At 67.6% G+C, this 94,539-nt stretch carries 92 protein-coding genes, 1 tRNA gene, 1 other RNA gene and 1 pseudogene; 50 read left to right on the top strand and 45 right to left on the bottom strand.

Features of this window, described 5'->3' with window-relative positions; all coding sequences use genetic code 11:
• A partial coding sequence (locus tag ON20_RS37865) for a hypothetical protein (RefSeq protein ID WP_218002475.1) occupies nucleotides 1–302 on the top strand: 302 nt, incomplete at its 5' end.
• A gap of 87 nt (nucleotides 303–389) precedes the next feature.
• On the opposite strand, the gene ON20_RS08420 is transcribed toward ON20_RS37865, so the two are convergent.
• Both ON20_RS08420 and ON20_RS36205 read right to left on the bottom strand, forming a co-directional pair.
• Nucleotides 390–728, bottom strand: coding sequence for a hypothetical protein (locus tag ON20_RS08420; protein WP_040834390.1), 339 nt, complete (start codon nucleotides 726–728; stop codon nucleotides 390–392).
• A 23-nt stretch (nucleotides 729–751) separates the two neighbouring features.
• The gene (locus ON20_RS36205) at nucleotides 752–922 is read right to left on the bottom strand and encodes a hypothetical protein (RefSeq protein ID WP_157228757.1); all 171 of its coding nucleotides are present in this window, start codon (nucleotides 920–922) and stop codon (nucleotides 752–754) included.
• 140 nt (nucleotides 923–1,062) lie between these two features.
• On the opposite strand from ON20_RS36205, the gene ON20_RS08415 reads away from it, so the two are divergent.
• Both ON20_RS08415 and ON20_RS08410 read left to right on the top strand, forming a co-directional pair.
• Nucleotides 1,063–2,244, top strand: coding sequence for a helix-turn-helix domain-containing protein (locus tag ON20_RS08415; protein ID WP_306306832.1), 1,182 nt, complete (start codon nucleotides 1,063–1,065; stop codon nucleotides 2,242–2,244).
• A gap of 3 nt (nucleotides 2,245–2,247) precedes the next feature.
• Nucleotides 2,248–2,649: a hypothetical protein gene (locus ON20_RS08410; RefSeq protein ID WP_157228756.1), complete on the top strand. Its 402-nt coding sequence runs from the start codon at nucleotides 2,248–2,250 to the stop codon at nucleotides 2,647–2,649.
• A gap of 21 nt (nucleotides 2,650–2,670) precedes the next feature.
• Here ON20_RS08410 and glnA (ON20_RS08405) read toward each other — a convergent pair whose 3' ends face one another.
• Nucleotides 2,671–4,107, bottom strand: coding sequence for a type I glutamate--ammonia ligase (glnA, locus tag ON20_RS08405; protein ID WP_040834388.1), 1,437 nt, complete (start codon nucleotides 4,105–4,107; stop codon nucleotides 2,671–2,673).
• A gap of 534 nt (nucleotides 4,108–4,641) precedes the next feature.
• On the opposite strand from glnA (ON20_RS08405), the gene ON20_RS08400 reads away from it, so the two are divergent.
• Genes ON20_RS08400 through ON20_RS38645 form a run of 3 tightly spaced genes read left to right on the top strand, consistent with a single transcriptional unit; the run spans nucleotide 4,642 to nucleotide 5,462 of the window.
• Nucleotides 4,642–5,097: an RDD family protein gene (locus ON20_RS08400; protein WP_040834387.1), complete on the top strand. Its 456-nt coding sequence runs from the start codon at nucleotides 4,642–4,644 to the stop codon at nucleotides 5,095–5,097.
• 38 nt (nucleotides 5,098–5,135) lie between these two features.
• A complete protein-coding gene (locus tag ON20_RS38650; protein WP_051161946.1) occupies nucleotides 5,136–5,315 on the top strand; it encodes a DUF2568 domain-containing protein in 180 nt (59 codons plus the stop codon).
• Nucleotides 5,316–5,318: 3 nt separating this feature from the next.
• On the top strand, nucleotides 5,319–5,462 hold the full coding sequence (locus tag ON20_RS38645) for a hypothetical protein (protein WP_245547112.1): 144 nt from the start codon (nucleotides 5,319–5,321) through the stop codon (nucleotides 5,460–5,462).
• 14 nt (nucleotides 5,463–5,476) lie between these two features.
• Here ON20_RS38645 and ON20_RS08390 read toward each other — a convergent pair whose 3' ends face one another.
• On the bottom strand, nucleotides 5,477–6,214 hold the full coding sequence (locus ON20_RS08390; RefSeq protein ID WP_040834386.1) for a DUF4191 domain-containing protein: 738 nt from the start codon (nucleotides 6,212–6,214) through the stop codon (nucleotides 5,477–5,479).
• A 157-nt stretch (nucleotides 6,215–6,371) separates the two neighbouring features.
• Here ON20_RS08390 and ON20_RS08385 point away from each other — a divergent pair, with 157 nt between their 5' ends.
• The 4 genes from ON20_RS08385 (at nucleotide 6,372) to ON20_RS08370 (ending at nucleotide 11,553) form a co-directional block, all read left to right on the top strand.
• Complete coding sequence (locus tag ON20_RS08385; RefSeq protein ID WP_040834385.1) at nucleotides 6,372–8,051, top strand: CocE/NonD family hydrolase; 1,680 nt, start codon at nucleotides 6,372–6,374, stop codon at nucleotides 8,049–8,051.
• On the top strand, nucleotides 8,048–9,442 hold the full coding sequence (locus tag ON20_RS08380; RefSeq protein WP_051161944.1) for a M20 family peptidase: 1,395 nt from the start codon (nucleotides 8,048–8,050) through the stop codon (nucleotides 9,440–9,442). The genes ON20_RS08385 and ON20_RS08380 overlap by 4 nt, the downstream gene beginning before the upstream one ends.
• Nucleotides 9,439–10,395, top strand: a complete 957-nt coding sequence (locus tag ON20_RS08375; RefSeq protein ID WP_083864749.1) for an alpha/beta hydrolase — start codon at nucleotides 9,439–9,441, stop codon at nucleotides 10,393–10,395. The genes ON20_RS08380 and ON20_RS08375 overlap by 4 nt, the downstream gene beginning before the upstream one ends.
• 462 nt (nucleotides 10,396–10,857) lie before the next feature.
• Nucleotides 10,858–11,553: a type 1 glutamine amidotransferase domain-containing protein gene (locus tag ON20_RS08370; protein ID WP_040834415.1), complete on the top strand. Its 696-nt coding sequence runs from the start codon at nucleotides 10,858–10,860 to the stop codon at nucleotides 11,551–11,553.
• 144 nt (nucleotides 11,554–11,697) lie between these two features.
• Here ON20_RS08370 and ON20_RS08365 read toward each other — a convergent pair whose 3' ends face one another.
• The 4 genes from ON20_RS08365 to ON20_RS08350 form a co-directional block, all read right to left on the bottom strand.
• A complete protein-coding gene (locus tag ON20_RS08365; RefSeq protein ID WP_040834384.1) occupies nucleotides 11,698–14,709 on the bottom strand; it encodes a bifunctional [glutamine synthetase] adenylyltransferase/[glutamine synthetase]-adenylyl-L-tyrosine phosphorylase in 3,012 nt (1,003 codons plus the stop codon).
• Nucleotides 14,710–14,756: 47 nt separating this feature from the next.
• On the bottom strand, nucleotides 14,757–16,094 hold the full coding sequence (glnA, locus tag ON20_RS08360; RefSeq protein WP_040834383.1) for a type I glutamate--ammonia ligase: 1,338 nt from the start codon (nucleotides 16,092–16,094) through the stop codon (nucleotides 14,757–14,759).
• A 72-nt stretch (nucleotides 16,095–16,166) separates the two neighbouring features.
• A complete protein-coding gene (locus tag ON20_RS08355; RefSeq protein WP_040834382.1) occupies nucleotides 16,167–17,711 on the bottom strand; it encodes an alpha/beta hydrolase in 1,545 nt (514 codons plus the stop codon).
• A 1-nt stretch (nucleotide 17,712) separates the two neighbouring features.
• A complete protein-coding gene (locus tag ON20_RS08350) occupies nucleotides 17,713–18,018 on the bottom strand; it encodes a hypothetical protein (RefSeq protein ID WP_040834381.1) in 306 nt (101 codons plus the stop codon).
• 207 nt (nucleotides 18,019–18,225) lie between these two features.
• Between ON20_RS08350 and panB the strand changes: the two genes are divergently transcribed.
• The 4 genes from panB to ON20_RS08330 all read left to right on the top strand — a co-directional run bounded on the left by panB (nucleotide 18,226) and on the right by ON20_RS08330 (nucleotide 21,569).
• Nucleotides 18,226–19,083, top strand: a complete 858-nt coding sequence (panB, locus tag ON20_RS08345) for a 3-methyl-2-oxobutanoate hydroxymethyltransferase (RefSeq protein ID WP_040834380.1) — start codon at nucleotides 18,226–18,228, stop codon at nucleotides 19,081–19,083.
• Between the two features lie 235 nt (nucleotides 19,084–19,318).
• The gene (locus ON20_RS08340; RefSeq protein WP_245547111.1) at nucleotides 19,319–19,726 is read left to right on the top strand and encodes a hypothetical protein; all 408 of its coding nucleotides are present in this window, start codon (nucleotides 19,319–19,321) and stop codon (nucleotides 19,724–19,726) included.
• Nucleotides 19,727–19,728: 2 nt separating this feature from the next.
• On the top strand, nucleotides 19,729–20,697 hold the full coding sequence (pip, locus tag ON20_RS08335; protein WP_040834378.1) for a prolyl aminopeptidase: 969 nt from the start codon (nucleotides 19,729–19,731) through the stop codon (nucleotides 20,695–20,697).
• Complete coding sequence (locus tag ON20_RS08330) at nucleotides 20,694–21,569, top strand: CHAD domain-containing protein (protein ID WP_040834377.1); 876 nt, start codon at nucleotides 20,694–20,696, stop codon at nucleotides 21,567–21,569. Before pip (ON20_RS08335) ends, ON20_RS08330 begins: the two co-directional genes overlap by 4 nt.
• Nucleotides 21,570–21,652: 83 nt before the next feature.
• Here the strand turns inward: ON20_RS08330 and ON20_RS08325 are convergent, their stop codons facing one another.
• Complete coding sequence (locus ON20_RS08325; RefSeq protein ID WP_040834376.1) at nucleotides 21,653–21,985, bottom strand: hypothetical protein; 333 nt, start codon at nucleotides 21,983–21,985, stop codon at nucleotides 21,653–21,655.
• 1,183 nt (nucleotides 21,986–23,168) lie between these two features.
• On the bottom strand, nucleotides 23,169–24,056 hold the full coding sequence (locus ON20_RS08315) for an alpha/beta hydrolase (RefSeq protein ID WP_040834414.1): 888 nt from the start codon (nucleotides 24,054–24,056) through the stop codon (nucleotides 23,169–23,171).
• 36 nt (nucleotides 24,057–24,092) lie between these two features.
• Between ON20_RS08315 and rnpB the strand changes: the two genes are divergently transcribed.
• Nucleotides 24,093–24,509: RNase P RNA component class A (gene rnpB, locus ON20_RS32960), an RNA gene on the top strand.
• 16 nt (nucleotides 24,510–24,525) lie between these two features.
• On the opposite strand, the gene ON20_RS08310 is transcribed toward rnpB, so the two are convergent.
• Both ON20_RS08310 and ON20_RS08305 read right to left on the bottom strand, forming a co-directional pair.
• Nucleotides 24,526–25,695, bottom strand: a complete 1,170-nt coding sequence (locus ON20_RS08310; protein ID WP_306306831.1) for a cytochrome P450 family protein — start codon at nucleotides 25,693–25,695, stop codon at nucleotides 24,526–24,528.
• A gap of 283 nt (nucleotides 25,696–25,978) precedes the next feature.
• Nucleotides 25,979–28,450: an ATP-dependent Clp protease ATP-binding subunit gene (locus ON20_RS08305; RefSeq protein WP_040834413.1), complete on the bottom strand. Its 2,472-nt coding sequence runs from the start codon at nucleotides 28,448–28,450 to the stop codon at nucleotides 25,979–25,981.
• 17 nt (nucleotides 28,451–28,467) lie between these two features.
• Between ON20_RS08305 and ON20_RS37860 the strand changes: the two genes are divergently transcribed.
• The 6 genes from ON20_RS37860 (at nucleotide 28,468) to modA (ending at nucleotide 32,438) form a co-directional block, all read left to right on the top strand.
• Nucleotides 28,468–28,605: a hypothetical protein gene (locus ON20_RS37860; protein WP_218002474.1), complete on the top strand. Its 138-nt coding sequence runs from the start codon at nucleotides 28,468–28,470 to the stop codon at nucleotides 28,603–28,605.
• A 219-nt stretch (nucleotides 28,606–28,824) separates the two neighbouring features.
• A complete protein-coding gene (locus tag ON20_RS08300) occupies nucleotides 28,825–29,187 on the top strand; it encodes an ArsR/SmtB family transcription factor (RefSeq protein ID WP_040834373.1) in 363 nt (120 codons plus the stop codon).
• Nucleotides 29,188–29,217: 30 nt separating this feature from the next.
• Entirely contained in the window at nucleotides 29,218–30,039 is an 822-nt protein-coding gene (locus tag ON20_RS08295; RefSeq protein ID WP_040834372.1) for an NAD(P)H-binding protein, read from the top strand.
• The gene (locus ON20_RS08290) at nucleotides 30,039–30,509 is read left to right on the top strand and encodes a GNAT family N-acetyltransferase (protein ID WP_051161943.1); all 471 of its coding nucleotides are present in this window, start codon (nucleotides 30,039–30,041) and stop codon (nucleotides 30,507–30,509) included. The genes ON20_RS08295 and ON20_RS08290 overlap by 1 nt, the downstream gene beginning before the upstream one ends.
• 111 nt (nucleotides 30,510–30,620) lie before the next feature.
• On the top strand, nucleotides 30,621–31,373 hold the full coding sequence (gene fabG, locus ON20_RS08285) for a 3-oxoacyl-ACP reductase FabG (protein ID WP_040834371.1): 753 nt from the start codon (nucleotides 30,621–30,623) through the stop codon (nucleotides 31,371–31,373).
• 276 nt (nucleotides 31,374–31,649) lie between these two features.
• Nucleotides 31,650–32,438 carry a molybdate ABC transporter substrate-binding protein gene (gene modA, locus ON20_RS08280; RefSeq protein ID WP_083864748.1) on the top strand — a complete coding sequence of 263 codons (789 nt, stop codon included), beginning with the start codon at nucleotides 31,650–31,652 and terminating at the stop codon, nucleotides 32,436–32,438.
• 73 nt (nucleotides 32,439–32,511) lie between these two features.
• On the opposite strand, the gene ON20_RS08275 is transcribed toward modA, so the two are convergent.
• The 4 genes from ON20_RS08275 to cobC form a co-directional block, all read right to left on the bottom strand.
• On the bottom strand, nucleotides 32,512–33,804 hold the full coding sequence (locus ON20_RS08275) for a bifunctional RNase H/acid phosphatase (RefSeq protein WP_040834370.1): 1,293 nt from the start codon (nucleotides 33,802–33,804) through the stop codon (nucleotides 32,512–32,514).
• A gap of 1 nt (nucleotide 33,805) precedes the next feature.
• Nucleotides 33,806–34,543 carry a zinc ribbon domain-containing protein gene (locus tag ON20_RS08270; RefSeq protein WP_040834369.1) on the bottom strand — a complete coding sequence of 246 codons (738 nt, stop codon included), beginning with the start codon at nucleotides 34,541–34,543 and terminating at the stop codon, nucleotides 33,806–33,808.
• A 181-nt stretch (nucleotides 34,544–34,724) separates the two neighbouring features.
• The gene (locus tag ON20_RS08265) at nucleotides 34,725–35,846 is read right to left on the bottom strand and encodes a Nif3-like dinuclear metal center hexameric protein (RefSeq protein ID WP_040834368.1); all 1,122 of its coding nucleotides are present in this window, start codon (nucleotides 35,844–35,846) and stop codon (nucleotides 34,725–34,727) included.
• Nucleotides 35,847–36,197: 351 nt separating this feature from the next.
• Nucleotides 36,198–37,238 carry an Rv2231c family histidinol phosphate aminotransferase CobC gene (gene cobC / locus ON20_RS08255; protein WP_245547110.1) on the bottom strand — a complete coding sequence of 347 codons (1,041 nt, stop codon included), beginning with the start codon at nucleotides 37,236–37,238 and terminating at the stop codon, nucleotides 36,198–36,200.
• A 182-nt stretch (nucleotides 37,239–37,420) separates the two neighbouring features.
• Here cobC and ON20_RS08250 point away from each other — a divergent pair, with 182 nt between their 5' ends.
• Together ON20_RS08250 and ON20_RS08245 are read left to right on the top strand one after the other, a co-directional pair.
• Nucleotides 37,421–37,951 carry a low molecular weight protein-tyrosine-phosphatase gene (locus tag ON20_RS08250; protein ID WP_281032856.1) on the top strand — a complete coding sequence of 177 codons (531 nt, stop codon included), beginning with the start codon at nucleotides 37,421–37,423 and terminating at the stop codon, nucleotides 37,949–37,951.
• Nucleotides 37,951–38,799, top strand: a complete 849-nt coding sequence (locus ON20_RS08245) for an SURF1 family cytochrome oxidase biogenesis protein (protein WP_040834366.1) — start codon at nucleotides 37,951–37,953, stop codon at nucleotides 38,797–38,799. Before ON20_RS08250 ends, ON20_RS08245 begins: the two co-directional genes overlap by 1 nt.
• Before the next feature lie 33 nt (nucleotides 38,800–38,832).
• Here the strand turns inward: ON20_RS08245 and ON20_RS08240 are convergent, their stop codons facing one another.
• Nucleotides 38,833–39,705 carry a cobalamin biosynthesis protein gene (locus ON20_RS08240; protein WP_086008935.1) on the bottom strand — a complete coding sequence of 291 codons (873 nt, stop codon included), beginning with the start codon at nucleotides 39,703–39,705 and terminating at the stop codon, nucleotides 38,833–38,835.
• Between the two features lie 222 nt (nucleotides 39,706–39,927).
• On the opposite strand from ON20_RS08240, the gene sigJ reads away from it, so the two are divergent.
• The gene (gene sigJ, locus ON20_RS08235; RefSeq protein WP_174361869.1) at nucleotides 39,928–40,893 is read left to right on the top strand and encodes an RNA polymerase sigma factor SigJ; all 966 of its coding nucleotides are present in this window, start codon (nucleotides 39,928–39,930) and stop codon (nucleotides 40,891–40,893) included.
• A 50-nt stretch (nucleotides 40,894–40,943) separates the two neighbouring features.
• On the opposite strand, the gene ald is transcribed toward sigJ, so the two are convergent.
• On the bottom strand, nucleotides 40,944–42,053 hold the full coding sequence (gene ald / locus ON20_RS08230) for an alanine dehydrogenase (protein WP_040834407.1): 1,110 nt from the start codon (nucleotides 42,051–42,053) through the stop codon (nucleotides 40,944–40,946).
• Between the two features lie 130 nt (nucleotides 42,054–42,183).
• Here ald and ON20_RS08225 point away from each other — a divergent pair, with 130 nt between their 5' ends.
• The 3 genes from ON20_RS08225 (at nucleotide 42,184) to ON20_RS08215 (ending at nucleotide 44,013) form a co-directional block, all read left to right on the top strand.
• Nucleotides 42,184–42,699, top strand: a complete 516-nt coding sequence (locus ON20_RS08225) for a gamma carbonic anhydrase family protein (RefSeq protein WP_086008934.1) — start codon at nucleotides 42,184–42,186, stop codon at nucleotides 42,697–42,699.
• A gap of 164 nt (nucleotides 42,700–42,863) precedes the next feature.
• A complete protein-coding gene (locus ON20_RS08220; protein ID WP_040834363.1) occupies nucleotides 42,864–43,049 on the top strand; it encodes a hypothetical protein in 186 nt (61 codons plus the stop codon).
• A gap of 349 nt (nucleotides 43,050–43,398) precedes the next feature.
• Complete coding sequence (locus ON20_RS08215) at nucleotides 43,399–44,013, top strand: TetR/AcrR family transcriptional regulator (RefSeq protein ID WP_040834362.1); 615 nt, start codon at nucleotides 43,399–43,401, stop codon at nucleotides 44,011–44,013.
• 14 nt (nucleotides 44,014–44,027) lie between these two features.
• Here ON20_RS08215 and ON20_RS08210 read toward each other — a convergent pair whose 3' ends face one another.
• From ON20_RS08210 to aceE, 7 genes are all read right to left on the bottom strand, one after another.
• The gene (locus tag ON20_RS08210) at nucleotides 44,028–45,830 is read right to left on the bottom strand and encodes an Eco57I restriction-modification methylase domain-containing protein (RefSeq protein WP_051161941.1); all 1,803 of its coding nucleotides are present in this window, start codon (nucleotides 45,828–45,830) and stop codon (nucleotides 44,028–44,030) included.
• Between the two features lie 453 nt (nucleotides 45,831–46,283).
• Nucleotides 46,284–47,717 (bottom strand): acyl-CoA carboxylase subunit beta, encoded by a 1,434-nt coding sequence (locus ON20_RS08205; protein WP_040834361.1) that lies wholly within the window; start codon nucleotides 47,715–47,717, stop codon nucleotides 46,284–46,286.
• 120 nt (nucleotides 47,718–47,837) lie between these two features.
• Complete coding sequence (locus ON20_RS08200; protein WP_040834360.1) at nucleotides 47,838–49,088, bottom strand: KasA/KasB family beta-ketoacyl-ACP synthase; 1,251 nt, start codon at nucleotides 49,086–49,088, stop codon at nucleotides 47,838–47,840.
• Between the two features lie 9 nt (nucleotides 49,089–49,097).
• Complete coding sequence (gene acpM / locus ON20_RS08195; RefSeq protein ID WP_040834359.1) at nucleotides 49,098–49,400, bottom strand: meromycolate extension acyl carrier protein AcpM; 303 nt, start codon at nucleotides 49,398–49,400, stop codon at nucleotides 49,098–49,100.
• Nucleotides 49,401–49,520: 120 nt separating this feature from the next.
• Nucleotides 49,521–50,435: an ACP S-malonyltransferase gene (locus tag ON20_RS08190; RefSeq protein WP_040834358.1), complete on the bottom strand. Its 915-nt coding sequence runs from the start codon at nucleotides 50,433–50,435 to the stop codon at nucleotides 49,521–49,523.
• Between the two features lie 128 nt (nucleotides 50,436–50,563).
• Nucleotides 50,564–51,898, bottom strand: coding sequence for a PucR family transcriptional regulator (locus tag ON20_RS08185; protein WP_438803391.1), 1,335 nt, complete (start codon nucleotides 51,896–51,898; stop codon nucleotides 50,564–50,566).
• Between the two features lie 11 nt (nucleotides 51,899–51,909).
• Entirely contained in the window at nucleotides 51,910–54,711 is a 2,802-nt protein-coding gene (gene aceE / locus ON20_RS08180; protein ID WP_086008933.1) for a pyruvate dehydrogenase (acetyl-transferring), homodimeric type, read from the bottom strand.
• A 265-nt stretch (nucleotides 54,712–54,976) separates the two neighbouring features.
• Here aceE and ON20_RS08175 point away from each other — a divergent pair, with 265 nt between their 5' ends.
• The 5 genes from ON20_RS08175 (at nucleotide 54,977) to ON20_RS36200 (ending at nucleotide 57,163) form a co-directional block, all read left to right on the top strand.
• The gene (locus tag ON20_RS08175; RefSeq protein ID WP_040834355.1) at nucleotides 54,977–55,531 is read left to right on the top strand and encodes an Rv2240c family protein; all 555 of its coding nucleotides are present in this window, start codon (nucleotides 54,977–54,979) and stop codon (nucleotides 55,529–55,531) included.
• A gap of 136 nt (nucleotides 55,532–55,667) precedes the next feature.
• On the top strand, nucleotides 55,668–56,090 hold the full coding sequence (locus ON20_RS08170) for a DUF3052 domain-containing protein (protein WP_040834354.1): 423 nt from the start codon (nucleotides 55,668–55,670) through the stop codon (nucleotides 56,088–56,090).
• 84 nt (nucleotides 56,091–56,174) lie between these two features.
• Nucleotides 56,175–56,639, top strand: coding sequence for a peroxiredoxin (locus ON20_RS08165; RefSeq protein WP_040834404.1), 465 nt, complete (start codon nucleotides 56,175–56,177; stop codon nucleotides 56,637–56,639).
• A gap of 30 nt (nucleotides 56,640–56,669) precedes the next feature.
• Nucleotides 56,670–56,744: transfer RNA gene (locus tag ON20_RS08160), tRNA-Val, on the top strand.
• A gap of 242 nt (nucleotides 56,745–56,986) precedes the next feature.
• Complete coding sequence (locus ON20_RS36200; RefSeq protein ID WP_157228755.1) at nucleotides 56,987–57,163, top strand: hypothetical protein; 177 nt, start codon at nucleotides 56,987–56,989, stop codon at nucleotides 57,161–57,163.
• Between the two features lie 622 nt (nucleotides 57,164–57,785).
• On the opposite strand, the gene ON20_RS08150 is transcribed toward ON20_RS36200, so the two are convergent.
• Nucleotides 57,786–58,127, bottom strand: a complete 342-nt coding sequence (locus tag ON20_RS08150) for a hypothetical protein (RefSeq protein ID WP_245547109.1) — start codon at nucleotides 58,125–58,127, stop codon at nucleotides 57,786–57,788.
• 215 nt (nucleotides 58,128–58,342) lie between these two features.
• Here ON20_RS08150 and ON20_RS08145 point away from each other — a divergent pair, with 215 nt between their 5' ends.
• From ON20_RS08145 to ON20_RS08120, 7 genes are all read left to right on the top strand, one after another.
• Entirely contained in the window at nucleotides 58,343–58,597 is a 255-nt protein-coding gene (locus ON20_RS08145; protein ID WP_157228754.1) for a hypothetical protein, read from the top strand.
• A 41-nt stretch (nucleotides 58,598–58,638) separates the two neighbouring features.
• Nucleotides 58,639–59,190: a DUF6879 family protein gene (locus ON20_RS08140; RefSeq protein ID WP_040834350.1), complete on the top strand. Its 552-nt coding sequence runs from the start codon at nucleotides 58,639–58,641 to the stop codon at nucleotides 59,188–59,190.
• Nucleotides 59,187–60,065, top strand: coding sequence for a helix-turn-helix domain-containing protein (locus ON20_RS08135; RefSeq protein ID WP_051161939.1), 879 nt, complete (start codon nucleotides 59,187–59,189; stop codon nucleotides 60,063–60,065). The genes ON20_RS08140 and ON20_RS08135 overlap by 4 nt, the downstream gene beginning before the upstream one ends.
• A gap of 154 nt (nucleotides 60,066–60,219) precedes the next feature.
• Entirely contained in the window at nucleotides 60,220–61,452 is a 1,233-nt protein-coding gene (locus ON20_RS08130) for a helix-turn-helix domain-containing protein (protein WP_040834349.1), read from the top strand.
• A gap of 134 nt (nucleotides 61,453–61,586) precedes the next feature.
• Nucleotides 61,587–61,757 (top strand): hypothetical protein, encoded by a 171-nt coding sequence (locus tag ON20_RS36195; RefSeq protein WP_157228753.1) that lies wholly within the window; start codon nucleotides 61,587–61,589, stop codon nucleotides 61,755–61,757.
• Nucleotides 61,758–62,016: 259 nt separating this feature from the next.
• Nucleotides 62,017–62,160: a hypothetical protein gene (locus tag ON20_RS38640; protein ID WP_245547108.1), complete on the top strand. Its 144-nt coding sequence runs from the start codon at nucleotides 62,017–62,019 to the stop codon at nucleotides 62,158–62,160.
• A gap of 167 nt (nucleotides 62,161–62,327) precedes the next feature.
• Nucleotides 62,328–62,648, top strand: coding sequence for an NUDIX domain-containing protein (locus ON20_RS08120; protein WP_218002473.1), 321 nt, complete (start codon nucleotides 62,328–62,330; stop codon nucleotides 62,646–62,648).
• A gap of 191 nt (nucleotides 62,649–62,839) precedes the next feature.
• Here ON20_RS08120 and ON20_RS37855 read toward each other — a convergent pair whose 3' ends face one another.
• Nucleotides 62,840–63,184, bottom strand: a complete 345-nt coding sequence (locus ON20_RS37855; RefSeq protein WP_157228752.1) for a hypothetical protein — start codon at nucleotides 63,182–63,184, stop codon at nucleotides 62,840–62,842.
• Nucleotides 63,185–64,237: 1,053 nt separating this feature from the next.
• Here ON20_RS37855 and ON20_RS36185 point away from each other — a divergent pair.
• Both ON20_RS36185 and pip (ON20_RS08100) read left to right on the top strand, forming a co-directional pair.
• Nucleotides 64,238–64,561, top strand: coding sequence for a hypothetical protein (locus ON20_RS36185; RefSeq protein ID WP_040834347.1), 324 nt, complete (start codon nucleotides 64,238–64,240; stop codon nucleotides 64,559–64,561).
• A 595-nt stretch (nucleotides 64,562–65,156) separates the two neighbouring features.
• Complete coding sequence (pip, locus tag ON20_RS08100; RefSeq protein WP_040834400.1) at nucleotides 65,157–66,161, top strand: prolyl aminopeptidase; 1,005 nt, start codon at nucleotides 65,157–65,159, stop codon at nucleotides 66,159–66,161.
• Nucleotides 66,162–66,284: 123 nt separating this feature from the next.
• On the opposite strand, the gene ON20_RS08095 is transcribed toward pip (ON20_RS08100), so the two are convergent.
• The 5 genes from ON20_RS08095 to ON20_RS08075 form a co-directional block, all read right to left on the bottom strand.
• Nucleotides 66,285–66,818: a DUF3145 domain-containing protein gene (locus ON20_RS08095; RefSeq protein WP_040834399.1), complete on the bottom strand. Its 534-nt coding sequence runs from the start codon at nucleotides 66,816–66,818 to the stop codon at nucleotides 66,285–66,287.
• A gap of 117 nt (nucleotides 66,819–66,935) precedes the next feature.
• A complete protein-coding gene (locus ON20_RS08090) occupies nucleotides 66,936–67,745 on the bottom strand; it encodes a serine hydrolase domain-containing protein (protein ID WP_040834346.1) in 810 nt (269 codons plus the stop codon).
• Nucleotides 67,746–68,290: 545 nt separating this feature from the next.
• Nucleotides 68,291–68,659, bottom strand: coding sequence for a cupin domain-containing protein (locus tag ON20_RS08085; RefSeq protein ID WP_438803390.1), 369 nt, complete (start codon nucleotides 68,657–68,659; stop codon nucleotides 68,291–68,293).
• 232 nt (nucleotides 68,660–68,891) lie between these two features.
• The gene (locus ON20_RS08080) at nucleotides 68,892–70,025 is read right to left on the bottom strand and encodes an NDMA-dependent alcohol dehydrogenase (protein WP_040834344.1); all 1,134 of its coding nucleotides are present in this window, start codon (nucleotides 70,023–70,025) and stop codon (nucleotides 68,892–68,894) included.
• 373 nt (nucleotides 70,026–70,398) lie between these two features.
• The gene (locus ON20_RS08075) at nucleotides 70,399–71,457 is read right to left on the bottom strand and encodes a phosphotransferase family protein (RefSeq protein WP_040834343.1); all 1,059 of its coding nucleotides are present in this window, start codon (nucleotides 71,455–71,457) and stop codon (nucleotides 70,399–70,401) included.
• Nucleotides 71,458–71,544: 87 nt separating this feature from the next.
• Here ON20_RS08075 and pabB point away from each other — a divergent pair, with 87 nt between their 5' ends.
• Both pabB and ON20_RS08065 read left to right on the top strand, forming a co-directional pair.
• Nucleotides 71,545–73,068 (top strand): aminodeoxychorismate synthase component I, encoded by a 1,524-nt coding sequence (gene pabB / locus ON20_RS08070; protein ID WP_083864746.1) that lies wholly within the window; start codon nucleotides 71,545–71,547, stop codon nucleotides 73,066–73,068.
• 119 nt (nucleotides 73,069–73,187) lie between these two features.
• Entirely contained in the window at nucleotides 73,188–75,122 is a 1,935-nt protein-coding gene (locus ON20_RS08065; RefSeq protein WP_040834342.1) for a TerD family protein, read from the top strand.
• A 239-nt stretch (nucleotides 75,123–75,361) separates the two neighbouring features.
• Here ON20_RS08065 and ON20_RS08060 read toward each other — a convergent pair whose 3' ends face one another.
• Nucleotides 75,362–76,810 carry a DUF1254 domain-containing protein gene (locus ON20_RS08060; RefSeq protein ID WP_083864745.1) on the bottom strand — a complete coding sequence of 483 codons (1,449 nt, stop codon included), beginning with the start codon at nucleotides 76,808–76,810 and terminating at the stop codon, nucleotides 75,362–75,364.
• 110 nt (nucleotides 76,811–76,920) lie between these two features.
• Entirely contained in the window at nucleotides 76,921–77,214 is a 294-nt protein-coding gene (locus tag ON20_RS08055; protein ID WP_040834395.1) for a hypothetical protein, read from the bottom strand.
• Nucleotides 77,215–77,513: 299 nt separating this feature from the next.
• Here ON20_RS08055 and ON20_RS08050 point away from each other — a divergent pair, with 299 nt between their 5' ends.
• Both ON20_RS08050 and ON20_RS08045 read left to right on the top strand, forming a co-directional pair.
• The gene (locus ON20_RS08050) at nucleotides 77,514–77,789 is read left to right on the top strand and encodes a hypothetical protein (protein WP_040834393.1); all 276 of its coding nucleotides are present in this window, start codon (nucleotides 77,514–77,516) and stop codon (nucleotides 77,787–77,789) included.
• A gap of 61 nt (nucleotides 77,790–77,850) precedes the next feature.
• A complete protein-coding gene (locus ON20_RS08045) occupies nucleotides 77,851–78,093 on the top strand; it encodes a DUF6374 family protein (RefSeq protein ID WP_157228751.1) in 243 nt (80 codons plus the stop codon).
• Here the strand turns inward: ON20_RS08045 and ON20_RS08040 are convergent.
• The 3 genes and pseudogenes from ON20_RS08040 to ON20_RS40475 form a co-directional block, all read right to left on the bottom strand.
• Entirely contained in the window at nucleotides 78,072–78,428 is a 357-nt protein-coding gene (locus tag ON20_RS08040; protein WP_040834340.1) for a hypothetical protein, read from the bottom strand. The two genes, ON20_RS08045 and ON20_RS08040, sit on opposite strands and share 22 nt — an antisense overlap.
• A 279-nt stretch (nucleotides 78,429–78,707) precedes the next feature.
• The gene (locus tag ON20_RS40230; protein ID WP_306306830.1) at nucleotides 78,708–79,094 is read right to left on the bottom strand and encodes a hypothetical protein; all 387 of its coding nucleotides are present in this window, start codon (nucleotides 79,092–79,094) and stop codon (nucleotides 78,708–78,710) included.
• 157 nt (nucleotides 79,095–79,251) lie between these two features.
• A pseudogene (locus ON20_RS40475) lies at nucleotides 79,252–79,494 on the bottom strand (acyl-CoA thioesterase domain-containing protein); the annotation flags it as partial.
• Between the two features lie 386 nt (nucleotides 79,495–79,880).
• Here ON20_RS40475 and ON20_RS08030 point away from each other — a divergent pair.
• The gene (locus tag ON20_RS08030) at nucleotides 79,881–80,180 is read left to right on the top strand and encodes a DUF1540 domain-containing protein (RefSeq protein ID WP_040834339.1); all 300 of its coding nucleotides are present in this window, start codon (nucleotides 79,881–79,883) and stop codon (nucleotides 80,178–80,180) included.
• A gap of 142 nt (nucleotides 80,181–80,322) precedes the next feature.
• Here ON20_RS08030 and ON20_RS32945 read toward each other — a convergent pair whose 3' ends face one another.
• From ON20_RS32945 to ON20_RS08010, 5 genes are all read right to left on the bottom strand, one after another.
• A complete protein-coding gene (locus ON20_RS32945; protein ID WP_218002472.1) occupies nucleotides 80,323–81,249 on the bottom strand; it encodes a phosphotransferase family protein in 927 nt (308 codons plus the stop codon).
• 173 nt (nucleotides 81,250–81,422) lie between these two features.
• Nucleotides 81,423–83,735, bottom strand: a complete 2,313-nt coding sequence (locus tag ON20_RS08020) for an ATP-binding cassette domain-containing protein (RefSeq protein ID WP_040834338.1) — start codon at nucleotides 83,733–83,735, stop codon at nucleotides 81,423–81,425.
• A 243-nt stretch (nucleotides 83,736–83,978) separates the two neighbouring features.
• The gene (locus ON20_RS08015; protein ID WP_218002471.1) at nucleotides 83,979–86,102 is read right to left on the bottom strand and encodes a hypothetical protein; all 2,124 of its coding nucleotides are present in this window, start codon (nucleotides 86,100–86,102) and stop codon (nucleotides 83,979–83,981) included.
• An 806-nt stretch (nucleotides 86,103–86,908) separates the two neighbouring features.
• Nucleotides 86,909–87,043, bottom strand: a complete 135-nt coding sequence (locus ON20_RS39820; RefSeq protein WP_281032855.1) for a hypothetical protein — start codon at nucleotides 87,041–87,043, stop codon at nucleotides 86,909–86,911.
• A 220-nt stretch (nucleotides 87,044–87,263) separates the two neighbouring features.
• Complete coding sequence (locus ON20_RS08010; protein ID WP_040834336.1) at nucleotides 87,264–88,688, bottom strand: WGR domain-containing protein; 1,425 nt, start codon at nucleotides 88,686–88,688, stop codon at nucleotides 87,264–87,266.
• 152 nt (nucleotides 88,689–88,840) lie between these two features.
• Between ON20_RS08010 and ON20_RS08005 the strand changes: the two genes are divergently transcribed.
• From ON20_RS08005 to ON20_RS38635, 3 genes are all read left to right on the top strand, one after another.
• A complete protein-coding gene (locus tag ON20_RS08005; protein ID WP_040834335.1) occupies nucleotides 88,841–90,052 on the top strand; it encodes a low temperature requirement protein A in 1,212 nt (403 codons plus the stop codon).
• Nucleotides 90,053–90,161: 109 nt separating this feature from the next.
• A complete protein-coding gene (locus ON20_RS37850; protein WP_218002470.1) occupies nucleotides 90,162–90,563 on the top strand; it encodes a hypothetical protein in 402 nt (133 codons plus the stop codon).
• Between the two features lie 665 nt (nucleotides 90,564–91,228).
• The gene (locus ON20_RS38635) at nucleotides 91,229–91,618 is read left to right on the top strand and encodes an alpha/beta fold hydrolase (protein WP_051161930.1); all 390 of its coding nucleotides are present in this window, start codon (nucleotides 91,229–91,231) and stop codon (nucleotides 91,616–91,618) included.
• Between the two features lie 394 nt (nucleotides 91,619–92,012).
• Here the strand turns inward: ON20_RS38635 and ON20_RS07985 are convergent, their stop codons facing one another.
• The 3 genes from ON20_RS07985 to ON20_RS07975 all read right to left on the bottom strand — a co-directional run bounded on the left by ON20_RS07985 (nucleotide 92,013) and on the right by ON20_RS07975 (nucleotide 93,781).
• The gene (locus tag ON20_RS07985) at nucleotides 92,013–92,207 is read right to left on the bottom strand and encodes a hypothetical protein (protein WP_040834332.1); all 195 of its coding nucleotides are present in this window, start codon (nucleotides 92,205–92,207) and stop codon (nucleotides 92,013–92,015) included.
• Nucleotides 92,208–92,262: 55 nt separating this feature from the next.
• A complete protein-coding gene (locus ON20_RS07980; RefSeq protein ID WP_083864743.1) occupies nucleotides 92,263–92,640 on the bottom strand; it encodes a VOC family protein in 378 nt (125 codons plus the stop codon).
• A gap of 847 nt (nucleotides 92,641–93,487) precedes the next feature.
• Nucleotides 93,488–93,781, bottom strand: coding sequence for a hypothetical protein (locus tag ON20_RS07975; RefSeq protein WP_040834330.1), 294 nt, complete (start codon nucleotides 93,779–93,781; stop codon nucleotides 93,488–93,490).
• Between the two features lie 403 nt (nucleotides 93,782–94,184).
• Here ON20_RS07975 and ON20_RS07970 point away from each other — a divergent pair, with 403 nt between their 5' ends.
• Nucleotides 94,185–94,382, top strand: a complete 198-nt coding sequence (locus tag ON20_RS07970) for a hypothetical protein (RefSeq protein ID WP_040834329.1) — start codon at nucleotides 94,185–94,187, stop codon at nucleotides 94,380–94,382.
• Nucleotides 94,383–94,539 lie beyond the last annotated feature (157 nt).

Genomic DNA, 94,539 nt, shown 5'->3' with positions numbered 1-94,539 from the left:
GGTGGACCGGGCAGAGTGCTGGCGGATTCATCGAGGGCTGCGGGAGGCAAGTCGGGTACGGCTCTCGTCGTGCCCAGCACTGCGAGGACGTTGAGAAAGTGGCCAGACAGGAACAGGGCACGTTCTGCCACGTCGCCAAACGCGGGGCAACGCACCGACGCGCCCGCCTGCCGCAGCCTGCGGAGGCCGGCGGTTGCGCGTCGCGGCGCGGTGCGCCGCGTCGGCGGCGCGCCAGCGCCGCCCTTGATCCTGTATGGCGAAATTCGGCAACAACCGAACTCGACACCGAACTCGACACGTGAGGGACGTGTGCCGCTGACAAACCTCGTCCAATTTGGACGAGGTATCACGCCTCCGTGCACATGGGGTGGACATTTCCCGACCAACACCTACGCCCCGTCTATCTCGGTGGGTGGCTGCCCGGTCGACCATCGGGTGTAGGTGTGCGCCGGGCTCACGGTGACGACATCGGCAATCGACACCACCGTCCGCGGCACGATGCCGTCGAAATGCTTGAGGCCGGGAATGAACGGCGCCTCGGCCTCGGTCCGGCCGACCGCGTGCACCAACTTGCCGATCGGGTCCTCGGTGAACTCGTCGAACACGATCGTCTTGCACAGGTCATACCCGAACCTCTTGGCCAGGGCGCGCATCTGGGCCTCGTCCCACTGCTGATGTACGCCGGACTTGTCCTTGCGCAGATATCCGAGCGCTCTCGGCTTCGTCACGTGATGATCCCCTATCGTCCCGGTTACGCGCTGGTCCTCAGTCCTTCGGCAATACGCTCCAATAACTCCACGTCGTCGCACGCATCGGCATCCACCCGGGCGCCGGTGAATTCCCAGATGGTCAGCGCGGTCACGATCGCCTGAGAACGCATCGGCGTCCGGTCCGGCAACGGTGATGGCTCGGCATGGCTCATGTGTGGCCCCTGTCGTTGTCCCCTGCTGAAAAACACCTGGCGCCGGGGCAGCCAGGGAGGCAACCCGGCGCCGGGTGCTGTCTCCTACCTTGCGGGGAATGCGCTGTCTGAAGTGACACAAAGGTGGTACTGGGCGCAGCATGGAACATATGAGTCCTCACCACGCAGGCAAGGCTATTGCCCGCGAACGGAAGCTTGCCGGACTGTCACAGCAGCAGTTGGCGAATAGGTTGGTCTACAGCGTCAGCCTGTTGCGGGCGGTCGAGCAGGGGCGCCGGGTGGCCAGCCCGGCATTGCTGGCCAAGGCGGCGCGTGTGTTGCGGGTCGAACCCGAGCAGCTCACCGGTACTCCGTACCGCGACACCATCGAACAGGATGGGCCGTTGGAGGGCTCTACCGAACTGCGCGCCATTCTGGCCGAAGGTGCCTACGTCGAGCCGGTGGAGCCTTGGCCCCTAGAGCGACTGCAAGCGGAACTGAACGATATAGACCGGGCGTACTTCGCTGATCAAGGTCGTGTTGCTCTGGCCCGTCTGCCCGAAGTGATCCGCCGGTTGTATGGAGTCCTGCACGAGGCGTCCGATACCGCGCGGGTGTGCACGATGTTGTCTCAAGCGTTCCTCACCGCCGAGCGGTTGTGCCGACGATTCGGGTTCACCAGCCTCGCACCTTCAGTAATCGATCGGCTGGAATGGACAGCGGAACGCGCCGACGACCCGCTTTACGGACCGCAAGCACTCATCAAACGGGCGCGCATCCTCATGTACTACGACCGTGCCGATTTGGGTCTGAACCTGATTGAACGTGGCCTGAATTCGATATCGGGTGAGGGCGAAGGCGTAGACGCCGTACGCGGTTCCGCGCACTTGACCGGGGCGATTATTGCTGCTCGAGGCTTCCGCCCTGATGTAGCCGAGGATCATTTGCGGGAAGCTCGCCGGATCGCCGCACCTATGCGCCACGAGAGCGATGCATACGGGACTCTTTTCGGTCCTGTGAACGTCGGTATCCATACCGCTGCCGTAGCGCTGGAATCAGGTGATCCCGGCAAGGCGGCGCACGAAGGATCGAATCTCACCCTTCCCAGGAAAACCGCGCCGCCGCGCGCCGGCCATCACTGGCAGGACGTGAGTCGTGCATGGTTGATGATAGGCAAGCCGGATCAAGCACTCGCGGCGCTGAACCGCGCGCGACTGGTCGCACCCCAGCAGACCAAATTGCATCCATCGGTCCGCGAAACGGTGTACGGCATCGCGGCGGCGCAGCGGCGACGGAGTGAGGGCTTGGTCGGGTTCGCGTCATGGCTCGGAACGACGCTGTGACAGTTGGATCCACTGAGCGGAACTCAGGGCATGGTGCTGCCGGACCGTGGCACTCCGACTGGCTCAAAGCAGCAGTGGCCGGCGAAGCCAGTGAAGACGGACGGCTCCGAGGCCCCCATTCCGATCCCGAACGAGCCGGCGCTGATGTTGGCAGCCGCGGTGAAGCGCTGGCCGGGAGATCGGGTTGTGTCCGACCCGTTCGGCAAGAGTGAGGGTGGGGCGAACATAAAGGTCGTGCAAGCCCGAATGCGGCACGCCCCAGCCAAGGCCACCTTGGATGCCTGTGGGCATTTGTGGCCCGATACAGACGAGACCACCCGTCGGGTGATCGCCGGAGTGATCACCGAACGGATGGACTCTGCCTCTTCTACTGCGTACTCCCTGCATACCGAAAGCCCGAATTAGGCATAAACGCGCAGGTCAGGCTTACACGTCGAAGTACAGCTCGAACTCGTACGGGTGCGGCCGCAGGTTGACCGGGGCGATCTCGTTCTCCCGCTTGAGGGTGATCCAGGTTTCGATCAGGTCCTCGGTGAAGACATTGCCCTCGGTGAGGTACTCGTGGTCGGCTTCCAGGCGGTCGATGACCGTCGCCAGGCTGGTGGGGGCCTGCGGGATGTTCTTGGCCTCCTCCGGCGGCAGCTCGTAGAGGTCCTTGTCGACCGGGGCCAGCGGCTCGATCTTCTTCTTGATGCCGTCCAGGCCGGCCATCAGCATGGCGGCGAAGGCCAGGTACGGGTTGCCCGAAGAGTCCGGGGCACGGAACTCGATACGCTTGGCCTTCGGGTTGTTGCCGGTGACCGGGATGCGGACCGCGGCGGAGCGGTTGCGCTGGGAATACACCAGGTTGATCGGGGCCTCGTAGCCGGGGACCAGGCGGTGGTAGGAGTTCACGGTGGGGTTGGTGAACGCCAGCAGCGATGGGGCGTGGTGCAGGATGCCGCCGATGTAGTGGCGGGCCAGATCCGACAGGCCACCGTAGCCGGCCTCGTCGTGGAACAGCGGCTTGCCGTCCTTCCACAGCGACTGGTGCACGTGCATACCCGAGCCGTTGTCGCCGAACAGCGGCTTCGGCATGAAGGTGACGGTCTTGCCCTCGGCCCACGCGGTGTTCTTGACGATGTACTTGAACAGCTGCAGATCGTCGGCCGCGTGCAGCAGGGTGTTGAACCTGTAGTTGATCTCGGCCTGACCGGCGGTGCCGACCTCGTGGTGCCCGCGCTCCAACTCGAATCCGGCGTTCTGCAGGTTGGTGGATATATTGTCGCGCAGGTCCACGTAGTGGTCGTAGGGAGCCACCGGGAAGTAGCCGCCCTTGTTGCGGACCTTGTAGCCGCGGTTCGGGGTGCCGTCCGGGTTGAACTCGGCGCCGGTGTTCCAGGAACCGGAAATGGATTCGATCTCGTAGAACGCGCCGTTCATGGCCGAGTCGTAGCGGATCGAGTCGAAGATGTAGAACTCCGCCTCGGGGCCGAAGAACGCGGTGTCGGCGATACCGGTGGAGCGCAGGTACTCCTCCGCCTTGCGGGCAATATTGCGCGGGTCGCGGGAGTAGGCCTCGCGGGTGAACGGATCGTGCACGAAGAAGTTCATATTGAGTGTCTTCGCGGCCCGGAACGGGTCCAGCTGCGCGGTGCTGTAGTCGGGCAACAGCAGCATGTCGGACTCGTCGATGGATTGGAAGCCACGCACCGAGGAACCGTCGAACGCCAGACCTTCCTCGGCGAGGTCGGTGGTGAACGCCTTCGCCGGAATGGAGAAATGCTGCTGCACACCGGGCAGGTCGCTGAAACGGATGTCGATGTACTCGACTTCCTCGTCGGCGATGAACTTGATGACCTCGTCGGCCGTGCTGAACGTCACTTAGTTCTCCTTATAGGGATCAGGTTCCCCAGCCAGTATCAAGTGCAGGGCGTCGCGAATCGACGCTATGGACGTGGTGTTTCCCGGCCGTCAAGCCCGTGTTTCGCCGGTGTTACACGTGCGGTGGCGGGAGTGGCGCCGGCCACGTCGGAGGTGAGAGCCGTTCAGCGGGCACTCAAAACTCTATCGCGGGCGTGAGCACCGGTGATACGACATCCGAGGCACTTCTGCGGTCACGCCCGGCGGCCGGTCCGCCGACAATCGTGTATGGACCGAGGAGGCGGGCAGTGCCGGCCGCCGAGCCGAGTGAAACGAGGCAACCCGGCCGGCGACCGGATGCGGGCAAGGCAGCCTCGGCCGCCGAGCCGAGCGCACCGCGGAGCAGCCGAATGCCCCGGTTCAGCGCAGGCGAGGCCACCTCGGATACGACGAGACCGGTGCCGACCGGGCAACCGGGGACGCGCCGGGCGCAGGCGAGGCAGCCGCCGACGCGCCGGTCCGAGCGTCGTCGAGGCAGCCGCCTATCCTGGGCACATGGCACGTATCACCGGATCATGGCTTTCCGGACCCTCCGCCGATCCCGGTGATTCGGCGAACGACACCTATCCCGGCGAGCTGCTGGGGCTGCCGCGCAAGGGGGTTGGCTCGCTGCCCGGGATGGCCCGGCGGATCGGGGCGCTGTTCGTCGACTGGATGATCGCGCTCGGCATCTCCGCGCTGATCGTGCAGGGGGCGGCGGTATCGCAGCTGACGCTGCTCGTGTGGGCGCTGATCGGGATCGGCACGGTAACCCTGTTCGGGTTCACTCCCGGTCAGTACTTCCTGCGCCTGCGGGTGATCCGGGTCGATGTGGCGGCACCGGTGGGGTTCGTCCGGGCATTGGGCCGCCAAGTCCTGCTGGTGTTCGTGGTTCCGGCCCTGTTCACCGACGCGGACGGGCGCGGTATGCACGATCGGGCCACCGGTACCGCCGTGGTGCGCGCCCGCTGAGCGGGCGCGGCGCATACGAGCCGATCCAGGCCGCACCCGTGTCACTTCGTCCGGCGCTGCTCGGGGTCCGTTTTCTGCTCGAGGTCAGCGCTGTGGTCTCCTTCGGCGTGCTCGGTCGGCGCTGCGCCGACAGCCCTTGGCGTTGGCTTCTCGTCCTGGCGCTGCCGATGGTGACGGTGGCCCTGTGGGGAGTGATCGCGGTGCCCGAAACCATCTGACCGATGATTGAACTCGGGGTGCTGTGGGGTGGCGCCGCCGCGCTGTGGTTCGCTGGGCTTCCCGGTGTGGCACCGGTGTCCGCGGCGGTTCTGGTCGGCTGTCACCTGCTCGCCTACGACCGGGTCGGCCGGTTGCTCGGCGCCTGAGCCGGCGCGCGGGCTCAGCGACGGCGGATGGTGCGCTGCATACCGCGCATCTTGGCGCCGGTCGGCAGCGGGCCCTTCGGCATCGCGGGGCCGCCCTTGCGGGAGCCGAGGGCGCTCAGCCGGCCCTCGATCTGATCCATCCGCTTGGTATCGATATTGCGCGGGAGTTTGGTGAGGTGCCGCTGCAGGTCCTTCAGCGGCACCTGCCCCTCTTCGTTACCGATGATCACGTCGTAGATCGGGGTGTCGCCGATGAGGCGGGCGGTGCGCTTCTTCTCCTGTGCCAGCAACGACCGCACCCGCTGCGGAGTGCCCTCGGCGACGAAGATGACACCCGGCAGGCCGATCACCCGGTGCACCACGTCCAGCTGGGTGGTGGCGGCGACACCGCTGCTCACCCGCCATTTGCCCTGCAAATTGTCCAGGACCCACGCCGCGGCGCCGGCCTGGCCCTCGGCCCGGCGGTAGACGGTGCTCTGCACGCGGCGACCGAAGATGATGAACGCGAGCAGCACGCCGAGCAGCAGGCCCAGGGGCAGCATGAACCACTGCAGCCCGAAGGGGAAACCGCCCCCGAACAGTACGGCGGTGGTGACGACCAGCGCGCCGATCATCAGCGGCAGCAGCAGTTTGTCTTCTTTGCGCTGCATCTGGAACGCCTGCCAGAGCTGCTGACGACGTTCCTTCGACTGCTGTTTGCGCGCCGCCTTCGCCGCGGCTTTCGCCTCTTTGTCGGGCTTACCTGCTGCCATGGTTTCCAGAATAGTTGCCGTGGGACACGGTCCCGTGCACGGGACGACCGCGCTCCCCTCACCCGACCACCGGCGCCGGGTCCCGGTGCCGGACGCCATGGCATCCCCGGTTTTCTGGGTCTGGACGCATCGGGCCGCACCCTCGATAGTCCTTGGAGTGACCTCACGATTCTCCGTGCCGCGCAGACTGTTGCTGCTGCTCGGCTTCGTCACCGCGGTCGCCGTCGCGGCCCCGTTCGCCATCTGGGGGGCGCCCCCGGCGCAGGCGCAGTTCCCGTTCCGGTGGTGGCAGGAATTCTTCGACTCCACCGACGGGGTGCGGATGCACGCGGACGTGCTGCGGCCGCCGGGCATCGCCGACGACGTCCGCACACCGGTGATCCTCACCGTCAGCCCGTACCGGGCGCACGGCGGGTACATCACCGAACCCCGGCTCGAGGGCGGGCCGTCGGTGGTCGACCTCGATGTCGAGATGTTCCTCCAGGCCGGATACACCTATGTCATCGCCGACCTGCGCGGGTTCGGAGGCTCGTCGGGGTGCCCGGACTATGGCGGGCCGGGGGAACGCTCGGATGTGAAGACCGCGGTGGAATGGGCAGCGAGCCAACCGTGGTCCACCGGGAAGGTGGGCCTGGCCGGTGTCTCCTACGAGGGACGGACCGGGTTGATGGGACTGGTGACCAAACCGAAGGGGCTGGCGGCCGTCGCCTCTTTCGCGCCCACCGCCGACCCCTACTCCTACGCCTATATGCAGGGACTTCCCTGGCGGTTCACCATCAAGCCGATCAGTGAGCGCGGGGTCCGACCGGGCTATCTGGTGGGGTACGAGCATTCACTGATCGCCGCCCTGCCCGGCCATCCCACGGACCCGCCCGAGTACCACGCCAATGTGGCGAGTATCTCGGTCGAATGCTACGCCGAGTACGCGAGACAGATCTCGAACCCCGACGGCAGCACCGCGTTCTGGCGGGACCGCAATCTGATCCCGATGGTGGCCGGCAACACCATTCCCCTGTTCCTCGGCCAAGGGTTCGGCGATTTCAACACCCGTCCCTGGAAGGTGTTCGATGTGTGGAAGGTGCAGGGTCCCGGCGAGCACAAGGCGTGGTTCGGGATGTGGGGGCACCGTAACTGCTACGAACCGTGCGGCGGCCCCGACTTCAATCCCGAGATCCTCGCCTTCTTCGACAGGCACGTGGCCGGACGCGATGTGACGGTCCCCGGGCCGCGGGTCTCCGTCGGGCGTTCCGACGGCGCGTGGCGCTCGGAGCAGACCTGGCCGCCACCGGACGCGGTGCGCGTCCCGATCCCCCTGCGCACCGGCCACTATATGGACCGCGGGCTGCCGCCCGGCCCCGACCGGGAAATCTGGACGGTGTCGGAGCCGCTGCCGCAGGCGATGCACCTGTCCGGCCTGCCGACAGCGACGGTGCGGGCGAGCGGCCCGGCGAACACCACCGTGGCGATCGAAGTCTACGACGTCTCCCCGGACAACACCGCGATCGCCGTCACCCGGGGTATCGCCCCGGTCTCGGAGACCGCGCGGATCGAGTTGACCGGACACGACTGGCTGATCCCGCCGGGGCACCGCCTGGGGGTGAAGATCACCGATGTGGTGGACGACCAGTGGGCGCACGAGCCGGCTTTCGCGCAGGTGAGCGTGGAGTCGGCCGAGCTCGAACTGCCGGTGTTGCGTACGGTCAGGCAGGCCGACCTGCCGAGTGGGCTCACCCCCAAGCAGCGGGAGCAGCTCGGGAAACAGGTCGTCGCCCTCGACCCGGTGATGCTGGACAATGCGAGGATGCCCCTGAATCTGAACGATCTCACCGTCCGATGACCGGCCGCACCCCCGCGGTCGACACCGAAACGGCCGAACGGCTGGCGGCGGCGCTGCGCTGCGCCACGGTGTCCCGGGAGAATCCCGCCGACACCGACGACGCGGAGTTCGCGCGGCTGGCCGAGCACCTGGAGCGGTCCTTCCCCCGCGTGCACGCCGAACTGGGACTGGAGCGCTTCGGCCACAGCAGGCTCTACACCTGGCACGGGGTCGACCCGTCGCGGACGGCGGCGATCCTGCTCGCCCACCAGGACGTGGTCCCCGCCGATGAATCACGGCGTTGGACCCATCCCCCGTTCGCGGGTGTGGTCGACGACGAGTTCGTCTGGGGACGCGGCGCGATCGACGACAAGAGCCGGCTGGTCGCGATCCTGGAAGCGGTGGAGGCCGCGCTGACCGCGGGGGTGCGCCCGCGGCACACGGTATATCTGGCGTTCGGGCATGACGAGGAAGTGTTCGGCACCGAGGGCGCGGTGCGGATGGCGCGGCGGCTGCGCGAGGCCGGGGTGCGTGCCGACCTGCTGCTGGACGAGGGCGGAGTGATAACCGAAGGCGTCGCCGACGGGGTCCGGCAACCGGTGGCGACGATCATGCTGGGTGAGAAGGGCTACGCCACGGTGCGGCTGACCGTCACCGAGGTGGGCGGGCATTCGTCCATGCCGAGCGGGCCGACCGCGGTGGGGCGGTTGGCCCGGGCCGTGAGCCGGATCCAGGAGCATCCGATGCCACTGCGGGTGACGCCCGTAGTGTTCGACATGCTGGCTCGGCTACGCCCCACCATGCCCGCGGTGCGGCGCGGGCTGCTGCGGTTCACTCGCGCCGCCACCCCCGTCATCACCCGGATCATGGCCGCGCGCCCGCAGACCGAGGCCCTGGTGCGTACCACCACCGCCCCCACGGTGATCCACGGCGGAGTGAAGGCGAACGTACTGCCGCAGCATGCCGAGGCACTGGTCAATTTCCGAATCCTGCCCGGCGATTCGGTGGCGGGTGTGCTCGCCCACTGCCGGAAGGTCGTACGCGACGAGCGGGTGCGGATCGAGGTTGTCGGAATGTCGTCGGAGCCGTCTCCGGTCGGACGGCCGGGTCCGCAGTTCGAGCGGATCGCCGCCCTCGCCGAGGCCGTCGTTCCCGGGATCGCGGTCACCACCGGTCTGGTTCCCGGTGCCACCGATTCCCGGCACTACCACGATCTGGCCGGCACCCGCTGCAATTTCGCCCCGATCCTGCTCACCCAACAGGACCTGGAGCGGATCCACGGAACCGATGAACGGCTGTCGCTGGTGAACTACGCTCGGCTCATCGATTTCAACCGGCGGCTCATCGACCATCTCGCGGTGACGGCCGAACCGCCGGCCGCGACATTTCAGCACGCAGGAGCCGAGGGATGAGCGATCGGGAGACACCGGACACGAAGCCCCCCACAGAAGAACACGCGGCAAGCGCCGCGGCCGAACCGGACGCCGGTGAAACGCCCGGCGGCATCGCCGAGCCGGCCCTCGATCCCGGCCGGCCGGACACCGGCGCCTTCGACAGCGTCGGCAAGCGGATCGTCTGGCGCGCCTGGTTGCCCGAGGGCGATGTCCGCGGGGTGATCGCGCTGTCGCACGGCGCGGCCGAACACTCCGGGCGGTACGAACATGTCGGGAAGCGGTTGAACGAGGCCGGTTTCGCGGTGTACACGCTGGACCATGCGGGGCATGGCGCCTCGGGTGGGGCCCGCGCCAATATCGGGTCGATCGACAACGCCGCGGACAATACGGCCCGCCTGCTCGACCTGGCGGGCCAGGCGTTCCCCGGGGTGCCGCGGTTCGTGCTCGGGCATTCGATGGGAGCCCTGATCGTGCTCCATCTGGCGACCCGGGCTCCGCTCGACGCGGCCGGGATCGTGGTCTCGGCGCCGCCGCTCGATATCCCACTGGGCAATCCCGTGCAGCGTCTGGCCGCACCGGTGCTGACCCGGATCGTCCCGAATCTCGGTGTGCTGAAACTGGATTCGTCGGATATCAGCCGAGACCCGGCCGTGGTCGCCGCCTACGACAGCGACCCGCTGGTGTTCCGCGGCAAACTGCCCGCCCGCACCGCCACCGAGATCCTGTTCGCCGCGAACACCGTGAGCGCACGCCTGGACCGGCTGACGGTGCCGACCCTGGCCATGCACGGCACCGCCGACACCATCGCCGCCCCGTCGAGCACGGACCGGATCGAAGCGGGGGCGGGGACCGACGACCTCACCGTCCGGCGCTATGAGGGTTTCTACCACGAGATCTTCAACGAGCCGGAGCGCGACCGGGTGCTCTCGGACGTGGTCGAATGGCTGCTGGGGCACGTCTCCACGGATTAGGCGGACCACCTGCGGGAACGGGCAACCCGACATGGCGCAGCGCGTCTCCTCGACTTCGGGCCGCCCGGAAGGACAACGCTGCTCGGGGGTGGGAACGTCTCGGTGCCGCGTTCCCCGGTGGTGTCCACGGCGATACCACCGCCTCGTTGTCCGGCTCGATGCGATAGCCCGGACCGGTGATGAGCGCGGTCACTTCCTCGAACTTCACCCGAGGCGCGAACTCGCCGTACCCGTTCCGCAGGGACACCGGCATTCGGACCATTCGGCAACGGGCGGGCTCGTTCGCCGCGGTGTCGCCGCCCGCGGGATGGTCGAGGGCGGATTGGTGGACAGTGAGCGGGGTACTGCCCGCACGCTGGGGTCGGCTACCGGTATGACGCCCGAATGGGCAGGCGTGGACACCGGCTCCGCACCGTACCGATTGACACCACGACCGGCCGGTCGAAGGAACGGAGGACGGATATGGCCACCAACAAGATCTTGGTCATCGTCACGAACGCGGGCGAATACGAGAAGGTGGGTTACCGCACCGGGTTGTGGCTGGGTGAGTTGACTCATTTCTACGATTACGTCAAGGACAACGGTTTCGACGTCGAGATCGCCGGCCCCGCGGGTGGTTACGTTCCCTTGGACCCGGAGAGCCTGGCCCATGACGTGCTGGCCGAGTTGGGCACTGACCGGCGCTACGCCGACCGGGAGTTCATGGACCTGCTCGAGGACACCACGAAAGTCGGCGACGTGGATGTGCAGGACTACGACGCCATCTACCTCACCGGCGGACACGGGGTCATGTTCGACTTCAAAGACCCCCACCTGGCCGCGCTCACCGCGAAGTTCTACGACAGCGGGCGCATCGTCTCGGCCGTGTGTCACGGCCCCGCCGGCCTGCTGGAGGTCATGCTCGATAACGGAGAACCGCTGCTCGAGGGGAAGAATGTCACCGGATTCTCCTGGCCGGAGGAGCAGGCGGCCCAACGCGCCGACGCCGTCCCGTTCAGCCTGCAGGACGAGTTGCGCAACCGTGGCGGCAACTACAGCAGCGCCGACAAACCCTTCGACACCCACGTGGTCACCGATGGGCGCCTGATCACCGGCCAGAACCCCGGCAGCGCCCGGGCGGTCGCCGAAGCCGTCGTCGACGTGTTGCGATCGCAATGACCGCCGCGGACGAATCCGGCACCGGGCAGCCGACGCTCGGCTCCGAAACACCGCAGGCCCCCGAATCGATTCGAGAGCCTGCGGAAGACCCTTTCGGCCGCGGCCGAGTAGGACGGTCCCGGACCGGTCGGGGCAGGCGCCGGCTCAGGTTCCGAACACCCGCTCCACCACGGCCCTCGCGTGTCGGGTAACCCGCAGGTAGTTGTCGAGGAACTCGTTACCGTCGCCGTCGGTCCAGCCCGCGACCCGGGCCACTGCCGACAGGGTGCGGCCGGGGCCGGGAAGTTGGTCGGTGGGTTTGCCTCGGACGAGCACCAGCGCGTTACGAGCGGCGGTGACGGTCAGCCATGCCTGCCGGAGTCGGTGCACGTCCTCGGCGTCGAGCAGGCCGCCGTTCTCGATGACGTCCAGTGATTCGAGGGTGGAGGTGTTGTGCAGTTCCGGGACCTCGTGCGCGTGCCGCAACTGCAGTAGCTGCACGGTCCACTCGATATCGGTGAGCCCGCCGCGGCCGAGTTTGGTGTGGGTGGCCGGGTCGGCGCCGCGGGGCAGACGTTCGGAATCCACGCGGGCCTTGATGCGGCGGATCTCGCGGACCGCCTCGGTGGAGACGCCGCCGGACGGGTAGCGCACCGGGTCGATGGTGCGCAGGAAGCGGACGCCGAGGTCCTGGTCGCCCGCCACCTGGTGGGCGCGCAGCAGCGCCTGCACCTCCCACGGCTGCACCCACTGGCTGTAGTAGGCGTTGTAGGAGGCGAGGGTGCGCACCAGCGGACCGCTGCGGCCTTCGGGGCGCAGTCCGGCGTCCACTTCCAGCGGCGGGTCGGTGCTGGGGGCGCCGAGCAGCTGCCGCACCTGTTCGGCGACGCCGTTGGCCCATTTCACGGCCGCCGTCTCGTCCTCGCCGGGACGTGGGTCGCAGACGAACAGCACATCGGCGTCCGAGCCGTAGCCCAGTTCCCTGCCGCCGAGCCGTCCCATCCCGATCACCGCCATGGCGGCGGGGGCGGGCACGCCGCGCCGGGCCTCACCGGCCCGGATCACCGCTCGCAGCGCCGCGTCCAGCACCGCCACCCACACCGAGGACAGCGCCGCGCACACCTGCGGCACGTCGAGCAGGCCGAGCAGATCCGCCGACGCGACCCGTGCCAGTTCGTGCCGGCGCAGCGAACGAGCCGCCGCCACCGCGCGTTTCGGGTCTTCGTAGCGGGCGGCGGCGGTGAGGATACCGCCGGCCACCTCCGCCGGCCGGGTGCGCAGCAGCAGCGGCCCCTCCGGCCCGTCGGCGTACATGCGGATGGTGTCGGGGGCGTTGATGAGCAGATCCGGCAGATACGCCGAGGAGCCGAGCACGATCATCAGCCGCTGCCCGACCGCGCCCTCGTCCCGCAGTACCCGCAGATACCAGTCCATATCCGTCAGCCCCTCGGACACCCGCCGGTAGGCGAGCAGGCCGGCGTCCGGGTCGGGGGTGTCGCCGAGCCATTCCAGCAGGGTCGGCAACAGCAGTGCCTGGATCCGGCCCTTGCGGGAGACGCCGCCGGTGAGCGCGCGCAGATGACCGAGCGCGTGTTCGGGGGCGGCGTAGCCGAGGGCGGCGAGCTGGCGGACGGCGGCGTCGGGGCTCAGACGCAGCGCGTCGGGTTCCAGCCGCGCCACCGATTCCAGCAGCGGCCGGTAGAACAGCCGGGCGTGCAGCCGCCGCACCCGGGCTGTGGTGCGCCGGATCTCGGTGCGCAGCACGCCGGCGGCATTCTGTCTGCCGTCGGGGCGGATATGCGCGGCGCGGGCCAGCCAGCGCATGCCCTCCTCGTCGTCGGCGGCGGGCAGGGTGTGGGTGCGTTTGAGCCGCTGCAGTTGCAGCCGGTGTTCCAGCAGGCGCAGGAATTCGTAGGAGGCGGTGAGATTGGCGGCGTCCTCGCGACCGACATAGCCGCGCTCGGCCAGCGCCGCCAAGGCCTCCACGGTGGCCGCCACGCGCAGGGACTCATCCACCCGACCGTGCACCAATTGCAGCAGTTGCACCGCGAATTCCACATCACGCAGGCTTCCGTGCCCGAGTTTGAGCTCGCGGTCGCGCAACTCCTCGGGGACCAGGTCCTCGACGCGACGACGCATGGCCTGGACGTCGGCGACGAAATCCTCGCGTTCGGCCGCGGTCCACACCAACGGGCTCACCGCCGCCTGATACCGCAGGCCGAGTTCCAGATCCCCGGTCATCGGACGCGCCTTGAGCAGCGCCTGGAATTCCCAGGTCCGCGCCCAGCGCTGATAGTAGGCCAGATGCGAGTCCAGGGTGCGCACCAGCACCCCGGCCCGGCCCTCCGGCCGCAGCGCGGCATCGACATCGAAGAAGGCCGACGACGCCACGCTCATCATCTCGGCGGCCAACCGGCCCGCGGTAGCGTCGGCGGGTTCGGCGACGAAGACGACGTCGACATCGCTGACATAGTTCAGTTCACAGGCGCCGCTCTTGCCCATGGCGATCACCGCCAACCGCACCGGGCACGGCGCGTCCCGGCACACCCGCGCCACCGCCACCGCCAGCGCGGTGGTGAGCGCGGCGTCGGCCAGTTCGGTGAGACGCGCGCAGACCTCCTGATACCGCAGTACCGGCTCGTTCTCCACGGTCGGCGCCAGATCCGCGGCCGCCACCAGCATCAGCTGATCGCGGTAGCGTTTGCGCAGCAGCGCCACCACCTCCGGTCCGGACTTCCCGGCGCGGAACAGCATCGGACCGGCATTGCGGCCGGTCTCGGGCTCGGCGGCGACCACGGCGAGCAGATCGGTCAGCACCTCGTCGCGGTCGGGAAGGTGGGGGCGGCGCAGCAGTTCCCAGGCGGCGGGGTCGGCCACCAGGTGGTCGCCCAGCGCGCTGGACGATCCGATCACCGCGAACAGCCTGGCCCGCAGCCCGGTATCGGTGCGCAGCGCCGAATCCAGGGCGTCCCAGTCGCTTCCGAGCCCTTCCCGGATGCGGATCAGGGTGTTCAGCGCCAGGTCGGCGTTGGGGGCGCGCGAGAGCGCCCACAGCAGCGGAATCCCCTCGATGGTGTCCCAGCCGAGCTCGCGGAGCGATTCGGCCGCCGTCGGCTCGAGCAAACCGAGCCGACCGACACCGGGAACAGCGGAACGGGCAGACGGGGGCCGGACCATCCCTTCAAATTACCCGGCCGAGGTGCGGTGACCGGCCGGGTATCGGATCACAGGTCCAGGTACTCGCGCAGCTCGAACGCCGTCACCTGGCTGCGGTAGTCGGCCCATTCCCGGCGCTTGTTGCGCAGGAAGAAGTCGAAGACGTGTTCGCCGAGGGTTTCGGCGACCAGTTCCGACCGTTCCATCGCGTGCAATGCCTCGTCCAGGGTGCCGGGCAGCTCGCGGAAGCCCATGGCCCGCCGTTCGGCGGCGGTCAGCGCCCACACATCGTCCTCGGCCTCCGGCGGCAGCTCGTACCCCTTCTCGATCCCGCGCAGACCCGCGGCCAGCAGCACCGCGAAGGTCAGGTACGGGTTGCAGGACGAATCGGGGCTGCGGATCTCGACACGACGCGAGGACGCCTTGTTCGGGGTGTACATCGGCACCCGCACCAGCGCCGAGCGGTTCGACCGGCCCCAGGACGCGGCGGTCGGCGCCTCGCCGCCGTGGATGAGCCGCTTGTAGGAATTGACCCACTGGTTGGTAATGGCGCTGATCTCGTGGGAGTGCTCGAGGATGCCCGCGATGAACGCGCGCGCGGTCGCCGACAGGTTGATCGGATCGTCGGGATCGTGGAAGGCGTTCGACTCGCCCTCGAACAGGCTCATATGGGTGTGCATGGCCGAACCCGGGTATTGGGCGAACGGCTTGGGCATGAAGGTGGCGCGCACGCCCTCGGCGATGGCGACTTCCTTGATGAGGTAGCGGAAGGTCATCACGATATCGGCCATGGACAGCGCGTCGGCGTAGCGCAGGTCGATCTCCTGCTGGCCGGGCGCGCCCTCGTGGTGGCTGAACTCCACCGAGATCCCCATGGACTCGAGCGCGTCGATGGCGTGGCGCCGGAAGTTGGGGGCGGAATCGTGCACGGCCTGGTCGAAGAACCCGCCGTTGTCGGCGGGAACCGGGTCGGCCCCGTTGGGAGTGTTCTTCAACAGGAAGAACTCGATCTCCGGATGCACATAGCAGCTGAACCCGACATCGCCCGCCTTGTTGAGCTGGCGCCGCAGCACATGCCGGGGGTCGGCCCACGACGGGGACCCGCCCGGCATGGTGATATCGCAGAACATCCGTGCCGAGTGCTGGTGGCCCTTGCTCGATGACCACGGTAGGACCTGGAACGTCGACGGATCGGGGCGGGCGACCATATCGGCCTCCGAGATCCGGGCGAAACCTTCGATGGCCGAACCGTCGAAACCGATACCTTCCTCGAAGGCACCTTCCAGTTCGGCGGGGGCGATCGCGACGGATTTGAGATAGCCCAAGACGTCGGTGAACCAGAGACGTACGAAGCGGATATCCCGCTCTTCGAGCGTCCGCAGCACGAATTCCTTCTGGCGATCCATGCCCGCGAGCGTAGGCACCCAGCGTTAAATCCGTGTTACATGGAGTGGCTGTGTCGGTATCCGGTATCGGATTCAGCAGCGCAGATCCGGAGCGGGTGGTTTCAATTCGATCAAATATTCGATCACCGCGTCGTCCACACAGGACACCCCGCCGCTCAGGACGACCGTGTGGCTTTCCCCCTCGTGGGTGATCAGCGTCCCACCGAGTTGGTGGGCCAGTTCGACCCCGGCCTGGTAGGGCGTGGCCGGGTCGCCGGTCGTCGAGACCACCACCGTGGTCGGCAGGCCCGACACCGAGATCTCATGCGGGTCACTGGTATTGGGCACCGGCCAGCTCGCGCACAGTTCCCGCGGCGCGGCCCCGGTCCCGTGGCCGTCGTCGAGGAACGGGGCCGCCCTGCGGTATTCCGTGTCCTGCCGGGCCGCGACCGCCGGATCGGTGATCCGCGGGTCGTCCACGCACCGGATGGCGTTGAAGGCATCGGTGAGGTTGCTGTAGCTGCCGTCCTCGCGGCGGCCGTTGTACATATCCGCCAACTGCAGCAGCGTATCGCCTCGGCCTTCCCGGAGTTCGTGCAGACCGATGGTAAGCACCGGCCAGAAATCCTCGCTGTAGAGGGTCTGTTGCACACCGGTGATGGCGTCGCCGTAGCCGAGACCGCGCGGGTCGGTGGTGGCGACCGGGGTATTCCACAAGGGGTCGACCAGTTCCCGGAACCGGCGTATCACCTGCCCGCGGTCGGTCCCCAGGGGACAGCTGTCGGTGGTCACGCAGTAGTCGGCGTAGGCGTCGAACGCCTGTTGGAAGCCCTCGGCCTGCCGCAGCGATTCGGCCACCGGGTCCTGAGTGGGGTCGATGGCTCCGTCGAGCACCAGGGCGCGCACATTTCCGGGGTACTTCTCCGCATACGCCGCACCGAGCCGGGTGCCGTACGAATAGCCCAGATAGGTGAGTTTCGGATCGCCGAGCACCGCCCGGATGACATCCATGTCCTGCACCACCTCCCGGGTGCCGACATGGGCGAGGAACTCCGCTCCCGTGCGCTCCACACAGTGCTGGGCGTATTCCCGGTTCTCGGTCTCGTCGGCGGCGATCCCCTCCGGGGTGTTGACCTTCGGCGGTTCGGCGCGTTCGGCGTCGGCCTCCTGCGGGGTCAGGCACGCGACCACCGGGGTGGAGGCGCCGATACCGCGCGGATCGAATCCGATCCGGTCGAACCGCTGCGCCAGCGGCGTGCCACCCCCGATGGTGACGGTGGACAGCCCCGACATCCCCGGGCCACCGGGATTCAGCAGCAGCGATCCGATGCGCTGCCCCTCGGCCCGCAGCCGCGACAGCGCGATCTGTGCGGTGGGGCCGTCCGGGTTCCCGTAGTCCACCGGCACGGTGATCCGGGTGCACTCGGCGCTCGGAGCGAGCCGTTCGCCGGGTGCGGTGTATTCGGCGCAGGAGTCCCATACCGGTGTCTGCGTGTAGAACCGGTCCAGTCCGGCCGGCACCGGGACAGGATGCGGGGGCGGCGCGGTTTCACTCCGTTCGACCGCGCACCCCGCTGCGGCCACCATCACCGACGCCACCAACGCCAGAACTCCACGCCCACTCCGCACTGGGGCCATCCTAGTAGGGCGGGTATCGGCCGCGGTCCTTTACGGCACCACACCGGCGCCACCGACGTGCGCGGTGGCGGGCACGGTATCCCGCGTATCGGGTCGGTAGCCCGAGCACGCAGGCCGGGACGGCGGCGAGGGCATATCCGACCGGACTGTCGAAACCTGCGAGCAGGTACATCGTTCCGGCGTAGGCCACCACCGCGAATATGGCGACGAAGCGTTCGATCCACCATGCCGGTCGGTCCATATCGCGGGGCCGGTCCCGGGTGACGAATTTCCAGGAGCCCATCACAGGGCCGGTTTCCGTATCCACCAGACCTCCCCGCCCGAAACCGACGGCCGCACTCGGCGCGGCCGGCCCCCTTGACACCGCTCGTCGCGAGTATGCCGGATTTCACCGCCGACTGTGACCAACCGCACCTGACCGGGGCCTTAACCGCGTTAACGCAGGGGTGCACACTGGAGAGGTCAACCAGACCCGGGGACCCGCGATGGGCCTCGAGGAGACGAAAGGACGACGATGTCCGAGCCCACGGCATCCGAAACCCCTGCCTACGGCGCCGCTCCCACGGCGACGCCGGCTCGACGCACCACCCGCGTCCATCATCTGCAGCAGATGAAGGCGACAGGTGAACGCTGGTCCGTGCTGACCGCCTACGACTACTCCACCGCCCGGCTGTTCGAAGAGGCCGGGATCCCGGTGCTGCTGGTCGGCGATTCCGCCGCCAATGTGGTGTACGGCTACGACATCACCGTGCCGATCACCGCCGATGAACTGATCCCGCTGGTACGCGGCGTGGTGCGCGGCGCGCCGCATGCGCTGGTGGTGGCCGACCTGCCGTTCGGCAGCTATGAGAGCTCCCCGCGGCAGGCGTTGGAAACCGCGACCCGGTTCCTGAAGGAAGGGCGGGCGCACGCGGTGAAACTGGAGGGCGGTGAGCGGGTCGCCGAGCAGATCGCGCTCCTCACCGCCGCGGGTATCCCGGTGATGGCGCATATCGGGTTCACCCCGCAGAGCGTCAATACCCTCGGTGGTTTCCGCGTGCAGGGCCGCGGCGAGGGCGCCGACGGCCTCATCGCCGATGCGATCGCCGTCCAGGAGGCGGGTGCGTTCTCGGTGGTGATCGAGATGGTGCCCGCCGAACTGGCGGCCCAGGTGACCCGCAAGCTGACCATCCCGACCATCGGTATCGGCGCCGGCCCCGACTGTGACGCCCAGGTGCTGGTCTGGCAGGACATGGCCGGCTACACCAGTGGACGGACCGCCAAGTTCGTCAAACGATTCGCGAATGTGGGCGACGAGTTGCGTGCCGCCGCCGCCGCGTACGCCGAGGAGGTCCGCCGCGGCACCTTCCCGGGTCCCGAGCACTGCTTCTGAGCCGTATCGCCGACACCGTGGTGTGTCCGCGCCGATGACGCGGCCCGCCACGGGGTCGGCGCGGGCGCACCTCCTGTCGGTCCGCGTCGGCATCCTCAGGCCCGCTTCCCGGCTCGGACCGGTACGACGGGATCGGTTCCCGGTGGCGGGAAAAATGGCAGACTCGGTGTCGACGATATCGACTCGAGCAGAGGTACTCATGCGGGAACGCAGTTGGATTTCACGTTGCGCACTGATGGTTGCGGGAGTGTGCGGGGCCGTCGCGCTCACCGCGTGCGGTTCCGGGGGCAGGGCGGGACCGGAGTCCACGACCGCCGGCTCGGGCACGGCCACCTCCTCGTCGACGGAGACCTCCGCCGCGCCGGGAACACAGATCGAGGTGCCCGCGACGGCCGCGAAGAACCTCTGCGACATGATGCGGCCGGAACTGTCCAACTGGCGGATCCAGGGCCCGACCATCGGGCGGGTCGGGTTGAACGCGATGGTGCACGAATGGGCGCTCACCAACGGCGCCATCAATGCCCGGGTGCTGGCCGACAAGCCGGTGGTGGACCGGGTGACCACCGAGGTGTGCCCGGATGTCCGGCAGCAGGCCATCGAGGCGCTGAACCTGCCCGACCTGGCCTCGGGCCTGGTGTTCTGACCATGCGCCTGCTCTACCCGCCGATCGAGCCCTACGAGCAGGGCATGCTCACGGTCGGGGACGGGCAGTCGGTGTATTGGGAGGTCAGCGGCAACCCGGACGGCAAACCGGCGGTATTCCTGCACGGCGGCCCGGGCGGGGGCGTCATACCTGCGCACCGCCGGTTCTTCGATCCCGACCGGTACCGGATCGTGCTGTTCGACCAGCGGGGTTGCGGTAACTCCACCCCGCACCTGGCCGATGACGCGGACCTGTCGGTCAATACCACCTGGCATCTGATCTCCGATATCGAGGCCCTGCGTGAATCGCTCGGTATCGATCGATGGCTGGTGTTCGGCGGTTCCTGGGGCTCCACCCTCGCCCTCGCCTACGCGCAGCGGTATCCCCAGCGGGTCACCGAACTGGTGCTGCGCGGGATCTTCCTGTTGCGCCGCAAGGAGGTCGATTGGTACTACAACGGCCCCGCGGGCTATGTCTACCCGGACGAATGGGAGAAATTCCTGGCCCCGATCCCGCCGGACGAACGCGACGGCGATCTGGTGGAGGTCTACCACCGCCTCCTGCACTCCTCCGACCGGCGGGTTGCCACCGGCGCCGCCGTGGCCTGGTCCAGCTGGGAGGGCGCGACCAGTTCGCTGCTGCCGCAACCGGATCGAATCACCGAAAGCGCCGAACCCCGGTTCGCGATGGCCTTCGCCCGTATCGAGAACCACTATTTCCGCCACGGCGGATTCCTCGAGGAGGGACAGCTCCTCCGGGATATCGACGTCATCGCCGATATCCCGAGCGTGATCGTGCAGGGGCGCCATGATATCGTCTGTCCCGCCGTGAGCGCTTGGGAACTGCACCGCGCCTGGCCGGGTTCGGTTCTGCACATCGTCGACGATGCCGGGCACTCGGCCCACGAACCGGGAATCACCCATCACCTGGTGGAGGCGACCGACGGTTTCGCCGGCAGGAGCCGAGCATGACCACGGCCGGGGCGGCCCTGACCGATGCGCTGCGCGATAACATCGATCGCCTGTTCGACGCCGAACCCGAGGTTCGCATCGACTCCGACGATTCGGTACACCGGATGCGGGTGGCCACCCGGCGGTTGCGCAGTGTGCTGCGCTCCTACAAACGGATCCTGGAACCCGACCCCGCGACTCGAATGCGCGCCGAGTTGGCCTGGCTGGCCGGAATCCTGGGTGTCGCCCGGGATGCCGAGGTACGGGCCGGCCGATTCGCCGCGCTGCTGGACCGTTACTCCGACACCGATTCCGGCGGTGCCGCGCTCGACTGTGCCCGCCACCGTCTGGTGGCCGCCGAACGGGACCACTATGGCACCGCGCACGCCGACATTCTCGCCGCACTGAACACCGACCGCTATCGCGCAATGCGCGAGGAACTGTCCCGCTGGCGCACCGAACCGCCGTTGCGGGAAAGTGAAAGTAGTTCCGACGCCATGGATCTCTTCGAGTCCGTCCTGCGCCGCGACCGCAAACGGGTGCGCCGGCAGATCCGCGCCGAGCCGACCGTGGCACCGAACGAGCGTATCGAGCTTTTGCACGATATCCGTAAGAGCGCCAAGCGGTTACGGTATTCCTGCGAGGCGGCGGCACCGGTGCTCGGAGACCGGGCGACGGCTTTGGGGACGCGTGCCAAAACCTTGCAGACCATCCTCGGCGACCATCGTGACGCGGTGCAGGCGCACGACGCAATCCTCGCCCGCGCCGTCGAGGCCCGCGCCGCGGGCGAGGATGTCACCCTGTTCGGTGTGCTGGCCGACGCCGAGAACACCGCGGCCGGTAGGGCGCTGGCCGAATATCCGGCGGCCGCGGCCGAGATCGACGAGAGCTGAAGCGGGCGCACCCGCACGAGCCCGGAGAATCGTGTCGGCACCGATCACCGGTGCCGACACGATTCTCCGGGTGGCCGCGGACGCTACTGCAGCGCCAACATCGTCCCGTTCAACTGGTGAAGCGGACCGTAGACGGTGAACACCACCCGGCCGTTCGGATGCTCCGAGGATACCGCGGCCGCCGCGTCCAGCGCCTGGCCGAACGACGCCGCCGAGGGATGCGGCAGCCCGCCGAGGGTATGACCGAATTGGTTCTGGTGTACCCACCGTGTATCGGCAGGACTGAGATCCACCCGGACGCCACCCGGCAGCGGGGTAACCGCGACCGCACCGGCGGATCCGGCCCCCAGGGTGGCAATAACAGAAGCGGCCCCGGCGATCAGGACGCCGGTTGCCAAGGAACGTGCTACCCGCATATGAGTTGAGACCTGCTTCCGCATTTCAAATATGAATCGGCCCGCACGGAACGACACGTTCGAGAGCGGACCTGCCGACGGCGACTACTTTATGATGCCGATCACGTTTTCTGCCAGTTCGCACGAATCCCTCGTGGTTCTCTCGTAACCACCGGATGGCTGCTAGGGTGGCCGTCCGTAAGTGGAAAATTCTCGAGCTCTGGAGTTTCACACCGTATGTCCACTCTCGTGTATGACTACCTGCTGCCCCTTCTCGGCCCGGAACAGGCCACCTATTGGGCCCAGGTCCTCGTCATCGATCCGACGGCCTGATCGGACCGCTGGATGAACGTCGCCCCTCGTACATGTCGACGAGGGGCGGTGTCCATCTCGTAGGGCCAGTATTCCGCGGCGTGATCGGACAACATATCGCCCTCGCCGCCGCTTTCTGCATATCCTCCCTGTTCACGGCGGCGTGCGCCGATGATTCCGGCGCCGACGGCGATGCGGCCATCGCCACGGCGACATCCGCGGCCGCCGCTCCGCACCCGGAATCGGTGAAGTCCGCTTCCTTCGTCATCGGCTTCCGCAGGGCGTTCCCGGCCCTCGCCCAGGATCGCGACGAGACCGCTGTTCGGGCGATCTTCACCGAAACCTGCCACGATGTGGGCGCCGGTAACCCGACGCGGACATTTCCGACAAAATTGTCGAACGCACCGAGTCCGGCGATTCGCGGGCAACCCCGGCCGAGAGGGAGGCCATTTCGCGGATGGTGCGGCCGCTGCGCTGATCACCCGCGCATAAATTCCGACGCCCACACCGTCGGATAGCATTTCGGCCGGCAAACTCCTTCTCCTGGAGGACGTATCCGTCGCATATGCGCCACCGGTGGAACGGTGTGCCCGGCAGACCCCGACAAGTTCGTACAACGCCGGCGACCCGACGACGGCCACAGCGGAGCCACGATCAGATGGTTTCAACAGCCGTACGCGCGGCTACGTCACCGACGACGCAGTTCCGGGCGGGCCGGGCCCGCGCGGCGGTCATCGGCCCGCGGGAAACCTTCCCTCGGGATCGGCGCCCGATACGACGAACGGTCGCGAAGAAGCGATATGCCATACGCGGGATGCTTCGCGGCGCATCCGAGCCGCCCGCCTGCCGGGCCGGCACCTCGTTCGAGGATATCGGCCCGGGCGCCGGCCGCTCAGGGACGCAGAACCGCCGTCAGGAATTCGATCTGATCGCGCACCGTCTGCTCGAAGACATCATCGAAATAGATATCGAAATGCCCGGCGGAATAACGTTTCACGGTGGCGTGTTTTGTCCGTTCCGCCGCACGCAGCGCCGGTTTCACCGGGGTGATCGAATCGTTGTCGCACAGCGCGTACAACACCGGCATCTTCAGCGCCTTCGCCTTCCGCCCCGGCGCGTCGAACAGCGCCGAGAACGCGACGCGGGCACCGACTTTCGGCCGATAGGTATCGCTTTCCTCGGCCAGCCTGCCGACCCCGGAGATCACCCCCGTACCGCTCAGCAGGGCCGCCGACCGTTTCCGCCCGGCCAACCGCACCCCGACCGGCCTGCGGCGGATCGTGCCGACCACCAGATCGGTCACCGCGAGGGCGGACACCTTGATCAGGCTGATCGGCCCCTTCGCCAGCGCCGAGGAGAAACCGCTGGTGAACGGCACCTGGGCCACGACCGCCGCGATGTAGTCATCGTCCGGGGCCACCGACAGCACATGCCCGGCACCGAACGAGGTACCCCACAGGGCGATTCGCGTGGCGTCGAAACCACGCACGGTGCGGACGTAGGCGATGGCGGAATTCCAGTCCTCGCGTTGCCGGGCGATATTCACCACCTGCCGCGGCTCCCCGTCGCTGTGCCCGAAATGCCGGTAGTCGAAAACCAGCACCCCCATACCCGCGGCGGCGAACCGCCGCGCGTACCGATCCAATCCCATCCCCCGTGTGGCCCCCAGGCCGTGTCCCATCACCACGATCGGGCGGGGTTTGGACACGCCGTCCGGTAGATACAGCCAGGCGGCGCACTTCTGGCCTCCCGACGGGAAGCCGACCTCGACACGTTCCATGATCTGCAACCGTACCGAGTATCCTGTTCGCGCGGACGAGTCGGCCGGGCGGCCGCGGCGACGGGAACGGGCACCGACCGGTGCCATGCCCGCCGCCGAGGAAAGTCCGGACTCCACAGAGCAGGGCGGTTGCTAACGGCAACCCGGGGTGACCCGCGGGACAGTGCCACAGAAAACAAACCGCCCACGGCCCGCGAGGGCCGTGCGGTAAGGGTGAAACGGTGCGGTAAGAGCGCACCAGCGTCCCGGGTGACCGGGACGGCTAGGTAAACCCCGCCCGGAGCAAGGTCGAAGGCCGCACCGCTCGCGGTGCGGCCGCGCAGGCGTTCGAGGGTTGCTCGCCCGAGCCTGCGGGTGGACTGCTCGAGGTACCCGGCGACGGTGTGCCCAGATGGATGGTCGCCGCCCGGTGCGAACCGGGAACAGGATCCGGCTTATACGCCGACTCGTCCGCCCCTTCCCTGGGCCGTCACGCCAGGTTCAACGGGGGCGCCGGTGCGAAGGTGACCGGTAGTTCCGTGAGGGACCGGTGGAAGGGGCCCGGACACCACGCCGGTCCCTCGTCCCGAACGTCGAGCCGCATCTCCGGCAACGCGTCGAACAGTTGGTCGATGGCCTCCTGGGCGACCATATAAGCGTGGTTCTGCGCGGGACAGTTGCGTTGCCCGAGGCCCCAGGACAGATGCGACCGATTGCCCTTGTGATCGTCGACGTGGATCGAGGGATCGTGGTTACAGGCCGCGATGCCGATGACAACCGGTTGGTGGGCGGGCAGCCAGACACCCTCGATCAGGGCCGGTTGCCGAGGGTAGGTGATGAGGAAGTTCGCCATCGGTGGGTTGTCGAACAAGACCTCGTCCAGCGCGTCGCGGGTGGACAGACTCCCGCCGAGGACACTTCCGCCGAACCGGTCGTCGGTCAGGATGAGGAGCAGGGTATTGGCGATCAGAGTCTGCTGGAGCTCGACCACGGCGCCGTGGTGACCGGCCGGCTGGTGAATCATCTCGGCCTCGTCGAACTCGGCCGGATGCCGCAACAGCCGCGACGTGACGTCTTCGCCGGGTTCGGCCCGTTCCGCCGCCACCAGCTCGGCCAATGCCGCGCTGATCATATGGTTGCCCTCGTCGGCATCGATGCCCTCGAACAGTGCGGCCATACCGGCGGCGACCCGCTGCCCGATCTCCGGCGGACATCCCAACAGCACATTGCAGACCTCGAAGGCCGGCGGGAACGCGTATTGGGCGATGAGGTCGGCGGCTCCGGTCTCGCAGAAGGAATTGATGAGCGGTACGGCGATCCTTTCCACGCTCGCCCGTAGCGCGTGCATATCCACTGCGGCGAGTCCCGCGACGGTGGCTTCCCGGTAGCGCCGCTGGTCGATCCCGCGGCTTCTGGCCGCGGTGGGTCGCCATTCCATGATCGGCAGCACCGGGCAGTCGGCCGGGATGTCCTTCTGCCAGGTGCGCGGATCCGCCGGGAAATGCTCGTGGTCGTTGAGGATGGCCACCGCGGTCCGGTGCTCGATCACCAGAGTGGCGGGTACCCCGGGCGCCAGGTCAACCGGCACCAGCGAGCGGTACCGTTTGCGCATTTCCCGGTACACCCGATGCGGGTCGGCGGCGAATTCCGGTTCGTACAACGGTATTCTCGGGCCGACAGCGTCCCAGGGCGCACTGTGGGCGACAGGACGGGTCGAGTCGAGTCCATCGGACTGTGCCGTACTCGAGAAGGAGCTCCAGACTATTCGTTACATGCCGCGGGCCCGTTCGCCTCGCGTGACGAGTCCACCGGTGCCGTCGAGGACGCCATCGTCCCCATACTGGTCGGTATTCCGGTTTGTATTCTGCCTCAGCGTATTACGAGGCACTGTCACTGTCTTTCGGGCGACGGATCGACCGGTGACCGCGATACGGCGCCGTCGTTCACCCGCCGGGTGCGGCCTCGACGGTCTTCGCCCCGCGACGCTGTAGTGTGGCCGGCTGCATACCCTGGTCGTCGGCGTCCAGCCGCACCGTGTCACCGGGGACCAGGTCGCCGTCGAGCAGCAGTCGGGACAGCTTGTTGTCGACCTCTTTCTGAACCGTTCGACGCAGGGGCCGCGCGCCGTATTCAGGCCGGTAACCGTGTTCGGCCAACCGGTCCACGGCCGTTTCGGTGACGTCGAGCTCGATATCCTGGGCGTGGAGCAGGTGGCGGGTGCCGTCGAGGACGAGGTCGACGATGCGGCGGATCTGCTCCCGGTCCAAGCGGTGGAAGACGATGGTGTCGTCGATGCGGTTGAGGAATTCTGGCCGGAAATGCGAGCGCAGCCGCTCGGTCAGTATCGGGGTGATGGAGTCCAGATCGCCCTCGGGGGCGGTCAGGATCAACTCCGACCCGATATTGCTGGTCATGATCACGATGGTGTTCTTGAAGTCCACCGTGCGGCCCTTGGAGTCGGTGACACGACCGTCATCGAGGAGCTGCAGCAGCACGTTGAACACATCCGGATGCGCCTTCTCGATCTCGTCGAAGAGAATCACCGAATAGGGCCGGCGCCGCACCGTGTCGGTGAGCTGGGCGGCATCGTCGTAGCCGATATATCCCGGCGGCGCGCCGACCAGCCGCGAGACGGTGTGCTTCTCCTGGAACTCGCTCATATCGAACCGGATCAACCGATCCTCGTCACCGAACACCGCCTCGGCCAACGCTTTCGCCAGTTCGGTCTTGCCTACGCCGGTGGGGCCGAGGAACAGGAACGACCCGATGGGTCGGCTCGGATCATGCAGGCCCGCCCGGGCCCGTCGCACGGCCTCGGCCACCGCGAGGATCGCCTCGTCCTGCCCGATCACCCGTTTGTGCAGCACATCCTCGAGGTGGAGCAGGCGATCCCGTTCCTCGGTGGTCAGTTCGGATACCGGGATACCGGTCTGGCGGGAGATCACCTCGGCGATATCGGTGACGGTCACCTCGGGCGCCTCGGTCTCGCCGATCTCGCCGAGTCGCGCTTCGGCAGTGGCGATCTCGGCCTTGAGGTCATTCGCCTTCTCGTAGTCCTCGGCGGCGACGGCCGCGTCCTTCTCCCGCCGCAACCGGGCCAGCTCTTCCGCACGCTCGCGGGTATCCGGTCCCGGCGTGCGGGTCCGCAACCGCACCCGCGCCCCGGCCTGATCGATCATGTCGATGGCCTTGTCGGGCATGAACCGGTCGGTCAGGTAGCGATCGGACAGTTCGGCGGCCGCGACCAGGGCCTCATCCGTGTAGCGCACCTGGTGGTGCTCTTCATAGGCATCGGCGAGCCCGCGCAGGATCTCGATGGTGTCGGCGACGGACGGCTCGGAGACCATGACCGGTTGGAAGCGGCGTTCGAGGGCGGCGTCCTTTTCGATATAGCGGCGGTATTCGTCGACGGTGGTGGCACCGATGGCATGCAGTTCACCGCGGGCCAGTGCCGGTTTGAGCAGGTTTCCGGCGTCCATCGAGCCCTCCGAACTGCTGCCGGCGCCCACGATGGTGTGCAGTTCATCGATGAACACCACCAGTTCGTCCGAATGCGCGCGGACCTCATCGAGGACCTTGGTCAACCGCTCCTCGAACTCACCCCGGTATTTGCTGCCCGCGACGAGCGAACCGATATCGAGGGCGACGACCCGCCGGTCGGCGAGCGTGTTCGGCACATCGCCGTTGACGATGCGCTGCGCCAGCCCTTCCACGATCGCGGTTTTGCCGACGCCCGGATCGCCGATGAGCACCGGGTTGTTCTTGCGCCGCCGGGACAGGATCTCGACCGTCTGCTCGATCTCCTCCGCGCGTCCCACCACCGGGTCGACCTCGCCGGCCCTTGCCTCGGCGGTGAGGTCGCGGCTGTACTCGTCGAGGGTCGGGGTATCGCTGTCCTTGTGGTGGCCGTTGCCACCGGGCAGATGCGTGCCCGCCATGGCCCGCGCCGCCGGGCTGTCGGACATCTCGGCGATACCGAGCAGAATGTGTTCGGGCCCGATATAGCTGCTGCCCGCCTCGGCGGCATTGCGTTGGGCATTGCGCAGGACACGTTTGGCGGCGGGACTCAACGCCACGGCACCGTCGGCGCCGTCACCACCACCGCCCGCACCGCCCGCCACCGCGTCACGCATCTTCACGCTGAGTTCATCCGGGTCGTGGCCGAGTTCGCCGAGGATGCCGCGAGTGGGTTCCACCAGGGTGGCCGCGTACAGCAGGTGTTCGGGGGTGAGCTCGGAACCACCCCAATCCCGGGCCGCCACCTGCGCCGTGGCGACCAGCTGTTTCGCGTTGTCGCTCAGCAGCCTGCCCAGGTCTGTGCGCTGCACCGGCGGCCGCGCCGATATCCCGGGTCCGAAGAATCGCTGGAAGATATCGTCGAAGGAGCTCATCGAATTGGGCCAGGACTCGCTCATGGTCACATCCCATCTCGGTGTTACCGACTGCGGTCACCGGCATCACCGTCTCGGGCGACGCCTTCCTGCACGATGTGTGGCTCCGATTCGCGTTCGACCAGGTCCCGCCGACCCCGTTACGCGACGGGTTCGTCGGTCGGACCACTCCCCTGTGACGGTCGGCGCCTGCTCGCAAGCCGCCCATCGGCCACACGGCGGGAAGTCTCGGCGATCTCGATCCGTATGCTTTTCACCCGTCGCCGCCGTTCCTCGGCAGCTGGTTTGAAGGATACTCGGCTCACCGACGGCGTGCGGCCGTCGATGGTCGACCGACCCGACCACACCAGAACAATTGAACACCTTTTCATATGTGTATGTGGCGTAGGCTACCCGCCATGGGACACGGGGTCGAGGGACGCAACCGGCCCTCCGCGCAGTTGAACGCCGAAGCCGCGGCACAGGTGGCCACCACTCTGCAGGCGCTGGCCACCACGAGCCGACTGATGATCCTCAGCCGGCTACGCCAGGGCCCGCTTCCCGTCCGCGAACTGGCCGATGCCATCGGAATGGAACAGTCCGCGGTCTCCCACCAACTCCGACTGCTGCGCAATCTCGGCCTGGTGGTTGGCACCCGCACCGGCCGCAATATCGTCTACAGCCTCTACGACAATCATGTGGCGCAACTGCTCGACGAAGCGATCTACCACAGCGAGCACCTGCGCCTCGGACTCGCGGACCGACCGGAAACCGCGGGCTGACAACCTCGTTCACCTGCCGGGAGGGAGCAGATGACCATCCTCGTTACCGGGGCCACCGCAAATATCGGCCGCAAGGTGGTCGACGAACTACTCGCCCGCGGCGCCACCGATATTCGCGCCCTGACCATCGACCCCCGCAAGGCCGCGCTACCCCCCGGAGTCGATGCCGTACCCGGTTATCTGCGCAAACCCGAAACCTTGCGCGCCGCCTTCAACGGGGTCGAACGCATGTACCTGGCACCCACCCCGGACTCCGTCGACGAGGTACTGGTCCTCGCCCGAACCGCCGGAATCCGCCATATCGTCGACCTCTCCGGCGAACCGGACAGCTGGTGGGGCACCGTCACCGGCGCGGTCGAGGCGAGCGGAATCGCCTGGACACACCTGTGGCCCGGCGATTTCATGGAGAACACCCGAATCTGGGAACGCCAGATCCGGGAAACCGACGCGGTGCACGAACCGTATCCGGATGCCGGCAGCACCCCCATCGCCATGGACGATATCGCCGCCGTCGCCGCCACGGCACTGCTCGACGACGGCCATATCGGGAAATCCCATTCCCTGACCGGCCCGGAGAAACTCACCCGCATCCAACTCGTGCGGCAACTCGCCACCGCCCTGGGCCGGGATATCCGCTTCGTCCGGGTATCCCGGGAGGAAACCATCGATTTCCTGACTCCCGCCATGGGCGATACCGCCGAATGGTACGTCGAGAATGTCCTCACCGGCCTCGACGAGAACACCCTTCCTCCGAACCACACCGTCGAGGACATCCTCGGCCGCCCCGCGATGACATTCGCCCACTGGGCGGCCCGGTACGCGCGCGAATATTTCACCGCACCGGCCCGGTGATGAAGATTCGCCGAATCGATGTGGACGAATGGCCGGCAGCACGGGCGGCGCGACTGGCCGCCCTCGCCGACTCGGCACCCGGGCTGTTCTCGGTCACCTACCCCGAGGCGCTGGAGTGGGCGGACGAGCAGTGGCGCCGGTGGACCGCCGGGCGCGCGGTGTTCGTCGCCGAGAGCGCCGACGCGCCGGTCGGCCTGGCAGCCGGGCTCCCCACCGTGGACCCGCCGGAGATGACCTCGATGTGGACGGCGCCCTCCGCTCGCGGCACAGGCGTCTCCGATCGCCTGGTACAGACCGTGGTGGGCTGGGTTCGGGCCTCGGCCCGACGGGAGCTTCGGCTGTGGGTACTCGGGGACAACCGATACGCGCGGAACCTCTATCTCCGAAACGGATTCGCGCCGACCGGGCGGACCCGACCGTGCTCGCCCACCGATCCGCGTCCCGAACATCAGATGAGGCTGCTCCTCTGAGACCGACAGTGCACCCCGGAGCCTTGTGGGCGATGCCCCTCCCCCATCGCCCCCCTCTCGTTGTTAGATGAGGTAAAGATCATCCGAGGAGAACGAGAGGACGTCGAATTCATGGCCGAAAGGATCGCAGTGGTGTCCGGGGCCGCCCGGGGTATCGGGGCGGCCGTCGCGAAACGGCTGGCCTCCGACGGGATGAAGGTCGGGGTGCTCGACCTCGACGAAGCCGCGTGCGCGGAGACCGTCTCGGCGATTACCGCGGCCGGCGGGCAGGCGCTGGCGTTGGGAGCCGATGTGAGCGACGAGGCGTCGGTGCAGGCGGCGGTCCAGCGGCTGGCGTCCGAGCTCGGCGAACCCACCGTGGTGGTGAACAATGCCGGCATTCTGCGCGACAACCTGCTGTTCAAGATGAGCGCCGACGACTGGGACGCGGTGATGAACGTGCACCTGCGGGGCGCCTTCCTGCTCACCCGGGCCGTGCAGAAGTACATGGTGGAGCAGAAGTGGGGGCGGATCGTGAACATGTCCAGCACCTCAGCGCAGGGCAACCGCGGGCAGGCCAACTACTCCACGGCCAAGGCGGGGCTACAGGGATTCACCAAGACCCTCGCCATCGAGCTCGGGAAGTACGGGGTCACTGCGAACGCGATCGCGCCCGGCTTCATCGTCACCGAGATGACCGCCGCGACCGCGGCCCGGGTGGGCGCGGATTTCGAGGAGTTCCAGAAGGCGATTGCCGCGCAGACTCCGGTGAACCGGGTCGGATACCCGGAGGATATCGCCCATACGGCGTCGTTCCTCGTCAGTGAGGGGGCCGGATTCGTCTCGGGTCAGGTCATCTATGTGGCGGGCGGCCCGAAGGACTGATCGCATCCAGGCCGGCCGGCCGACGATCGTCGCGGACCGGCCGCCACGGGCACGACAGCCTGCCACGGAATCCTCAGATGCGGAAATATACTGACCTCCGTGTCTGACCTGCGGAGAAAGTCCACGGGCGCAGAGGTAGCGGGCCCGTTCCGGCCGTATCGCGGCGAGCCGGGAATCGGTCGACGAACGGGCTCGAGGTGCTCGAGGTGGGAGTGTGGCGGGTCGCGTCGGGGAAGTCGACGCGCATCGTGGTGGAGATTCCGGAAGGTGACGGCAATGGATCGGTTCCCTGTGCGCGTGTTGCGTTTCCTGCTTCCCACAGTGCTCGCCGCCGCGCTGTCGGCCGGGTGCGTATCGGTGGACACCACCCGGCACGAGCCCGGTGAGATCCGCGAGCGGCTGTCCGTCTTCGCGGCCGCTTCGCTCACCGAGACATTCACCCGCCTCGGCGAACAGTTCGAAGACGCCCACCCCGATGTCGATGTGGTGTTCAATTTCGGCGGCAGTTCCACACTGGCCGAACAGATCCGCCTGGGCACCCCGGCCGATGTATTCGCCTCGGCCGCCCCACAACCCATGGAACGACTTGTCGTATCCGGAGGACTCGCCGCCGCACCGCTCACCTTCGCGCGCAACCGACTGGAGATCGCGGTGCCCGAGGGCAACCCCGCCGGTATCACCGGATTGGCCGATTTCGGGCGCGGCGATCTACGCACCGCGGTATGCGCCGAAGAGGTGCCGTGCGGCAGCGCCGCGCGGACGGTGCTGCAGACCGCGGGGATCACGGCGAAACCGTCCGTCACCGAACCCGACGTGAAGGCGGTGCTGAACACGGTGCGCCTCGGCGAGGTGGACGCCGGGCTGGTGTACCGCACCGATGTACGGGCGGCGGCCGACGCCGTGGACGGTATCGAGTTCCCGGAGGCCGATCAGGCGAGCAACGACTATCAGATCGCCCCGACAGCGGCGGCGCACGACCCCGACACCGCGGCGGCCTTCGTCGACTTCGTCACCGCAGCGCAGGCCCGGTCGGTGCTCGACGCGGCGGGATTCGACAGGCCGTAATCCCGTGGTCGCCTCGACCCCGAACGGTGCGGACCGTTGTCCCATGCAGCCGCGAAAAGGCAATGAGCCCCCGTTACTGCGCCAGATAGCTCGTATCGTTGACCAGCCGGACCGACGAACCGCCATCGGGGTAGAACTCGGCGATCGACAGCGACGCCAGGTCCAGATGCAACCGGTACAACAGTGACGGACCCACTCCGAGCGCCAGTTGCAGCAGCGTCTTGATCGGCGTGACATGGCTGACCACGACGATATTCGCGCCCGGATACAGGGCCACCAGATCGCGGCGGACCACCGCGACGCGCTCGCGGACCTCGTCGAAACTCTCCCCGCCCGGGGCGCGCAGCGACGGGTCGCCGAGCCAACGGGCGTGCAGGTCCGGGTCGCGTTCGGTGGCCTCGCGGAAGGTAAGCCCTTCCCAGTCACCGAAATCGGTTTCGACGAGTCCGTCCACCACCCGCACCGGGATGTCGAGCGCCGCGCCCGCCGCCTCCGCGGTCTCCCGGGCACGACCCAGAGGAGAGGTCACCACGGCCGCGATATCGCCTTTGGCGGCGAGCATTTTCGCGGCCCGGTCGGCCTGTTCGCGGCCGAGGGAAGTGAGCGGCGGATTTCCGCGACCGGAGTAACAACGCTGCACCGAGAGCTCGGTCTGCCCGTGGCGCAGCAGCAGCAGGCGGGTCGGGCGGCCGGTCGCGCCGGTCCAACCGGGGCCGATCCGGGCCTCGGAGAGACGAGCGGATGCGCTGCGGGAATCGGCGGATGCCATAGCGGAGGGCGTGGTCACCTCCCGCACCTCATCGATCCAACCCCCCGGCTCCCGCGCGGGTCGCGTCGGAGCCGCGGGAGTACGGCGGTCACCGTCATCGACCGCACCGGTACACGACCCGGCGGGTGACCGTTCGGCGGCGCCCCCCTGCCCGGCATCGCGGGCGGCCCGGACTTCGCCGACCAGGTCGCCATCGTCCATGGCCTCATTGGCCAGCCGATCGGCGTGCGCGTTGTCGGCCCGCGGGATCCAGGTGAAAACCACCTCGTCGAAGCCGGCGACCAGCCGACGCGCCCGGTCGGCGAGCGGGATCAGGGCGGCATGTTTGACCTTCCAGCGCCCCGACATCTGCTCGATGACCAGTTTCGAATCCATCCGCACCGAGACCACGCGGGCGCCGAGTTCGGCCGCGGCCTCCAAACCGGCGACGAGCCCCCGGTATTCGGCCACATTGTTGGTGGTGACGCCGAGGAATTCCTTGCGTTCGGCGAGCACCCCGATACGGTCGGCGTCGTAGACCACCGCCCCGTAACCGGCCGGCCCGGGATTGCCGCGGGAACCGCCGTCGGCCTCGACCATCACCTCACGCACGGCCATCTCACAATCCGGATTCCTTGGTGCGCACCAGGATCGCATCGCATTCCGGGCAGCGCACCACGACCTCCGGCGCGGTTTTCGCGATCCGCGCGATCTCGCCGCGGTCCAGTTCGATCCGGCACGCACCGCAGCGCCGCCCCTGCAGCAGCGCCGCCCCGACGCCGCGTCCGGCCCGCTGCCGCTCGTAGACCGTGAGCAGTTCCTCCGGGAACTCGCCCACCAGGGCGGCCCGATCGTTCTCGCAGCGCTGCTGCGCCACGTCCAGATCGGCGAGGGCCTCGTCCCGCCGGTCGCGGGCGGTGGCGAGCTCATCGTCCATCTTGCTCAGCTGGGCGCCCGCGTGGTCGTGGTCGGCGGCCGCCGCCTCCCGGCGCTCCATCACTTCCAACAGTTCGTCCTCGAGCACCGTACGTCGTCGCTGCAGACTCCCCAGCTCGTGTTCGATCTCCGTCAGCTGTTTGGCGCCGACCGAACCGGACGTCATCATGCCGCGGTCGCGTTCCTCGCGTTTGCGGACCGCGTCGATCTCCCCTTCGAGTTTCCGGATGTCACGATCGAGGTCGTCGAGTGTGATCTCCACGGCCACCGCCGCGTCCTTGTGCTTGTTGCGTTCCGCCTCGACCCGGGCGACCTCCTGCTGTTCGGGCAGTACCGTACGCCGGTGCGCGATCCGCGTCAGCTCGGCATCAAGGGCGGCGAGCCGCAGCAGCTTGGCCTGAATCGATGGTTCGACGTTCAACGCGAATGAACTCCCTGCACGCTGTGGACGGATAGATGGTCCACCGTACTCCGCCGGCAGGCGAGAACCTCCGTCCGGCGCGGGGGACCGGGACAACGGACCCCGGATCCTCGGTCCGCGCGGCCGTCCGATCGGGTCACCACACCGCTCGGTGACCGCGGACGCGCCCGAATCCCACAGGTCAACCGGAGCATCCGACGGTCCACGGATCGGTACGCAGACCGCTGACCCGGGTCTCCAGGTCGGGCAGACCGGCGCGAACGACCGCTTCCGCCTGTGCGCACCACGGATACTCGGTGGCCCAGTGCGCGGCATCGATGAGGGCGGGACCGTTGCGGCGCAGATGTTCGTCGGCGGGGTGGTGCCGCAGATCGGCGGTGAGGTAGGCGTCGACATCGAGACGGGCGACGGTGTCCAGCAGGGAATCCCCGGCCCCGCCGCAGACGGCCACGGTGCGGACGACGCGCTCCGGGTCGCCCGCCGCCCGTACGCCCCAGGCGGTGGCCGGAAGCGCGGCAGCGGCGTGGGAGACGAACTCGCGCAGGGTCTGTGGTCGCGGCAGGGTGCCGATTCGGCCGAGACCGAGACCGCCGGACAGTCGGGCGCGTTCGGTGACGTGATAGGCGGGTTCCTCATACGGGTGGGCGGTCCGCAGCGCGGCGAGTACGGCGGCGCGGGCCGAGGGCGGGGCGACGATCTCGATCCGGTCCTCGGCCACGCGCTCGAGCTCGCCGACCGACCCGAAGGCCGGGTTCGCCCCCGGAAGCGGCCGGAACTGTCCGGTGCCGGTCACCGTCCAGGCAGCCTCCCGGTAGTTGCCGCTACCGCCCGCGCCCGCGGCGAACAGCGCGTCCTTGACCCGCTCGGTGTGCTCGCGCGGCACCAGTACGGCCCATATGTCCACGGCCGCGACCGGTTTCGCCTGCAAGGGTCCCGTGACGGTCAGTCCCAGTGCCTCCGCCAGCGCATCCGATACCCCGGGGTCGGCGGAATCGGCATTGGTATGCGCGGTGAACAGCGCGCACCCGGAGCGGATCAACCGGTGCAGCAGCGCGCCCTTCGGCCGGTCGGCCGATACGCTGTCCACCCCGCGCAACAGCAGCGGATGGTGCACCACCAGTGCCTGCACCCCCCACGCGACGGCCTCGTCGACCACCTCGGCGGTGGCGTCGACCGCGAACAGCACCCGGCGCACCGAATCGTCCGGATCCCCGCACACCAGCCCCACCGAATCCCAGGATTCGGCCAGCCGCGGCGGATACGCCGTCTCCAGCACCTCGATGAGTTCCGCCAGTCCGGTCACCGCGCGCCTTTCGTCTCGGAGGGAATGCCATCGTCACCGCGCCGGCTCCCACCGCGGAGCCCCGCCCGGCCCGCATATGCTACGGCTGCTTCGGCCTTTCGAACGGATAGTGGCCGACGCTGTTCACGACCAGGCCGTATACAGCCGGTCCGAGGAGGACCGGCAAGGGTATCTCCCGATTCCCGTCGACGAGCACGTAGACCAGGTAGCCGAGTAATGGGAGGTACAGCAGGGCGGCGGACGCGCACCAGCGGAATACCGTCCTGTTCGGCCGTCCACCGCAGCGCCGTGCCGACCGGATTCCCATGGTCGCGCGAGCGGCGCCCGTGCCCCTCGGACGATCGGGAGACGCTATCCCACGGTCGCCGCTTCGAGCGCATACACCAGGCGGTCCACGTCGGCGGACGGCCGGACCGCAACCCGCAGATGATCCGCCCCCAACCCGGGAAAGGTGTCCGCGCGACGGACCGCGATTCCCCGCCCGCGCAGCCGCTCACGCAGACATTCCCCATCCGGGACCCGCAGCAGCAGAAACGGCCCCGCGGCGGGTGTGTGCACGTCGACACCCACCCCGGTGAGCCGCTCGATCATCGCGTCCCGTTCGCGCGCGATACGTTCGGCCCGCTTCGCCGCCTCGGCGACGGCGTGCGGTTCGGCGGTCGCCGCGATGGCGGCGAGCTGCATGGTGCCCAGCGGCCAGTGCGGCCGGCCTCGGGTCAGCCGCTCGAGCAGTTCCGGCGTCCCGAGGAGATAGCCACAGCGCAGACCGGCCAGAGCCCAGGTCTTGGTGAGACTGCGCAGCACCAGCAGATCCGGTTCGGCCGCATCGGCCAGCGATTCCGCCTCCCCGGGTACCGCGTCGGCGAACGCCTCGTCGACCACCACGATCCGGCCCGGGCGGCGCAGCGCGCGGATCGTGTCGGCGGGGTGCAGCACCGAGGTGGGATTGGTCGGGTTCCCGAGAACGACCAGGTCGGCCGCGGCCGGGATCCGGGCCGGATCGAGGGTGTAGGGCGGATCCAGCACCACCCGGGTGACCGGGACCCCGGCCTCCCGCAGCGCCAACTCCGGCTCGGTGAACGACGGGTGCACCACCACCGCGAGCCGGGGGCGCAGCCGTGGCAGCAGCGCGAACCCCTCGGCGCCACCCGCCAGCGGCAGCACCTGGTCGGCGGGCCGGCCGTGCCGGGCGCCCACCGCGGCACGAGCCGCGTGGTCGTCGTCGGCGCCGGGATAGCGACCCAGCGTGTCCAGACATCCGACCAACCGTTCCCGCAACCATGCGGGCGGTGCGGTGCCCTGTACGTTCACCGCGAAATCGAGCAGCCCGGGTCGCGCCTCCACATCACCGTGGTGGCGCAGCGCGGCCAGGTCGATGTGGTCGTCGTGCACGAGCCACACCCTACGGGGGCGGTGCCCGACCGGTGCGGCTCACCTGCTCGGCCGCCGGACGGGCACCGATATCCTGGATCGGTTGCGCCGAATTCGTCCGCGGACGATCCGACCGCCGTGCCGATAATCCGATCCGGCCGGCACGGTCCCGGCTCCGACGGCGCGGAAGCAGGAGAAGCAGGATGGAACAGGGCTCGAACCGGGTGGCGATGAGTGGGTTGCACGTATCGTTCGTCTGCACCGGCAATATCTGCCGGTCGCCGATGGCCGAGAAGATCTTCGCCACCCACCTGGACCGGGCCGGACTGGCCGACCGGGTGCGGGTGAGCAGCGCAGGAACCAGCGGCTGGCATATCGGATCAGCGGCCGATCCGCGCACTTGCGCCGTCCTACTGCGGTACGGATATCCGGCCGGGCATGTGGCCGCGGTCTTCGGTGACGACCACCGCGACGCCGATCTGCTCGTGGCGCTCGACCGCGGACACGAGCGGAGACTGACCGTCCAGGGTGTGCCGGCGGAGCGGCTGCGGCTGTTGCGCAGTTTCGATCCGACCGCCGACGGTCCCGACGTCCCGGACCCGTACTACGGTTCCGACGAGGAGTTCGAACTGGTCCGCGACCAGGTCGAGGCGGCGGTCCCCGGCCTGCTCGCCTGGGTGCGGACCGCTCTCGCCCGTATCGAACCCACACCCACCGCGGAAGGGGTGCCCTGATGCGTCGACTGGCGTTCCTGCTGCGTCCCGGCTGGCTGATCCTCGCCGCGGTGGTTGTCGTGTTCGCCTACCTGTGTTTCACGGTGCTGGCGCCGTGGCAGCTCGGGAAGAACGCCGACACCTCCGAACGCAACCGGCTGATCGCCGATTCGGTGCGCGCCGATCCGCTGCCCGTCGGACAGGTCCTCGACGGCGATGCCGGTGCGGCGACCGAATGGCGGCGGGTCGTCGCCGAGGGCAGTTATGTGCCCGACTCGACCGTATTGGTGCGGCTGCGTCATCTCGACGGCGCCCCCGGCTACGGGGTATTGACCGCGTTCCGGCTGACCGACGGCCGGATACTACTGGTCGATCGCGGTCTGGTCGCCGCCGTCGAGGGAGCCCGCCCACCGGCGGTAACCGAACCCCCCACCGGCACCCAACGCGTCGAGGCGCGTATCCGCAAATCGGAGGGTGTCGTCCCCGAACGTCCCCCCTCGGTCCAGGACGGCTACCGCCAGGTGTATTCGATGGACACCGCCCAGGAAACCGATGTCCTCGGCCTTCCCCTCACCCCCGTCCCCACCGGCGACCGCGGGGGCTATCTGCAACTGAGTGAGAACCAGCCCGGCGCCTTCACCCCGGTTCCGCTTCCCCAACTCGACGCCGGCCCGTACCTGTCCTACGGTCTGCAATGGCTGGCGTTCGGCATCATGGCCCCGCTCGGCCTCGCCTATTTCGCATGGGCCGAGATCCGGGAACGCCGCAAACAGCGCGCCGATACCGCTCCCGAGCCGACCACCGCCGAGCCCGAGCCGGCCGGCCCCGAGGACCGTATCGCCGACCGCTACGGACGCGCGCGCAGGTAGGCCGCCCGATCAGATCTATGGATCGCCTCGAATTCAGGACCTCCCCCGCCTCAGCGCCCACGACGCCACCGCCGTCAGAACAACCGCCGCGACCTGTACCGATTCGGACAGTCGCACGGCCCGCTGCAGGTCGTCCACGGTCGGCGGGCCGCCCGTACCCAGGATCGGCCGCTGTTCCACCCCGTGTCGGTACTCCGTGCGCCCGCCCAGCCGCACTCCGAGCGCGCCGGCGGTCGCGGCCTCCACCACGCCGGCGTTCGGGCTCGGATGCCGCCCGGCATCACGCCGCCACGCCCGCACGGCGTCTGCGAGCCGGCCCCCGACCAGCGGCGCCATCGCCGCGGTGAGCAGGCCCGTGATCCGGGCCGGAACCAGATTCGCCAGATCGTCCACGCGGGCCGCGGCCCACCCGAAGCGCCGATACCGCGCGCTGCGATAGCCGACCATGGCGTCGAGCGTGTTGACCGCCCGGTACCCGAGCAACCCGGGCACCCCCGCCACCGCACCCCACACCAGCGGGGCCACCGCCGCGTCGGATGTGTTCTCGGCGATCGATTCCAGGGCTGCCCGCGCGAGCCCGTCCGCGTCCAACGCTTCTGGGTCCCGCCCGCACAGCGACGGCAACAGCTCCCGCGCCCCGTCCAGATCACCGGCCGTCAACCGCTCGGCCATCGCGTATCCGACCTGGGTGAGACTCCGGCCGCCCAGCACCGTCCACGTCGCCACCGCGACCGCCACCACACCGCCGCGTCGCAGCAGCATCGCCGATCCCACCACCGACCCCACCGATAGCAGTTCGTATACCACCCCGGCCCTCCGCCGGTCGGCGTAGATCACCGATTCCAGCGCCGACGCCGCCGACCCGAAGACCGCCACGGGGTGCCCCCGCCGCGGATCTCCGATCATCCGGTCCAACGCGAATCCGAGCACCAACCCGGCCCCGATCGAAACACCCTTGTCCACCCAGCGAGGTTAACCACCGCCCGGCCCGGTCATCGTCGCGCTCTCTCGGCGCCGCGGAGTCGGCCGGTTCCGCACCGCTGCGTCACACTGTCGGTGTCCGTCCCGTCTACTCGATGACAGCGACTCCCGCCCGTCTCCCGGGCACCAACCGAAGGGTGTACCGCCGTGAGCGACCTACCACCGACCCCCGCATCCATCGACTCGGCCGAACTGGCCCGGCGTTTCGAAGAACATCGACCGTACCTGCGCCGACTCGCCTACAGCACGCTGGGCAGCCTCGCCGATGCCGACGATGTGGTGCAGGAGGCGTGGCTGCGGTTGCAGCGTCACCACGAGTCCGGCGACGTCGAGCGGATCGACAATCTGCGGGCCTGGTTGTCCACGGTCACCGGCCGGTTGGCATTGGACCATCTCGGCTCCGCGCGGATGCGGCGGGAGCAGTACGTGGGGGAATGGCTACCCGAACCCGAGGTGGTGGTCTCCGACGACCCGGCCGACCGGGTATCGCAGGACGAGCGGGTGACCATGGCACTGCTGGTGGTGCTGGAGTCGCTGTCCCCGGCCGAACGCACCACGTTCGTCCTGCACGACGTGTTCGGCCTGTCGGGGCCGGAGGTCGCCGAGGTGGTCGGCCGCACGCCGGCCGCGGTGCGCCAACTCGCCTCCCGCGCCCGTAAACGCGTCGAGGACGGCACGCCCCGTTTCCCCGCCAGTCCGGACGAGCACGAGAAGGTCGTCTCCGCGTTCGCGGTGGCGTGGCGGTCGGGTGATATGAGCGCGCTGCTGAATCTGCTGGACTCCGGTGTGACGCTGACCGCCGACGGCGGCGGCAAGGTGCCCGCCATCCGGAAACCGCTGCGCGGTGCCGAACTCATCGCCAAGATGCTGCTCGGCTGGTATCGCGCCGGCGCGGCCGAGGCGTCCTGGGGCCGGATGGCCCGGGTCAACGGCCTGCCCGGGCTGGTGATGTTCGACGGACATCATGTCGGTGTTTTCTCCTTCACCGTGGACGCCGGCCGGATCACCGCCATCGATGTGGTCCGCAATCCCGACAAACTCCGCGATATCCCGACCGACGGCACCCCCGACTGGTTCGTCCAGCCGCCGATCGACCCCGTGGACCCGAACTAGCGACGGGCCGGGACATCGGGCATCCCCGCTGTCCCGGCGTCGGATACCCGTCAGACCGATTTCGCCGCGGAACTCGGGTAACCGTGCGCCGCGGCCACTTCGGGTGAATACAGGTGCCCTGCCTCGGCGGCCAGCCCGCGGGCCAGGGTAGGGTTCGCGTCCCGGGCGGCGGGCCAGCCGAGTTCGGCGATCTCGCGCACATACGGCAGGGTGGCGTTGGTGAGCGCGACGGTCGCCGTATGTGGGACCGCGCCGGGCATATTCGCCACGCAGTAGAACAGCGAGTCCGCCACCCGGAAGGTGGGCTCGGCGTGGGTGGTGGGTCGGGAGGCGGAGAAACACCCGCCCTGGTCGATCGCGATATCGACCAGCACCGAACCGGGCCGCATCCGCGTCACCAGCTCGTCGGAGACCAGTTTCGGCGCTCGCGCCCCGGGCACCAGTACCGCGCCGATCACCAGGTCGGCGTGGGTGAGGGCCTGTTCGAATTCGATGCCGTGCGCCGCGAGGGTGGTGATCCGGCCGCCGAACCGCGCGTCCAGTTCCCGCAGCCGGACCGGGTTGATATCGAGCACGCTGACCCGCGCACCCATCCCGACGGCCACCGCCGCCGCATTGCTTCCGGCCACCCCGCCGCCCAACACCACCACATCTGCCCGCCGTGTCCCGGGCACCCCGCCCAACAGCACACCGGCCCCGCCCAGCGGGGACATGAGGTGATAGGCCCCCACCTGGGTGGAGAGCTTCCCGGCGACCTCGCTCATGGGCGCGAGCAGCGGTAGGGTGCCGTCGGGTGCGCGGACCGTCTCGTAGGCGACCGCGGTGACCCCCGAATGCAGGACCGCTTCGGTGCACTCCCGCGACGCGGCCAGATGCAGAAACGTGAACAGTACCAGCCCGGCACGCAGCCGCGGGTATTCCTCGGCGACCGGCTCCTTCACCTTCAACACCAGTTCCGCCTCGCCCCATACCCGGTCGACATCGGATTCGGGCCGGGCACCCACGGCGGCGTATTCGGGGTCGGAGAACCCCGACCCCACTCCCGCACCCGCCTCGACGATCACGTCGTGCCCCCGGGCCACCAGCTCGCCCGCGGCCGCGGGGGTCAACGCGACCCGGTACTCCTGTTCCTTGATCTCCCTGGGCACACCGATACGCATACCGTCATCGTCGTCCACGGGACGGGCGAGGTCACGGACCGCGGCGCGTGGGTCGTGCGCGCGGTGGGCGCGGCCCTACCACGACAGTGCTGTGCCGCCGCCATATTCCGATCGGGCTATGTTTCCTTCCATGGAGATCGAAGTCAGCGGACACCGCCCCGAGGTCGAGGAGACCGCCTGGATCGCACCGAACGCCTCGGTGATCGGCAAGGTACGCCTCGGGGCCGAGGTGAGCATCTGGTACAACGCGGTACTGCGCGGTGATACCGAGCTGATCACCGTCGGCGCCCACAGCAATATCCAGGACGGCTGTGTTCTGCACGCCGATCCGGGTTTCCCCACCACCGTGGGCACGGGTGTCTCGGTGGGCCACAATGCCATCCTGCACGGCTGCACCGTCGAGGACGACTGCCTGATCGGGATGGGCGCGACGGTGCTCAACGGCGCGGTGATCGGCAAGGGCAGTCTGATCGCGGCCAACGCGCTGGTCCCGGAGGGTGCGCGCATTCCGCCCGGCTCGCTGGTGGCCGGCGTGCCGGGCAAGGTGCGCCGCGAGCTCACCGACGCCCAGCAGGACGGGATTCGGTTGAACAGCGCGGTCTATCTGCACCATATGTCCGAGCATCGGTCGGCAAAGGTTCTGTAACACTCCCAAATGGACAAGCGACCAGTAGGTTTCGACTGTTACCATAGCGACAGCGTGCCCGGGTGATCGGGCCTCCTGCCGACACGGTCGTCGTGCGGCTTGTAGCGCTGAACGGATGAGCCCACACGGACGGGCACGCGAGCGTGCAAGCAGGGAGGTTCACGGTGGCGTACAAGCAGTCCGGCATGTGCCGGCCGACGGGGCGGATCAGTGTCGCCGATATAGCCGCCCAGCCCGGCGGTCTGGAGGCACTGCAACGACGTGTCCACGAATTACGTGCCGACGGGGTGGATTTCGCCGCCAATGCGATCGAACGGGAAATGGCCGAACTCGACCTGGCGCAGCGATAACACCGGGCGGCGGGCCACGCGACCGGCCCGCCGCCCGGCACTGATACCTGAGGGCGGCCGCCGCTCCCACCTCGAACGTGGCCGTCACCGGTCCGGTCGTCGTATACGGGCCCAGCGGCATCGTCGTCGGCGAGCGAACGCGGACGGCGCAGAATATGGGTCGGCGGCACGAACGGTTTCTGCGCGGCCCCCAGGCGATCACCGCCCCGGAATACCGGAGAAGCATTCGACCGTTATTCACTTCGTCGCCATCGCCGTCCCTGAACAACCCTGTTCGCGCCGGCCCCCATACGCGCCGCCCGGAACGCCATACTACGTCCGTGACCGGGTCGGCTAGGGTGGAGTAACCATGCCGACCGACCCGCCACTCCTGCAGCGCATCCTCGCCGATCCCGTCACCGACGGCGCAAAGGTGCTGGAGAGCGCGCTCTCGGCATTTCTGGACTTCGGCATCAAGCGCACCAGTATGGGCGAGATCGCTCGACGCGCCGGGATAAGCCCCGCCACCCTGTACCGCCGATTCGAATCCAAGAATGATCTGGTCGAGGCGGTAATGGCGCGGGAGGCCCAACGTTTCGTCGCCACGATCGACAACCGGGTGCGTACCGTGGAGGGCACCGAGAACCAGCTCGTCGAGATCTTCGTGGCCTTCATCTCGGCCATCGCCGGCAACCCCCTGCTGCTGCGCCTGCTGCGCACCGAACCCGATCTGGTCCTGCCCAAACTCACCACCGAGGCCGGTCCGATACTCGCTGTCGGGCGCCGCTACCTGGCCGGAAAGCTGCGGGAACTGCACAACGGCGACGACAACTTCGACGCCGACCTGGTCGCCGAGATCATGGCCCGACTCGCGCTGTCGCTGGCGCTGACCCCCGATGGCCTCATCCCCCTCGACGACGAGGCCGCCGGACGTGATTTCGCCCGCCGCACCCTACTGCCCATGGTCGGCACCAGCGCTTCCTGAGGCCACGGTCCGCCTCACCCCCTGCCCGTACCACCGGGGGCGGGCGGAACCTGGGAAAAGGACGCCCAGACGAGTTCGTCCAGCTCCGCGGACCGCAGCGGATCGGGCTCGCGTTCCTCCACGAGGCGACGCACCGCGCGCACCACCTCGGCCGCCCGCCGGGTCTCGGGATCCGGTAGCGGAAACCGCGAAACGTACTGGGTTATCCATCGACGCCGGCCCGCATAGAGCCGGTTCCCGCAGACCGCGTCGTAGAACCGCAGCCCCAGGGTCGAATTCGCCACCCCCATCAGCAGATAGGCGAGATCCTCGGCCCGACCGCCGCCCACGACGCGGGCGAGATCGGCCAGCGTAATCCAGTAGCAGTCTCCGTTCACCACCGCCCCCGAACGGTCCAGCGCGAATCGCGGCCGATCGCTGATATCCGGAAACACCACCTTCGGCGCACCCCACAGATGCGGGCGCTGCGGCACCCAGTGCTCGAACCACTCCCGCCCACTCGCGGTGAGGTACTTCCGCGCGAGGAGGGCCTCGCGGTGCGTGTCCAGATAGGCCGCGGCCTGCGGATACCGCCGCAGATCCACCGGCACTCGATGCGGCCGGGTGATGTCGTACGGGTACAGCACCCGGGTCGACCGAGCCCGCGCGAGCCGCCAGGGCGCCGTATCGTGATGTGTGATCAGCTCGCGCAGCAGCTCCGCCTCCGGCGCGGGCTCTGGCCAGTGATCGGAAATGAAGACCCGATCGGCATTGGTTTTGATCCCGACCCGGATCCGAGCCACCTCGCCGAATGTCTTCCAGGTGCGCTCGCCGACCCCGACGAGCCAGGCGTCCCGGCCACCCCGCGACATCCGCCACACACTCCGGCCGGTGTCCGGCCGCTTGTCCGAAACAACGGACACGGACCGTCCGGCATCTCCCGTATCCAACGTCCCGACCTCGACCGAGAACAGCCGGCGCCGGTATCGGACCAGCACGTCCCGCGATCCGACCAGCGCCGCGAACAGGTCCGCCTGCACCGGCAGGCCCCCTCCCGCCGCATCCGCCCCCACCTCGGCGCCGAATTCCGATGCTCCATCGACATCGGACCGGCCCCGCCTACCGGACTCCACCTCGTATACCGACACATAACGGCACACCCCATCGGCTGCGCCGCGGATCGCGACCGTCACCGCCGGGAGCACGGCCGCCTCGAACAGCTTGGTATCGCCCAAGTCGTACAGCTCGACCGGCGACAGGTGCGTCGACAACACCACCCGCAGATTCGCGCCCGCCCTGGTGGTGAGAAACCGGTTCGCGCACAGCAGGCCGAGCACTCCCCCGGGTCGGATGAGCAAGGGCAGCGCGGCCACGAACGGATGGGTGAGATCGATACGGCCGCTCAGACCGAACCGTCTGCTCAATACCTGTGCCTGGACGCCGCCGAGCTGTTGGGTCCGCACATAGGGCGGATTGGCGATCACCAGGTCGAACTGTTCGCCTGTCAAGTCGACGAATTCGGCGAGGAAGTTCCCTTCCCGCAGGTCGATGTCGATACCGCTCGCCTCGGCCCGCTCCGCGGCAATCGCCAGGGCCGGCCGATCCACGTCGTAACCGACCAACCCGACCGGAGTATCGGGGTATCGAGCCGCGAGCGCGGCCCGCACCGCGAACAACAGCTCCCCCTCCCCGCAGGCGGGATCCAACACCTGTATCAGCGGCAGCCCCCGCGGAACCCGGGCCGCGACCCGACCGGCCAGAAAGCGGGCCAACGCGACGGGGGTGTAGTGCCTGCCGTGCCGTTTGCGGTCCCGGGCGCCGGCCCCGTCGCATCCCATGCGCGAATTCTGCCCGGTCTGTGTTCAATTTGCGCCGTCTTCTGTGTTGTTCGGCGCCGCCTCCGGCGGCGCGGGGTTGCGGCCCTGGCGGGTCTCGCGTTTCAGCGCCCGAGACTCGCGCCTTCGGCGCATGCGCTTCGGGCGCTGAAACGCGAGACGGGCCGCAACCCTTTGAGGGCCTCGTAAGACTCGGCGCATCAAGGGGGCTTCGCGCGGAGTGCGGGTGTGCACGGGTGTGGTCGCGTACGGGGTGGTCGCTGCCGGATGGTTCTCAGGACCTCGGCTGCTTCCCTTGCCGCAATATCGGCATCGGCCGGCCGCGCGACCGCTCACCGCAGCGATTCGCCTCCTCTGCGAACGCCACGGTCGCCGCAACCTCCCGATTCGGGAGGTTGCGGCGACCGTGGCGTGGGGATCCGGCTCGCTGCGGGGTCCTCGGTCAGTACCGTGGCATCAGAGGGGGATGTTCTTGTGGTGGCTGGGCTTCGAAGGTACGGCGGCCAGGGCGGCGGCGATCACGCTGCGGGTTTTCGCCGGGTCGATCACCTCGTCGACCACGCCGATGGCCAGCGCCCGTTCCACGCCACCGGCGATCTTCTCGTGCTCGGCGGTGAGGCGCTCGTGCAGGGCCTCCCGATCCTCCTCCGGGGCCGCGGCCAGGGCCTTCTTGTGCAGAATGCCGACGGCGGCCTTGGCGCCCATCACGGCCACCTCGGAACCCGGCCACGCGTACACCGCGGTCGCGCCCAGTGCGCGGGCGTTCATGGCGATATAGGCGCCACCGTAGATCTTGCGGGTGACCAGGGTGACCCGCGGAACCCGGGTCTCGGCGAAGGCGTGCAGGAGTTTGGCGCCGCGACGCACCACACCCTCCCACTCCTGGCCCACACCGGGCAGGTAGCCGGGGACATCGGTGATCACGATCAGGGGGATGCCGAAGGCGTCGCACAGCCGCACGAACCGGGCTGCCTTCTCGGCGCTCTCGGAGTTCAGGCAGCCGCCCAACCGCAGCGGGTTGTTGGCCAGCACGCCCACGGTGCGGCCGCCCAGCCGGCCCATGCCGACCACCATGCTGCGGGCGTACCCGGCCTGTAGTTCCTCGAAGCTGGACTCGCCGTCCACATTGTCGAGCAGTTCGTGCACGAGCGGCTTCACGTCGTAGGCCCGCTTCGGCGACTCCGGCAGCATGGCCTGCAGGTCGACATTGCCGTGCTCGGCGGCGAGCATGTCGAATTCGCCCTGTTCGGCGAACATCGAGACCAACCGGCGCGCCCGGTGCATGGCGTCGGCCTCGTCATCGGCGACGATATGGCAGACACCCGACTTCTTACCGTGGGTCTCCGGCCCGCCGAGGGTGGCCATGTCCACCTGCTCGCCGGTGACGCTGCGCACCACATCGGGGCCGGTCACGAAGACCCGACCCTCCGGGGCCATGATCACGATATCGGTGAGCGCCGGACCGTAGGCGGCGCCGCCGGCGGCGAAACCGAGCACCACCGAGATCTGCGGAACCAGCCCGGACGCGCGAACCATGGCCTCGAACACCTGGCCGACCGCGTGCAGCGCCTCCACGCCCTCCGCCAGTCGGGCGCCGCCGGAATGCCACAGGCCCACAACCGGGACCCCGGAATCAATGGCGGTATCGATGGCATCGACGATGTGCTTGCAGCCCTCCACGCCCATGGCTCCGCCCATCACCGTGGCATCGGAGCAGTAGGCCACGGTGCGCACCCCGTCCACCTCGCCGATCGCGGCGAGCACACCGGACTTGTCGCGCGGTTGCAGCGGCAGCACGGTGCCGGGATCGAAGAATCGCTGCAGCCGTCCCAGCGGATCGCGCGGGTCCGTCGCGGCGTCCTCCCGAACGGCGGGGGCCATAATTGTCATCGCGTTCTCTCCTGGAGTATGTACGGCTCTTGCGACGGCCGCGGTTGCGGAGACCGGTGTGGGTCGGACCGATGGTCGGCCGACCCACACCGGGATCGTCTATACGGTCGGGCGTCGAGTTCAGGCCCGGCCGAAGGCGAGCGCGACGTTGTGCCCACCGAAACCGAAGGAGTTGTTGATCGCGTACTCGATCTCCTGGCGACGGGCTTCGCCGTGCACCACGTCGAGATCGATCTCCGGATCCTGGTTTTCCAGATTCAGCGTGGGCGGCACGATACCGTCCTGGATACTGAGCACGGTGAGCACCGATTCCAGGGCGCCGACGGCGCCGATCGAGTGCCCGAGTGCGGACTTGGGCGCGTAGACCGAGGCGTGGTTGCCCACGGCCTTGTTGATCGCCTTCGCCTCGGCGGTATCGCCGATAGGGGTGGCGGTGGCGTGCGCGTTGATGTGGGTGATGTCCTTCTTGGTCAGCCCCGCGGACTGAATCGCCCTGGTCATGGCGCGTGCGGCACCGACGCCCTCGGGGTCGGGGGCGACCAGGTGGAAACCGTCGGAGGTGATACCGGCACCGAGCAGACGAGCGTGGATGGTGGCCCCGCGCGCCTTGGCGTGCTCCTCGGTCTCCAGGACCATGAGCGCACCGGCCTCACCGAAGACGAAACCGTCGCGGTCGGAGTCGAAGGGGCGCGAGGCGCCCTTGGGGTCGTCGTTTCGGGTGCTCATCGCCCGCATCATGCTGAACGCGGCGATCGGCACGGCATCGATGAAACCCTCGACACCACCGGTGACGACCATATCGGCATCGCCCATGACGATCATCCGCCACGCGTTGGCGATGGCTTCCGATCCCGATGAGCACGCCGAGACCGGAGTGACCACTCCCGCCCGGGCCTTCAGCTCGAGACCGACCACGGCGGACGGACCGTTCGGCATGATCATCTGAACGGCCAGCGGAGAAACCTTGCGATACCCGCCGTTCTTCAGCTTGTCGACCGAATCGATGAGCGCGTCGCCGCCACCGAGTCCGGTGCCGATGGCCACACCCAGCCGGTCCGGATCGACCTCCGGGCTACCCGCATTGCGCCACACCTCGCGGCCCAGCACGGTCGCCAACTGTTCGACGTAGGCCATACGTCGGGTTTCGACCCGGCTCAGCAGGGTGTCCGGCCGAACCTTCAGATGGCCGCCGATGCGGACCGGAAGGTCGTACTCCTCGATGAAGGAATCCTCGAGAACGTCGATACCGCTCTCGCCGTTGAGGAGTCCCTTCCACGTCGCATCGACATCGCCCGCGATCGACGTGGTCGCCGCCAGGCTCGTTACGACGACATTGGGGAAGTTCCCGTTCAATGTGGAAGGAGTGGTCACGTGTCGGCCCTACTCGGCGTTGTCGAACTTGGCCTTGAGCTCAGCGGCCTTGTCGGCGTTCTCGGCCTCGAGCTTCTGGATGTAGGCGACAGCGTCGCCGACGGTCTTCAGTCCTGCCAGATCCTCGTCGGGGATCTTCACGCCGTACTTGTCCTCGGTCTGAACCGCGATCTCGACCATGGACAGCGAGTCGATGTCCAGGTCATCGACGAAGGACTTCTCGATGGTCACTTCGGAGGGCTCGATGCCGGTCACCTCTTCGATGATCTTGCCGAGTTCCTCGACGATTTGTTCCTGGGTCAGAGCGGCCACTTGGTGGCTCCCTTCTTGATACTTTGTAGGGCTCTACAGTTTTTTTCGGTCCGAGCCGACGAATGGTTACGTCAACCCGGGATATTTGTCGTGCCCGTGCGGAGCACGACCGGAGGAAAGCTAGTCGGAGCTCGTGAGCCCGGCCAACCCGGGGAGGTCTTCCGGGGTTTTCAGCGCCAGCGTCGGCGTTCCTTTCAGCTCCCGCTTGGCGATGCCGACGAGGGTTCCCGCCGGCGGCAGCTCCGCCACCGCCGAAACGCCGGCCTCGCGGACGGTTTCGGTGCACAGGTCCCAGCGGACAGGCCGGGTGACCTGCGCGGCGAGCTTGGCGACCGCATCCGCGCCGGAGGTAACCGGCTTGCCGTCGAAGTTCGACAGCAGGGTGCGGGCGGGTTCACTCGGGGTGATCTCGGCCACCGCCGCGGCCACCGCGGCCTGGGCCGGGGCCATGAACTCGGTGTGGAAGGCACCCGCCACCGGCAGGGCACGGATTCGCGCCTTCTCCGGCGGGTTCGCGGCCAGCTCGGCCAGCGCGTCCAACCGGCCCGCGGCCACGATCTGCCCTTTGGCGTTGCGGTTGGCGGGAACCAGGTCGAGTTCGGCCAGCCGGGCCAGCACCTCGTCCTCGTCGCCGCCGAGCACCGCCGACATCCCGGTGGGCTCCAGTGCACACGCCTTGGCCATCTCCGCGCCGCGGATGGCGGCCAGGGCGACCGCCTCGTCGGCGGTGATGACGCCGGCGATGGCCGCCGCGGCGAGTTCACCGACCGAGTGTCCGGCGACGATGGCGTCGGACCCGAGCGTGCCGGAGTCCGTCTCGGCGTAGGCCAGTAGCGCGGCCGCGACGACCAGCGGCTGGGTCACGGCGGTATCGGTGATCTCCTCGGCCGCGGCCGTGGTGCCTAGCCGGACCAGGTCCAGGCCGGAGGCCTTGGACCACAGCGCGAGGCGGTCATGTGCGCCGGGAAGGTCGAGCCACGGCTCGAGCATCCCGGGTGTCTGGGAGCCCTGTCCAGGGGCGAACAACGCGATCACGTACCTAAGAAAACACTGTGAAGCGGCATCGCGGTGATGTCGACGCCACCGAAGCTTGCCGACTGCTTTTGTGTGATCCCCACAAAACAGCTTGCGAGATGTCCGGATCGACCGTTTTGCCGTCGGCGTTACACCCCCTCGTTATCCAGTGGGGCGTATGTGACCTCCGAGGAAGATGTTGACGAATCGTTACGGGTTCGTGTCAGACGGCCTACTGTGGCGGCGACTCTGAGCACATACGCGTCCCGCGGATTCAACGGATCACGACCCGTGATCTCGGCGATTCGCTTGAGCCGATAACGCACCGTATTTGGATGAACGTACAGCTGCCGAGCACAGGTCTCGACCGCTCCGCCGCTGTCCAGATAGGCGTCGAGGGTATCCGCCAACGCCGCCCCCGCCGACACCAACGGTAGGACAAAGTACTCGATCAACGTGTCGACCGCAGCACGGTCCCCCAACAGGGCGCGTTCCGGTAACAATTCCGCGGCGTGCACCGGCCGCGGAGCGGCCCGCCATCCGATCACCGCCTCCATCCCGGCCAGCGCCTCCAGCGCACTGGCATGCGCCGCGCCCAGGGTGCGGGTGGTCGGGCCGATCACCACCGGTCCCTCGGAGAACGCCTCACCCAGCAGATCCACCATGAACGGCGACGTCTGCGGCGCATCACCCAAATGTCCGCTCACCACCATCACCAGCCGCGAACCCTGCACCACGGCCAGCGCGGCCCGTCCGTGCCGCGCCGCGATGGTGTGCACCGCCCCCACCACCGAGACACCCTGATCCCGCGGTGGGGTACCCACCAGCACCGTGGCGGGCGCGGTGGCGTCCCAATTCAGGGTGGCGGCCCGCGACAGCATGTCGGGGCCGGTATCGCCACGCACCACCGCATCCACCACCAACGCCTCCAGTCGGGTGTCCCACGCGCCGCGCGACTCGGCCGCGCTGGCGTACACCGAGGCGGCCGCGAAACCGAGCTCACGCCCGTATCGCAGCACCGCCTCGGTGAGCGCGACCAGCTGGCGATCGTTGCGCGCCAGCGCGGGCAGCCACTGTTCGAAGAACTCCATGGCCACCCGAACCATGTCCACGGTCTGGCGCAGTGTCAGCCGCCGCGCCAGATCCTGCGGAATCACCTGGAAGGCGTCCAGGCTGAACCGGATATCACTGTCCGGGTCCTGGAGCCATTCCAGGAAGTTCACCACCGCGGTCTGCACCAGCATCTGCACACCGGCACGCTGCGCGGCGTCCAGATCGGCGAAGAACGGCAACCGATCCTGCATCGAACCCACCGCCTCGGTGGACAGCCGGCCCGAGAACTGCTTGACCCGTTTGAGCAACGTGTCCGGCAGCGGATCCCGGGACTGCCGATTCGGGGAAAGCGCGCCTGTCGGCAGGTACACCTCGTGTGCGGACGACGTGTCGGAGACCCTGCGCGGCCGCGGCGGTCTACGTTCCATCATCTGATGTTGTACTACTCCGCGTCCCCGGCACCGCCGGCGGTGAACTTCGGCGCGGCGGAGACATCGTCGATGCGATAGCGCGCGGCGGCCTCGGCGGCCTTCGCCGGATCGATCCGGCCCATCCGCCCGAGCCCCGCCAGGGCGGCCACCGCGATCGACTCGGCATCCACATTGAACACCCGGCGGGCGGCGGGACGGGTATCGGAAAAACCGAAACCATCCGTACCCAGGGTGGTGTAGTCGCCGGGCACCCACTGGCGGATCTGGTCCGCAACGGCCCGCATCCAGTCCGAGGCGGCCACGAACGGCCCCTCGGCCCCGGACAGCGCCTGCGTGACATACGGCGTGCCCGGATCGGTACCTGGATGCCGCAGGGCCTCGGTTTCCTTGGCCAAAGCCTCCCGCCGCAGCTCGCCCCAGGACGTCACCGACCACACATCGGCGGCCACCCCCCAGTCCTCGGCGAGCAGCTGCTGGGCGCGCAGACCGTCGGGCACGGTGACCCCGGAGACCAGGATCTGCGCCCGCGCCTGCCCCTCACCACCCCGCCGGTACAGGTACAGGCCCTTCAGCAGACCGTCCACATCGAGCCCCTCGGGCTCGGCCGGCTGCTGGTAGGGCTCGTTGTACAGGGTGAGGTAGTAGAAGATGTTCTCCCCGCCGAACCCGTCGACACCGGGAGTGCCGCCGTACATGCGGCGCAGACCGTCGCGAACGATATGCGCGATCTCGTAGGAGAACGCCGGATCATACGAGACCACCGCCGGGTTGGTGGAGGCCAACAACAGCGAATGCCCGTCGTTGTGCTGCAACCCCTCACCGGTCAGGGTGGTGCGGCCGGCCGTCGCCCCGAGGACGAACCCGCGGGCCAGCTGGTCGGCCGCGGCCCACAGGCCGTCGCCGGTGCGCTGGAACCCGAACATCGAGTAGAAGATGTACAGCGGGATCATCGGCTCGCCGTGCGTGGCGTAGGAGGTACCCACCGCGGTGAACGACGCCGTCGACCCCGCCTCGTTGATGCCCTCGTGCAGGATCTGCCCGACGGCGCTCTCCTTGTAGGCCAGCATCAGCTCCGCGTCGACCGAGGTGTAGAGCTGGCCGTTGCGGTTGTAGATCTTCAACGACGGGAACCACGAGTCCATCCCGAAGGTGCGGGCCTCGTCGGGGATGATCGGCACGATCCGCTTGCCGATCTCCTTGTCGCGCAGCAGTTCCTTCATCAGCCGCACCAGCGCCATGGTGGTGGCGACGTTCTGTTTGCCGGAACCCTTGCGCACCGTCTTGTACGCCTCGTCGCCGGGCAGCTTCAACGGCTTCACATCGGTGCGGCGCTCCGGCAGGAACCCGCCCAGCGCCTTGCGACGCTCCAGCATGTACTGGATCTCGGGGGCCTCCATACCCGGGTGGTAGTACGGCGGCAGATACGGGTCCTTCTCCAACTCGGCATCGCTGATCGGGATCCGCTGCAGGTCACGGAAGTCCTTGAGGTCCTGCAGGGTCAGCTTCTTCATCTGGTGGGTCGCGTTGCGGCCTTCGAAGTGCTTGCCGAGGGTGTAGCCCTTGATGGTCTTGGCCAGGATCACCGTCGGCTGCCCCTTGTGGGCCAGCGCCGCCGCGTACGCCGCGTACACCTTGCGGTAGTCGTGACCGCCGCGTTTGAGGTTCCAGATCTCCTGATCGCTCAGGTCCTGCACCAGCGCCTTGGTGCGCGGATCGCGACCGAAGAAATGGTCCCGCACGTAGGCGCCGTTATTGGCCTTGTAGGTCTGGTAGTCACCGTCCGGGGTGGTGTTCATCAGGTTCACCAACGCGCCGTCACGGTCGGCACCCAACAGCGCGTCCCACTCCCGGCCCCAGATCACCTTGATGACATTCCAGCCGGCACCGCGGAAGAACGACTCCAACTCCTGGATGATCTTGCCGTTACCGCGCACCGGGCCGTCGAGACGCTGCAGATTGCAGTTCACCACGAAGGTCAGGTTGTCCAGACCCTCCATGGCCGCCACATGCGCCAGACCGCGCGACTCCGGCTCGTCCATCTCACCATCGCCGAGGAACGCCCACACATGCTGTTCGGAGGTGTCCTTGATCCCGCGGTCGTGCAGATAGTGGTTGAACCGCGCCTGGTAGATGGCGTTCATCGGGCCCAGGCCCATGGACACCGTCGGGAACTCCCAGAAGTCGGACATCAGCCGCGGATGCGGATACGAGGGCAGCCCACTGCCCAGGCCGCCTTTGCTGTACTCCTGACGGAACCCGTCGAGCCGGTCGGTGCTCAGCCGGCCCTCCAGGAACGCGCGGGCATAGATACCGGGCGAGGCATGACCCTGGATGAAGATCGAGTCACCGCCGCCGGGGTGGTCCTTGCCGCGGAAGAAATGGTTGAACCCGACCTCGTACAGTGCCGCCGAGGAGGCGTAGGTCGAGATATGTCCGCCGACCGCGATCCCCGGGCGCTGCGCGCGATGCACCATGATCGCGGCATTCCAGCGGATCCAGGCCCGATACCGCCGCTCGGTCTCCTCGTCGCCGGGGAACCACGGTTCGTTCTCGGTCGGAATGGTATTGACATAGTCGGTGGAGGTGAGCGACGGGATCGACACCCGACGCTCACCGGCGCGCTCGAGTAGGCGCAGCATCAGATAGCGCGCCCGGCCCGGACCCTCCCGCTCGAGCATGTCGTCGAAGGATTCGAGCCATTCACTGGTTTCCTCCGGATCGATATCCGGTAGATAGGACGCCACTCCCTCGCGGATCACCCGAACCCGCCCGCCCGCCGGCGGACCGGGGCTCGCGCCGTTCGCGGCGCGCACAGGAGTGGAGTCGGACGCAGCGTGCTCCGCCGGAGCGGAAGAGTGGATCAGATCGGTCAAAACTGCTCCTCGTACAGGGGGTGGGCGAGCTGATGGCTTCGGTAACCCCGGGTGGTCCGCTGGTGTGCGCACCACCCGTCTACGAAATGTTCGGATGCACCATCCATCCTTGCCGATGGCGCGTCCCAGGTCATCATCTCAGCCGCGAATCCAGTACCGTTCGACAGGCAGGACGCTGGAGTTGTACCGAGGAGTGGGGAGGACGATGAAGTTGCTGCATCCGCGCCGGATAGGACTGGTGGCCGCCGCCGCGGCACTGGCCGCCGGCGCGACGATCGCGGGATGCGCCGACCAGGTCGAAGGCGCGGCCACGCCCAATGCCGGCGATCTGGCGGCCTACAAGAGCGAAGCAGCCTCGTCGTCCGCGGCCGCCACCTCGTCCCGGCAGGCAGCCGCCCGAGACAAGGCCATCGCCGACAACTGCAACGAATTCCCGGTGACCACCGGATTGGGCGTGACCAAATACAACGAGTTCGTCGACGCCCACGACGCCAACGCACCGGACTACACGCCCAAACGCGATACCGCGGTCACCACCCTCGAAGACGCCGCCACCAAGGTCGAAACCGGCGTCAACACCGCCGGCCCGAACCTGCCCTCGGACCTGGCCGTCAAGTTCACCGAGTACGTCGACGCGGCCCGCGCCCTCGCCCGGGCAACCAAGGAGATGACCTACACCGCCCCGGTCGGGCCGCTCAACGACGCCAGCCGGCGGGTGAACGACGCGCGAAACGCCGTCCGGGATGCCTGCCCCACCTGATCGGCGGCATTCGGGCCGGTCATCGGGCATGTCGAGACAACAAGCAGAATTCGATTGGCCCGATCGGCTTGCGCTGGGGCCGATAACAATGTTCGCTTGCAGTTATCTGTAGTCGGGAGTTGAGGAGGACGCCACCGTGGTCGCCGCGGCGGACGCGCAGAATTACGCTCAGAAGCTTGGCATCACCCACGGCATGGTTGTCCAGGAGCTGGGCTGGGACGAGGACACCAACGACGACCTGCGGGCCGACGTCGAGGAGGTAATCGGCAGCGAACTGCTGGACGAGGACTCCGACGAGGTCATCGACGTCGTTCTGCTCTGGTGGCGAGACGGTGACGGCGACCTGGTGGACCAGTTGATGGAGGCGATAGGACCGCTGTCCGAGGACGGCTTCATCTGGGTACTCACCCCCAAGACCGGCAACCCCGGCCACGTGGACCCCAGCGAAATCGCCGAAGCCGCCCCCACCGCCGGCCTCACCCAGACCTCGGCCATCAAATTGGGCGAATGGTCCGGCAGCCGCCTGGTACAGCCCAAGGCGCCGTCGAAACAGCGCTGACCCGGCCTGAGCCGACGCCCCCACACATGGTTCGATGGGTTTGTGCTGCCCGCGGCACGAACCCGATACGACGGAGGTCCACCCATGCCACTCGAGGTCGGCACTGTTGCGCCGGATTTCACCCTGAAAGACCAGAACAACCAGGAAGTCACCCTCTCGGACTACCGGGGGAAGAAGAACGTCCTGCTCGTGTTCTACCCCCTCGCCTTCACCGGCATCTGCCAGGGTGAGCTGTGCCGGGTCCGCGACGAACTGCCCAAATTCCAGAACGACAGCACCGAGATCCTCGCCATCTCCGTCGGCCCCTCCCCCACCCACAAGATCTGGGCCGCCGAACAGGGCTACACCTTCCCGCTGCTGTCCGACTTCTGGCCGCATGGCGCCATCGCCCAGACCTACGGCGTCTTCAACGAGGACGCCGGGATCGCCAACCGGGGCACCTTCGTCATCGACACCGAAGGCGTCATCCGTTTCGCGGAGATGAACGGCCCCGGCGAGGCCCGTGACCAGGCGGCTTGGGAGAAAGCGCTCGCCGCGCTAAATTCATAGTCCGTTCCCCGGGACCTCCCGGGGTGGCAAGGGCGTATAGCTCAGTGGTAGAGCTCTGGTTTTACACACCAGCGGTCGGCGGTTCGAACCCGTCTGCGCCCACCAGTAAATCTACAGGTAGATGCCCTGCTTTTGCAGTAGAGGGGCTGCCCCAACAGAGTTTCGTGGGGCAGTCGGCATGGTTAACCGTCAACCTAAGTACCAGAGACGCAACCCACGTCGAATGCTGAATCAAACCGTACGAGCACTCGCATTAATAGTCACCGTATCCACGGGTACGCCGACAGCGCACACGCTTGGCATCGCTGCCGGATCGCCGGTCCCTGCCTACGCTCGAATAGGCTGCGGTGACCCGGAACGCCGGACAGCACCAGCCCGACAGCCTCGCCGCGCTCATGATCGCGCATGACGTGCTGGTCCACGCGGTCGGGCATCGTGTCACGTTCGGCTCACCGCTGGTCTCGGCTCGCCGCGCCGAGACCGGAGCCGTTACGCCCTGTCCCAGTACCTACGTCGCAGACTAGGTTGACCGACATGGAAAACGAGAGCGCCCCGACCGAGCGGTGTCGACCGGGCGGTGTGCGCAGTCGAACGCTGCACCTACGCCGATACCGACGGGGTTCTGGCGGATGGAGGCCGCACGCAACTTCTCGAGTACCTGCAACGGCCGCCAGAGGGTGGCGACTGCGACTGCGCGAGGTGCCAAGCCCGGAACCAGCCGTTCACCTTCGAAGAGGCCGTTGGCGTTCTCGATCACGTTTCGGACCGGGTCGCGGTGCTCTACGGCCTCGGCAAGGTAGGTCTCGGCGGCTTCACCTCATGCGACAACTGTGGGCAGTGGGTACCTTCCTTCATGGATTCGCCGTCATCGACACCCGGCACCCTGGAGCACGCGCGCTGCCCCTACCACCCCGACGGAAGGTCGTGGTCAGGCAATCCCGGCGCGAATACACCGAGAAGCCTCTGACCTGGGCAGACTATCAAGACGATAGGCCCTGTCGTCTTGCTCATCACAGCGATCAAGACGAGGTGATCGGCTCTGCTCGCTGCCCATGAGCTGTGTCTACCTCCGACACCGTTGCCCCGGCATGGCTCATCGCTCTGGCCAGAGGATTGCGGCGGCGACCACGCCCAGCGGTAGGCCGATCACGGCCACCCACCCGGCCGCGAACACGGCCGCTCCAGGTCGATCATGGGCCACCGATACCCACGCGGGCAGTGGTACATCGGCGTGACGAGCGCGGCGATATCGGTGATGAGGTGCCGCAGCGGGTCTATGTGCTCGAAGGACGGAACCACCACAGCCTGCGCGTCGTGCTCCATGACCGCCGAGGCCAGTATGGGAGCAGCGGGCAGCGTGCTGACATCGACGTTGACCGTCCACACCAGCCGGTATCCGGCCCCTTCTGCAACCCGGCCGATATCGGCTCCGTAGCCGTCCACCCGCTTGTTGACGAACCCGATTGCCTTCGGCCTGTCATTTGCCATCGTCCGGCCCCTGTTCCCGTTGTCGCGTTGGCGTGCACCCGCCGCCGGGGATTCGAGGTCGCACCCGACGACGGGGCGTAAAACGACACGCTAGGCAGGTGCTGCCTGGACCCGATACGACTTTGCGTATTTTTGCGCGTAACCTTGTGAGCTGAGCGCTTCTACGGCGACCATTGCGAGGTACATTCGCCTCAATCGCAAAGGACGATCTCACAATGCGCTCTCACCTCAAACTTCGCCACGTCGGCTCTGGCTCAGGTCACGGCTCCTGCCCGGCGGTGTACGCCGCCGAGACGGGCGAGCTGGTGATCCAAGGCAACATCACCGACCGGACAGGAACCGTGCTGGTTCCTCACGCCCTACTCGACTGGCTGGAGCCGGGCATGAAGCTGCCCGTGGAGGCCACCGACGCCCCCGGCGCGTTCCTGGTCAGCGGCGAGCCGGTCACCGCGCCGGAAGTCCTCGCATAACTCACGCTCGATGACGACGAGACGGCCGTGGTGGTGCGCTGATGTTCCACGTAACCGGTGACGGGATATTCGGGCCGCTGTTCCGCGCGGCCCGCCGGTATGCTTTCCACCTGGAAGTGCAGGACACCTACGGCGTGGCCGATGAAATCGAAGCGCTGCGGCGCTGGCAGGCGGGGGAGACCTACGAACCGGAGGAACAGCCCGCGTCGTGGAAGGCGTGGGACGACCTGATGGTCGAGACGGCCGGGCGCGGCGTCGCGCTCGAACGGCTGCGCGTGGTCACCGTCCCGCACTCGGATTACACGCGGTGGCTGCTCAGCGAGACGCCCACCCGCCTGCTGGTCGGTGAGGCGGTGCGGTGGCTACCGCGCCACCTCACCGACCCGGCCGAGGTGCCGGGCGATGACTATTGGCTGTTCGATGACGATACGGTTGCGTTCACAACGTTCGCCGAGACGGGAGAGTTCATGGGCCTGTCCATCACCACCGACCCGGGTATCGTCTCCCGCTGTGTGCAGGCACGGGCGACTTTGTGGCCGAAGGGGATCAACCACGCCCGGTACGCCGACAGTGAGTACGCGCACGTGCCGTGAGAGCTGTCGATGACGCACGGGCCGCGCTCGGCGCACGCCTTCGGGAGCTGCGCCGGGCCGCCCACCTGTCCGGCGTCGATCTCGCCGCTCGATGCGGCTGGCACTCCAGCAAGATCAGCCGCATCGAGCGCGGGAAGCAAGCGCCGTCCGAAGCCGACCTCGCCGTCTGGTGCGAGGCGTGCGGCGCTCTCAACGTCCTGGATGACCTGGTAGCGAGCCTGCGCAACCTGCGCGCGATGTACCTGCAGTGGCAGCGCACCGTAGCCGCCGGGCACGCGCACCGGCAGCGCCAGTCGATCAAGCTCGAAGGCGAGACCCGGCTCATCCGCTGGTTCGAGCCCGACACCGTGCCCGGCCTGTTGCAGACCGAGGACTACGCCCGCGCGATCCTGCGCGCCTGCATCGCCATCACCGGCGGCCGTGACGACCTGGACGAGGCCGTGGCCATGCGGATGGCCCGCAAGGGCGTCCTCCAGCGCGCCGGGCACCGCTTCCACATCCTCGTCGGCGAGGCGGCGCTACACCGGACGGTCGGTGACAGCGCGGTCATGGCCGCGCAGCTCGAACACCTCCTCGGCGAACTGGACCGCCCGAACGTCCGGCTCGGCGTGCTCCCGCTGGACGCCGAGTACCGCGCCCCGGCGACGAACTTCGTCATCTACGACCGCGCCCAGGTGATCATCGAGACCGTCAGCGCCGAGCTGACCATCACCCGGCCGTCCGAAATCGCCTTGCACGAGAAGACCTTCACCCTGCTCGCCGAACAGGCCGCCTACAACGACGCCGCCCGAGCGCTCATCGGGCGAGCGCTGGAGCGGCGTACGGCCGGCCCTCGATCAACCGAAGTCTGCCCACCCGAGCATTTCTCGGTATAGAACCTCGTCGGGTAGTGCTTCTGGGATAGGGCGGGGGTCTTACTGAACCGTCGACTTATCTGATGGCAGCTGACCCCGACCACGAATTGCTGCTCTCCAGATAAGTCGACGGTTCACCCTGTACGTCCTGTCTGCTGGGCCGTAGCCTCGGATTATGGGAGATATCCCGCCCAATGAGGTAGGGCGTCGGCTGCGTGAGATCCGGTCGTGGCGCGGGCTGAGTCTCGAGGCGGCGGCGGGGCTGGCGGGGCTGTCGTTTGGGTACCTGGGCCGTCTCGAACGTGGTGAGCAAGCCCTGACCAACAGGCGCACCTTGGAAGCGATAGCGCATGCGTTGCGGGTGGCGCCCTCGGAGTTCACGGGTCGACCATGGGAGATGACCAACGGTCCTTCCCCTGAAGCGCATGCGACGTTGGTCGCGTTCGAAGATGCGCTCGAGGTCTGCGAACTCGGAGAAGACCCGGGCGTCCCGGTGCGATCGTGGCCGGAGATCGAAGCCGACTTGAAGCAGCTGCAGGACCGCACGCAGGCGGCCGACTACGCCGCTCAAGGCGCTCTCACGCCGCGTCTGTTGGGGGAGTTGCACGCCGCGTATCTGACATACCCGCAGTTGCGGGACGAGGTACTCCTGGCGCTGATCGTGTGCTACCAGTCCACAGCATGGACGACCAAGAGCTTGGCCGGTCGCGGTTTGCCGCTGCTGGCTGTGAAGGCGGCGCGGCAGTGCGCTGAGGAGTTGGATTCGCCGTTGTGGCTCGGATTCGCGGTGTGGCTGCGCGGTCACTCGGTCGGGCAGGTCTCCCGCACGCAGCAGTATCAGCGGTCGGTGGAGATGGCCGACCGGTTGACCGGGCATCTGGACGACCAGAACGTCATCCAGTGCTATGGGATGCTGCACTTGAATGCGGCCCTTGCCGCGGCTGTCCAATCCGACCGCGCGACGGCCGAGACGCACTTGGGTGAGGCAGCGGCCATTGCCGACCGGATGACCGGCGACGTGGGCGGGTTCGGCGGTGTCTGGTTCGGTCGGATCAATGTCGCACTCTGGCGGGCTTCGATCGGGCTCGAACTCGGCGACGGTGTGCAGGCGGTAGAGCGTGCGGCGGATGTGCCCGTGGACGCCATTCCCAGCCCGGTACGGCGCGCCAGCTTCTACACCGAAGCCGGGCGTGCGCTGCTGATGGAGCCTCGATACAGCGACCGAGGGATCTCGCTGTTGCTGCAGGCGGAACACTTGACACCACAACGGGTCCGCAGCGACTTCTTCGTTCGGGAGGCGATAGCCGATCGGCTGCGGTCGGCGCGTCGAGACGCGGGCGGCCGTGAACTGCGCGGACTGGCCTGGCGCTTGGGCATCGCGCCCGAGCTCGGCCCGCGAACGAACTGAACCCATCTGTCCTTCTAGGACAAGGGAACCCCGTTATCCCTCCATAGCGTCGAGGTAGCACTCGGCGCCGGGTTGATCCGACTGCCCCGGCGCCGAGTGCCTTCCAGCAGTAGGGGACGACGACAGGGGACACCATGAGCTACACCGAGCAACCACCGTTGCCGGTCCGGGTATCGATGCGCTCGCAAGCGATCGTGACCGCGCTGGGTATATGGGAACTCATCGGAACCCGCGTGGATGCCGATGCGTGCAACGACGTGGAACTTCTGGAGCGCATCGCCGAGGGCCTGAGGGAACGCCCGTAGCCCGAACTATTTGGGGATTTCTAGATACCGCCGGCCAATAGCAGGGGAATGACAGGGAGAATCACGTGACTAGATCAAAGGCGCTTGGATATCTGCGGAAAGACAAGTCCGGCGTTCATCAGCAGTGGGACGAAGCGCAGATACATAGTCTGGCCAAGCGGTTCGGGTACGACCTGTGCAAGACAATCGTATTCGACGAGTTCACCGAGGACCCGATAGGCGAGCTGGCGCATGCGATCGGTCGGCCGGGGTCGAGGCGTTGTTCGTTCCCGGTCTCGAGCATTTCGACGGCATCGTGCCACGGACCCTGGTATCCATTGCCGATGTCATCACCGTGAACCCGGCCTATACCTATGCCCGATGGTCGAACGGGTGCCTACCCGCCGAGGTCGACGGGGCGTAGAGGTACTCACGTTCGAGCATCCCGACCGATCAACCTCCGACGGTGTTAGCGTCGCGACCATGACTGCCTCCGGTCATGTACCGCACATGTACTCGATCTCGATCAAAGGCGTCGTCGTCCGCAACGACCGGGCGCTGCTGCTGAAGAACGAACGCGAGGAATGAGAGTTGCCAGGCGGCAGAATCGAGCCCGATGAAACCCCCGAAGAGTGTGTGGCCCGGGAGATCACCGAGGAAACCCAGTGGCCGGTGACCACTGGTCCGATACTGGACTCCTGGGTGTACTACATCAACGAAGCCGAAAAGCACGTGTTCATCGTGACCTACGGCTGCTACCCGGATACTGACGCTGATCCCGTGCTGTCCCACGAGCACAAGGAAGTCGGGCTGTTCGGTGAGGACGATATTGCCGAGTTGAACATGCCGGACGGCTACAAGCGTTCCATCATGACGTGGTTCGCTCAGCTGCGAGCGGCCGAAAGCATCTAGGGGACGGCATGAACGGCGACAGGTTCCAGGCGTGCGGCGTGATCGTCAGCCGATATACGGCCGAGCCTGTGTGCCCCACCTGCGCCGCCAACATCAGCCTGAGCCCGGCACCGGTGCGCGCCGCGCCGATGGTCTCCGCAATGTGGTTGTGGGCGACCTCGGAGGCCGCGACCGCCATCGCCACTCGCGACCTACCGACCATCCTTCGCGCCTACCGTCGCATAAACGGCATGAACTAGGCCGCGCTGGCGGATGTGCTCGGCTACGACAAGTCTTACGTGTCGATGATCGAGACCGGGCGCCGGGCAATCGGTGACATAGCCTCCCGCCGCCATATCGCCGGGCGGCTCGGCCTGCCGCCGCACATTCTGGGTGTCACCGGCGTGGATGATGCCGAGTTCCGGACCATGCTCCAGTCCGGAGACAGCACCGTGCGCCTGGCCGAAATCGCCCGCCAGTCCGGGCACGCCGTCGAAGCGGTCAACGAACTGTGGCCGCTGGTGGCCCGACTCGAAGCCAGGGCCGCGGAGGGTCATATGGAGCGGGATAGCCTTATCCTCCTGGCACAAGCCAGGGTAGCGCTGAGCGTCTCACTGGGCACCGTACTGCCGGAGGAACGTCTCGCGTCGGCTGCACGCTGGACCGGGCAGGCGGTAAAGATCGCGACTCACCTCGACGATCCAGCATTCCACGCTCACACCCTACGTATGCACGGCAACGAGCTCCACAAGGCCGGCCACATCGGCGCGGCCATCGCACGGTTGGAACAGTCGTTGGCCATGTCCTACACCCCCACCGACCAGGGAGCTACCCTGACGTTCTTGTGCGGGGCCACCGGCGAACTCGGAGACGGCGAAGCGTTCGACTCCGCGTTGGGCCGTTACCAACACCTCCTGGAACGGAATACACACAGCGGCTTGCTGTTCCAACCGTTCACACTGCGTGAGATCGAAATCCGGGGGCTACTCGGCACCGGCCGGGCCATGGAGGCCGGCCGACTGGCCGACCTCACCGTGACCGGAACGCCATCGGCCCCACAATGGAGGATCATCGAGCGAGTGACCGTGGGGAAGTTCTGGCCGCCATCAACCAGCCAGACACCGCAGTCACAGCCTTCAACGAGGCGATCCAGGCCGCAGAACACCACCGATTGTCCCCCCGATCCAGCGCACCATCCGGGCCACTGTGCAGTCCTCCAGGTGCGCTACCTCGGGAGGCGAGATCCTCGGCGATCCGCCGGTACCGGCGCTGCGTGTCGGTGTAGCGGGCACCGAGATCCTGGACCTTGGCCTGCAGAGCGTCGCGTTCGGCGATAGCGCGGTGATCCTTGGCGATTTCCTCGGCCAGATGCCGCTGCCGGGCCTCGATCCACGCCCCGCTGCTGCGGCTATTGCGGCCGCTGCGGTGCCGGCGACCGGACCGGCTGCGGCGTCGTCCAATAGGGGTGCAGCTGCGTCGACGCCGCCGGTGTGGTCGGCCGTGCCTGGGTGAGCCTGGACGGTGGCGACGGCCGACCACGACCACCCTCAGTGATACCCAGACCACGATCGGTTATGCCCAACTGCCGGTGAGAGAGACGAACCGACCTCTTGCACGCCCTTGTACAGCGCAAAGTTCGCGACGACGAAGCAAACGAAGTCCTCGACGCCATCGCGATGTTCCGCGCCCGAAACGCGGGCCGACAACAGAAACAGGCTGCACTCGCGATGTTGAGCCGAGTCCTGGCACAGCGCCGGCACAACGTGATCACGGACCACATGACGAAGAAGGACAGCGGCGCACTGGTCGACATCGCGAACAACTTCCATATACGCCACGGGGACGGCCGCCTCATCCAGTCCCGGGCCGCCGGCGGGGTGACGGCGTTGCCGGCGAGGCGGACTTGTTCGCGGCGGTTGCCGGCCATGATGTAGTCGCGGTCGAAGGCCATGGCCTGTTTGATCTCGTAGGGCTCTGGCATCCGAAACTCGCAGTCTTCCCGCGACCCGGCTGACCAGACTGTGGTAGTTTCCGGCCGCCGCTACGGTATTCAAGGGATCTCGGCTGGTTTGGCGGTGTTGTACACAGTGGTACCACTATGGCCCACCGTTGCGAGTGGTGGCTGTTCCGTGCGGGCCCTTGGTGCTGCGCGGGGTGCCGTTGCCGTAGTACGGAATCGGGAGCCCAGTTTCTTACCTTGTGGTCATGGTCCGCATCGGTGCCGCCGCGAGCTGGGCTTGTTTACCGTCACGGCCCTCGACGGGTACTGGCATCCGACCTCCGTCGTGGCACGATGCACAGGTGAACTGCTGGGGCGCCGTCGCCCGCAAGCCGTGACCATCCGGGTAACCGAGGACCGCGCCGGCGAGTGAGAGGAACTGGTTCGTGGACGGCCTCGACGGTATCCAGGCGCGTAGGCCATCACGGCACGAATGGACCGACAAGGGCCTTCGTTCTCGTCGCATCGGCGAAGGCGGGCGTGTCGCCGCATATCCCATCGTCACCTCGGCACCGTTAGCCTGGGTGGTTGTGGCCCTACCTACCGAGCGGAAACCGCTCGAGCCCTTTCCGGATATCGACCCCTACGATCACGGTCTGCTCGACGTCGGCGACGGTAACCGCATCTACTGGGAGACCAGCGGCAACCCGCACGGCATACCGGCACTGGTGGTGCACGGGGGGCCGGGTGGCGGCGGGCGGCGCGGCGCGCGGAAATCGTTCGATCCGGGTGTGTTCCGCATCGTGCTCTTCGATCAGCGCGGCTGCGGCGAGAGCGAGCCGCACGCGTCCGACCCGATGGTCGACATGGTCCACAACACCACCGAGCATCTGCTCTCGGATATGGAACGGCTGCGCGAACACCTGGGAGTCGAGCGCTGGCTGCTCTACGGTGGCTCCTGGGGGTCCACGCTGATCCTGGCCTACGCTCAACGCCACCCGGAGCGGGTCACCGGGATCGTGCTGGTGGGTGTCACGATGACCCGGCCCGAGGAGATCGACTGGCTCTACCGGGGCGTGGGACGGCTGCTACCCGAGGAATGGGAGCGGTTTCGTACGGGGGTGCCCGCGCAGTGGCGGGACGGCGACCTGGTCGAGGCATATCGGCAGCTGGTGGAAAGCCCCGATCCCCACGTGCGCGAGCGGGCGGCGCGTGAGTGGTGTCGGTGGGAGGATGCGGTTATCGCGCACGAAACCCTCGGCACCCCCGGTCAATACAGCACCAAACCGGATGCGGCGATGATGGCGTTCGTCCGGATATGCACCCACTATTTCGCGCGCGCCGCCTGGCTGGACGATGGACAGCTGCTCCGTGACGCGCATCGGCTGGCCGGTATCCCCGGCGTGCTCATCCACGGCAAACTCGACCTCTCCGCCCCGCTGCGCACCGCGTGGGAGCTCGCTCGGGCCTGGCCGGAAGCGGAGTTGGTGGTGGTCGAGGACTCCGGGCACACCGGCAGTCCGACCATGCGGTCGGCCATTCTCCGGGCAATCGCCCGATTCGGCGGCTGGGAGACCACACCGGACACCATATGACCGGTTCGTCCGGCCACCGCTCGGCACGGAGCGGATCCGAGCGGAACCGCTTGGTTTATCGGTTGTTCGGCTAATAGCACCGCTAGGTGACCGCCCTCGCCGGCACGCCGGATCGATCGGCTTCTACCCCACATCCCGGCGCAACCAGGTGACCTCGGCACCCTCACCCCCCGTGCGGTACATCTCCAGATCCTCGTCCCACGGGGTACCGAGTGCCCGGTCGATTTCGGCGTCGAGATCGTATCCGGAGTATTTGTCGAGCTCCCGCGCCGCGCGCAGCATGGCGCGCAAACGCATCTCACCGATCATGACATCGCCGTTGGCGCTCATGGAACCGTGCCAGAGCCCCAGGGCGGGAACGAAGCTGTAACGTTCACCGTCGACGCCGTCACTGGGGTCCTCGGTGACCTCGAAACGCAGGACGGGCCAGGAGCGTAACGCCTGCGCGATCCGGGAGGCCGTCCCGACGGGGCCGATCCAGTCGCTGGTTGCCCGGAGTTGGCCGGCGGCGGCGGGCTGAGCGGTCCACCGCAGCTTGGCGGGGGTGCCGAGAGCGGCGGCCAGGGCCCACTCGATATGCGGGCACAGCGCGGCAGGCGACGAATGGATGTAGACCACACCCGCCGTCGCATCCGCGAACTGACTCGATCCGAGCACCACCTACACCTCCGATTCGACGAGTAACGTCTTCCCCAACGGCTCGTCGACAGGGGGCGTTGCCCGAGTGTACTCGAGTGTCCGGTGTTACACGTGTTACTCGTCTGCCGTGTCGCGTCAACGTGTTGTTTCGGCAACGACCGCATCGCTGAACGGCGGCCACTCCCGCCGCGCCCAGTCGCCGAAATTCTCGTCACTCAAGGCGACACAGGCCACCCGGATCTCCGGATCGACCCACAGGAACGTGCCCGATTGCCCGAAATGTCCGTATGTTCGAGGCGAATTGGCGGACCCGGTCCAGTGCGGCGACTTACCGTCGCGGATCTCGAAACCGAGTCCCCAGTCATTGGGTCGTTGCGACCCGAAACCGGGCAGGACCCCGTTGCTGCCGGGGAACTGGACGGTGGTGGCCTCGGTATGGGTCCGCGCCGATACCAGGTGGGGATCGAGAAGCTCGGCGGCGAAGCGCAGCAGATCGGCGACGGTGGAGCGGGCCGCGTGCCCGGCCGAGCCGACCAGCACCGACGACGACATCCCGAGCGGTTCGAATACGGCCTGCCGCAGATATTCGTCGAAGGCGATACCCGTCTGCTCGGCGACGAAATCGGCCAGCACCTCGAACCCGGCGCTGGAGTAGATGCGTCGCACACCGGGTGCGGCCATGACATCGGTGGTATCGAAGGCGAGCCCGGAGGTATGGGCGAGCAGATGGCGCACGGTGGAACCGGGCGGCCCCGCGGGCTGGTCGAGCTCGATCGCGCCTTCCTCGACCGCGACCAGCGCCGCGTAGGCCGCCAACGGTTTGGTCACCGACGCCAGCGGGAAGACACGGTCGACGTCACCGACGGTCGCCGACTCGTCCCAACCGACCACACCGGCCGCGGCATGCCGAACCGGCCAGTCCTGGATCCTCTCGAGTGCACGCACATCCCGAGCCTACGAGACGCCCTACATCCACCACCACGAGGAGCCTTCGCCCGGTGCGTAACCCGCGTCTTCCCCGCAAGACACCCTCACCCATCGAGGCCCTCTGCCTGCACAAGACCGGCACACCTCACGAGTTCTTACCTCGAGGCACGATTTCCACCCCGGCCCGCCTCCGGGCACACCTCGGCCTCTCCGTACGACTTCCCGTCCCGAGCCCCCGTTACCTTTTTCGCAGGCCGTAACCGGGTCTCGGCCACCGGGCCCGGGATGACTTCTCGCCTCTGTCGAACGCACGATCCGGGGGTGGTGTCGCCGGGCGCCGGTGGCCTCGACGGACCGCTGATAAGGACAGGGCCGAACACATGCCTCTTCGCAGGTGCGGGTGCCGGCCGCCGATGCCTGATCGGTGACCGTCGAAGCTCGCGAAGAACGCTGCCCTCGTCTGCCCGGCCCGATGCCGCTGCGTCGTCCGCTACGCCATGCCCGAGACCGAACAGCCCTACCGGACTCGGGGCAGGGCGGATGCAGCGTGCAGTTTCCTGCTGTCAGGCGAGCGAGTCGTCATACTCCGCAGTCAGCGGGCCACCCGCATCGCCGGTGTTCCGAACGCCCGCGGGCTCGATGAGCATCACGTGCACCTCCCCGTCGGCCACGGGACAGTGTTCGACACCCCTGGGCACCACGAACAACTGGCCCGGCCGCACGCGGACGTCGCCGTCACGCATCCGAATGGTCAGTTCGCCCTCGACCACGAAGAAGAGCTCATCCGTTGTGTCGTGCTTATGCCACACGAACTCGCCTTCGAGTTTGACGAGCTTGATCTCGTAGTCGTTGAGCCGAGCCACAACCTTCGGCGACCAGTACTCGGAGAACAATGACAACTTCGCGACCAGGTCTACGGCATCCTTCGACATAATCCGATCCTGGCACTACTTGAACCCTCGCGCCGCGCGCAACGCCGTGGTCCATTCGAAACTTGCTGCGCCAACCCGCTGGACGAACACCATAGGCCCCCCGCTCCGTGCGTACCCCACCTCCGGGTGCACCTCCCGCCTGTGTACACCCCCTCCCCTCGATGCGCCGAGCCTTACGAGGCCCCCAGGGTGATGGCCCACGCGAACGCGCGGGCCATCGACCACAGTGCAATCAAGCCCTATCCGCGTCGGTGTACTTGATGATGCCGCGGATGTTCTTGCCGGCCAGCATGTCCTGGTATCCCTGGTTGATGTCCTCGAGCGAGTACGACCGGGTGACCATATCGTCGAGGTTCAGCTGACCCGATTTGTACAGCGACAGCAGCCGCGGAATATCCCGGCGCGCGTTTCCGCCGCCGAAGATGCAGCCCTTGACCGTCTTCTGCAGCATGGACAGCAGGAAGTTGTTCATCTTCACGTCGAAGGCGTCCATCCGGCCCATCGAGGTGACGACCAGGGTGCCCGCCTTGGCGGTGAGGATCAGACCTTCTTCGATGTAGTCGCCGTGCATCTCACCCATGGTGAGGATGACCTTCTCGGCCATCCGACCCTCGGTGACCTCCATCAGCGGTGCGATGGCCTCGGCCATGCCCGCGTAGGTGTGGGTGGCGCCGAATTTCTTGGCCTGTTCCAGTTTCCACGGGTTCGGGTCGATGGCGACCACGTTCTGCGCACCCGACAGCACCGCGCCCTGCAGCGCGCTCATGCCGACCCCGCCGATGCCGACGATCGCCGCGGTCTCGCCGGGCATGATGTTGGCAACATGGGTGGACGAGCCGAAGCCGGTGGGCACACCGCAGCCGACCAGGCAGGCCACCTCGAACGGAACCTCGGGGTCGATTTTGACCACGGAGGTGTGGTGCACCGTCATATAGGGCGCGAAGGTGCCCAGCAGACACATCGGGATGACGTGCTTGCCGCGGGCGTGGATGCGGTAGGAGCCGTCGCTGATCGATTGGCCGGAGAGCAGTCCGGCGCCGAGGTCGCACAGCGCCATATGTCCGGCGACGCAGGCCGGACAGCGGCCGCAGGCGGGGATGAACGACAGCACCACATGGTCGCCGACCGCGAGGTCGGGCGGCACGTTCGGACCGATCTTGGTGATCACCCCCGCGCCTTCGTGCCCACCCATGACGGGGAAGGAGGGCATCGGGGTGGCGCCGGTGACGATGTGGTGGTCGGAGTGGCACATACCGGCGGTTTCCAGCTGGATCTGGACCTCACCGGCGATCGGGTCGCCGATCTCGATCTCCTCCACGGACCACGGCTCTTCGATCCCCCACAGGATCGCGCCCTTCGTCTTCATCGTGTCCGACCTCTCGCATGCGTGGACTTTCATGTGACGGCCTCCACACTACGACATAAAATGGAACACGTTCTAGTGGGTAAGAAAGATTTCCTCACCCGATACACCCCAACCCTCCCCAGAGAACTGAAACCTGTTCACCCCCACAGCCCCCGCCCCACCCCACCCGACAAAACCACCGTGCGCAACCGAACACCCCAGCGCCCCTCACCCACGCGCCGAGTTTTACGAGGCCCCCAAGGGTTGCGGCCCGTCTCGCGTTTCAGCGCCCGAAGCGCATGCGCCGAAGGCGCGAGTCTCGGGCGCTGAAACGCGAGACCCGTCAGGGCCGCAACCCCGCGCCGCCGGAGGCGGCGCAATCCAATACAGCCGATCATTCGATAAGGCCGTTGGCCCGCTCGAACAGTTCCAGGGTGATGGCGTGCAGGAAGTCGCCGATCTGCTTGGGCGCCTTACCGGTGAACGCGCGCGCATAGGTGCCCTCGAGCACGATGCCCAGCTTGAAGCACGCGAGCACCGTGTACCAGGTCATGGCGCCCAGATCGCGGTCGGAGAACTGCGCGTAGTGGACGATCATCTCCTCGGCGGTGGGCAGGCCGCCCGCCGCGCCGAGCGCGCCGATGAGGGCCGCGCCCGTGGTCCCGGGCTCGGGACGGGTCGCGATCTGCCAGCCCAGATCGAGCAGGGGGTCGCCGATGGTCGACATCTCCCAGTCCACCAGGGCCGCCACCTGGGGGCCCTGGAAGGAGAACATGATGTTGGCCAGATGGCAGTCGCCGTGCAGGATGCCGGGCTTCCACTGGGCCGGGCGGTTGCGTTCCAGCCAGTCCGCCACGCGTTCCAGTCCGTCGATCTGCGGCCCGGGGTAGCCCTCGTTGGACGAATACGATTCCAGCTCGCCCATCCAGCGGCCCACCTGACGCTCCAGGAAGCCCTCCGGTTTGCCGTAGTCGGACAGGCCGAGCGCCCGGTAGTCGAGGGAGCCGAGCCGGGCGATGGCCTCCACGGCGGATAGACCCATCTGCCTGCGGATCTCCGGGTCGCCGGCGTGCAGTGCGGGCAGTTCGTTCTGCGGGTTGAACCCGGTGATCGGCTCCATCAGGTAGAACACCGCGCCGCCGAGTACCGTTTCGTCGGCACAGGCGGCGATCACTCGGGGCGCGCGGACATCGGTGTCGTTCAGCGCTCCCAGCAGCCGCGCCTCGCGGCGGATGACATCGTTGCTCTTGGGCCGCAGATGCGCGGGACCGCGCCGCAGCACATAGTCCCGACCGCCGCGACGGAAGCGCAGCATGATGTTCTGGGTTCCACCGCCGAGCGCCGTCACCTCCTCGAATTCACCGGGGGTGAGCCCTTGCTCTTCCATCCATTTCCCGACCACGGTGAAGTCGACCAGATCACGATCCACGCCGACCGGCTGCGCAACAGACATGGTTCACATTCTGCACGACGTGGCCGGCAAAACTGAAGGCGGCCGACACCAGTTCATGCCCGCCCTACGGCGTAGTGTTCATCGACTGTGGAAGCGGCACCAAGACCCGGTTACGGGCCTACCGGGCGGCTGCGGCTCCGGCAGCATGTGATCGAGCGGCCCATCGATACCGAGGCCGCTTTTCTCCGCCTGTACCGAACATCACCCACCGCCTTCTGGCTCGACAGCGAACGAATCGAACCGGGACTCGACCGGTTCTCCTTCCTCGGCGACGCGAGCGGACCGCTGGCCGAGGTGGCGCGCTACCGCGTCGGCGCGGGGACCGTCACCGTCACCTCGAGCGACGGCCGCACCAGCGAGGTACCGGGCACCATCCTCGACTATCTGGCCGAGCAATTGCGCGTCCGCCACACCCCGCTGCCGGACCTCCCGTTCGATTTCGCCGGCGGGTACGTCGGCTACCTCGGCTACGAGATCAAGGCCGACTGCGGCGCGACGGCCGCGCACCGGGCGCCGATGCCCGACGCCCAGTGGATCTTCGCCGACCGGCTGATCGTGGTCGACCACACCGCCGGTCGCACCCATCTGCTCGCCCTGACCCACCCGGAGACCGCAAGTGACCGGGCGGGCGCGGTATGGCTACGCACCACCGCCGACATCCTGGAAACCCTGCCCACCTGGACGAACCCCGCGCCCCTGCACATCGACACCGATCCCGCCGCGGTGGCCGCTCTGTTGGGCCGCGGCCGGGAGCGGTATCTGGCCGATATCCGGGCCTGCCAGGAGAAACTGCGCGCCGGCGAATCGTACGAGATCTGCCTGACCGACCAGGTGAGCCTTTCGGCGACCACCGACGCCCTCGACCGCTACCGGACACTGCGCCGCTGCAACCCGGCACCGTATGCCGCCTACCTGCGTTTCGACGATCTGTACATCGCCTGCTCGTCACCGGAACGCTTCCTGAAGATCGACCGCTCCCGCGTCGTGGAAACCAAACCCATCAAAGGCACGGCTCCCCGCGGCAGCGACCCCGCAGAGGACGAACGCCTGCGCCGCGGCCTCGTCGAGGACCCCAAGACCCGGGCCGAGAACCTGATGATCGTCGACCTGCTGCGCAACGACCTGGGCCGGGTCTGTGAGATCGGCAGCGTCCGGGTGTCGGCGCTCATGGTCACCGAAACCTATTCGACGCTGCACCAACTGGTGTCCACGATTCGTGGCACCCTGCGCGCCGACACCGACGTCGTCGACTGTCTGCGCGCCTGCTTCCCGGGGGGATCCATGACCGGCGCCCCCAAACTCCGCACCATGCAGATCATCGACGAACTGGAAACCCGGGCACGCGGAGTGTATTCCGGGACGATCGGCTTCCTCGGCCTCGGCGGCACCGCCGATCTCAATATCGTCATCCGCACCGCGGTGAGCTACGACGGCCGGTGGCAGATCGGGGCGGGCGGGGCCATCGTCCTCGACTCGGATCCCGAGGACGAATACGCCGAGATGGTACTCAAGGCCGGCGCCGCCCTCCGTGCGCTGCTTCCGGAGCCGCCCGTCGTCTTCCCGCCGCGCGTCGAGGGCGTCGCGGTGTCCCCGGGCCCCGTCGGACGCTGAGCGACGAGCGGACTCGGCCGGTTGCCACATCATGTCGCGAGGGTGCGCCACGGCGCCGGCGGGACGGGAACCGCAGGCCCGCACGGCGTGTCGGCGGCACGTGGCATAGTTCGACTGCGATGGAACTCAGCAAGGGCGCGAACGCGCCGGTACCGACTTCTCTTCTGGCCGTGGTTGTTTCGTGGCAGTCAGGGCATGCGGTGGATGCGCACGCGCTGCTGCTCGGGGCCGAGGGGACGGTGCGTACCGATCGGGATCTGGTTTTCTACAACGCACCCCGGCACCTCTCCCAGGCAGTGGTCCTCGACCAGGCACCCGCCCCGGGAACGGCCCGGCTGAGTGTCTCACTGCCGCGGACCGAAGCGGATGTGGATCGCATCGTGATCTCCGGTTCGCTGGACGAGGGGACCTTCGCCGATCTGGCCGGGCTGCGGTTGACCGTCTCGGGTGTCGACGGGCCGATTGTCGAATTCGCCGTCGTCGAGCCGGACGCGGTGTCCGCCATGATGTTCGGGGAGTTCTACCGCCGTGACGGGGGCTGGCGGTTCCGTGCCGTCGCCCAGGGCTGGGCCACCGGTATGGCCGGCCTCGTCACCGAATTCGGTGTCCGGGTCGAGGACGAGGATGCCACCGCCTCCGACGGATACGGCGCCGCGGCCGTCACGGAGCCACGGACTCCGGTCTCCGCCGATCCCGGTGGTAGTGCCACGGCGCTCGGTCCGCGCCGGCCCGGGGCGGAGCGCGTCCCGAACGGTACCGCCCGAGTGGCCGGGGAGGTACACCCCGGCGTGGCCCGCTACCGCTTGGACGAGCAGCCGAGGTCGGCCGACGCGACGGTGCGTCCCGTTCCTGCCGTTTCCCCCACGGACCCCGCCGCCACACCGCCGTGGGACGGTGCCACCGGACCGAACGCGACCCGCCGGATATCGGGCACGGTCACCCTGCGCCGACTCACTGTGCCCGACCTCGCGCCCGCCCCGGTTCCGCCGCCGAACCCCGAGCGCGCCGATTGGCATCGCGATCCCGACGACCCCACCCGTCTGCGCTGGTGGGACGGCGAGCTCTGGACGGACGACACCCGTCCCGCGGCACCGGCCCACCCTCACGACTGCCCGAGGTGCGGCACCCGGCTTCGTCGTCGGATCCTCGGCGGACACCATCCGTGCCGGGCATGCGCGGCGGACACCGAGGAGTTCCTCACCCATTGGCACACCCGCGCCTGGCGGGTGCTCACCCGGTCCGGTCCGCGCGGTGCCGAATGGGACGCATTGTGGGCCTCGCTGCGCTATCAGCGCATCGATGAATCCGCCGCCCGCACCGCGCTCCACCCTCTCGCCCTGAACTACGTGGAGCGGCGGGTGGCGTTCGCGTTCGCCGACGGGCAGATATCGACCGAGGAATACGACGATTTCGAACACGCGATCGCCGAGCTCGCCCTCTCCGGTCCGTTGATCGAGGAACTGCGGGGCCGGATGCGGCGCGGCCACGCCCTGACACGGTTGCGGACCGGGGATCTGCCCACCGTCCGCCCCCCGGATCTGCACTTGGACGCCGAGGAACTGGTCTATCTCGATATCGATGCGACACAGGTTCGGCAGCTCGCCAAGGGCCCCCGGCTCTCCGACGGCAGGCTCATCGTCAGCAACAAGAAACTGCGGTTCGTCGGTAGCGGTTCGGGAGTCGAACTGGCATGGTCACGGATCGTGTCGGTGACCGTGGAGCGGGGCACGGTCGTCGTATCCGCCACCTCGGCCCGTGGCGGCGCGACACTCGCCGTCGCCGACCCCGACCAGGTGGCCGCCACGATCGAAGGTGCGCTGCGGGTCGCGAAGCGTCTCGCGCTCGCTCCCGGGCAACGCGACACCCGCAGTATTCCGCAGGAGGTGAAGGCCGAGGTATGGCAGCGCGACGGCGGGCGCTGTGTGGAATGCGGGTCGAGCCACTACCTGGAGTTCGACCACGTCATTCCGCTCAGCCGCGGCGGCGCCACCAGCGCGGCGAACCTGCAGATCCTGTGCCGGGGCTGCAATCGCGCCAAGGGTGCCAATATCTGACGGGCCGGCCGAGTCGGCAAACCCGATCAGCGCTGTCCCGTGACGGCAGCGGCACGTCCGGTGCGCCACCGGACATAACGGCCGAACAACCGGGTGCCGGGATTGTCGCCGGGCACCGGGCGCACCCGGATGTGGTGGAACGCGGCGACCTGTCATACGTCGCCGCCGCGGACCGGCACCCAGGTGTGAAAGCGGCAGGCCGCGCCGGTCGTGTCGACCTACCGCCGTCTCGGCCGGCGCTATTGCGTCAATGGTAGCGGTGACCAAAGACCTTCGAGCGCTTCGCGTTTCGGGGCGTACATACGCAGAAGCAGCGAAAATGGACCGGCTTCCGGAATGGGCAGCCAATTTCCCGAGGGTACGGACGATCCTGGGTCGGCGTATTGGATGGCGAGTTCGACAGACCCGTCGGAGGCGAACTGCACCGGCCTCGGATGTCCGACGGAGTAGATCTCCGCCGCGTTCGCGATCAGGAAACCATCGCCGTCATAGGCGGTCATCGACCAGAACGCATCCACCGGTGGGGCCTGTCCCGGTACGAAACGCAACCGGAACGGGATGGCTTCACCCCTCTCGTCGGCGTTGTGGAACAGCGCCATGTACAGCACTTCCTCCGAAACGTTCACGCCGAGTGCGTGCCACGCGGTGGTCGCGCGCAGTAGGTAGTTGGTGCCGTAGTTTCCGATCTGGGTGTTGATGACCCAACCGCTGCGCTGTTGGGTGCCCGGGTCCACATAGGCGGCGATACGCCGTATACCGGCGGCCGCGCCCGCTTGGAGTTCATCGTCCGAGATACCCCTCGGTCCTCCGCCCGGCCGGATACCGATGGTGGCGAATTGTTGCAACGCCGGCTCGTCCGCGACGGTGGGTGGGTTCTTCTCCATCAGGGCGCACATACGCTCGAAGAAGTCGCGGGCGTACATCCTCTCGAGCTGCGCCGTGGGCGCCTGGGCCAGGACCTGCGGCGGCGGGACGTCGAAACCCGTATCGCCCGCCGACTCCCATTCGCTCAGCGGGGCCAAACGCATTCCGTCCTGGACGGCCCGGACGGCGGGTATATCTTCCTCGCCGTGGACCTCGATACGTCCGATGAACCACGCATCGGGTGTTCCGACCGGTAAGGGGGTCACCCCCTCGGGCAGCGTTCCCGACCAGCCGGGTCCGATAGCGGCATAGGTGTAGGGCGGAGGGCTGCCGGGCGGTACCCGCGGTCGCACACTGGTGGGACTGTGGGCGGTATTGGCCCAGGCATCCACCAGCTGGGTCATCCAGTACCGTCCGGATTCGACCGGCGGCATCCGGTACAGCACCGGCTCGCGCCGCAGATCCAGCCACGCCGCGGAGTAGAGGGTGTCGACGTCGACGTGGATCACTCCACGCAGCTCCGGCGTGGGCGGGGCATCGGCGTGCCGGAGTCGGTTTACCGGCGCGGCCCCGATGTTCGAGGAGCGCAGCACATCCAGCAGGACCAAGGGGTACCCGAAAACGTAGGCATCGGTGGCCACTCGCTGCCGGTCGGCGGGCGTACCGGAGGGGGTGGTCTCACCCTCGCCACCGTGGCCACAGGCGACGAGGCCCGCACCGGCCGCAAGCACACCCAGTGTGGTACGTCGCGTGATCGGATGCCGAGCGAATGCCGATCCACGCGGCGGGGAGATGTCCGCGGGGCCGCGCCCGTTATCACCCATCCCGTTCTCCCTGCTCTTGGCTACCGCTCGGGCGGATCTCGAGACTTGCCAGGATTATAGCCGCGCGATAGCCGGAAGCGATCGAGCCGAGCAGGGCGAACGCGTGCGGCTCAGGCCCCGATCACGGCGTTCATGATGGTGCCCGCGCTGGTGGCGACCACGCCGCCGATCATGGCGCCGGCCACCATCTTCGGCGACTGCATCCCGCTGCCGGACCATTTCTCCCAGGCGAAGCGCCCCCCGGCGTAGATGATGCTGATGATGCCCGACATCATGGCCAACCAGGTCGCGTACCGGACGAACTGCATGGCCTTGTCGGCCAGGGGCGGCGGTTGCGGGGTGGGATCGTCCATCTGCGCGAGTATTGTGACGGTGTCCACGACCGCTGCCGAAATACTGCTCACGTCCGATTCCTCTCCGGTACCACCTACCCCCGCACCGGCGCGCGATATGGACAGCATTGTGCCCCGGTCGGATTCGCCGCCGGATACGGGTACGAACGGAACCCGGGCGAGCCCGGAGCCCCGCCTCCATCATCGCGACCGGCGCGGTCCCGGCGCAAGTAGTTGCCCCCCAGCGGTTTTCGCGCTATATGGCCTGCTCGGATATATTCGTCCCCGCGCATGCCTACTGCATTCGCGCCCGAATCCGACTACGATTCGGTAGCGTTCCCGCCCCACCCAGGATAAGAGTGAGCTGCGAGATGATACTGGCCGCCGTTACCGATACGCTGGCGCAAATCGGCAATCCCACCCCCGAAGCGCCCCCCATCTCCGACAAGTTCCTCCAGCTCGTCCGGTACCTGACCTGGTTCGTCCTGCTGTCGGGCGTCTGCGGAATCATCTATGCCGGCGGCCGGTTCGCCTGGGAGAAATGGACCGGCGGCGGGCTGCAGTCGCCGAAGATGGTGGCCGGCGCCATGATCGGCGGCGTGGTCGCCACCAGCGCGGGCACCATCATGAACGCCGTCATCGGCTGATCCGCCGAGGCGCCGGCGACTCGCTATCGAAAATTTGTTCGAGTTCGGGTATGGTCTGCCCATGCCCGAACTCGCGCCCCTCCCGTTCGCTCGGCTGAACCTCGAACAGGTGCGGGAAAGACTGCTCGCCGCGGCGGCATTCGGCGAATCGCTGTCCCCGAATCAGCTCGAGGCGCTGGCCCACAAGATCAGCGAAGGCCTGCGGATCTATGTTCAGGCCACTCAGAACGCCGGCGCACCACCCGCGCGCAACGCCGCCCCGCGCGGCCGCGTCTGCCTGGACTACCGCGGCCGCGGAGCCTGATCCCGAGGATCTCGGGCCGCCTCGGCCGACAGCTCCTCGACCGGTTCGGCCGGCCCGCCCACCGGCTCGGTGACCAGTTCGAACTCGCCCTCGTGCCGAACCGCCCCGCGCACCACCGCGCTCTCGACGAGTTCGGCGGCGCGCGGCTGCCGTTGAATCATGGGATCGGCGCGCAGATCGCGGTACAGCGCTACACACATCGCCCCCATCACGAGCAGGAAGGGCAGCGACACCACCGTGGCGATACCAAAGGCCGGCGAATCGAATCTGCGCACGAACCGCCCCGCCTGACCGTCACGGACGCACCCTGCCGGTTTGCCGGTATCGGTCGACATGGATCCGCGTCCTTTCGGTCCACACTGCACGCCGACCATGAGCACGACGTACCCCCAGGAAACCGTACAAGATCCGGTGTACCGGCCCCGGACCGGCGACATGCGACATTCGCCGGCATCGTCTCGGCAACCGGAAACAAGCCCGATGAGACCGCTATCCGGATGGCCGTCCGTTCGGCCGTTCGGTTCTGCGCACAGGACTCGACCGGATTTGTGAGCCCCACCGCGGCCGCGCGGCGTCATCACCCACCCGGCGGCGGCCTCGATCCCGGCCGGTGATCAGAGACCGGACAGGTCGACCTGCCGCCTGGCGTTCGATACCGTGCTCACCACGGAGGTGCCCAGCGCCCCGTTGCGGTCGTACAGCACGGCCGTGCCGACGGCGATACCCGCCGCGGCGATATGGTTCTGCGCCAACAGCCCCAGCGCCGGCCCCTCCGGGTCGCGTGTCAGCGTCAACGTCATATCGGCATTGATATAGCCGATCCCCCGCGAACCCCAGTTGCACACCATGCTGGTGTTGCCGCCCGGCATCGCGGCCCGCTGGAAACCTGTGGCGGTCTCCCCGTCGACCAGTCGCGGCGGGCTCTGCCCGATGCATTTGCGTTCGGCGTTCTGATGCTCGGCGAAATCGTGGCTCCAGCTTCCGTCCGCGCTCCGGAACAACGGCCACGAACCGCGTAGCGGCAGATCCTCGGGTGGGACCGGCAGTTCCTGGTGGGCCCTGCCCTACCTGTCCGGGCGGCAGTTCCCCCGTCCGCAGGAACACCACCGTGGCCCGGGCCCGCACCTCGTCCCCCTGGACGAGGGCGGCGTCCGCGACGCAGATCCGTTTTCCGTCCCGGATCACCGTGCTCCGCAGCGTCAGGGGTTCGTCGGCCACCGGGCGGAACAGATCCACCGTCAACCGCGCGGGCACGAACTCCTCGCTCGGTCGCCGGGCTTCCAGCTCACGCGCCGGCAAGCCGCATACCGCGGGCCCACCGACCTGGGTCGGTGACCACCAGGAGATCGCGATGGAGGTAGGCAGGTACTGTTCTCCTCGAACGGCGAAGTATGCCGTCACGGTATCGACTCCTTTCGCGCGGACACCTCAGGATTACAACACGTTCCAGTGTGACGATTTCGGGAAGGCCGTCCGAGATCGGCGTTCCGGCCGCGTCCGCACGGACCCCGGTTCGGTTCCTTCGTGTCACACACCGTCTTCATCGCCGGGCCCGAGTTACCGGGTCGGAACAGGCGGCCGGACGAACCGCCGCGACCGACCCGACCCTGCGAACGGACGGCATCACCACACTTTCCGGCTACACTTCGGCAATCGAGAGTTCGCCCCTCGGCAAGCCACGCGGACACGAGGGCAGGCCGGCCCGAGCGCGCCACTCAGGGCGGATATAACAGGCTACGGTGGTAGTCGCATGAGCAAGACTGCCGACACCTTCGGAGGACACGCACATGACCACCATGGAAATGCCGCACGTCAGCGAATGCACAGTCAACGACTGTTCCTACAACCACGGCGGGTGCCACGCCTACGCGATCAGCGTCGCGGGCCATGGCGGCAGCGCCGATTGCGCCACGTTCATCCCGATGTCGGTCAAGGGCGGCCTGGACACCGTGACCAGTATGGTCGGGGCCTGCCAGCGCGCCGACTGCGTCCACAACCAAGCTCTGGAATGCACGGCCGGCGAGATCCACGTCGGTCCGGGCTCCGGGAATCACGCGGCACGCTGCATGACCTACACCCCCCGCTGAACCGACCGCCCACCACGGCCCCGACAGCACCACCCAGGTGTTGCCGGGGCTGTTTCCTCTCCTGCGAATCGGCGCCCCACCCTCGAGTGCGGTCCTCGGGGTATGCGGCGCCCCGATCCCGCCACTGTCGTGGGTGAGGGCATCAGCCGGAATGCGTGTGACCGAGTGCCGTGTCGAATGTCCATCGCCACCCGCGCAGACTCTTCTCGACGTACTCCGGCCGGGCATCGGCGTGCCCGAACGCCAGGTCTTCGAGTAAGGCGCATACGGCGTAGAACGGCACCCGTGCAGGTATATCGGCGAAGGAATCGATCTTCGCCGCGTAGGCGGCGAGGGCGCTGTCGAACGCCGATGGTCCGAGGTCTCGCAGAAGGAGCCCGAAATCATAGGCGGGATCGGTCACCGCCGCATCACCCCAGTCGATGACACCCGTGATACGTGGTGGTCCGGACTCGGTCACGAGAATATGTTCGATACCCAGGTCGTTGTGGCTGAAAGCGCTCCGACCGGCCCGAGGCGTGGGACGAGCGAGGAATTCCCGCACATCCCGGCGTTGCGCGGCGTCGAGTACCGGTTCGAGGTCGCGGACCAGCTCCGCCGTTTCGTCGAGCCAGTCCGTCGGCGTGTAGTCGTCCACGGGAGCGATATCGGCGTACGCTTCCGCGTCCCAGGTGTGCAGTTCGGCGAGCAGGCGACCGACGGCGCGTCCGACGGGCTCCACCGCGGCCGCCTGCCGCGCCGGCAGATCACTGAGCGGTGTGCCGGGAAGACGACGCACCACATAGCAGCCTTCCCGAGGGAGCGCCCTGACCACCCTGGGCACGGGAACGTCGACCCGGTCGGCGATCCGCCCGAGAAGTTGGAGCCGTCGATCGAGATCGTCGTGCCGCTCCATTCGGTCGGGCCAACCGATCGGCACGGTGACCAGGTCATCGGTACCGGTGATGAGGTACGTCCGGCTCTCACCGCCGACCGTGACCGGCTCGAGCTCCGAACACCCCAACACCTCCCGGAGGCGCCCGATCTGCTCCTGCACCTCCGGATCGGACCGGATACCTTCTCCTAGCATCGGTTCCACCGAAGGTCGAGACGGTCGCCCCCGTGGTCGACGGGGAATGTAGGACAACTCATGTATCGATCTTCGCCTACGCGAGGCCGGGACCTTCCGGCACGGCCCCGTATCGGGGTCACATCCCGGCAGCCGATGGCACGATCCGTCGGTGGGTTCCGTCGGATCATCGGTCACCGACGGTCCGACGGGACTCGGGTCGGAACCTGTGCCGCCTTGTATTTGCGCAGGTACTCACCGGTGAGCGAGGTCGGATGCCCGAGCAGGTCGGCAGGTGTCCCGGTGAAGACCACCTCACCACCGTCCTTTCCTCCGTCCGGGCCGAGATCGATCACCCAGTCGGCGTGCGCGACCACGTCCAGGTTGTGTTCGATGACGACGACGGTGTTGCCGCGGTCGACCAGGCTGTCCAGCAGTCGCAACAGGGTGTCGACATCGGACATGTGCAGGCCCGTGGTGGGCTCGTCCAGGACATACACGCTGCCCGTGTTCTGCAGCCAGGTGGCGAGTTTGATCCGCTGACGTTCTCCGCCGGACAGGGTGCTCATGGCCTGGCCCAGGCTCAGATAGCCCAGACCCACCTCGTTCATGGTGCGCAGTCTGGTCTGCAGCGCCTTTTCCGGGAAGAACGCCAGCGCCTCCTCTGCCGACATGGCCAGCACATCGGCGATCGACTTCCCACGCAGTTCGTGGGCCAGGACCTCATCGGAGAAGCGGCGGCCGTCGCAGGCATCGCAGTGGGTGGTCACCGGATCCATATAGGCGACCTCCGTGATGATCACGCCCCGACCCTCGCACTGCTGACACGCACCGGCGGAATTGAAGCTGAACAGTCCCGGGGATTCGCCCGTGGTCTTGGCGAAGAGCTTACGTATCAGGTCCATCAGGCCCAGGTAGGTCGCGGGCGTCGACCGTGAGGAGGCCGCGATCGGGGACTGGTCTATGAAGATCGCCTCCGGGTGCTCCCGCACGAACACGTCCCGGATGAGGCTGCTCTTCCCGGATCCGGCGACACCGGTGACGGCGGTGAGGATACCGGTGGGAATTCCGACGGTCACATCCTTCAGGTTGTGCGCCCGCGCCCGTTCGATCCGCAACTCGCCGTCGGCTTTCCGGAAGGTCTCCTTCACCGTGAACGGCCTGCGCAGCCCGGCCCCGGTCGGGGTGTCGGCGGCACGCAACGCGGCGAAGGTACCTTCGAAGATCACCTGCCCGCCGTGCACGCCCGCGCGGGGTCCGACATCGACGATATGGTCGGCGATCTGGATGACATCGGGGTCGTGTTCGACGACCAGTACGGTATTCCCCTTGTCCCGCAAGGCCTTCAGCAGGGTGTTCAGTCGGCCGACGTCGCGCGGGTGCAGCCCCACGCTCGGCTCGTCGAAGATGTAGGTCATCCCGACCAGCGTGCTCGACAGATGCTTGATCATCTTCAGTCGCTGTCCCTCTCCGCCGGACAGCGTCGAGGTCGCCCGGTCCAGGCTCAGATAGCCCAGTCCGATACCGGTCACCCGTTCGAGCGCGGTCCGGATGGCGTCGGCCAGGCCGAGCGCCGCCGGGTCGGTGATCTCGTCGAGCACCGCCATCAGATCGGTGATCTGCATGCAGGACCAGTCGGCGATATTGCGGCCGTTGATCTTCGTCGCCAATGCCGCGGCATTGAGCCGCGCACCGGCGCAGGTCGCACACACTCCTTCGGTGAGGAACTTCTGCATCTGCTCGCGGGTCTTCTCGCTGAGTGCGGAGGTGTCGCGCTGCAACCGGGTGCGGGTGAACTTGGCGGCCAGCCCCTCGTAGTCGGCCTTCCAGGTGCCTTTGCTGAAGGACAGCTCCACCTTGCCGCCCGTACCGTAGAGCAGGTCGTGGAACTCCTCGTCGGTGTAGTCGGCGAGTTTCTTGTCCGGATCGAACCGCCCCGAGGCGCCGTACATCTGCCAATCACCACCGCCCACACCGTAACCGGGCAGCAGGACCGCCCCTTCGTTGAGCGATCTGCTCCGGTCCACCATCCGGTCCGGATCGGCGCGCACGGTCATACCCAGCCCGTCGCAGTCCGGGCACATACCCTGCGGGACATTGAACGAATAGTTGTAGACGAATCCTGCCGACGGCTCGCCGAACCGGGCGAACATGGCCCGCACCATCGAATAGATATCGGTCATGGTGCCGACGGTCGACCGCGGCCCGCCGCCGACCGGCTGCTGGTCGATGACCACCGGCGCGGTCAGATTCTCGATGGCCTCGGCGTGCGGGCGCTCGTAGCGGGGCAGGAAATTCAGGATGAACGCCGGGAAGGTGGCGTAGAGCTGGCGCTGGGACTCCACGGCGATGGTGTCGAACACGATCGACGACTTACCGGAACCGGATACACCGGTGAACACGGTGATCTTGTTCTTCGGAATGTTCAGCGAGACGTCGCGCAGATTGTGCTCATGGGCCCCGAACACCCGAATAGTGTCGACGCCGGCGGGATCGGTGAAAGGCATACCGACACAATGCCGGCACACTCCGACATCCGGCCGGCACGATCTCATCGGCCGATCCCCTGCGCACACACCGGGCCGTCGTACGACTCGTGCTCCACGGAATACAGACAGGTCACCACACCCCATGGTTCGGTACGGCGGTGACGAACTCCTTCGATCCGGAGACCGCCACCCCCTTGTCGGGCCCGAACGCATCCGACTCGTTGCCCGACGACGCTCGGTAGCCGGACGATAGTGTCCGTCTCACCCGTCCCAGGGGTCGAGCCCCTGAGCGGGGTTCAGGTGGTCGAGGTTGGCGATTCGCCTGGTGGACAGGATCAACCGGTCCAGGTTGGCGGCTGTCGGCTCGTCGTAATAGGTGCGCGCCGCCCGCAGATGGGCCTGGGCCGCGTTGCGTCCGATGTACGCGCGGGTATCGCGGCCGACGCTGTTCCATTCATCCGCTGTGACGGCAGCGCTCAAGGCCTGATCGGAATCCCAGTTCTGCTCCACCCGGCGCACGAACTCCTTATCGATGACGGCACCGGGCATCGGCGCGATGGAGTGCCGAGCGAACCCGTCGGCAGCCACCACCGCCTGCGCGGCGAAGGCACGCTGGGCGGCGTCCCCGACATGGTTGCGCACCGCATAACCGGCGGCAACGGCCTTCTGCAACGGGAGAAAACTGTACGGATTATGTGATCGGGACGCTTCCTGCACCGCCAGTGCCCGCAACGCGTTGATGGTGAATTCATCGGATGTACCCACGGACAGCAGCGCGGAGGCGAGTTGAGAGTTGGGAATCCGATTGTCCCCCATCATTTTCAGTGCCCGGGAAACCCCCAACTCGCTGGTGATACCGCCGAAGCGGTTGGCCTCACTGCGGATCACCAACTGCCAGTTATGGCGTGCCATACGGCCCCATTCGTATGACTCGACCCGGCTGGACGCGGTGGCGATATTGGCACGGTCGTTGTGCATCTTTCCGCGGGCCAGGGGACTGAGGGGGGCGACGGTACGGCCGGCGAGCCAGGCGGTGACCGGCGAGTTGTTGACGGTGTTGAGGGCGGCGAGTCCGGCGACGAACCCGAGCCCGGTACCGCCCCCGCCGGCAGGGGCGGTACTCGTGCCGAGTGTGGTTCCACCTCGCGAGTGAGCGGCCTGTAGGGTACGGGCGATGCGGTTGGTGATCTCCACCGAGCCGCGGGTCAAGCCCTTGGTCAGGCGGGACAGTTGAGCGATGGCGACGATCTCGACGACGGCGACAATGACGAGAACGGCGAGGACACCACCCTGGGCCTGGACGAGCAGGTCGGTCACGAACAGCAGGTACACACCGAGAAAGATGGTGTAGGCGAGCATCCGTACGCCATCGATGCCGATATCGACGATATCGCGGACCAGCGCGGTCTGGGTGGGCCCGTAGACGAAACCGCCGGCCGCGAATCCGAAGATGGCCCGAAACCCGTGGTAAACGGCGTCCAGCGTGGCCCGGAGGATCCGTCCGGCGAGCAATACGGCGAAGGCCAGCAGTATGGCGGCGGCGGCGAGCAACAGCAGGCCGGTACCGATCTGCCCCATACCGGAATGTTCCATGGCGTCGAGTGCGACACTGTCCCCGCATCGGGCCATACCGGCCCGGGCTTCATCGTCGTCCCCTGCGGTCATCCCGGCCGACCAGGCAGCGGCACACGCGGGCCTACCGTCGATGACGTGTCCGAAGTTCCACACCTGGACCGGCCGGCGGGCGAAGCCGTCGGCCATATCGGCCTGCAAGGTGGCGATGAGGCCACCGGGTTCGGCGGTGGAACCGTTCAGTCCCGCGGCAATGGATATCCCCAGGTCGCGACCGTGCGCCAGGATTCCGTCCGCCGACAGCGCATGCGCGAGGGGGTCGGCGAGGAACACCGGTCCGGCGACGGCGACGGTCAGCATTGTCAGGATCTGCGCCGTGGCCTTGGCGGGGAACCCTCGAACCACGAACCATGCCACGAAGAACGCGCCGATACTCGCCGCGACCACCAACACCACGGGAGTGGCGATCTGCGCGGTCAACGCCTCGGCCACCCCACGCAACGCCGAACCGAACAGATCCGCCCACCGGAAACCCAGCACATATCCGATGAACCAGATGGCGGTCGTCACGATGACCATATAGCCCACGAACTCCATCCCCACGATCACCCAGATCACCGTCGCGCCCGGATCGGTCACCCCCCCTTGATCGGTGACGAACAGGTAATCGGCCAACGCCACACCCGACGAATCCCGGATATTCGTCCACGCCACGCCGTCCATTCGGGAAACTCCCACCCCGCCCGAAATACCCTGCGCTCCCGCCACCGCCCCCACGGCGCCCGGAAACACCAGCAGAACGAACAATGCCACCACACAGCACACCACCCGGCGCCACTGTCTGCCGACGAGAAGAAACGACCTACGAAACCGCGTTCCCGATAACTTCACGACAGGCCCCGTCTACACAGCGGAACATGCCATGACTTCCTCGCCACCGAATCGACACCGACCCTGCCGGGTAGACGAATTCTGCGCGGCCTCGCGGCCGATCGAACGGTTGTCCATGGTCAACGAGGAGGAGGGCCGACGGTGCCCCAACCGATCCAGGAGATCGGAATCGGCATCCGCCCCCGAAATGAGCGTAAAAATTTTGAGTTTCCTTCCACGCGAGCATATTCCGAATAATCCGCGACGACGTCGTCACTGTGCACGACCCGTATACGGCGGCACGCTCATCATAGAATTATTACACACCACTTCCCGAGCCGAATCCAGGGTTATATTCGACGTGATTCCAAATAGGCACTTCCCCGGACAAAAATATCCGGCACATCGAAAACCATTGCATCGCAATACGTCCGGATATGGAGGCGCCCGGTCGCGACATTCGACGTCGGACGAGCTCGGACCGGCGTGGGGCCGTTGCCGCCGAATCCACTCCTCGTAGGCGGGCGGCACGAGCCGGTGGGTCGGCCACCGCGAGCATCCGGCACATCCACCCCCGATGCGGAACCGAAGGGCACCGCCGGGATGCCATTGCTTCTCGCCCGGGTCGCGCTACTACGTCGACGAGATCATCGCCACCGCCGCGACGCTCCACAGCGACGGAGCACCCCCATCTCGGCCGTCCGGACAATCCGCAAGGGCGGTACCATCCTGCTCTCCACCACAGCCCATCACCGACGGGCCGGGGTCTTCTCCGCGGCCCACGGGTCGCCCTCACCTTCTTCGATACCGCGGACCCTACCCGCACGATCGGTCTCCAGGGCGCCGCCGAGTTGGTCGAGGAGCCGATCGGACCCTTGCCCCACGCACTGTCCTGGAAGCACCTCGGCGAGGACCACCACCCGAACCGGACGAGGTCCGGTGACTCATCGTCCGGGTGACACCACAAGATCACCGGTTTCCCGGCACAGGATCCACACGCCACTCACAGCCCATGAGCTTCGGTGGCAGTCACATGGCATGAAGGAAACCATCGAACCCGGAATTCGGAGGACCCCCTCGACCCATGAGCATCCCGAGCGCAGGTCAGGACAACCGATGAATATCCCCCCGCACCCGGTAGAACCCGCCCCGTACGGACTCGGCCACCCCGTGGACCACATACCGCACCCCGGCCTGCCGAATACCATGCGGGAACTGCACGTTCCACTCCCGCCGATACCCCGGCGACACGATATGCACCCGCAACCGCCCGTTCCGCTTCACGCATTCGACGAGCACCCCGCCGTCGACATCGGCGGTCACTTCCACGGTGCTGTTGGGGAGCACGACGGCGAGTTCGGGCGCCTTGACGGATACGGTCTGCGGCAGCACGCCCTCCTCCGCGTCGCGAATGGCCGTGTCACGGACGTCCAGGCAGGCCAGGGTGCCACTGGTGGTGACCAGGTACAGCTTCTCGTCGTGGTATTGCATCGAATACGCCGAACCGCAACCGGTGGCGAGTTTCCAGATTCGCCGCCCATCGGCGTCGAAGCAGTAGAGGGACGAGTAATTGTCCCCGGCGAACACGTATCGGCCGTCCGGTGAGGTGGCGCAGGAGTACACCGCGGCGTCGCATTGGAAGGCGCGGTCCGAGTGCCCGTTCTTGTCGAGCAGGCGCACCTGGCTGCGCGCGGTGCCCGCGTATACCGCGTCCGCTTCCTGCCAGCCGAAGAGCACGGCCCCGCCGGTACTCCGGTGCCACTGATGGTTACCGGTGGTCAGATCGTATGCGGTGACTCCGCTGGAGTGGCCGTGATACACCCGGTCGCCGTCGATGCGCACCATCCAACCCGAGTCCCCGTTGCTGTACCGGGTCCACAGGGACTCCTCCTCGTGGTCGATCACGGTGAGGCCGCCCTGCCGGTCGGAGACGCCGAGTATCCCGTCGTGGATGTCGAGCCAGTAGATATCGACGTCGGCGACGATATCGTAGGCCGCCCGCGGCACCTTGCCCGACAGGTCGTAGACACGGCCATCGTCGCATCCGGCGTAGATCCAGAAGTCGTCGGCGACGATGCACTTCACCGCGTCCGGCAGCCGGAAGCGGCCGGTGACCTCGCCGGTGGGAGTCAGGGTGAAGACATCGCCGTTCTCGTTGCCCACCCAGCAGCGGTCGGCGTCGATGAAGATCCCGAACGCCGCCGCGCCCGAACCGAAGGTCCACAGCACCGGCGCCGAGCGGGCGGTGGAGCGGCTGCTGGTGATCGCGCGCCGGGTGACCGGACGCGCCGCCCGCGCACCCATCACCGCGGGCGCGTAGCCCTTGCGCAACTTCTCGCCGATCTTCTTCTGCGCTGCCGCCCGCGCCTTCTCCGCCGTGGCGAAGGAACTGGCCTTGACCTGCCCCCGGTCACCGATCCGCCCGTATCGGATGGTGACCTCCGTACCGTCCACGACGACCTCGTAGAACTTGTGGGCCGGTCCCCCTTCCTCCGACAGTTCGAGGTAGGTCGTGGTTGCTGTGGTCATATCCGGTTCCGCTCGTAGTCGTTGCGCTTCGAGGCGAAAGCCAGCAAGGAGCACCGACACTCACACGGACCGCGAACATCGCGGTCACGTGACCGCGATGTCGGCCACCGCGCTCGCAGCGGCCGCGGTACCGGGGTGCCACTATTTGCTATATGAGTGGATCCAAGCGGGTGCGGTTCCGGCCGGTCGCCGAGGGCGCCGCGGTCACCCAACTCGAACTGTTCTTCGATCTGGTGCTCGTGTTCGCCCTCACCAAGGTCACCGACCTGGCCGCCGAGACCACCGCGAAGAACATGCTGCGCGCCCTGCTGGTACTGGCCGTGATGTGGTGGGTCTGGATCGCCTACAGTTGGATCGGCAATGTGGTGCGCGCCGACGAGGGCCTGGCCAGGGTGGCGATGTTCACGGCCATGGGTGCGGCGTTCATCGCGGCGTTGGCGATTCCGGAGGCGTTCGACGACCTGACCGGCGGCTGGTTCGGGCCACTGGTGTTCGCCATCGCCTACCTGGCGGTCCGCCTGGTGCACCTGGTGATGTTCTGGCTGGCCAGCGCCGAGGACTCACAGCTGCGCGCTCAAGTGATCCGCTGGGGGCTGGGTTCGATCACCATCGGCACCGTCCTGCTCGTCATCGCGGCGACGACCACGGGCACTGCCCAGATCGTGCTGTGGGTCGCCGCGAGCGCCGGCGATATGCTGTGGACGCTGCTCGCGGGCGAGGGCTGGCGGCTCAATTCGGCGAAGCACTTCTCGGAGCGCTACGGGCTGATCATCATTGTCGCGCTGGGCGAATCCATCGTCTCGATCGGAATCGGTGTGGCCTCGCTTCCCATCTCCTGGCCGATCACGGTCGGATCGCTGCTGGGACTCGCGGTCTCGGGCCTGCTGTGGTGGGCGTATTTCGATGTGGCGGCGCCGTCGGTGGAGCACGCGCTGGCCGAGGCGGACGGCGAGCAGCAGATCAAGATAGCCCGCAACTGCTACACCTACTGGCATTTCCCGATGATCATCGGAATCATCGGACTCTCCCTGGGCCTGAAGAAGGTGCTGTACTACGTCGCGGACAGCTCACACCACTCGCTGACCGACGCACTGTACGGGATTCCGCTGTTCGCGCTGTACGGCGGCGTGGTGCTCTACCTGACCGGCCTGGTCGGCTTCAAGGCATACGCCACCCACGAGGTGATCGTGGCCCGAGTGGTCGCGATCGTGCTGCTGCTCGCGCTGATACCCTTGGCCGCCGCGCTGCCCGCGCTCGCGGCGCTGTCGATCCTGTGCGCGGTGCTGGTGCTGCTGATCGTATGGGAGACCATCCGCTATGCCCGGCCCCGCGACCTGATCAGGCACGCCGAGCACAACGGGTGATCGGGTCTCCGACCCGGACCCCGCGCCGCGATCCGCAGCGTGCCCCCGAGGCCGACGAAGGCGGAGGGTGTGGGCCCGAACACCGCGCGAAAGGTATCGCTGGAATGCGATGGAGAGGCGAAACGGCGTCGACCGCGGCGCGAGTGAGATCGTGCCCGGCGACGTGGGCCGCGGTGACACGCAGCATACGCGCCCACTGTACGGAACGGCGGAAGCTGGTTCCCGTCTGCTCGGCGAACGTGCGGAGGAAGTACGAGGTGGACAGCCCGACCGCGCCGGCCTGCTCGGACGCGCGCTGCGGCCGGGTCGGGTCGCCGCGGATCCGCTCCGCGACGGCCGCGATACGCGGATCCCGAATCACCGGCAGGGGTGTACCCGCCAACTCGAGCGGGCGCTCGATATCGATCTCTTCCCGCCGGCACGATTCGATCAGCTCGGCTTTGTGCCGATGATCTGTCGGACAGCCGCCGACCGCCCCGTTCATCCCACCCGGACAGCGCGCGATACGTGACGAGGTCGAGTCGAAGAAGCAGTACGGCATTCGCCCCTCGCTCTCGGCCACGTGATGGGTGACCCGGGCTCGGAACAGGAAGCTGCGGGCGCAGGATGTCCCCCGAGTCGGCGACCCGCACCCGAAACGGCGCGTCGACGCCGACCCCGAGGGAGGCGATGGCGGTGGAATGAGGCGCCAGTCGCGGACTCGGCCCCGGGTGCACCGCATGCCCGAGCCGTACCCACAGCCGTGCGGTGCCGGTGTTCTCGGCGCACGTTCCCGGAAGTGCCGACCGCGTCACAAACCCGGCGATACCGGTAGCGGCCGGCGAAACCGACGCTCCGGCACCCGACATACGCGCCGCCGCGGCGGACAGGAGGAAATGATGATCGAACCCGCCCCTTCCCTCGACGAACGGGCCGTCGAGACATATGAGCCCACGGTGGATGGCGCCCGGTTGCGCTATGCGACGGCGGGCCGTGGCGAACCGCTGGTCCTCCTACACGGCCGGCCGGAGAATCATCGGGCCTGGACGCACCGGAGCGAACCGTTGTCCACACTGCGCCGGGTCGTCGTCCCGGATCTGCTCGGTTGGGGTGAGTCGGACCGTGATACCCGGCCGGGCTGCGACTACGACAGCGAGGTCGAACGCCCGGCGCTCGGCAACGCAGCCGCTGCTGACCGTGCCCGCCATCCACCCGCTGCATCGGTGGGGCCTGGCGCCTTACGTCCGCAACGGGTCGTTCGACGCCGATCGGCTCGACGACTACTTGGGAATGCTGCGCACACGCGAGGGGCGCCGCCGGTACGCCCACTTCTGGTCGAGCTATCGCGTTCGGATAAGCCCCGAACTCGCCCACGGCCTGCCCATGGTCACCTGCCTGACAACGGTGATCTGGGGTATCCGAGATCCGGCCATCCCGGTCCGCACGGCTCGGGAACTCGCGGCGGCGATCTCCGGCGCGGAACTGGTACTACTCGACGCCGACCACTTCGTGATGGAACAGCGACCCACCGAGTTCACGGAGACGCTGCTCGCGTGGTTGCGACGCCCGGTCCCGGAACCCCGCTGAACAGTGGCGCACGTGCCTGCCGGCGCAACCGAGTTGTCTCCGGAGCGATCTCCGAAGCCCGGATCGCGGTTGCGATGTCAATCGTCGGTGGACCGATCACCCGGCTCGTCCGTTCCGGCTTCGCGGGCGAAGTGGGGGTGTGCATAAAGCCACCGCCGCGGTCCTCGGACGGCTGTTGGGCCCACGCCCCGACGCCGCGATCCAACCGATCATCGACCTCATCGAGGCCCCGGTCCCGGGAAGGGCCGCCTATCGCGGGAGCAGGAAGCCGACACTCACCGACGACCACCGCGAGGACGCTGTGCACCTGCCGTCGAAGACGGGCTCTGATCCCGGCCACTCGACACGGTCGCGGATCGCCGCTTCGGGACGATCACCCGGGCGTTACCCACAGCTATGACTGGAAGCCGCTCTCTATCCATTCGCGCACGAAGCACAGCGGACAGATGGGGTCGAACGGCGCGGTCGTCTCGGCCGGCGCCGACGGTACGGGTTCCCGGGAGCCCGCCTCCGCATCGGCCGTACCGGGATATACGGTGGCGAACAGAATCGCCCCGGTGGCAACGACTTTCAGTATGGTGCGGGTCATGCGATCCCCTCCGACGGTAGAACGAGCCCTTCGGTATTCTCGCCGAGAATACGCGTCAGCCTTTCCGCCACACCAGGCAGAACGTATGCCCAACGGGATCGGTGTACACCCGGAAATGCTCGCCGTCCTGAACGAATTTCGCCCCCAGGGCCAGCACCGCCGGCTCGGCGACCTCGACATCACTCACCAGAATGTCCAGATGAATCTGCTGAGAGGCCTCCGGATCGGGGAAGCGGGGCGGCTTGTACTCCGGCGCCAACTGGAAGGCCAACCGGCGACCGCCGGGCTCCACCACGGCGACCCACGTGTCATCGCTTTCCTCTTCCAAGATCTCCCCGCCCAGCAGACCCAGATAGAAATCGGCGAGCTTCCGTGGCTCCGGGCAGTCCAGTACCACCGTCCGCAAACCCTCGACACCCTGTGCCGCCATCATCGACCTCCTCCACGTCGGGCAACCCTGTCCCGAGTACCCGACCGCACGAGATGAAACAGCGAACACCGACCAACCGGAGATCCGCTGCCCCGCAATATATCCGGTTGTCCGGCGCGGAACCCTCGCCGTCCACGCCGGGACTGTGTACGGCCCCGGCGCTCCACCACCCCGGCAACACCGTCGTACCGAAGGACGGTGCCGCCGCGACGCTCGGCACCACGAAAGCGTCGCACCGAGCGTCCGGACACTATGGCCGCGACGCGTGTATCCCTCGCCGGTGAAGGCGCCGATCCCGTATACCGGCACCGACCACCAACAGGTGATCACGACGAATACCATGGCAATACCGAGCAGCGGATTGCGAAACGCGCGAGACATGACCGTCGAACCCACCCATGCCGCGACCATAATCGCCTTTTCGGTGCGGCACCTGGACCTTCCGCGTAAAGCGGATAGGTGGGTGGGCGGACGGTGTCGTGCGGATTTCACTGCATCCGCGGGGTGCGGTATTCGGAGGCGGAGTTCGCCCACTTCCGCACTGCCGACACAACCATGTTCCAGGACCGGTGGAGCGCGGCCGCGCGAGCGTCACCGGGCGGGGCCTGGCACTACATCGAGTAGTCCTGGTACGGATCTCTTTGCGGGAGAAGGGGTCCCGTCGTCGGCATGAGGCAGTCGGTCCGAGCTGTCCGCGGTGCGAACAGCGACGTGCCTGTATCGGCGTGCTCGGCTTCATCACCGGCCACACGACCTGCCGACCGACCATATTCCTCGGCGTCGCGCACCCGAAACCCCACGGTCGACACCTGTCCGGGTGCCGACCACGGGAACGAAGGGACGCGCCGGTTCAGAAGGCGCTTCCGGTGCGCGGCAGCCAGCCACGGCGCCAGCCCGGGTATCCCCAACCGGGGTTGTAGCCCCAACCCGGATTGCCCCAGAGACCATCATGGTGCCATCCGCCGTGGCGCCCCCAGCCGGGGTAGTGCCCACCGTGGCGGCCGTGCACCGCCTCGTTCGGCGCGGGATCGGTGGCAGCGGGCGCCTGTTCGACGGGAACGACCTGCACCGGCTCCGCGACGGCAGGTGCGATAGCGATCACCGGAGCCAACACGACCGCGGCGGTGGCAAGACCGGCGATCATACGGCGAGCGCGAACGGATACAGTAGATTGCGACATCGAAACTCCCTGGGGGCCTGCGTTTTTCGGCCTGGTTTGAGGCATCGACCGATCGGTACCGATCTCGATCAGAAACCCGTACAACCGATGGCTCGGTATGCGTAGCATCGAAAAAATCTCGACAACGCATAATGTACCGTCAAATGACGGCTCGATCAATAGGTGAGTCGAGAGTGCTGGGGATCGTCGCTCGGGCACCTCCGCCGGCCGACGGCACGGGCAGCGGCAATCACTCCGACATGCGCTTTCGGTCGGCGTCGCAGCCGCGATACCTGCGCCACAGGGCCGCGAGATTCGATCGCGGTGGCCCCACCGCTCGCCGCTCCCGGGTCTCCGCCGGCCGTGCCGGTGGCTGCCGGCCCGGCGAGTGCTGACGCCCAACAGCAAAGTCGAGTTCGGGATCGCCTACCACCGCTGCTACGCACCCACCGGCACCAACGACGACGAACTCGTCCGTGCAGCCGGCGCCGGCCGGTTGATCGAGGGCTGCTTCCACATCGCCGAACTTCGTTCGGTCGCCGATACCGTCACCGATGTGATCGGTGTCGGTGGGTCGGTCGGGTAGACGAGCCCCGTAACACGGTCCGCCAGGTGATCGACGAGTTGCAGAGGCCGGCTACACGACGGCCAAGGACATTCAGCGGCACCAGGTCGGTGGGCCGGAGCGGTCGACGTGGTCGGTGCCCTGCTCGGCCGGTACGCTCGCACGCCGGAGGTGGGGG

Source organism: Nocardia brevicatena NBRC 12119 (assembly GCF_000308495.1).
Lineage (GTDB): Bacteria > Actinomycetota > Actinomycetes > Mycobacteriales > Mycobacteriaceae > Nocardia > Nocardia brevicatena.
This window is presented reverse-complemented; position numbering and strand designations above follow the sequence as displayed.

What these genes read in the sequence shown, in the direction of transcription:
- ON20_RS07975 (WP_040834330.1), bottom strand. Translation starts at nt 93,781, where the DNA reads ATGATCGCCGGTCTTGCCACCGCCGCGGTCGTGTTGGCTCCGGTGATC.
- fabG (WP_040834371.1), top strand. Translation starts at nt 30,621, where the DNA reads ATGGCCGAAAGGATCGCAGTGGTGTCCGGGGCCGCCCGGGGTATCGGG.
- ON20_RS08300 (WP_040834373.1), top strand. Translation starts at nt 28,825, where the DNA reads ATGGGACACGGGGTCGAGGGACGCAACCGGCCCTCCGCGCAGTTGAAC.
- ON20_RS08240 (WP_086008935.1), bottom strand. Translation starts at nt 39,705, where the DNA reads ATGATCGGAGATCCGCGGCGGGGGCACCCCGTGGCGGTCTTCGGGTCG.
- ON20_RS08175 (WP_040834355.1), top strand. Translation starts at nt 54,977, where the DNA reads ATGAAGTTGCTGCATCCGCGCCGGATAGGACTGGTGGCCGCCGCCGCG.
- ON20_RS08145 (WP_157228754.1), top strand. Translation starts at nt 58,343, where the DNA reads ATGCGCTCTCACCTCAAACTTCGCCACGTCGGCTCTGGCTCAGGTCAC.
- ON20_RS08045 (WP_157228751.1), top strand. Translation starts at nt 77,851, where the DNA reads ATGCCCGAACTCGCGCCCCTCCCGTTCGCTCGGCTGAACCTCGAACAG.
- ON20_RS08355 (WP_040834382.1), bottom strand. Translation starts at nt 17,711, where the DNA reads ATGGCCCCAGTGCGGAGTGGGCGTGGAGTTCTGGCGTTGGTGGCGTCG.
- ON20_RS08065 (WP_040834342.1), top strand. Translation starts at nt 73,188, where the DNA reads ATGGAACTCAGCAAGGGCGCGAACGCGCCGGTACCGACTTCTCTTCTG.
- ON20_RS08215 (WP_040834362.1), top strand. Translation starts at nt 43,399, where the DNA reads ATGCCGACCGACCCGCCACTCCTGCAGCGCATCCTCGCCGATCCCGTC.
- ON20_RS08085 (WP_438803390.1), bottom strand. Translation starts at nt 68,659, where the DNA reads ATGTCGAAGGATGCCGTAGACCTGGTCGCGAAGTTGTCATTGTTCTCC.
- ON20_RS08375 (WP_083864749.1), top strand. Translation starts at nt 9,439, where the DNA reads ATGAGCGATCGGGAGACACCGGACACGAAGCCCCCCACAGAAGAACAC.
- ON20_RS08075 (WP_040834343.1), bottom strand. Translation starts at nt 71,457, where the DNA reads ATGTCTGTTGCGCAGCCGGTCGGCGTGGATCGTGATCTGGTCGACTTC.
- ON20_RS08305 (WP_040834413.1), bottom strand. Translation starts at nt 28,450, where the DNA reads ATGAGCGAGTCCTGGCCCAATTCGATGAGCTCCTTCGACGATATCTTC.
- ON20_RS08415 (WP_306306832.1), top strand. Translation starts at nt 1,063, where the DNA reads ATGGAACATATGAGTCCTCACCACGCAGGCAAGGCTATTGCCCGCGAA.
- ON20_RS08380 (WP_051161944.1), top strand. Translation starts at nt 8,048, where the DNA reads ATGACCGGCCGCACCCCCGCGGTCGACACCGAAACGGCCGAACGGCTG.
- ON20_RS07985 (WP_040834332.1), bottom strand. Translation starts at nt 92,207, where the DNA reads ATGACCCGCACCATACTGAAAGTCGTTGCCACCGGGGCGATTCTGTTC.
- ON20_RS08290 (WP_051161943.1), top strand. Translation starts at nt 30,039, where the DNA reads ATGAAGATTCGCCGAATCGATGTGGACGAATGGCCGGCAGCACGGGCG.
- ON20_RS08130 (WP_040834349.1), top strand. Translation starts at nt 60,220, where the DNA reads ATGGGAGATATCCCGCCCAATGAGGTAGGGCGTCGGCTGCGTGAGATC.
- ON20_RS08080 (WP_040834344.1), bottom strand. Translation starts at nt 70,025, where the DNA reads ATGAAGACGAAGGGCGCGATCCTGTGGGGGATCGAAGAGCCGTGGTCC.
- ON20_RS08330 (WP_040834377.1), top strand. Translation starts at nt 20,694, where the DNA reads ATGACCACGGCCGGGGCGGCCCTGACCGATGCGCTGCGCGATAACATC.
- ON20_RS08060 (WP_083864745.1), bottom strand. Translation starts at nt 76,810, where the DNA reads ATGGGTGATAACGGGCGCGGCCCCGCGGACATCTCCCCGCCGCGTGGA.
- glnA (WP_040834383.1), bottom strand. Translation starts at nt 16,094, where the DNA reads ATGGATCGCCAGAAGGAATTCGTGCTGCGGACGCTCGAAGAGCGGGAT.
- ON20_RS08205 (WP_040834361.1), bottom strand. Translation starts at nt 47,717, where the DNA reads ATGACAATTATGGCCCCCGCCGTTCGGGAGGACGCCGCGACGGACCCG.
- ON20_RS36205 (WP_157228757.1), bottom strand. Translation starts at nt 922, where the DNA reads ATGAGCCATGCCGAGCCATCACCGTTGCCGGACCGGACGCCGATGCGT.
- ON20_RS08010 (WP_040834336.1), bottom strand. Translation starts at nt 88,688, where the DNA reads ATGACCACAGCAACCACGACCTACCTCGAACTGTCGGAGGAAGGGGGA.
- ON20_RS08140 (WP_040834350.1), top strand. Translation starts at nt 58,639, where the DNA reads ATGTTCCACGTAACCGGTGACGGGATATTCGGGCCGCTGTTCCGCGCG.
- ON20_RS08370 (WP_040834415.1), top strand. Translation starts at nt 10,858, where the DNA reads ATGGCCACCAACAAGATCTTGGTCATCGTCACGAACGCGGGCGAATAC.
- ON20_RS08005 (WP_040834335.1), top strand. Translation starts at nt 88,841, where the DNA reads ATGAGTGGATCCAAGCGGGTGCGGTTCCGGCCGGTCGCCGAGGGCGCC.
- ON20_RS08315 (WP_040834414.1), bottom strand. Translation starts at nt 24,056, where the DNA reads ATGGAACGTGTCGAGGTCGGCTTCCCGTCGGGAGGCCAGAAGTGCGCC.
- ON20_RS08165 (WP_040834404.1), top strand. Translation starts at nt 56,175, where the DNA reads ATGCCACTCGAGGTCGGCACTGTTGCGCCGGATTTCACCCTGAAAGAC.
- ON20_RS08040 (WP_040834340.1), bottom strand. Translation starts at nt 78,428, where the DNA reads ATGTCGACCGATACCGGCAAACCGGCAGGGTGCGTCCGTGACGGTCAG.
- ON20_RS36195 (WP_157228753.1), top strand. Translation starts at nt 61,587, where the DNA reads ATGAGCTACACCGAGCAACCACCGTTGCCGGTCCGGGTATCGATGCGC.
- ON20_RS08390 (WP_040834386.1), bottom strand. Translation starts at nt 6,214, where the DNA reads ATGGCAGCAGGTAAGCCCGACAAAGAGGCGAAAGCCGCGGCGAAGGCG.
- ON20_RS08185 (WP_438803391.1), bottom strand. Translation starts at nt 51,898, where the DNA reads ATGATGGAACGTAGACCGCCGCGGCCGCGCAGGGTCTCCGACACGTCG.
- ON20_RS08150 (WP_245547109.1), bottom strand. Translation starts at nt 58,127, where the DNA reads ATGGCAAATGACAGGCCGAAGGCAATCGGGTTCGTCAACAAGCGGGTG.
- ON20_RS08210 (WP_051161941.1), bottom strand. Translation starts at nt 45,830, where the DNA reads ATGGGATGCGACGGGGCCGGCGCCCGGGACCGCAAACGGCACGGCAGG.
- ON20_RS08020 (WP_040834338.1), bottom strand. Translation starts at nt 83,735, where the DNA reads ATGCCTTTCACCGATCCCGCCGGCGTCGACACTATTCGGGTGTTCGGG.
- ON20_RS08030 (WP_040834339.1), top strand. Translation starts at nt 79,881, where the DNA reads ATGACCACCATGGAAATGCCGCACGTCAGCGAATGCACAGTCAACGAC.
- modA (WP_083864748.1), top strand. Translation starts at nt 31,650, where the DNA reads ATGGATCGGTTCCCTGTGCGCGTGTTGCGTTTCCTGCTTCCCACAGTG.
- ON20_RS37850 (WP_218002470.1), top strand. Translation starts at nt 90,162, where the DNA reads ATGGAGAGGCGAAACGGCGTCGACCGCGGCGCGAGTGAGATCGTGCCC.
- ON20_RS08275 (WP_040834370.1), bottom strand. Translation starts at nt 33,804, where the DNA reads ATGGCCGTGCGTGAGGTGATGGTCGAGGCCGACGGCGGTTCCCGCGGC.
- ON20_RS08325 (WP_040834376.1), bottom strand. Translation starts at nt 21,985, where the DNA reads ATGCGGGTAGCACGTTCCTTGGCAACCGGCGTCCTGATCGCCGGGGCC.
- ON20_RS38645 (WP_245547112.1), top strand. Translation starts at nt 5,319, where the DNA reads ATGATTGAACTCGGGGTGCTGTGGGGTGGCGCCGCCGCGCTGTGGTTC.
- ON20_RS08365 (WP_040834384.1), bottom strand. Translation starts at nt 14,709, where the DNA reads ATGGTCCGGCCCCCGTCTGCCCGTTCCGCTGTTCCCGGTGTCGGTCGG.
- ON20_RS37855 (WP_157228752.1), bottom strand. Translation starts at nt 63,184, where the DNA reads ATGACCCTCCGCGGCCCTGGCTTCGAGTCGGGCCACCAGCGGCCACAG.
- pip (WP_040834378.1), top strand. Translation starts at nt 19,729, where the DNA reads ATGCGCCTGCTCTACCCGCCGATCGAGCCCTACGAGCAGGGCATGCTC.
- ald (WP_040834407.1), bottom strand. Translation starts at nt 42,053, where the DNA reads ATGCGTATCGGTGTGCCCAGGGAGATCAAGGAACAGGAGTACCGGGTC.
- ON20_RS08050 (WP_040834393.1), top strand. Translation starts at nt 77,514, where the DNA reads ATGATACTGGCCGCCGTTACCGATACGCTGGCGCAAATCGGCAATCCC.
- ON20_RS08245 (WP_040834366.1), top strand. Translation starts at nt 37,951, where the DNA reads ATGCGTCGACTGGCGTTCCTGCTGCGTCCCGGCTGGCTGATCCTCGCC.
- ON20_RS08295 (WP_040834372.1), top strand. Translation starts at nt 29,218, where the DNA reads ATGACCATCCTCGTTACCGGGGCCACCGCAAATATCGGCCGCAAGGTG.
- panB (WP_040834380.1), top strand. Translation starts at nt 18,226, where the DNA reads ATGTCCGAGCCCACGGCATCCGAAACCCCTGCCTACGGCGCCGCTCCC.
- ON20_RS08340 (WP_245547111.1), top strand. Translation starts at nt 19,319, where the DNA reads ATGGTTGCGGGAGTGTGCGGGGCCGTCGCGCTCACCGCGTGCGGTTCC.
- ON20_RS07980 (WP_083864743.1), bottom strand. Translation starts at nt 92,640, where the DNA reads ATGATGGCGGCACAGGGTGTCGAGGGTTTGCGGACGGTGGTACTGGAC.
- ON20_RS08250 (WP_281032856.1), top strand. Translation starts at nt 37,421, where the DNA reads ATGGAACAGGGCTCGAACCGGGTGGCGATGAGTGGGTTGCACGTATCG.
- ON20_RS08400 (WP_040834387.1), top strand. Translation starts at nt 4,642, where the DNA reads ATGGCACGTATCACCGGATCATGGCTTTCCGGACCCTCCGCCGATCCC.
- ON20_RS08225 (WP_086008934.1), top strand. Translation starts at nt 42,184, where the DNA reads ATGGAGATCGAAGTCAGCGGACACCGCCCCGAGGTCGAGGAGACCGCC.
- ON20_RS32945 (WP_218002472.1), bottom strand. Translation starts at nt 81,249, where the DNA reads ATGCTAGGAGAAGGTATCCGGTCCGATCCGGAGGTGCAGGAGCAGATC.